The organism is Winogradskyella algicola, assembly GCF_005869935.1.
Taxonomy (GTDB): domain Bacteria; phylum Bacteroidota; class Bacteroidia; order Flavobacteriales; family Flavobacteriaceae; genus Winogradskyella; species Winogradskyella algicola.
Genome location: NZ_SZQF01000006.1, coordinates 115,343 through 230,685 on the forward strand (window position 1 = coordinate 115,343; position 115,343 = coordinate 230,685).

Consider the following 115,343-nt stretch of genomic DNA (forward strand, 5'->3'; position numbering starts at 1 on the left):
TAATTTTTAGAGGCAAACCCAAGTAATTTTAAATTTATGGTAACTTTATAGTGTTTGAGACGTCTTATGGTTTTAAACAACCCAACTAACTTTAAACACAACTATGTTTTCATTAGCTAGAGAGAATGTAAAAATTGCTTTTGGTTCTATTAAAAGCCAGCTACTACGTACCATTTTAACGGTTTTAATCATTGCTATCGGTATTATGGCACTAGTCGGTATTCTAAGCGGTGTATCGGCTTTAGAGAATACCATTTCTAGTAATTTTTCGTCAATGGGTGCCAATACCTTTAATTTTCAACGTTACGAGTTTAGAGCACAACGCCAAAGTAGTAGAGAGCGCCAAAAGGTTAATCCTGTAATAAGTTACAGAAACGTAAAAGATTTTATTGATAATTACGATTACCCATATACTAAAGTTGCAGTATCGTTTTATGGTTCTGCAACATCTGAAGTGAAATATGAGAATGAAAAAACAGATCCCGAAGTTGCAGTTATTGGTTCTAACGAACATTTTATTGAAAACTCTGGCTTAGAAATAGAAAATGGTCGCTCACTTAATTTTGCCGACGTAGAAAATAATAATGCCGTTTGCGTTATTGGTAGCGATTTACAGAAAGCGCTATTTCCTGATGAAAACCCAATTGATAAAACGATAAGTGTTAGAGGTTCTAAATTTAAAGTTATTGGTGTTTTAAAAGAAAAAGGCTCAACGTTTGGTAATAATCAGGATTTGAGAGTGATTATGCCTATTCAAAAAGCGCGATCTATCTTCACCAATCCAAACATTAATTTTACGCTTAGCGTTAAAGTGGATAAAACTGATATGCTAGAAGGTGCGCAAGATGATGCGATTATTACCTTTAGAAATGTGCGTGGACTCAACCCAGTAGAAGAAAATAATTTTGGTATTGAGCGAAGTGAAGATCTTATAAATCGTGTAGCAGACAATACAAACACCTTATATATTGCTGCTTGGGTAATTAGTATTATTACCATTTTTGGCTCTACAATAGCATTAATGAATATTATGCTGGTTTCTGTTAGTGAACGTACTAGAGAAATTGGTGTGCGTAAAGCCCTAGGCGCTAAACGAAGAACAATAGCGTTTCAGTTTTTTATGGAAACCATTATTATAGGTCAGCTTGGTGGAATTTTAGGAATTATTCTAGGCATCTTGATTGGTTGGGGAGTTGCCGCAGGTTTTGAACTCGAATTCTCCACACCTTGGGTAGCGATGATTTGGGCCACCAGTATAGCATTTATTGTGGCTATTATTTCAGGATTATATCCAGCCACAAAAGCTGCTAGTTTAGATCCTATTGAGTCACTTAGATATGAATAAAATTCCTGCGAAAGCAGGAATCTCATTGCTTAGATAAAAGCTCCTAGTGTCACGCTGAACTTGTTTCAGCGTCTCAATAAAACCTTTCTTTGATGAAAATCAAGATTCTGAAACTAGTTCAGAATGACAGTACTCTAGCTCTTTATCAACTTTTCAAAATACTGAAACAACTTACCTTTGGTAATATTAGCACCTTGTTGAATTAGCTTAAAAATATCCTGATGCTTATCATCAGAGTAATCTTTCTTTGCGTTGAAAAACTCAATATCATCAGATAATAAGTTATCTCTTAACCACTGAAATCCTTCTTTTGTTGTTAAATCAGTCTTATCCTCCTTTAATTTAAGTGCTATTAAGTGCATATCCTTTTCTCTACACTTAAAAAGGTGAATCTGATTTGGCGAAATATGCTCCAAGTATTCTACTTTACTCAACACACCATACCAAACTAGGTCGCTAAACACATCTAACTCCTGCTCTGCAGCTTCTGGCTTATTTTTCTTAATGTCTTCCCACTCATCAGCAGTTATAGATTGTGTTGCCAAGAAATTAATAAATTCCTGGTGTAATTCTTCAAACTGCTCTTTTGTTAATCGTGTATATTTCATCTTATTGTCATTCTGAACTTGTTTCAGAATCTAAAAATTAATTTATTGCTCTAAATGCTTCAAAAGGTCTATCCGTTGCTAAAATATCAACTCCTAGATTTTTCCATCGTAGATATAATTCATCGCCTCTTGCTTCTGCTTGTTTGTCCAAGTTGCCCAATGTTCCTAAAATACAAACAATGTCTTTATCATGTAAATGTTTGTATAAACTCTTATTTGATAATCTTGTTCCTGTAAAGGCTAGCATATTTTCTGTTGGTATTTCTGTTTTTAGTAATCTATCAAACTCTTTATGATTTCTTGCTGAAACCGAAAGCAAAACATCTGGTGCTAATGCATAAGCAGATTGAGCTTGCTCAACATCATAAGTTATAATGATGCTTATGTCTTTTGCATCTGCTGCGTCTATAGCATTTATAACATCTTTTTGGCTAACGCTTCTTTTAATATCAATTGTTAAAATAACATTGTTTGCCTTACTCCATTCTAAAACTTCAGAAAACAGTGGAATCTTAAAATCGGTTTGATTTCCAAAGTCATCTATTAAATTAAAATTCTTTATTTGGTTATAGGTTAGGTTTTTGACTAATCCTGTTCCGTTGGCGGTTCTGTCAATGGAATTATCGTGCATTAAAATTAACTTCTTATCCTTTGTTTGAGCCACATCTACTTCAAAGATGGCTTTTATGCTATCATTGACAAATTTTAGGGTTTCAAGACAATTTTCAGGATAACCTTTTATGCCTTTTCCACCTCGATGCACACTTATGTTTGGATAATCGGACCGTGAAGGTTTAAATAGCTCAATAAGTTTCGATTTTTGTGCTTGCTCTAATTCCCCTTCTGGTTTAGAATTCTTACAAGCCACAAATCCTATGACAAGTATAGAAAGTAAAAATCTTTTCATGAATGTAATTGAATAAAAAAACCGCTTAGAATACTAAACGGTTTTTATTAATATTTAATTTGAAGCTTGTTATGCCTCAGCAACAACTTCGAAAGTAAAATCAACATTTACAGATCTATGTAAACGTATTACCGCTTCATACTGACCTAAACGTTTAATATTACCACCATTGATAGAAATATATTTTTTATCAACTTCGTGACCTTCGTTTCTTAATGCCTCAGCTAAATCCATATTAGTTATAGAACCAAATAGTTTATCGCCAGCTGTTGCACCTGTACCTGCTTTCGCAGTAATTTTAATATCTAATGCCTTTAAAGCTTCTGCTGTTTTTTCTGCTTCAGCTATAATAGATTTTTCTTTGTAAGCACGTTGCTTTAAAGTTTCAGCTAATACTTTTTTAGCTGATGGTGTAGCCATTACAGCATGTCCCTGAGGAATTAAAAAGTTTCTACCATAACCGTTCTTAACTGTTACAATATCGTCTTTAAATCCTAAATTCTCAACGTCTTGTTTTAATATAAGTTCCATTGTTATGATATTTTATTTTAATAAATCAGCAACATATGGCATTAAAGCTAAGTGTCTAGCTCTCTTTACTGCCACAGATACTTTTCTTTGGTATTTTAAAGAAGTTCCTGTTAAACGTCTTGGTAACAATTTACCTTGCTCGTTTACAAAGCTTAATAAGAAATCTGGATCTTTATAGTCGATGTACTTGATACCAGATTTTTTAAAACGACAATACTTCTTCGTTTTTTGTGTCTCTATATTTAATGGTGTAAGATATCTAATCTCACCATCTTTTTTTCCTTTTGCTTGTTGTTCTATTGATGACATAATTAAGCTTTTTGTTTGTTTCTTTGTCTTCTCTTCTCAGCCCAAGCAATAGCATGCTTGTCTAATTTTACAGTTAAATAACGCATAAAACGCTCATCACGTCTAAACTCTAACTCTAAAGTTTCAATAACTTCACCAGCTACTTGATACTCAAATAAGTGATAAAAACCACTTTTTTTGTTTTGGATTGGGTAAGCCAACTTTTTTAAGCCCCAATCTTCTTTGGCTATCATCTTTGCACCTTTAGAAACAAGAAAATCCTCATATTTCTTAACTGTCTCCTTTATCTGGTCTTCAGATAAAACGGGATTCAAGATGAAAACAGTTTCATAATGATTCATAATAATTATATTTGTTTATTGTTAAAACGGCTGCAAAAATACACATTATTTCTAATTCTGGCAACGTTTTTTAATGTAAGTTTTAAACATTTCCCACACTAAAGATTGTGTTAAATTTTACAGTTTGTCGGTAAAATTTGTTTTTTAACCGAAATTATTGTACTATTGTCGATATCTTAACCTAATAAATTATTAATGTTATGACTTTAAACTGTGTAGTTGTTGATGATTCTGCGATTCAGCGCCTCTCTATAGTAAAGTTAATCGAGAATCATTCCTCGCTTAACCTTATTGCAGAGTACAGCAGTGCGTTAGAAACAAAAAACGGTCTTAATACTCATAAAGTAGATCTTATCTTTTTAGATATAGAGATGCCTGTATTAAACGGTTTTGAACTCTTAGATGTACTCAACAACAAACCCCAAATTATTTTTGTTACAGGTAAAACCGAATATGCTTTTAAAGCATTTAATTACGACGCTACCGACTATCTTCAAAAACCAATCACAAAAGAACGTTTTAACACTGCCGTAGAAAAAGCTATTGAGCAGCATAAGTTAAAATTAGACTTTAACGAAACTGATGGCGAGCACATTTTTGTGAAGAGTAACCTTAAAAAACGTAAAGTTTATATTAAGGATATTAAATGGATTGAAGCTTTAGGCGATTATGTAAAAGTTGTAACAGAAGAAAACAGCCTTGTAGTACTATCTACAATGAAAGCTTTTGAAAAGGAGCTACCTGAAGGAAAATTTTTGAGAATCCACAAATCTTATATTGTGAATTTAGATAAAATTGATCGCTTTAACAGTAAGAATGTTGAAGTAGGTGCTTATGAGATTCCTTTGAGTCGAAATAAGAAAACACAATTAGTAGATGCTTTGAATAATATGTAGAATGACTACCATTTTCAGAATATCTCAATAATACACATTGAAATAAAAAATCCCAGCAGTAATGTTGGGATTTTTTTGTTTAAACGGTTGTATATTTTGACGTCAGTTCGAGTGATTTTGAGGAACAAAAAATTGTATCGAGAACTTTTTGATTGATAAAATTCTAATTCTCGATACAAATTTTTCTCATTTCAATCGAAAAATCCACTCGAACTGACGAATTTCACCAAAATTTTCTATGGTTTGTTTTTAATAATTATCTACATTAATAACTACTCTCACAGACCTAAAATCCTTAACTGCATTAAAACTGTTATCTATTTTCATAATAGCTTCTTTGGTTTTAGAAAGTGATTGATTTTGCGGAATCTTAATTAAGATGTTTTTATTAAACAAATTCCGTATTCTGGAAATTGGCGGAAATTCTGGCCCTAAAACATTTGCTTTAAACACCTGCCTTAAAGACTTAGCATACCAATCTGCTGCTAGATTAACTCTGTTGTAATCCTTATGCCTTAACGTAATTTTAATTAAACGATAGATTGGTGGATATTTAAAATTGTACCGATCATTCATCTGCTCTGCAAACATATCTTTATAAGCGTTTGTAGACACTTGCTGTAAAATATTATGATGCGGATTATAAGTCTGAATTAGCACTTTTCCTCTTATATCTGTCCGGCCAGCTCTTCCTGCTACCTGTGTCATTAACTGATAGCTACGTTCGTGTGCTCTAAAATCTGGGAAGTTTAGCAAATTATCAGCATTCATGATGCCAACCAATTTTACATGTCTAAAATCTAAACCCTTAGTAAGCATTTGTGTACCAACTAAAATATCAATTACACGCTGTTCAAACTTAGAAATGATTTTTTCAAAACCATGCTTTCCTCGTGTAGTATCTAAGTCCATACGCGCAACTTTCTTATCTGGGAAAAGCACTTTTACTTCTTCTTCGATCTGCTCAGTACCAAAACCTTTAGTATCTAAAGTAGCATTACCACAAGCTTGACAGGTTTTTGGCATAACCGTATGGTAACCGCAATAATGGCAACGCAACTGATCTCTGTATTGATGGTATGTCAAACTTACATCACAATTTGGGCATTGTGGTGAGTTACCACAAGTTGCACACTCTACTATTGGCGAAAACCCTCTTCTATTTTGAAATAATATTATTTGAAAACCTTCATCTAATGTCTCGGCCATTTCTTCAATTAAACGATCTGAAAAATGACCTTTCATACGTTTCCGTTTGTACTTATCTGCTAAATCTACCAGCTCTATATCTGGCATTAGTACATTATTGAAACGTGTTTTTAATTCTATAAATCCGTATTTACCTTGATTGGCATTAAAATAACTTTCTAAACTTGGTGTTGCTGAGCCTAAAAGTGTTTGGGCCTTATGTAAGTTAGCCAAGACTATAGCAGCATCTCTGGCATGATATCGTGGTGCAGGGTCAAATTGTTTGTACGATTGTTCGTGCTCTTCATCTACAATTATTAGTCCTAAGTTAGAAAACGGTAATAACAAAGCAGAACGTGCACCTATGACCAATTGTGCTTTTTCTAAATTGTTTTTAAGATTCTGCCACACTTCAACACGTTCATTACCTGAATATCTACTATGAAAAACCGCAACTTTTTCACCAAAATAATCCTGAAGACGTTGCACCAATTGCGTTGTTAAAGCTATTTCAGGCAATAAGTATAATACTTGCTTACCCAAATTTAGCTGTTCTTCTATGAGCTTTACATAAATTTCCGTTTTACCAGATGATGTTACACCATGTAAAAGTGTTACTGGTTTGGTCTCAAAAGCAACTTTAATGCTCTCAAGTGCTTCGGTTTGAGCGTCACTCAATTGCTTGGTTTGCTCATCACCTTCACCCTGAAACTGCACTCTATCGGTTTGAATGTAGTATTCTTCTAAAATAGACTTATCAATCAGTGCTTTAATAATAGCTAATGATGCTCCACTTCGCTCGCTTAATTCTGAAACTTTTATTGGTTTTTGTTCTGAAGCCTCGATTGTAAACAAGGTTAAAATAACCTCGCGTTGTTTTGGTGCTCGACTCAAAATTTCTAAAAGCTCTTGAAGTTTTTCTTCAGATTTATGCGATTCATGAAGCTTTACATATCGTACTAATTTTGGTTTGTACTTTTCATAAAGTTCTTCTTGCAACTGCAATACGCCTTTTTCTACCAAACTATTCACAACCGGAAGAATTCGTTTTTTATCTAAAATAGAAACCACATCTTCAATCTTTAAGGACGATTGATACTGCAAGGCTTCGTAGATTAAAAACTCATCATCTTTTAGAGTCGCTTCAGAGATGTCTGCATTTTCATTTTTAACAAGAATCGTTTCGCTTTCTATGATAAACGCATTGGGCATTGCTGCTCGCATTACCTCACCAAGACTGCACATATAATATTTAGCAATCCACTCCCAATGTTTTAATTGTAATTCAGTCACAACAGGCGCTTCATCTAAAATTTGATGAATGGTTTTTGCCTCATATGCTGTAGGTGCATTATTATGAACTTTATAAGCTAAAGCTGTGTATATTTTACTTTTACCAAAGGGTACAGCGACTCGCATACCTTGCTTTATAAATTGAGCTTCTGCTTCTGTAATGTGATAGGTAAACGCTTTTTGAAGCGGAATTGGCAATATGACGTCGAGGAAGTAAATAGTGGCTAGTAATTAGTCATTTAGTGTTGTACAAAAATACAATTGATTATTGAATCTTATTGATTACCTTTTGCGGAATACTACTTAATCTACAACTCGTTTCCAATACTGCGTTTTATAAAGAAATGCAATGTAGCCTCTTACTTGTAAAGTATCCGTGTCTTCTTCTAACTTTAATCTACATTTGTACACTTTTCCGTTTTCAGGATTTAGAATTGTACCACCTTCATAAATATCGTCATCTTTTTCAAGACCGTTTATAATTTCTAATCCCAAAATCGGTTGATTTTTGTTTTCACCATCGCATTTTTTACAAATCGCATCTCTATTTTTAGTAAGAATGTCTACTATTTTCCCATAAATCTTACCTTCTTTCTCATAAATCTCTACAATGGATTTAGGCTCACCAGTTTCATCATCAATTGTTTTCCACTTTCCCAAAATGTCTTGCGCATTTAATTGCAGATTAGCCAGAATTAATATTAAAAGTAATAAGTTATTTCTCATACGTGTTTATTTTTCTTAAACGTCTTAAAGATGCATTTAACTCATAACCTAAAAGCAAAATATTAGCATTTAGCCATAAGTATAACAACAAGATTAAAAGCGCGCCAATGGATCCATACAATTTATTGTATTGTGAAAAATTATCAATATAAATACCAAAGAGATACGAGGTGAGAATAATAAGTAACGTAGTTAGTAATGCACCTATAGAAAAAAATCTAGTATGTCTTCCTTCCTTAGTACCAAAGTAATACAAGGTCGCTGTGGCTAGATAGACCATGAGTATAAAAAAAAGGTACTTCACAACAGCAATCCACTGCTCTGCTGTTGCTTTTTCGGTTTCTAAAGCATCATTTAATGGTGTTATAATATAGATTTCTGTATACCCAAAGAAAGCTACAGTTAAAAGCACTAAAACTGCCAAAATAAGTGCTACACCAAGCGCGTACATGTATTGTTGAAATACATTACGTGTTAACTGCTCATGGTATGAGTTTTCAAAACCAGAAAACACAGCATTTACACCATTTGCCATTAATAACATCGATAACAAAAAAACCGAAGACAACAATCCTGCTCCTGAGCCGCCACTTATATTTTCAAAAATATTTGCAAAGAAAAACTCTGAGGTTTGTGGTGGTAAAAAATCGTTTAGAAAACGCTCAAATTCTACCTGAAAACCGTCTATAGGTATATAAGGCATCAAAATAATTACAAACAGTAAAAACGGAAATATTGCAGTAAAAAAGCTAAAAGCAATGGCACTAGCTCTTGTCGTAAGCGCACCTTTTACAATACCCATTACATAGAGTTCTAACAAGTCGTAGATAGATAAACCTTCAAAACCTGGTAATCGAATTTGCTTAAAAAAGCGAACCACTATATTAATTACAGGTATTTTATCAAGTTTATCTTCTATGTGTTTTGTCATTCAACTTTAGATGTTTAGACTACTTAGACGGTTAGATTGTTAGGCTTTTCGTTTTTCTAGATAGCTTTTAAACTTAAATCCATATTATATACGGAATGTGTTAGTGCACCAGAGGAAATAAAATCTACACCACATTCAGCATACTGCCTTACCGTTTTTTCGTTAATACCTCCTGAGGATTCTGTAAGACATTGGTCACCTATAAGTTTTACTGCTTTTCTAGTGTCTTCATAATTAAAATTATCGATAAGAATACGATACACACCACCACATTCTAATATTTCTTTAATTTCTTCAAGATTACGTGCTTCAACAATAATTTTTAAATCTCTATTGGTATCTTTTAAGTATTGCTTGGTTAAGTTAATAGCTTTTGTTACTCCACCTGCAAAATCTATATGATTGTCTTTTAACATAATCATATCATATAACGCAAATCTGTGATTTTCTCCACCTCCAATTTTTACAGCCCATTTTTCAAGTGCTCTAATACCTGGAGTTGTTTTTCGGGTATCTAAAATTTTGGTTCCTGTACCTTCTAACAAATCCACAAACTTTCTGGTTTTAGTTGCTATAGCGCTCATACGCTGCATAGCATTTAGCACCAGACGCTCAGCCTTAAGAATAGACTGCGAAGATCCTTCTACATAAAACGCAATATCTCCATACTTCACTTTACTCCCATCTTCAATAATTGTCTCAATTTTCATGTCTTTATCCACGTAAGCAAAGACTTGTTTAGCAAATTCAATACCAGCAATAATACCGTTATCTTTTACTAAAAGTTTAGCCTTTCCAGTAGCTGAAGCTGGTATGCAAGCCAAAGAACTATGATCGCCATCTCCTACATCTTCTCTAATGGCATTGGCTATAATTAAATCTATTTCAGTTTGGAATTGTTCTTTTGAAATCATGAGATGTTTTATTTAGTGTAAAAATAGGAATTGAAATTTGAAAAGTTTAATAAATCTTACGTCAGTTCGAATGAATTTATGAGCAAAACGAATAAATTTGTACTTCGGCAAGCTCAGTAGAACTATCGAGAACCAGCTCACAAGACTTGTCGATACAATTCCAATTTCGACAGCAATCCAAATGAAATCACTCGAAGTGACAAAAGCATATGAATATTAAACTCTTCGCCATAGGCAAAACGGATAATAAAAATCTTCAGACATTAATTGAAGATTACAAAAAACGACTGAGCCATTACATTAAATTTGAATTTGAGATTATACCAGATCTTAAAAAAGTGAAGCATCTTTCTGAAGAAATGCAAAAAGAAAAGGAAGGGGAATTAATTTTAGCTAAAACTCAAAACTCAGATGTGCTAATTTTATTGGATGAAAATGGAAAACAAATGGATTCTGTAGCGTTTTCTAACTACTTGCAAAAACACATGAATTCAGGAATAAAAACTTTAATTTTTGTTATTGGAGGCCCTTATGGATTTTCTGAAGCGGTTTATAAAAGAGCTAATGGAAAAATAGGATTGTCTAAAATGACATTTTCGCATCAAATGGTTCGCTTATTTTTTATAGAACAATTATACAGAGGGTTTACAATTTTAAAGAACGAACCATATCATCATAGATAACCAACCGAGTAAACCCTCTGTTATAATTAAACGTCGAAACGTTTTATTTCAAATTTAGTGTGTTTTAAATACTTCTTTTCTCTTTTTTAACTGTCGCGTTAAATCGTTTATAGTTTCATTTACAGCCAACTCATAAGAAGCCTCATTTGAGGTTGCAAAAATACGTGGACCAGGAAGACTCAATTCTATATTACAAATTTTACCTGCTTCGTGGTCTTTGTCATCATGTTTAATGTAAACCTGAGCTGAAATTAAGAACTCAAATTTATCTGCTAATTTTTCTAACTTTTCTGTTGTAAACGCTGATAATGTATCACTTACGTCTGTGTTTACATATTGAAAATTTACCGTCATAATATTACTTGTTTTAATTAATAATTCCTTTATCTAATATACGACAATTTACAGGAGGTATAACTGATAATTGTCATAAATAATCTTTAATGTAAACACAAATTGAACATTAAATTTAAAGCTAAATAGTACTGCCTACATCAAAGAATATTACTCAAATACAACATCGTCTATATAAATTTTATGTGGCAGTCCTACTCCACCTGAAAAAACTACAAGACCAGATCGAATACAAGACAAGTCCAATCTTTTAGTCTTAATGGTATACTTTTTCCATTGATTGGTTAATCTAATTTCAACAGACTTTTTAGCGGTATCGTAATATGGTTTATCATCATCAATAAGTCCAAAACCGATAGTAGCCATAACATTGGTACTTGTTGCCTTAGCCCAAAAACTAAAAGTTTTGGCACCAGAAATATCATAACCGCCTAGAATTTCTCCCCAATCATTAGCAGGATCTACCATAGCAACACCATACCAATCGTATCCAACATTGTAACTTATTTCTATAGCTGTTTTACCTGAGTGCACATTTTCTGTATGATTAAGATCTACCGCTATAGCTCTGTAATTTCCCATGTAACCAGACGGAAAATAAGGCACATCCGAATTATCTTTATAAACATAAAATGGCAGCTCTACTTTTGGCACCTTAAATTTTCGTTCAGCAGCTATTTTGTCCTTAACTTTTATTGATGTAGAAGCGATACCTATATTACCAAAAGCATCTTTAGCATAGACATAGACTTTGATAGCTCCATCTTCATTAGGTAATTGAATTTCAAAACCTTGTTCTAAATTCCCTCTGAATTTTAGTGGAAGAATTTGGTTTCTTCGCCTTCTACTACCTTCACGTTGATTATAATGAAAACTAATATCTAAAACTTCATTTTCAATATCTTCAATTTGTAGGTCTACTGGTATCCAAGTTTCGCTGTTATACTCAGCATCTGGTAATTTAAATTCAGCTATTCTAGGTACATAGTTATTAGGTTTGTTTCCTGTAAAAGCTTCTCTAATTGCCCAATATTGTGGTCTTAGTGAATTATTAAAATGTGTCATTAACCAAACTCCACCAAAATCTTTCCCATTGCTGTAATGAAACACATACACGCCCAAACAGGATGGCTTATTTACAATCCAATTTTTATAACCTTCAGTAATGGCATTATACTTTTCCGTATCTGATGGTTCTATTTTTACACCATTCTTATCGGTTTGAGCATCCCATTCTCCCGTTACACCAAACTCTGTTACTATATAAGGTTTGTCAATATTTCGTTTATTTAATTCTTGTTGAAGTAAACCTGCTCCAGGACCATAACTATTAAGTCCGTAAATATCTATTGATGGTACGTAGTTTTCCCACCAATCTAATCCAAACGTCCAAGCCTCAACAGAAGTTATTGGATGGTTGGTATCTATTTTTTTTATGCTACTACAAACGCGCTCCAAAAACTTTGAATACTCTAGCTTTTCCTCATCAGTGGCCATGTTTAAATAGACTTCATTAGCAACTCCCCAAGTTAAAACAGCAGGATGATTCTTGTAGGTTTCAACCGTTTTAATAGCATTTTTATACATCGCTTCCATGCCTTCTGTATCGCTGAGATAATCAAAGCGATCATCGTCTTCCATGCCTGGCCTTCCATGGCGCATCCATATACCAACCATAACTTTAATATCATACTTTTCGGCAGCATCTAAGAGTTGTGGAGTGTTTTTACCTGTAGCCCAAGTTCTTATGGTATTAACACCCAAAAACTTTAAATCCTTAAAATAGGTGTCGTAGTTTTCCACATCGTTATCATAGCCAAACGTAGCGCCTTTGATTTCAAAAGGTTTGCCATCAACTTCTAATGTCCAAACGGAATCTACTTTCTTTACAACCGTTTGACCGTGAACGCATAACGAAAAAATATAAACCAAAAAAAGTAATCTCATAATTTCAATAATATAATTATAAAGTTAGGTTTTTTTAAAAGCAATAGAGATATTCCTATTTTTGAAACTTAAATTCACAATTATGCAAATTGTATTCGCCACCAACAATAAAAACAAAATTAAAGAAGTACAATCGCTAGTACCGCAACATATTCAACTACTGAGTTTAAAAGACATTGGTTGCCTTGAAGAAATTCCAGAAACTACTGGCACTATTGAAGGTAATGCACAACAAAAAGCCAGTTATGTAAAAGACAACTATGGTTACGATTGTTTCGCAGATGATACAGGTTTGGAGGTAGATGCATTACATGGTGAGCCTGGCGTAGACACAGCATATTACGCAGGTCCGCAACGCAGTGCAGAAGATAATATGAACAAACTGCTTACCAATCTTAAAAATGCGACCTCTCGTAAAGCGCAGTTTAAAACCGTAATTGCATTGCATCTCAACGGTAAAATAGAAACTTTTACTGGCATCTGCAGAGGTGAAATTACAAGAGAAAAACAAGGTGATAAAGGCTTTGGTTACGACCCAGTTTTTAAAGCTGAAGGCTACACCCAAACTTTTGCTGAGATTTCTTTAGAAGAAAAAAACAAGATTGGACATCGTGGTAAGGCAGTCACACAATTAATTGCGTTTTTGAATCAGTTTTAACAAAAAATATATGGATTAATAGCCATAACTATTATCTTTAAATAAACTTAGATTATTACTGTTTTTAATAAAAAACGCTATAGCATACTTATAAAACTTATGAAAATTCATCATATACTTTTTCTTGCACTTATTGTTTTTAGCTGCGAAACAAAAAAGGAAAACACCTCGTTGAATCCAGAAAACTGGTCTAAAAGAGCTATTGAACTAAAAACATCAGACTCTTTAGAGTATGGCAAATCTTATCTTTCTGTCTACTCTCAAATCTATAGCTTAACCGAACACACAAAACATAATCTCACCTCTATGGTTAGTATGCGAAACACAAGCGATAAGGATACCATTTACCTGTTAAGAGCTGAGTATTACGACACACATGGTAAATCTGTAAGAACCTATTTTGATTTTCCTATTTATCTTGCGCCAATGGAAACCACAGAAATAGTTATAGACGAAGTTGATGTTTCTGGTGGTACAGGCTCTAATTTTATTTTTGAATGGAAAATCCCAACCAACTGCCCTGCACCACTTTTTGAAGGAGTGATGACCTCAACTATGGGACAACAAGGCCTATCCTTTACAACAACAGCCAAAAGGATTAAATAATATTACTAACCATTGAAAAATACGTAATGTTACGTATTGACTTGTTTATTTAAAAACCCGAACTTCGCTTATCGGTGGATATAAATCCTTCAAACAGATTCATATCCAAATCGTTGTGCATAATATAGTCCTATAGCTATGAAGAAAAAATTGATTTTTATTTTAATCCTTTTCACGGTAATATTTACGAGCTGTGAAAAAGAACCTCTGCCGGCTGATATAGAAACTATAATTTTTGGTGAAATTTATGATTCAACGAATGATTTACCAATAATCAATAAGAAATTAAAGATAGCTGAGTTCAGAGAAATAAGTACGTTATCCGGAGTTAGTTCAATTTTCAATGGATATATAGACTCAACATATACAAACATTAATGGGGCATACAATCTACCCTTCAAAACATCAGGAAATGGAAGTAGATACGTAATCCAAATTGAGTATAATAAAGAAGTTCATATTTTTGATTCCGACGAAACTATTCAAGATGAAATTATTGGACAACAGTTAGAATTAAATTTTGAGGCATTACAACTTTATCCAGTCGACTTAAGGGTAATTACTACAGATATAATAAATCAAGAAATTACAGTTTATCAACAATTCCCAGGTGGAATAACTGACAGAATACCACCTGCAACACAAAATTCTGTTAGAAGAATTTGGATTGATAAAAATATCGTAAATAATATTAACTTTAGTATTCGAGAACCAAACCCTAACCTAAACTATGACATTGAAATTCCAATTAATGATACTACAGAATTATATGAATATGAAGTTGAAATAAATTCATCTGATTTTGAATAAATACTATGTACAACACGGTATAAAGCTCATAGCTAATTAGTTGTTCAAACGAAGTTAAGTGGTATTTGGAAATCGTCAAATTTAAAAATCTGGCTTGTGATTAATCCGAAAAATAATTGCTAATTTTCACGCAACAAGCCATACACAAAACCGATAAGCGTAACAAAACCTCACCAATCCAAATAAAAGACTATCTTTGCGCAAAAATTCGCGTATATTAAAGAAAACGCGAGAACCTCAGAGTGAGGTGTGTTACGAGAAGTTTTGGTTTAAGTATGTCGATACGCTTCTAATGTAACACTACATTAATTTATCGCATACATTAAATACAAGAATGAGTACATTCCAAAACCTTGGTCTTAATGAAGACCTTCTTAATGGTATTTCAGATTTAGGATTTGAAACACCAAGTGAAATCCAACAAAAAGCAATTCCAGTATTATTAGAAGAAGAACGCGACCTAGTAGCATTGGCGCAAACTGGTACAGGAAAAACCGCAGCATTTGGTTTTCCGATGCTTCAAAAAATTGATATCAATAGCAGAACCACGCAAGGGCTTATCCTCTCACCTACCAGAGAATTATGTTTACAAATCACCAACGAGTTAAAATTGTATGGTAAATACTGTAAAGGCCTAAACGTTGTTGCCATTTATGGTGGTGCAAGCGTAACAGACCAAGCCAAGCAGATTAAAAAGGGTGCACAAATTGTTGTTGCTACTCCTGGTCGTATGAAAGATATGATTAGCCGTAATCTGGTAGATATTTCTAAAATACAATACAGTGTTTTAGACGAAGCCGACGAAATGCTAAACATGGGCTTTTATGACGATATTACGGATATTTTATCACATACACCAATGGATAAAAGTACTTGGTTATTTTCTGCAACCATGCCAAAAGAGGTGGCTACCATTGCAAAAGAGTTTATGTACGACCCAATTGAAATTACAGTGGGTAACAAAAACGAAAGTACAAGCAATGTTTCGCATGAGTATTATTTGGTTAATGGTCGTGATCGTTATTTGGCATTAAAACGTTTGGCAGATGCTAATCCTGATATTTTCTCGGTAATTTTCTGTAGAACAAAACGCGATACACAAAAGATTGCCGAAAAGCTTATTGAGGATGGTTACAGTGCTGGAGCATTACATGGTGATTTAAGCCAAAATCAACGTGATTTAGTTATGAAATCGTTTAGAAACAAGCAAATACAAATGCTTGTGGCTACAGATGTTGCTGCACGTGGTATTGATGTTGATGATATTACACACGTTATCAATTACCAATTACCAGACGAAATAGAAACTTACACACACCGTTCTGGTCGTACCGGTAGAGCAGGTAAAACTGGTGTTTCTATGGTCATTGTTGCTAAGAGCGAAGTACGAAAAATAAAAAGTATTGAGCGCATCATTAAGAGACAGTTTGAAAAAAAAGATATTCCTTCTGGTATGGAAATCTGCGAGGTGCAATTAATGAACTTGGCCAATAAAATTCATAATACAGAAGTTAATCACGAGATTGATAAGTACTTAGACAGCATTAACGAACTGTTTGAAGACACTGAAAAGGATGAATTGATTAAAAAATTCTTTTCGGTTGAGTTTACACGTTTCTTTAACTACTATAAAAACTCTAAAGACCTTTCAGTTTCAGACTCTGGCCGTAGTAGTGATGATGGGGGAAGAGCCTCTGGCACAGACACACGCTACTTTATTAATGTTGGTCGTAAGGATGGTTATGACTGGATGTCTTTAAAGGATTTCTTAAAAGAAGTTTTAGAGCTTGGTAGAGATGATGTCTTTAAAGTTGATGTAAAGGATAGTTTTTCATTTTTCAACACCGAAAAAGAAAACGAAGAGAAAGTCTTAGCATTTTTTACGGACTTTAAGTATAATGGTCGCTTTGTTAATGTAGAGGTTAGCGAAAATAAAGGACGTAGTGGTGGCGGAAGACGCGACAGAAATCGTGGCGGAAAACGCAAAGGTAATGACAAATCTCGTGGTGATAGACGTTCTAGACGCAGTAATGATTCTGGAAGACAAGATGGAAGACGTCCTGATAAATCCCCTAAAAAAGGGAGACGTTCTGCATCAGACAGACCACGCAGATCTAGAAGAAAATAAATGTTTTAGCGTCTCAGACTAAAATGACCTGTAAAAACTTTGTTGATATTAGGCCGTATAACTTTAAACCAATAATCATTTGCTGGTAAACTTTTTCCTTCAAAAGTTCCATCCCAGCCTTGACTATTGCCTTTAAACTTTGCAATACGCTTTCCGTAACGGTCAAAAATTTCAATTAACAGATCTGGCTCGGAAAAATAGGGTTTAACGTTCCAGTAATCGTTCATACCATCGTTATTTGGAGTAAAGAATTTTGGATAAGATAGCAGATAGACGTCTTCGGAGACTTTTCCACATCCATTTTTATCTTTTACAAAAACTGTGTGGTCGCCAGCTGGTACATTTGTAAAAACGTTAGCATCCTGATAATTTACATTATCAAGAGAATACTGGTAGTCACCAATACCATTTACTGTAATAGTTATTGTGTTTATTTCGTTTGGCAGATCATTAACTTCTATTGAAAGTACTGTAGCTTTATCAGACTCTGTAACAATAAATTCTTTTGTGTTTGAACAAAGTATTTGTTCTTGACTAGCTGTATTAAACAAATTATTGATTTCAACGCTGTATATACCACTTTGATTAATTGTTATAGATTGTGTTGTCTCTCCTGTAGACCAATTAAAAAGATCATAGCCATCACCTCCATCTAACTCAATTGTCTCACCACGACACAGATAAACAATTTCTGAAGTGCTTCTAGGTGACGGCAAAACAAACAGATTAAAAGACGTCAAATTAAAACAATCCGGACTATTTCTATAATAAACTCTCGCATAAAGTGTTTGCGGGTTAGACACATTAGTATAGTTATAACTTAAAGGGCTTATACTATTTATTGCATTAATTTCTGAAGTATAGAATTCTACAATAAGCTCAGCCTCTGTTTGGCCTGCCCTAATTTCAGCAGCTTTTTGCCTCAGGTTAAAATTCATGAAATCCGTATTATTATTACTACATAAATAATAATTATCTGGCTCATTGACAATTGGTTGATTTAAGATATTTACTTCCTCAGTCAAAAAAATGGTTTCAGTTGCGCTAGTTATCGTAGCAGTAACTGTATAACTACCTTGATTTTGATAGGTATGTGTAGGATTAAAAACATTGGAAAATGACCCGTCACCAAAATCCCACGTAACAGCTAAGGCATCTAGATTTTGAGGGATCTCAAAATTAGTACTTTCACCAAAACAGTTGCTAGTTATTGAAATTTTGGGATTAAAAAATGATTGTACAAAAGAAGGTAAACCTAATGTTGCAACTTTATCATTAAGACTAATATATTCATTAATATAATCTACATTTAAACCTAAGGAATTAGGGTTTGCAATGACATCTAAACTTGTTTTCCCAAAGTTACTTACGTAAATTTTTCCATCTACTGCCAATTGTAAGGCACCAAGTATTGTTTGACTACTGTAAATAACGGTATCTGAATTGATAACATCATTTGGATCTGATAGCGAAAGATCAAATTGATGCACTTCTGATGCATATTCCTGAGAAAAAAGATGAGTTGAAACATAGAGACGATTACTATTTCTGGAAAACTCAACTCCATATGCACCTTCTATCGATGATATATTTTGATCAAAAAGCTCAAATATAAAAATAGGGTCAGATACTTCGCCCGTACTTGTGTTGAAATTAAACACTTCTACTCCTGCATTAACACCTCCTGCTTTTGCAATTGCTATTCTACTTCCATTTGGTGAAAATTTTAAATGACCTATGGCTTCAGTAAAATTATAGACGACTCCAAAGTTCTCATCTACTACTGGCACACCATGAACGGTGCCTACTGAAGATATTACAGGATCTACGTTAATGCCTGCTTCATTAATTTTATATGCTAAAAAATTATTATTACCCCATTGGTGAGCCAACAACCAGTAACTAAAATTATCCGCATGAAGAACCGCGGAAATTTTTTCGGTAACATTAGCTATTAAATCCTCATTTTTAATTGAAGTTACATCACCTAATCCAGAATTAAGACTCATATCCACTAAAGAATATTTTAAACCGTTAGAACCAGCTTCGCTGTCTGTAGTAAAAATATAGTATAAATTTGAGGAACCTGGCTTTGGTATTATTAATGCAGATTGGGTACTCGAGTGGTTTCCAGTTAGACCTTCACCATTTGGCATAACTTGATTTGTACTATCCCAAACCCTAAGACCATCGGTATAAAACAAAATATTGCCATCATCATCAGAAATGGTTGAACATCCTTCTATTGTAGACATCTGTCCATCATTTAAGGCTATTGGCTGATCACCAGTAAACTCTAAACCAGCGTTATTACCAAAATACCAAGTAGATGTTTCTTGTTGACCAAAAACCCTAAGAATTGCAAAAGAGAACAAGAAAAATAATAGTATTGTTTTCTTCAAAGCTCTAGCTTACATATTATTAAAATAAAAACTCAAGTCACTAAACCGTAAGATATAAGTTTTTAACAGTTCATCATTAACTCAAATATACAAACAGATCACCTAAAAAATATTGTATATGTTGTTAATATTTAGTCAAATCTTTTTGGTAAAAGTGCAAAATCAGTTTTGTTTATTACCTTTACATTGTATTTAACACTATGCGATACCTACTCATTATATTTTTATGCTTTGCTACAGTTTATAGCTATAGTCAAGATAGTACTGCCACAAAGACACCTGAAACGGTGAAAGGAACTATTAAAAGTTCTACAAATCAAGAGGCTTTAAGCGAAGTTAATATTGTAAATATTAATCAAGTTGTTGGTACAGCTACAGATGATGAGGGTAAGTTTGAAATTAAAGCTAAAGTTAACGACACATTACATCTTTCTTACATAGGTTACAAGTCTATTAAAGTAAGAGTTACAAATGACTGGCTAAAGTTTGGTAACACGGAAATCGTAATGACCGAATTAGCTCTGGCGCTAGAGGAAGTTACCGTAAAATCGCTTGAGCTTACTGGTTACTTAGAGGTAGATATAAAGCAGGTACCTGTTAGAAACAACAACCAATATCGTATTTCTGGCTTGTATGGTAAGGCTTATGAAGGCGGAAAACCTAATATAGCAACTAAAGTTTTAGGTGCTATTTTTAATCCTGCTGATTTTCTTTACAATATGTTTGGTAAGAAGCCAAACGAGATGCATAAGCTTAAAAAGATTAAGGAAGACGACGAAATTAGAAATCAGCTAGCCAAGCGTTTTGATAGAGAAATGCTAATGGTATTACTTCAAGTTACCAAGTACGATTTAGATGAGATTGTTAATCAGTGTAATTACTCTAAAGACTTTATCAATACTGCTAACGATCTTCAAATTCTTGATGCTATAAGTGAGTGCTATGAGGAATACAAAGTGATTCAGCGTAGTAAGGATCGTAAAAATAAGAAGAAAAAAGATAAAGCTTAATTGTTATTGGTGTAATATCGCTCTACTATAGCATCGTAATCCTTAAGTGTTTTTTTAATCCAATCGAAACGTTTTTCTATATATTCTTCTTCAGTTAATCTCCAATTAATATCTGATTTACGCAACCATGATGTAACATGCTGAAGAATTATTGCTGCTGATACCGAAATATTTAAACTCTCGGTAAAACCTACCATTGGTATCTTTAAAAAACAATCGGCTTGGTCTAAAACTTGTTGAGAAAGGCCTTCAGTTTCTCTTCCGAAGAAGAAACAAGACCGTTTAGTAATATCAAAATCAATAAGATCACAATCTTCTGCATGCGGACTTGTTGCTACAATTTGATAACCTTTAGACTTTAAATCTTCAATGCAAGATTTTGTGGTATGATAACGATTTAAGTCTACCCATTTTTGAGCTCCCATGGCAATTTCCCTATCAATCCGCTTAGAGTTTACCTCTTCTACAATATTTACTTCTTGTATTCCAAACACATCACAAGAACGAATAACTGCACTTGTATTATGCAACTGATACACATCTTCTGTGGCTACAGTAAAATATTTAGTCCGCTGAGCTAGGACTTTTTCAAAACGCGCTCTTCGGTTTTCTGTAAGATAGGATTCTAGATGTTCTAATAGTTTTAAATCTGACATGACTCAAAATTAAAAAAATTACTGTCATTGCAAGGAATGTAGAACGAATGACTTGGCAATTTTAAAATAATTGAATTTCAATGTAAAAGATTATCGCGCTACGCTCGTAATGATAGTATATTTTATATTTTTAATCCATGGAAAAACACATTGTTGTATTAACAGGTGCTGGTATGAGTGCCGAAAGTGGTGTAAAAACCTTTAGAGACCATGATGGTCTTTGGGAAGGACACGATGTAATGAAAGTGGCTTCACCAGAAGGTTTTAGACAAAATCCTGAGCTTGTTTTGGATTTTTATAACCAAAGACGAAGACAGCTTAAAACCGTTGAACCCAACCAGGCACATCTAGACTTAGCTGCACTTGAAAAAAATCACAAGGTCACCATCATCACCCAAAACGTTGATGATTTGCACGAACGTGCTGGCAGTACAGACGTAATACATTTACATGGAGAACTCAAGAAAATACGAAGTACTGGCAATCCAAAGGATATCAGAGTTTGGACAGGGGATATTAACATAGGAGATACCTGCGAGAAAGGTTATCAGCTGCGGCCTCATGTTGTTTGGTTTGGTGAAGACGTGCCTATGATGGATACTGCCATTAAAATTTGTTACGCAGCAGATATACTTGTTATTATTGGAACGAGCATGCAAGTATATCCTGCAGCAAGTTTAATGCATTATGTACAACCAGATACTGAAATATATTATATAGACCCTAAACCAGCGGTAACCAGAAATACTGACATTAAGGTCATTGCAAAACCAGCAACAGAAGGCATGAAGGTTCTCATAGAAATGCTGTGATAAAAAATTGAATTAATCTTACAATTAAGCTAATCACCTTCACTCAACTTAAAAAAGTCATTAACCGGTTTACCGAACACCTTAGATAATTTCAGCGCTAAAACCGTAGATGGTACATAACGATTGGCCTCTATAGAATTTATTGTTTGTCGAGAGACACCTATTTTTTCAGCTAAATCACCTTGAGTTAGATTGAGAATAGCACGTTCTACCTTTATTGTATTTTCCATCATCGATTACGTTTTAAAACTTCAAAAAACATAATCTGAATAATAAGCATAAATGATAAAACCTGAAAATAACTAAAAGAACTTGACGATATTGGTTTGCCAAGTAAGTTAAAAACCAAAACATCAACAATAGGTTGAATTAAAGCGTACAAAACAGCTAAAATAAAAGCTAATCTAAATGACTTTGCTCTTAAAGAAACTATCATTTCATCTTCGGTTTTTTCTTTACTCAAAGCTATTACTAATAGACCTACTAATAAGGCCTTGCGAAAACCAAACCTAACCCACTCAGTATTTACTTCGTTAAATTTTAAGACAATTGTTGCAACGAATATTATAAAACAAAATATGATTCCTTTGATTTTCCAATGATTATTCAATTGAAACTGTGACCATTTTTCAATTTTAGAACGTTCGCATTTTATAATTTTTTTAGCATTCATTATTGACAAATATATTTTATAATTAGTAAAATAATTTTTACTATATGACAAATATACTTTACATTTTAATTTTACACAAGTGATTTAACAAGAACTTGATATTTTTAATCATATAAGTGAACTTCGTTATTGGTGGATATAAATCATTGAAACGGATTCATATCCCAAGCGATAAGGAATTCTCAACGATTCTTTTCCTCAATCCATTTACTCAAATACTTGGTACTTTGTAAAGTTTGATGCTGTAGTATATTACCAATAAAGTTATTTTGACGATGGCTTTTTAAATCAGTTCTTAAATCTTCTATTTTTTGTGTAAACTCGTCTTTGAAATTAGATTTATCAAAACGATGCTTTAAAACCATAAAACCGATGTTTTGTTTGTCTTTCCAAACTTCTTCTTTGGTATAGAGTTCTAATGCTTTTTGGGTAAAAGATTTTGGATCATCTGTAATGAATCCATTTACAAAGACACTTCGACTACGCTCAGTGTGACACACATCTTTTGACCCATTATCAAACATACCTTCAGCAGCAATTCTGGACATAACACATGGTGTACCATTTTGCATGGCATCGACAAGCTTGCCTTTTAGTCCTGCACCAAAACGCAATGGAGCTAAACATACCTTTGCTTGTTGCATTACATCGTTTACATCTTCTGCAAAACCTTTAATTAAAAAACCGTCTTTTTTGTTATGTAGTTGCGTTACTTTTTGAGATTCGTAAGCACCATAAATATGTAACTCTGCTTTCGGCAATTGCTGTCTTATTAATGGCCAAATGGATTGTTTTAGAAATAACACTGCATCATAATTTGGTGGATGCAAAAAATTACCAATGGTTATAAAATGTTGTCGCTCTTCAAATTTCGGTAATTGTGTTATAGCTTCTACTGCAACAGGTTCTAATAGAAACGGTAAATAATGTAGTAAGCTTCTATCAATCTTAAACTGTTGGGTTAAAATGTCTATTTCAGCTTCAGAGATTATTAAGCTTAAATCGCAACGATAAATACTGGCGATTTCGCGTTTAGTGGTATCGTTTTGCAAATGCTCAACTGTAACATCTACACCTTCTTTTAAAGCCAGTTCCCTAGCCTTGCGTATACCGTGAAAATCTTCAGTATCCAAAACACATAAAGCATTTGGACATTGTTCAGCCACACGCCAGCCATATTGCTCTTCTACCATAAACCGATCAAAAAGCACAACATCTGGTTGCAATTGACTTATAAAGGCATCAAAAGACACATCATTCAATAGTATGCTTTGTGTCTTTACATCGAGTAGAGATAAATCGTAAGTATTATCAGAAGTTTTGGCAGCAGAGGCAAAAGTAATTTCAAAATCCTGATTAAGAAATTGCTCAATAAGTTGCAACATTCTACTACCAGCAGCAGAACTTTTGGGCTCTGGCCAAACAAAACCAATGATTAGTAATTTATTTTTCATTAAATATTCAAAGATAATGTGTCATTGCGAGCATAAGCATGGCAATCTGTTGAAGTAATAACTAAAAATAAAGAGATTGCCACGTCCTTCGTCTTCGCAATGACAGTCTAGCCTTTATTTGTTCTCTTCTATTGTGGATCTTTTAAGAAAGCATACTTAATTCTAGCCATTTTCACCCACTCTTCTATGGCTTCAATCTGTTCTTTGCTGAGTTTAGCATCGCTATGCGTCCAGGTATAGCTAGGTAATGGCATATGGCCTTCTCCAACTTCTTCAGCTAGTTCTTCTAGTTTGTGATCTTTTTTCTTGTCTGAATAATCATTCCATTTAGATACATTAAAATCTCCTTTACCATGTCTTACATGATCTGCCATCCAATAATTTACTGGTGTAATATTACTGTACCAAGGATAACGGGTATGGTCGCTATGGCAATCAAAACACGCATTTTTTAAAATTAAATGCACATCTTCAGGTGGATTTGTATCTGCTATAAAAGCTTCAACCGTAGCAATGTCGCCATCATTCTTTTCTGGTCCAAAAAATTGAGCAATTATAAAAACAACAAGAAGTAATAAAGCGATTCTTTTTAAAATTTTCATTTTTGATTAATTTAGAAATCTAAATTTACGTCAGTTTGAGTGATTTTCGAAAGAAAATTATATCGAAAACAAGTAAATTTAGTACAAATTAATTTTCGATACTTTTTTACTTACTCAATGTGTTAAAAAACACTCGACATGAGACAAGGTCGAACTGAGCGAAGCTAATTGACAATTATTTTGACAAAAGCACAACTTTATAAGGAATTAAATTACGTTAACCACTCTCGTGAGAAGCGATTACATTATGCCAATTTGGTATTAAATCAGCCTGAATTAGTAAAACCACTTCTGAAAATATTATTTGATGTAGATGATAAAATTTCGTGCAGAGCAGCTTGGGTGTTTGAATTTATGTGTGGCGAAAATCTTGAGGTTATTATTCCGCATTTAGACACCTTTACACAAAACATTTCAAAAGTACACCTAGATCCTGCGGTACGACCAATGGCTAAAATCTGTGAATACTTAATAACAGCTTACTACGAAAAACATGAAACAAAGATAAAACTGCACCTTAGCGAATCTCACAAAGAAAAAATTATTGAAGCTTGTTTTGATTGGATGATTAATGACGAAAAAATTGCACCTAAAGCCTACTCTATGAATTCGCTTTATTTACTAGGCACAGAATATGATTGGATTCACCCAGAATTGGCAATAATTTTAGAACGCGATTTTCAAATGCAAAGCTCAGGTTTTAAAGCCAGAGCAAGGCATATTCTAAAAAAAATCAATAAATAGGATGTAAAAAGTGCAAAGTATTTCAGTTCTATTTCTTTCAAACTTTACACTACTTACTTTACACTTTTCAACTTACTTCACTATCTTTGATGCTTCTAAAAAACCAACTTAAATGGCACTTACAGCACTTAGCGCAATTTCACCGATAGATGGCAGATACAGATCTAAAGTAGAGGCTTTAGGTAATTATTTTTCTGAAGAAGCTTTAATAAAATATCGTGTTTTAGTAGAGATTGAATACTTTATTGCGCTATGCGAATTGCCTTTACCTCAACTAAAATCAGTTTCAACCAGTGTTTTTGAAGATTTAAGAGCCATCTACAAAAACTTTACACCAGTTGATGCTGCTGCAATAAAAGAGATAGAAAAAGTAACCAATCACGATGTAAAAGCGGTTGAATACTTCATTAAAGAAAAGTTTGATGCCCTAGGTTTATCTGACCATAAAGAATTTATTCATTTTGGGCTTACATCTCAAGACATTAACAACACTGCAATTCCGCTAAGTATAAAGGAAGCCATGAACGATGTTTATACTCCTGAATACTTAACCTTACTGAAAAAAATTGAAGACTTAGCAGAGGAATGGAAAGCTATACCAATGTTGGCCAGAACACATGGCCAACCTGCTTCACCTACACGTTTAGGTAAGGAGATTGACGTGTTTGCGGCAAGATTGAAGGAACAGTTTAACCTTTTAAACGATGTACCAAGTGCTGCTAAATTTGGTGGTGCGACAGGTAACTTTAATGCGCATAAAGTGGCTTATCCTAATGTAGACTGGAAAGCCTTTGGAACGTCTTTTGTACAAGAAAAGTTAGGTTTACAGCACTCGTTCCCAACAACACAGATAGAGCATTACGACCATATGGCTGCTTTATTTGATGCGTTAAAACGCATTAATACTATTATCATAGATCTAGACAGAGATATCTGGACATACGTATCTATGGATTATTTTAAGCAAAAGATTAAAAAAGGTGAAGTTGGTAGCTCTGCGATGCCACATAAAGTAAACCCAATAGATTTTGAAAACAGTGAAGGTAACTTAGGTATTGCCAACGCTATTTTTGAACATCTTTCTGCTAAATTACCAATATCTAGATTACAGCGCGATCTAACAGATAGTACAGTTTTAAGAAATGTTGGTGTACCGTTTGGGCACACAATTATTGGTTTTAAATCTACCTTGAAAGGATTAGGCAAATTACTTTTAAATGCTTCTAAATTTGAACAAGACTTAGAAAACAATTGGGCAGTTGTTGCTGAAGCAATACAAACGATACTGCGTCGTGAAGGGTATCCGAATCCTTATGAAGCATTAAAAGGCCTTACAAGAACTAATGAAGCAATTACTAAAAAATCAATTTCAGAATTTATTGATACTTTAGAGGTTTCAGATGCTATTAAATCTGAATTGAAAACAATATCACCTAGTAATTACACTGGTATATGAAACTCTTTCCGATAAGTAAAAATTCTTTAGCACTTCTTTTTGTTGCTGTTATTACTTTTGGTTTTTTTACAGCCGGAATGTTTGAGGTATTGGATTATTTTATCATTAAAGCTTTATTATTTACACTTTTTGCTGGCTTGCTAGTTCTTGCTTTTGTGCAAGCACTAAAAAATGACACCAAAAAAAATCGCCCTGAAGACGAGCTTCAAGACGATTCTAATTAACATTTTAAATAACTGTCAGTTTATTTAAAAAAGTCTGTTATACCATTAAGGTTTGTATTATCAAAATTCATATCCTTTAATACAGATTGTAAAGACATTAGTTTTCCAGCATTCATATTATCTCCCAATACTCTTGCAACTACAAAACCTTGATCACTAGCGTTGCCAAAAATAATGAGTTCGTCTACATTATCAACGTCACCTATAAACATTACTTTAAATCGTCCATCCGTACTATTCCCTCCGCGCATTAATTCTTCGTAATTAGGATTTTTAAGGATGGTATTTACTTTTGCAAGTTCTAATTCGTATTCCTGTGTATTATTCGCATCTAATCTAAAGGCTAAAATGTTTATCTTATCCATTGATTTGTACGCTTCTTCCTGTTCTTTTGTTAGCTCAACTTCTTCAATATTTAGTAAGTCAACAGGTGCATCTATAGATAAGAAGCCAGGTTTAGGCTCGTTCTCTACAAAGTAAGTTTGCAACGTTGGCCCTTGGTTGCAACTTGTGTAAGCCACAACCAAAAGCAACATTACTATTGATTTTTTGATTGATTGTATCATAACTATTAGTCGTTATTGTTTTTATCAGCCTTTTTTAACTGATCACCACCTGGAATATCCATTTGGTTTGTGATTTTAGAAACTTGTCTTAAATCGATGTCTCCAGTAAGGGTTAATAGAACTGTCTCTATTTCACGCTTTTTTCCGTTTATTTCAATGTCTTGACCTTCTGTAAGTTCTTTCAACCCAGTTACAAACATTAATAACTCTTTAACGTGATTTTCATCTTTTCCTTCCTTAACGTAAAATTTAACGGTTTGCTCACCATCTTTTATACGCATTAACTCTTCAAGGTCAGATGATTTTAAATACTTATCCACGGTAGCTTTCATGTCTGTAGATATTTTTTCGTCACCTGTAGTAAATACTTTAAGACCTGTAATCTTTTTTACCATTTCCATGAATTCCTTTGCTTCAGGATCATCTACATCTAGATCTATTGTAGCTAACATTCTGAAAGCTTTTTGAGTAACAACAATTGATGTTACATCTTTCATGTCTTCATACTTATCAAAGATGCTCTGCGCACCTGATAACATTGGTGCTAAAATAAGCGCGATTATTACAATTACTTTTTTCATAATTCTTTAATTTTTGTGTGTGTTTTACTTGTTTTTAAATATTCTGTTTGTTGCTTTTGAAAACTCAGTTAGCCTACTCGCTTCTTCTAAACCTTGATTAAGATTATCAGAAACTAAGGTTAATGAATTAAGTTGTTCTTTACCTTCGTTCATTCCTATTGAAACTAGACTTAAAGCTTCCATGGTCTTATTATAGGTTTCCATTGCTAATTCTTTTTGTCTTATCTCTTCTTTTGAAGGACCAAGAATTTGCGGAATAATAAGACCTAACATAAGAACCGTGACTGCTGCGACAGAAATCCATTGATACATTTTTGTTCTCTTAGGTTTTAATGGAACGTCTTTGGTGTACTGCTCTTGCTGTGCCTGAGAAAAGTATACAAACATAGGTTTGTAATGTTCTAAATGCGGTGCAACATCACTACCTGTAAAGTAATCTCTTAGCTGAGTTTCTTCTGCCAGTGTTGTCTCTGCATTGTTATACTTTTCTATTAACTTTTCTATATTATTTAATACCATGTCTATGTGTATTAGTTAATTTTTCTCTTATTGTTTTTCTTGCTCTAGATAGATTAACACGCACTGCGGTTTCATTCATATCTAGCATTTTAGCTATCTCAGCAAAATCGTACTGTTCTATATCTCTTAGCTGAACTATTATTTTTTGTTGTTCGGGTAAATCTTCCATGATTCGAGATACCCAATCTACACTATCTTTAGCTTCAACTTGCTTTTGTAATGACGCATTGTTATCAGTATAATTACTGTGAACAATTTTTAAATTTTGTGCTTGTTTAGATTTTAGTCTGTCCAAACAAAAATTCTTTGTCATTGTCATAGAGAAGGCTTCAACATTTTTATAATCTTCAATCTTCTCTTTATTCTTCCATAATTTCAACAGTATTTCTTGTGTAGCATCTTCAGCTTCTTCTCGCGAAACCAATAAACGCTTGGCTAAACGAAATACTTTATCCTTAAATGGCATTACCAAGCTTACAAAATCTGCCTGCTTCATTACTTTTTTGATTGGTGGTTAAAGGTGTTTTTTATAGACCTTCAACATTACGACGATACACTTTACAATTTGTTACAAAGTTTTTTTATTTGTAATAATGTAAGTAAATTTAGAGTTTTACAGACATAATGTAAAGTATTGCTATTATTAAGAAAAAAAGCTATGAAAACTTTAAAAAAAATTTTTACCAAAACATTTATTGTAACCACTTTAATATGCCTAGCTTTTACAAGCTGTTTTGAAGACCAAGACGATAATCTTATTTCTAGTACTGACATTAAAGATTTTGTATGGAAAGCTATGAATGCCTATTATCTTTACAATAGCAATATTCCTGATTTGTCTAATGATAGATTTGGCATTAATGGTATTAATGACCGTTATGATAAAACGGAAGAATACCAAGCCTATTTAGACGATTTTGAATCACCGGAAGAATTATTTGAAACTTTAAAGTTTGATACTTTAGACGATTTTAGTGTAATTGTCCCTAATTATTTTGATATTTTAAACGCTCAACAAGGCACAATATTAACCAATGGATTAGAGTTTAGACTTTATTTTATACCTGGCAGTGATGCGCAACTATTTGGTGCTATAACCTTAGTACTTAACAACAGCGTAGCCGATAATCTAGGATTAGTGAGAGGGCAAATTTTTAGAGCTGTAGATGGTGTCAATTTAACAGTGGAAAACAGAATAGAATTGTTAAGCCAAGATACCTATACCTTAAACTTTGCTAATTATTTAACAAATGGCACTTCTGAAGTAGAAGACGACACCATTGAATTAAATGGAGAGAGCATCTCTCTTTCTAAAGAAGCTTATACAGAAAATCCTATCCATATTGCAGAAGTTCTTGATTTTTCTGGTACCAATGTTGCCTATCTTATGTATAATGGATTTACCAGCACTTTTGATGGTCAGTTGAATTCTGCATTTGCTCAGTTTCAAGCTGAAGGTGCTGAAGAACTGATCTTAGATTTAAGATATAATGGTGGTGGTAGCATACAAACTGCTGTGCATTTAGCTAGCATGATTACAGGACAATTTAATGGACAAGTATTTTCCAAACTATTCTATAATGATAATCAACAAGTACAGAACAGAGATTACGAATTTACAAATACGTTATCCAATAGTGCCGCTATTAATAGCCTTAATTTAAGTAAGGTTTATGTATTAACTTCTGCAAGTTCAGCCTCAGCAAGTGAACTAATTATTAATAGCCTCAGACCTTATATTGAAGTTGTACATATTGGTGACACTACAGCAGGTAAAACCCAATCTAATAGATTAGTTTTTGACTCTCAAGATTTTGACACACAAAATATAAATGTTGGTCATAACTATGCATTAATTCCCCTAACAGCTAATTCAACAAACGTAAACGAAATTTTAGTACCAGCATCTGGTCTCATACCTGATATTCCGTATATTGAAACACCGGGAAATTTAGGTAGCTTAGGAACCTCATCAGATCCACTTTTAGCAACTGCAATTGTAGAAATAACAACAGATGACAGACCTGCCAGTAGAACATTTGAAACGCAAATTAGAACTTTGGAAAGTCAAATTAAATTTTCACCTATTGAAAATTTAATGTTTGAAGATCAATAAAAAAAGCCGCTCATAGAGCGGCTTTTTATCTTTTATAATTTTAAATTAAATCCAAAATTAAATCCTCTTCCTCTCGTTTCAAACCCAAAAAGCTCTTGGTATTCTTCATTAAAGATGTTGGTTACATTAGCAAATAATGTCATCTTATCCCTAAAAACTTTATGACTCACATAAAAATCTGTAATAATAAATGGCTCTAGATTTACTGTTACATTCTCAAAAGTAGTATTATCAAAGAAAATGTCATTCCTATCATCATTAAACTGATATGATAACCCTAAAGTTGTCTTATCACATAATTGATAATCAACTCTTGCATTAATCTTTAACTCTGGAATACGCAAACCTAAGTCTTCATTAACAACCGTATAAGTAACATTGGTATTGAGATTTAAATTCTTAATTGCAGATACGTTGGCTACAAACTCTAGACCATTTGCATTGAAGGATTCTTCAATATTTTGATACTGAAAAACAAAACCTCCTGTATCAACAAAATCAATAAAATTCTCTTCATTTCTATTAAAATAAACTAAACTTAATGTAGCTTTATTTTCTAAGTGCAGTTCAGCTCCTATTTCGAATGTATCATTTTCTTCTGGGTCTAGATTTGGATTTCCAAAATTTGGCTCAAATAATTGATATAAGGAAGGTGTTATAAATGCCGTACTATAGCTCACCATACCTTTTATATAACCAAAGTCTAGTTTTTCCTTAAAAGAAGGATTTATACTATACACCAAATGGCTACCGTATTCGCTATGGTTATTTAAACGCATTCCTGCATTTATATTTAGTCCAAAATCTGAGATATAAACTACATTAACATAAGGATCTGTAATAATAAATGTGGCGTTGTCTGGGTTAATAGACTGACTAAAATCAGTTTCACCAAAAGGAATAGAAAAGCTTTCCATCGTATTCTTTTGATAATTAACACCAACAACAGTATAAAACTTATCATTAAAATTATAACGGTTGAAGGCATCTACCACTATACTTTGTGCATTAAATGTAGAAGGAAAATCAGACTCTATTTCTCTTTCAACATTATTATAGGCAGCGTTTAATATTACTGTTCCGTTATTATAATTGTACTCTGGTGATAAGCCTATTCTATACTGGTTAGACGTACTCACATTATCAGCATCCATCATACCGAAGCTATCATCAAAATCAGCTTCATAATTATCAAAACTTGTATAGGCTTTAACTTTAAATTCATTATTAAACTTATAACTCAGTTTTAGGTTTCCATTATTACTTTTAAACTTATCAGACTCGGTTGTATTTTCGATTGCTGATAAGCCATCTGTAGATTGTAGACCAAAACTTGCCAAATAGCTCAGTTTATCAACAGTTCCATTAATGGAAATACTATTACTAAAATCCTCTAAAGCATAACTTTTATCTTCTGAAGATCTGTTAGTTCCTACCGTGCTTCTTAGATTGATATTGACTTTCTTTTTTGAAGCTTCCCTTAATTTAATATTAATAACAGCGGACGCTGCACCTGTACCATACAATGTACTTGAGGCACCTTTTAAAATCTCTATAGACTCTACCTGATCTGCATTTAATAAGCGTAAATCATAATCATTTGCAATTTGTGAAGGGTCAGTTACCTGCACTCCATCAATCATAATTAAGACCTGACGATTTCTACCTCCACGCACAAAATAACTTAGATTTTGACCAGCATTACTTCTAACTCCGTTAATTTCTACACCAACAGTTCTACCAATAATTTCTGCGATACTTTGACCTTGTAATTTTTCTAATTCTTGGGAAGTGATTTTTGTAATGACTTTACCAGAATTTTCGCGTTTTAGCGCAAAGCGAGAATCTGATAATACAACTTCATCTAGTTTTTCTACTTTAACTGAATCCTGTTTAATTTGTGCAGATCCAATTGTGAGCATACCTAAACCTAGTATGCTACAAAACAATTTTGTTTTGTTCATTTAATACATTAATTGCTCGAGAGAACATACAGCGATACTGAGTAAGGCTACTATAAAGACCTAAACTCAATTACCGAGTAAACTTTTATCCCGAAAGTTTGACTTCATTGTTGAAATTGGCAGGTCTCCTGACTTGCGTCTTGCTGCTGGTCTTCCCAGAAAAAATTCCAGTGACATTGAAGGTAACAACAAGCTTTATAGCTTACAGTTGCGGGAACAGTTTTGGATTTTCACCAAATTCCCTTTTAATTCATTCAATAAAAATTGAATAAAACCAGATTTCGGCGTAAAAGTAATGTAATCTTAAAAAATGAAAGGTTTATTTGTCGTTTTTCTTATTCATTTTGTAAATGAGATAGATAAAACCAACTAAAAAATGTGCAATTATAATTCCTGCAATAATATATATGGTTAAATTTGAATCGTCTCTCATTATTGAAGTTTTAACAAAACTACAATTAACAAACATATTAATGAGTTACAATAGTTACATATGAAAGCCCATAATGGGCATTTGGAAAACTAGGTTCATTGCCCCTTAAAAAAAACTAAATCATAAACTATTGACTAATTTTAAATAGATGAGAAAGTCACTTGTTTTTATTCTATTATTCACATTCCTATTTAATTGCAAGGAAGAAAAGGAATCGTTAAGAACGTTTCCTGATTTGCCAAGCAAAGATCAAAGCAGTTTAATATTAAAATATGCTAAAGGGTTTGCTGTTGAAAATTATTCTACCCATAAAATCTTAACGATTAATAGTCCTTGGCCAGAAGCAAAAAAAACATATAAATATCTCATTGTTTCTAAAGAGCAGTTGGCTGTAATGACGTTTCCAAGCGGTGCTTACGATGGTATAATTACGAATAACATTACAAAACTTGTTGTAACTTCAACAACACATATTCCTGCATTAGAATTACTTGGTGTAGAACAAACATTGGTAGGGTTTCCAGGAACAGATTACATATCGTCAGAAAAAACCAGAAAACGTATTGACGATGGACTGGTTAGAGAACTTGGCAAAAACGAAGGTATTAATACAGAAGTATTGTTAGAACTAAACCCAGACGTTGTTATCGGATTTGGTGTAGATGGTGTCAACAAAACTTTTGAAACGATTAGAAAATCTGGTATTCCGGTAATTTATAATGGTGATTGGGTAGAGTCTTCAGCTCTAGCGAAGGCTGAATGGATAAAGTTTTTTGGAGTGTTGTTCAATAAAGAGAAAGAAGCAGATTCTATTTTTAATAATATTGAAAGCGACTATTTAGAAGCTAAAAAAATAGCTGCTAATGCAAAAAAACAACCAACCGTTTTGAGTGGTGCAATGCATAAAGACGTGTGGTATTTACCAAATGGTTCTAGTCCAGAAGCACAATTTTTAAAAGATGCTAATGTTAATTATTTATGGAGTGACACCTCTGGAAACGGAAGTTTAGCACTTAGCTTTGAAGTGGTTTTAGAAAAAGCCCAACATGCTGATATTTGGTTAAGTCCATCCTACTATTCCAGCTACAAACAACTTGAAGAAGCTAGTGAACTCTATACCAACTTTGATGCCTTTAATAATAAATCAATTTATTCGTTTGTTAACACTACGGGTGCAACAGGTGGCGTTTTATATTATGAATTAGGAACAGCAAGACCAGATTTGGTTTTAAAAGATCTTATAAAAATATGCCATCCAGATCTATTACAGAATTACACTCCACATTTCTTTAAACCTCTTAACTAATTGCATAAATCCCAAACATATCAATTTCAGTATGCATTACTTGTAGTAATACTTATTGCTTTCTTTTTTATTAATATTAGTTTAGGCTCTGTAAATATCCCTTTAAGGAGTATAATTGGTAGCCTATTTGGTAATATTGATAACACAACATGGGACGTTATAATTACTAATTACAGGCTACCTAAAGCTATAACATCAATTTTAGTTGGCTCTGGACTTGGAGTTTCAGGATTGTTAATGCAAACCTTATTTAGAAATCCATTAGCAGGTCCTTTTGTTTTAGGTATTACGTCTGGTGCCAGTTTAGGTGTCGCTTTAATAATTTTAGGGTCTGGTTTATTTGGTGGATTTTTCGCTACAGCCTTAATCTCAAAATGGAGTATTGTCATTGCAGCCAGTCTTGGTAGTTTCCTAGTATTATTAGCGGTTTTAGCTGTATCGCATAAAGTTAGAGACACCATGGCCATACTTATTATAGGCTTAATGTTTGGAAGCATTACTGCTGCAGTGGTAAGTGTGTTATCGTATTTTAGTTCTGCAGAGCAATTGCAACAATACGTTTTTTGGGGTTTTGGCAGCTTAAGCAATTTATCTTGGAAAGAACTCGGTATTTTCTTCTTAATATATCTTGTCGGTATGATTTTGAGTATCATGTCAATAAAGTCATTGAATAGCTTATTACTAGGTGAAAATTATGCCAAAAGTTTAGGTATTAACCTAAAACAAAGTCGGTTTATCATCATACTAGCAACAAGTTTAATTGCAGGAACCATTACAGCATTCGCAGGTCCAATTGCGTTTATTGGCTTGGCCATTCCGCATTTAACGCGTCAAATTTTTAAAACCTCTAATCACAAAATACTATTACCTGCAGTATTTTTGTTTGGTGCTATTACAATGCTTATTTGCGACAGCATAGCACAGGTTCCTGGTAGCGATTACACTTTACCTATTAATGCTATAACCGCTTTGATTGGTGCACCTGTTGTGATTTGGCTGTTGGTTAGACAACGAAAAATTATGTTTTAAATGAAAATGAAAAATCTAACTTGTCATTCCGCACTTAATGCGGAATCTAATGAGATCCTGAATCAAGTTCAGGATGACAGAATTGCTTTTATATCTTGAATTTTAAAAAACCAAATACCATCCTAAAAGCCAAAAACCTATCCATTGGTTACAAGACCAAAAAGGGAGAAGCAGTCATTTCTCAAAACATTAATTTTGAACTGGAAAAAGGACAACTTATCGGTTTGGTTGGTGCTAATGGTATTGGTAAATCTACGCTTTTAAGAACACTAATTAAGGTGCAACCTGCACTATCTGGAACTGTACTTTTAAATGATACAGATTTAAAAACGATATCGTCTTTAGACCTAGCTAAACAACTAAGTATTGTTTTAACCGAAGCATTAACTTCAAAAAACCTCTCTGTATACGAACTCATCGCATTGGGAAGACATCCTTACACCAATTGGGTAGGCAGTTTAACCTCAAAAGATATTGAGATCGTTGAAAACGCCTTTAAGCTGGTTAACATTTCAGAACTTAGAAACAAAAAATGCTACGAACTAAGTGACGGTCAACTGCAAAAAGTAATGATAGCACGTGCCTTAGCACAAGACACAGATATCATTATTTTGGATGAACCCACTACGCATTTAGACATGTATCATAAAGCGTATATTTTAAAATTGCTTCAAAAGCTAACTAAAGAAACAGGTAAAACCATTTTATTTTCATCTCACGAAATTGACTTAGCCATTCAACTTTGTGACACCATGATCGTAATGCAAAAAGAAAATGTTGTTTATGATCAACCTTGCAATCTTATTTCTCAAGGTGTTTTTGAATCCCTTTTTCCTGATGATTTAATTTCTTTTGATAATACTTCTGGAATTTTTAGAGTGAAGAAATAGTCTTTTCATCTTTGAGCTTCATACTACTTACTTCATACTAAAAATGTATCTTTGATAAATTCTCTTTTACAAATATGAACGACACACTTATTCTCTTAATTGCCATTATTATTTCTGCCATAGTTGGTGCTTACCTTGGCATGCTTTTTACAAAACTGAAAAACAAAAGCGAGCAAAGTACTTTAGAAGAACGTCAAAATCAATTGAGTATAACTATTAACGACCTTAAACAAAATATTTCTAAAATTGAATCTGAACGTGAAGACATCAGAAGAGAAAAAGAGTTGTTAAATTCTGAATTATCTCGAAAAAATACAGAGTACGAGAATCTTCAAGAACAGAACTTAAAACGAGACGAAGAACTTGCCAAACAACAGGAACAACTTAGAAAAGATTTTGAATTGATGGCCTCTAAAATTCTAGATGAAAAGTCTGAAAAGTTCACCATTCAGAATAAAGAGAACATTAAAAACATTCTCAATCCACTTGAAGAAAAGATAAAAACCTTTGAAAAGAAAGTTGAAGATTCTCAAAAGGAAAGCATAAGCATGCATTCGGCTTTAAAAGAGCAATTATTGGGTCTAAAAGATCTCAACCAACAAATGGCAAAAGAGGCAACCAACTTAACAAAAGCCTTAAAAGGAGATAGTAAAACTCAGGGGAATTGGGGCGAATTAGTTCTTGAACGAGTTCTAGAAAAGTCGGGTTTAGAAAAAGATCGCGAATATTTTGTGCAACAAAACTTTCAGCGCGAAGATGGCACTCGTGTTATGCCAGATGTCGTGCTTCATTTACCAGATAATAAAAAAATGATTATAGATTCTAAAGTATCGCTAACCGATTATGAGCGTTTAGTGAATGCAGAGGATGAGGAACGAGCGCTCTATTTAAAAGCACATGTTAATTCTATTAAAAAACACGTAGATCAGTTATCGGCTAAAAACTATCAGGATTTATATGATATTGAGTCTCCTGATTTTGTATTAATGTTTATCCCAATAGAACCTGCTTTCGCTGTTGCTATTAATGAAGACAACACACTCTACAACAAAGCATTTGAGCAGAATATCGTTATTGTTACACCTTCTACCCTTTTGGCCACATTACGCACCATTGATACCATGTGGAACAACGAAAAACAACAACAAAATGCTATAGAAATTGCCAAACAAGCTGGCGCGCTTTATGATAAGTTTGAAGGTTTAGTTTCTGACTTAACTGGTGTTGGCAAAAAGATTGATGCTGCTAAAAGCGACTACTCTGCTGCGATGAATAAATTAGTTGAAGGTAAAGGCAACCTTATTTCGAGAGTAGAAAAAATTAAGAAAATGGGTGCTAAAGCTAAAAAAGCATTACCAGAGAGCATTATAAAGCGAGCTTCAGAGGATTTATAAAACTAATTTTATGTATAAAACAGTAGACGCTTCAAGAATACAGATTTCTCAATTAATGCTACCGTCACATTCTAATTTTAGCGGAAAAATTCATGGTGGTTATATTTTGAATCTCATGGATCAAATTGCATTTGCATGTGCCTCAAAACATTCTGGAGCGTATTGTGTTACAGCTTCGGTAGATACTGTAGATTTTATTAACCCTATAGAGGTTGGTGAACTTGTTACTATGAAGGCTTCCGTTAATTATGTAGGCAGAACATCAATGGTTATTGGTATAAGAGTAGAATCTGAAAACATTCAAACAGGTAAAATTAAACACTGTAACTCATCTTATTTTACCTTGGTTGCTAAAGATGATAATGAACAACCAAAAGAAGTTCCGGGAATCATCATAAATGATGAAACCGAAATAAAGCGCTTTTTAAAAGCAATTAAACGTATTGAAACAAAAAAACAAAGGCAAGAAGAATTTGATCACAGTAACTTTTCAATTGAAAATTACTTAGACATTCTAAAGGATTACCGTGTTAAATTTGAAGGCATTTGACATCTAATTTTAGGTTAATATTCCTTGATTATCCAATTTATATTAATAACTTTGAGATAAGTATATTAAATACCCAAATGTTTATGAAACAAAAATTACATTCTAATTTTATATTATCTGGTTTATTTTTAATGTTCGTAGCTATTACAAATGGCCAAACTACAACAGATTTTAATCCTGATAAATATAATACCATATATGAAACTGAATCTGATAATCTGAGTAATGGTGCAGGAAGCTATTTATTTACTGGTAACACACTCCAAGCAGAAAGTGATAATGGTAGACGTGGCTTAATTAGTTTTGATTTATCATCAATACCAACTAATGCCACTATTACAAATGCTAGTCTTACGCTTTTTATGTCTAGATCTATATCTGGAGCTTCTGATGTTAGCCTACACAAAGCAACAAGCGATTGGGGGCAAGGAAGTTCTGACGCACCAGGACAAGAAGGTGCAGGCACAACCTCTACTGAAGGTGATGCAAGTTGGTTTTGTAGTTTTAGTAGTGGAGCCACTGGATGCAACACTTCATGGTCTACAATCGGAGGTGATTTTGACAGTACTGCCAGTGCAACCGTCTCTGTTGCAGGTATTGGAAACTACACGTGGAGTTCCGCTACATTACTATCTGATGTCCAAGGATGGATTAGCTCACCAAGTACTAATTTAGGGTGGTTTCTAATAGGTGACGAAACAGCTACATCTGCTAAAAGATTTGATGTATCAACTGGAACTATACCAGTTTTACAGGTAACTTACACGACACTTAGTAGCCAAGAATTTACGTTAAGTAATGATTTTTATATCAGCCCAAATCCAAGTAGTTCTAATATTCGTCTTGTTTTACCAAACTCTATAAAAAATGACGTTAAGGTACAAGTATATGACGTATTAGGAAAAAAGATATACACATCACCCTATCAAGTAAACTCAAAAATAAATGTCTCTAATTGGGCTTCTGGAGTATATTTATTTAAAGTATCATTTAGCGATAGAGTTGTTACTAAACGATTTGTAAAAAGCTAAATCATATTGAAATAAAAAATAAAAAGCCGCAATATTTAATTGCGGCTTTTTATTTTTTTGTTCTATCTACTTAGATACATTTTACGTCTTGAATATAGATCGTAGAATTCATCTTCTTTAAGACTTTCAATAAACAAAATACTCTCACCTGTACTCTTCATTTCTGGCCCTAACTTTTTATTAACGTTAGGGAATTTGTTAAAAGAGAATACTGGTTGTTTTATAGCATAGCCTTCTAACTGTGGGTTAAAATCAAAATCAGTAACCTTCTTCTTACCTAACATTACTTTAGTTGCATAATTTACATAAGGCTCTTTATAAGCTTTTGCAATGAATGGTACTGTACGTGATGCTCTAGGGTTTGCCTCTATGATATAAACTGTATCATCTTTAATTGCAAACTGAATATTGATTAAACCAACGGTGTTAAGCGCTAATGCAATTTTCTTAGTGTGGTCTTTTATTTGCTGCATTACAAATTCACCTAGATTAAATGGTGGTAATGTTGCATTACTATCTCCAGAGTGAATACCACAAGGCTCAATATGCTCCATTATACCAATGATGTAAACATTTTCACCATCACAAATCGCATCAGCTTCCGCTTCAATCGCACCATCCAAATAGTGATCTAAAAGCAACTTGTTTCCTGGTATAGACTTTAAAAGATCTATAACGTGCTCTTCAAGTTCTTGCTTATTAATTACAATTTTCATGCCTTGTCCACCAAGAACGTAAGAAGGTCTTACAAGAATTGGAAAATTCAATTCTTCAGCTACTTTAAGTGCTTCTTCTGCGTTTGTAGCTACATCAAATTTTGGATAAGGAATATTATTTTCTTTTAATAAGGTTGAAAAACTTCCTCTATCTTCTGCTAAATCTAAAGACTGGAAACTTGTTCCCATAATCTTTACACCATATCGCTCTAACTTTTCAGCAAGCTTTAAAGCGGTTTGTCCACCAAGTTGCACTATTACACCTTCAGGTTTTTCATGTTGAATGATATCGTAAATATGCTCCCAGAATACAGGTTCAAAATATAATTTGTCTGCAATATCAAAATCTGTAGAAACCGTTTCTGGGTTACAGTTAATCATAATGGTTTCGTAACCACATTCTGATGCTGCTAAAACACCATGCACACAACAATAATCAAACTCAATACCTTGACCAATACGGTTTGGACCTGAGCCTAATACTATGATTTTCTTTTTATCTGTAACAATACTTTCGTTAGCTACAAAAACCTGTCCGTCTACAGTCTCTACTTCACTCTCAAATGTAGAATAGTAATATGGTGTTTGTGCCTTAAACTCAGCTGCACACGTATCAACAAGTTTGTAAACACGGTTTATTTTAAGTTCTCTACGTTTATTATAAACTTCACTTTCTAGACACCTAAGCATATGTGCAATCTGACGATCTCCATACCCTTTTTGCTTCGCTTCAAGTAGTAATTCTCTATCTATAGTATCTATCGTGTACGTAGAAATTTCCTTTTCTAGCTGGAATAACTCTTCGTATTGCTTTAAAAACCACATGTCTATTTTAGTGATTTCGTGAATACGACTTAATGGAATTCCCATTTGTATAGCATCATATAATACAAACACACGATCCCAACTTGCATTGGTAAGCTTGTCTATAATTTGATCGTAGTTCTTGTAACCTTTACCATCAGCGCCTAAACCGTTACGTTTTATTTCTAATGATTGTGTAGCTTTATGCAATGCTTCTTGGAACGAACGTCCAATGCCCATTACCTCACCTACCGCCTTCATTTGAAGACCTAAAGTTCTGTCTGATCCTTCAAACTTATCAAAGTTCCAACGTGGTATTTTTACAATAACGTAATCTAAAGTTGGTTCAAATAAAGCTGAAGTCGATTTTGTAATCTGATTACTTAACTCATCTAATGTATAACCTAAAGCTAACTTCGCTGCAATCTTTGCTATTGGGTAACCTGTTGCTTTACTTGCTAATGCTGAAGAGCGCGATACACGTGGATTAATTTCAATTGCAATAATTTCTTCTTCTTCATCTGGACTAACTGCGAACTGAACATTACAACCACCTGCAAAATCTCCAATACTACGCATCATATGAATCGCCATATCACGCATTTTCTGGAAGGTTTTATCTGACAATGTCATTGCTGGTGCTACAGTTATAGAGTCACCAGTATGGATTCCCATTGGATCCATATTTTCAATAGTACAGATTATAACAACGTTATCATTTTTGTCTCTAAGTAGCTCTAACTCGTACTCTTTCCATCCCATCATAGCTTTATCAATCATGACCTCATGAATTGGCGAAATTTCTAAACCTCTAGTAAGGGATTCATCAAATTCTTTTTCGTCATATACGATTGATGCGCCTGCACCACCTAACGTAAAAGAAGCTCGAATACATAAAGGAAAACCAAATTCTTGAGCTATTTCTTTTCCTTTTAGAAACGATGTTGCTGTGGCTTGTGGTGCCATACCAACACCAATTTTTAGCATTAATTCTCTAAATTTCTCTCTATCTTCAGTAATATTGATAGCGTCGATGTTTACACCAATAATTTCTACATCAAAATCTTCCCAAATTCCTTTTTCATCGGCTTCTATACAAAGATTCAATGCTGTTTGTCCTCCCATGGTTGGTAGAACTGCATCAATTTGAGGGTGCTCTTTTAAAATCTTAATTATAGATTTCGTTGTTAATGGCAACAAGTAAACATGATCTGCCATGGTAGGATCTGTCATAATTGTCGCTGGATTAGAATTGATGAGAATCGTTTCTATTCCATCTTCTCTTAAGGAACGTAGTGCTTGAGATCCAGAGTAATCAAACTCACAAGCTTGACCGATAATTATTGGACCAGAACCAATTAATAATATAGATTTAATGTTTTTGTTTTTAGGCATGAGATTGTCTTTTGGTTTGCAAAAATAAATATCAATAGGGTACAAAAAAAGGCGTTACACCTAAGTAACACCTTTAAAATATTAACAATTGTTAATCATTATTTTTTATGTCTTAATTCTGAAGATACAGACAATTTCTTTCTTCCTTTAGCTCTTCTGCGTGCTAAAACTTTTCTTCCGTTAACAGAAGCCATTCTTTCTCTGAAACCGTGCTTGTTTCTTCTCTTTCTTTTTGACGGTTGAAACGTTCTTTTTGGCATTGTCTTATATTTTTAAAATCCTGAATTCTTAATTTAATCGTATATAGAGGTTCTTTCAAAAACCGGGTGCAAATATACAACAAGTTTTTGCTTTAGCAAGTACTATTTTCAAAAAAAAATTATTTGTTTTTATTACCTTTGCACACTTCAATATTTAAACCAAAAAAATGTTCAATAAAAATATAAAATTAGTAATAGCCGCATTAATTATTGGGTATGCCATATATCAATTCACAGAAGGTTATATAGGCAATGGCATAATGTATTTATTACTATCTACCATATTTATTTTTCTTTACTTTAAAAATGAAATGATTCTTTTAGCCTTTTTTAAACTGCGTAAGCAAGACTTTGCTGGTGCTAAAAATTGGTTAGATAAGATTAAGAATCCTGAAGCAGCATTGGTAAAAAAGCAACAAGGTTATTTAAATTATCTCAATGGTATTATGGTCTCTCAGACCAACATGAATGAAGCTGAAAAGTACTTTAAAAAAGCAATTAGTTTAGGCTTGTCTATGGATCATGATTTGGCAATGGCTAAATTAAATTTGGCTGGTATTGCTTTTTCTAAACGTAGAAAACAAGAAGCTCAAAAATTATTATCGGAGGCTGAAAAGCTCGACAAGCGCGATATGCTTGCTGATCAGATAAAAATGATGAAGCAACAAATGAAGAAAGCGTCTATACCGAGACAACATTACGGACAGCCAACTTCTGCTAGACAAAACAGAAGAAGTAGAAGGTAATTTTATAATAATGGTGCTGCTAAGCGCGCTAAAGCTTCAATGAGCTTGGTACGCTTGGATCTTTTTTTCCAAGTACTAAGTTCTAACTGAGTTGTATGCTCTAAATCTGAATTAAATATCTGATTTAGTTGATTTGCAAAAGGTTTGTTGTAGACCAACGCATTGACCTCAAAATTTATATTAAAACTTCTGTAGTCCATATTTGCTGTACCAACAGTACTAAAAACATCGTCTACAACAATGGTTTTGGCATGTACAAATCCTTTGGTATACTGGTACACTTCTACACCAGCTTCGAGTAATTTTTCTAGATACGAATTGGTAGCATATTCTGCTATCCACGAATCTGATTTTTTTGGTACAATAAGTTTTACTTCAATATTACTCCTTGCAGCGACTTGCAGAGCAGTTACAATTTCATCGTTAGGAATAAAATAAGGTGTTGTTATGTGAATATACTCTTCTGCATTGGTTATGGCTACAAAAATGGACTCCATAATATTAGACCAATCTGTATCTGGTCCGCTTGCCGCTATTTGTAAAGCAACATCGTCTTTACAATTGTTCTCTGGAAAGTATTCTTTAGAAATATTTAAATCCCCATCGTTTACAAAGTCCCATGTGGTAAAAAATAAAATCTGAAGCTGCCTTACAGCTTCACCGACTATTCTAACATGTGTATCTCGCCAATATCTGGTATTGTTAGAATTAACATAGTTATCAGAAATATTAATACCACCAACATAGCCTATTTTACCATCAATAATAGCAATTTTTCTATGATCGCGATAGTTCATCTTTCCTGTAAATCTAGAGAATAATACTGGCATAAATTTGTGAAGCACTACTCCACTTTTTTTAAGACTACGCTTCATTTTAGATGAAATTGCACTACCAACATCATCTATAACCATCCTTACCTTTACACCTTCTTCAGCTTTTTTACATAAAATATCTAAGAAGCGTGAACCTATAGTGTCGTCCTTAATTATAAAATATTCTATATGAATATGGTGCTTTGCATTATTCAAATCTTTAAACAACAACTCCATTTTATCATCACCATCTTTAATGAGTTCAATTTCATTTTTTACAGTGAGTTTAGACTTCTCGCTGTTGTATAAAAGTCTAATAAGCTTTGATTTCTCTTCTAATAATTCATCAACACTTTCAATAGTTTTGGTATCTAATTCTAATTCATCTTGAATTTGTTTTACAACCGATTGATTTAAAACATGTTTACGATTAAAAATTTTTGATTTACGGTATTCTTGCCCAAACAAATAATAAACAATAAGGCCTACAAAAGGAAAAACCAACAAAACTATAATGTAACTTAAAGTCTTGGTTGGATTTATTTTTTTAAACAGAATTGTAATTACAGCAGATAAAGCTAAGACATAATTGAGTCCTATGAGAATTTGCCATATATGTTCTTTAAAATATTCCAAAAATTAAGGTTGTACACTGTAGTAACCTTCTTTAGGGATTTCTATGGTATATAATTTGCGAGTTTTATTGTTAAGATGTGCCTCTCTCAACCATGGATTATGAATCTTTAATATTTTATAATTAATCCCAAAACGTTTAGCAAACTGTGAAAAATCAGTAACTGCTGTATCTACTTCTACCTTATATGTTGGTATGTATTTGTATAAATCACTCTTGTTGAAATTAAATCCATACTTAGATGGGTTATTTAAAATTTCTTTTAATGCAACAATTCTAAACATATAACGACCGGTTTCTTCACCAAGAAGCAAATCGTAGTAATTGCCAACGCCTTGTTCTTTTAAGCGTCTTGAAATTCCTGCATTACCTGCATTATAAGCTGCTGCAGCTAATGTCCAAGATCCTAATTGTTCTTTAGCTTTCTTTAAATATTTACAAGCTACTTCAGTAGCCATTTCTAAATTATAGCGCTCATCAACATTAGAGTTTACTTCTAATCCATTTTCTCTGCCAGTAGCTTTCATAATCTGCCAAAAACCTCTTGCACCAGCTGGAGAAACTGCATTTGTTAAACCGCTTTCTATAACTGCTAAATACTTAAAATCATCTGGCACACCATTCTTTTTGAGTATTGGCTCTATAACGGGAAAATATTTTTGTGCACGTTTAAACATTAGTAATCCATTAGATTGCCAATAGGTATTTACCAAAAGTTCTCTATCCATTCGTTCATAAATGTCTGGATTTTCTACCGGAACTTTTTCACCAGCAAAGTTTAAGCCTTCTGGCATTTCTAAGGCATAGACGTTATAATCGTTAACTAAAGGGTCTTCTTTACCAATAGTTTCATCTGAAGGTGCTTTCTGCATAGAAAAAATAAATAATCCCGATACGCACACAAGCCCTACAGCCGCTAATATATTTTTTAAAGTCTTCATATAATTATTTTTTATAAATGTAAGTAATCTGACGAACTCTTTCAAGTACCAGACTCAATAAGTTTTGGTAAATTTTCGTTAAACCATTTGTACTTATTTAGTATCATAATATGTGTTCCTCCCTTGATAATGATACAGTTACCAGTGCAAGAATGCGGAAATACCATATCCTTATCTCCGTGAATATAAATAGCATTAGGATTTGGTTCTTCTTGTTCCCAACACACTACTTGTTTTATGGCCCAATCTAAGTAAACAGTATCATTTACTGAGAGGTATTTTTTATATAAATCCACACGCTTTTTAATAGTTTCACCTAAGGCGTATTTTGTTAAAAGGTCAATATTACCTACTAATCGCGTTGGTAAAATCTTATAGGCTTTGGTATATTTTAGCAATTTCAAACGTTTTGGTAGCTCGTGATGAGATTTTACGCTAGACACAACAAAAAGACGTTTAAGATTTAAAAACTTACTCATTTCTTGCACCAGCATTCCACCAAATGAAACACCTAATAAAACTGAGTTATCATATTCGATAAGTTTACACATACGCTTAGCATAGTCCTCTAAAGTTTCATCTTTATTAGGTATTTGCCATTCTAACCAGTGAATTTTATAACGGTCTTTTGGCAATTCTATATATTCGAAAATTGATGGATTAGCCGCCATACCTGGCATTAAATAAACATGTGTAATATCTGAGGTCATAACTAAAGTTTACTATACAAATTTAAGTTGATACTTATTCCCAAAGTTTTAAAGACTTATAATTTAACGTTTTAACAACCTTAGCTTAAAACTTACGTCAATTTTTTGTACCTTTGCACTGCAAAACTATATTAAATATAGTATCTACTTGCCAACCGCTAACTTAAAACAAAGAAAATTATGACTGAAACTGCTGAATTGATCGATAATGACTTTCTGCGTCAATACGAATTAAAGGTTGATGATGATATGGCTGTTATAGAGTATTCTTTGCAAGAGCGCAAAATATTCTTGACCAAAATGGTGATTCCCTCATCCATTAAATCTAGTGAATTTGAAAAAGAGTTTTTGGCAATGGTATTTGCAGATATAAAAGAAAGAAACATCAGTGTAGTACCAACAAGTCCTGAAATTGCTAAATTTGTAAGAAGTAATAGAAAATATAAACGTATGCTACCTGTTGGTATTCGTATATAAATTGAAAAGACATATAATTAAAAAAACCGAAACAGATGTGTTTCGGTTTTTTATTTTTATAAATTTCTTTATTATAAATCTACAGATATAGAACCATTTGTAAGTGATAAAGACACTTCTTGTTGGTTGGCATTATCCCACGCACATAAAGTACCAGAGAAGTTCGCCTCAAATCTTGAACCATTGTTTACGGTAACAACAGATGCAAAATCATAATTGTTACAATTATATGGATAATATCCGGCGCCATCTAACGTATAATAAAAATCATAAATTGAATCAGCACCTAAATCACCTTCAAAGAAATAAAATGTTATAATTCTACCTGTTGCATTATCTACAGTAGCAGTGATATCGTATTCTGTATATTCATAATCATCTTCAGTATATGTATACTCATTAACAATCACAGAATTAAAAGTAACGACTTCGCCATCGATTGTAACAACCATTTGTCCTTCACTACCTCCATCATTATCATTATCGTCATCACTAGAACATGATGTTGCAAATACTACAGCAGCTAAAACAAATAAGTTTAGAAAGATTTTTTTCATAATAAGTTTAATTAATTGATTAAGACACAAATATATATTAAGAAAAATACTACGCAAATTTTTAAAAAAAAACGCGTATAATCATCAGAATCTTTCTTTAACTGTAATGTGTTTTTTGTTAAAAAAAGTTGATCTCTATTAATTATAATATAAGTATAAATATGTACTTCATTATCATCATATAGATTTACTTCGTTATTATTTAATTCACAAGTAAAAGATATAGGACTAGAAATTATTTCTCAAGAAGCAAACTGAGTACTTTCGGTATTAATCCCAGTATTATTAGAACCTAAAATCAGTGTAAAAGTAGTTGTAGACTCAATACCTACTTCAGTTTTTCCCAAACACATAAAATATTAACTTCTTTATCTAAACGCTCCCCTTCGGAACAAGACATTAGTACTAAAGAAAAGAAGATTATTAAAAATGAAGTAATTTTATAACATATAATTACGAAATTTATTTTTGATAAATGTATTTGTAGCTATACAGTAATTAAAATTAAATCGTTTTGGCGCAGATTTATTAGACTAATAAAATGCTTTAACTGAGCTATTAGTATTTACAAAATCAAACCTCACCAATCCATCCTCGTCTATTTTGGTTAACTCTACTTCGTGCAGAGTGTTTACCAGCTCTGGATTCCAAGGAGCTTTAACTTTTACATAGTTTTCTGTAAAGCCGTGAATATAGCCTTCTTTATTCTCTCCTTCAAACAAAACAGTTCTTGTAGTTCCTATTTGTTTTTCATAAAAAGCTCTTCGTTTTTTGGCAGAAAGACCTCGAAGCATTTTACTACGCTTAGATCTTATATTTTTTGGCACTACTCCATCCATTGCTGCAGCTTCAGTATTATCGCGCTCAGAATAAGTAAATACATGTAGATACGAAATATCTAACTCATTTAAAAAGTTGTAAGTTTCTAGAAAATGATCATCCGTCTCTCCAGGAAAACCAACAATAACATCTACACCAATACAAGCGTGTGGCATCACTTCCTTTATCTTTGAAACTCGATCTACATACAACTCACGCATATAACGACGTTTCATTTTTTTAAGAATATCATTGCTTCCACTTTGTAATGGCACATGAAAATGCGGAACAAATGCTCTGGATTGAGACACCAACTCTATGGTTTCATTCTTCAGCAAATTAGGCTCTATCGAGGAAATTCTTAAACGCTCAATATCTTCTACCTTATCTAACTCAGTAACTAAATCTAAAAAAGTGTGTTCGTGCTTTTTGTTTCCAAATTCACCCTTACCATAATCACCAATATTAACACCAGTTAAGACGATTTCTTTTATGTTTTGTTCAGAAATTTCACGAGCGTTCTTAAGAACATTGTCCATTGTATCGCTTCGTGAAATGCCTCTTGCTAGAGGAATGGTACAGTAAGTGCATTTGTAATCACAACCGTCTTGCACCTTAAGAAATGCTCTGGTTCTGTCGCCAATTGAATAACTACCAACATAAAAATCGGCTTCTTCTATCTCACAACTATGCACTTCACCAACCCTTCGACTACGCTCAGGATTATTCAAAAGCTCATTAATGTAATAGGTAACATTGAATTTTTCTGTAGCACCCAGCACCAAATCCACTCCGTTTACGTCCGCAAGCTCCTCGGGTTTTAACTGTGCATAACAACCTATTGCAGCTACAAAAGCATCTGGGTTTACCTTTTGTGCTTGCTTTACAATAGTTTTAAAACGTTTGTCTGCATTCTCTGTTACTGAGCACGTGTTAATCACATAAATATCAGCTTCTTCACTAAAGTCTACACGTGCAAAACCTTCATCCTTAAAACTCCTAGCTATAGTAGAAGTTTCTGAGAAATTAAGCTTACAACCTAAAGTATAAAATGCGACTTTTTTTGTTGGGTTCATTCTTGTATTTTTACCAAGTTGGCAAATTTACAACATATTAATTAGATGCAAAAACCCACTAAAATCCTATTATTGAGCCTCTTAGTTTTAAGTATTACTTTGTTTTCTTGCTCATCTAAAAACAATACAAACAAAAACCTGCAAGTTTTTAGGTACAACGAACACAAAAATATAGGCTCTTTAGACCCTGCTTTCTCAAAAGATTTGGCAGATATTTGGGCTACGCATCAGCTTTTTAATGGCCTAGTGCAAATGGACGACCAGCTTAATGTAAAGCCTTGTATTGCTAAAAACTGGGTCGTTACTGACAGTGCAAAAACTTACAACTTTACCCTTAGAAAAGATGTTTATTTTCACAAGCATCATTTATTTGGTACTTCGACTTCGCTCGGTAATCAAGATTCTACAAGAACAGTAAATGCATCAGATTTTGAATACAGTTTCAACAGACTAAAAGACGAAAAACTAGCGTCACCAGGAAGTTGGGTACTTAAAAAAGTAGAAAGTTATTCTGCAGTAAATGATTCTACATTTCAGATTAAGTTAAAACAGCCATTTCCTGCCTTTTTAGGTTTACTTACCATGAAATATTGCTCAGTAGTACCAAAGGAAATTGTGGAACATTATGGTAGTGATTTTAGATCAAATCCTATTGGTACTGGTCCTTTTAAATTTAAACGATGGGAAGAAAACATCAAACTCGTTTTTAGGCGTAACAACAATTATTTTGAAACTGATGAAAAAGGAAAACAACTACCATATCTTGAAGCTGTAGCCATAACGTTTTTACCAGATAAGCAAAGTGAGTTTTTAGAGTTTGCGCAAGGTAATATTGATTTTGTTTCTGGTTTGGATGCTTCTTATAAAGATGAAATTTTAACGGCTGAAGGTAAACTAAGAGAACTTTATGCTGATGACGTTAATATGATTAGAGGCCCTTACCTCAACACTGAGTATCTCGCCTTTTTTATGCAATCTGAAGTTGAAGAAATTCAGGCTTTAAAACTAAGACAAGCCATTAATCTTGGTTTTGACAGGACTAAGATGATTACTTACCTTAGAAACGGCATTGGCATACCTGCTACAGGAGGCTTTATTCCAAAAGGATTACCTGGTTTTGATGATACAATCGGTTTTTCTTATCAACCAGAAAAAGCGAAACAATTGCTTTTAGAATTTAAGTCTGAAACTGGAATCCAAAATCCAGAAGTGACCTTAACAACTACGAGTAATTATTTAAGTTTTTGTGAATTTATTCAACGTGAAATACAAAAAATTGGTGTTAATATAAATGTGGATGTGATTCCTGCTTCAAGTTTAAAAGATGCTAAAGCTAATGGTCAACTCAACTTTTTTAGAGCGAGTTGGATTGCTGATTATCCTGATGCTGAAAATTATTTATCCTTGTACTACAGTAAGAATTTTGCACCTAACGGTCCAAATTATACACATTACTCAGACCCCAACTTTGATACCATGTACGAAGCCTCTTATCTAGAAACCGATCCAAAAATTAGAGCCAACCTTTACACTAAAATGGATTCTTTGGTAATGCGTACTGCACCTATTGTCCCAATGTTTTATGACGAAGTGGTTCGTTTTACTAGAAAAGAAGTAAAAGGTTTGGGAATCAATGCAACAAATTTACTAGAGCTAAAACAGGTTGAAAAAATGAAGTAATTCATTTTACTTACCCTGCGATTTTTATTTATTCTCTTTCAGCAAACCTACTACAATAAAAAATTGCGACAAGTTAAATGCTAAGGCTATTATACTACTAGTGAGCACATTATACCGAAAACTAGATGAAAACATGTTTAGAGCTGTAAGGCCATCTACAACTAACATCAGTAAAAAACCTATTAAAACCAAGTTAAAACTAACCCTACTTACAACTTTATATCTCAGATAAGTAAATAAACCAAACATCAGCGTAAAAAATAAATACACTAATACTTGAACGAAATAAATATCCTTGATATTATTAAATATAGCTGTCAAAAGAAAAAGCATATATACGCTACAGAAAATTAAAAAGGGAATAATATGCTTAAATTTGAAATCTTCGTGGTTTAAAAAGCACATTATAAAACAAATTTTAGCACATATTAGTAGACCTATTGCCACATTAAAACTAATAATAGAATAACGGTTTAAAAAAAATAAATCACCAACAAAAAATAAGAGTATGCCAAAAACTACCAATAGTGGTTTTTGTTTCTTATAATTTTGAATATTCTTAAAAAAATAATGTAAAATAAGTAACGGTGTAATAGACTTTATAAAATAACGGTAAAATATAGAAACGCCATCATATTTCAAAGCAATATTAATAAGCACAAATACAGTTATTAAAGCTAAATATCCAATATAATTGTACGATGTTTTTCTACTCATAACCTAATGAAATTGCTGTTTAGCAAATAAAGACAATCTACTTTAAAACAAATTATTATATTGATTTACAGATGATTAAAGGATTTTTATTTGATATCCAAATTAAGATTTGACTCTATTATTTGTACCCTGAGAAATAATACAAATCGTCACCGCCTTCACCTTTGTAGCGTCTTGATGAAATATAGCCAGTAGTTAAATCATCGTTTAAGAAAAAAGAAAAATCGTCGCCTCTACTGTTTATAGGCTCTTCTAAGGATTGTGGTTCTTGTTCGGTATCATCAGAATCTAAGTCGTAAACATAAATATCTAAACCACCTTTTCCACCTTTTCTGTCAGAAGTGAAATACAGTTTATTATCTGCGCTTACAAATGGGAATATTTCTGTACGTGAAGAATTAATGTTTTCTCCCAAACTAGTGACTTCACCGTAAGTTTCATGATTAGAAACCGAAACCTTATATAAATCTGACTTTCCTTTGGTTCCCTTTACATCTGAAATAAAATAAAGTGTATTTCCATCTGGACTCAATGCAGGATGGGCATAGTTATGGTCTGGTTCACAGAATGGTAAGGTTTCAAAATTTGTCCAACCTTTACCCTCTTCATATTCAGCACGCTGAATTTGTAAGTTATAAGTCTCTACTCCTTTTAACTTATTAGTACCTTTATCAAGATGATTGGTTGTAAAGTACATGTACTTGCCATCTTTAGAAAAAGTAGCAGAAGACATATTAAAACGTCCTAGTTCAGTTTTTACGATTGGTTGCTCGTCTTTAATTTCTCCATCTTCACTTAAAGGTGCTTCATACATAATGTAAATAAAGCCATCGTACTTGTCCTTTATGGCTCTACCACGTTTTGTGGTAAGATTGTGACTAAAAAAAACTTTACCACCAACTACACGAGCGGCAAAATGGTCTAACTCTGTGTTAATCTTCAGTTTTTTTACTTCAATATCTTCACTCTGTGAAAATCCGAAAGTAAAAGTCAATAAAGCTATAAGTAAGGTAAATTTGGATGTCATACTTTAAGTATTGTAATGATTTATAGTTTTTAGTACAGATAAGTAATAGAACAAAACACTTATCTAGCAAATGTTTATTGTAGGTTATTCTCTTCTGTACTGTTTTGTTTCTTCAAAAACATGTTCTAAAATGGCTTTATCTTTATCTGTAAATTCCTCATTTCTCCTTGCCATAACCACTTCTGCCACTTCAAACGCTTTGTTGGTTTTATAAGTTACAAAACCTTTGCTGCCGCCCCAAGAAAAACTCGGTACGAAATTGCGTGGAAACCCACTTCCAAAGATATTAGAACTTACACCAACAACTGTACCAGTATTAAACATCGTATTTATACCACATTTACTATGGTCTCCCATCATTAAGCCACAAAACTGCAAACCTGTTTTGGCAAAACCACCTGTTTGATAGTTCCATAGTCTTATTTCTGCATAATTATTTTTAAGATTGCTATTGTTAGAGTCTGCGCCAATGTTACACCACTCACCTAATACCGAATTACCTAAGAAACCATCATGTCCTTTGTTAGAAAAACCAAAGATTACTGAATTGTTTACTTCTCCTCCTACTTTACTATGTGGTCCTACTGTAGTTGGTCCATATATTTTGGTTGCTAATTTTAGTGTTGCGTTATTACAAAGCGCTAAAGGTCCTCTCACGACAGTACCTTCCATAATTTCAGCATCTTTGCCAATATATATTGGACCTGAATTTGCGTTAAGCGTTACAAAATTGAGTTTTGCACCTTTTTCAATAAAGATATTTTCAGGATTAAGAGTCTTTACTGTAGCAGGAATAGGCTCAGACTTTCGTCCATTTGTAATAAGATTGAAATCCTCTTCTATAGCATCACCATTCTTAGAAAAAATATCCCAGGTGTTTTCAATTTTTAAAATATCACCTTCAAATTCAATAGCCTCAAAATTTGAAAAGTCATTAACCTCTTCTCCTTCTTTGGCAAAAAAAGCGATGACATCTTCACCTTTAAATAGTGCTTGGTTATCACTTAAGTTTTTAATCACCTCCACAACTTCTGTATTTGGTAAAAATGAAGCATTAATCATTATGTTCTCTTCCATTTCTACCATTGGAAACTTGTCGGATAGATAATCTTCTGTAACAGTGGTTGTAGTATACTCTAAGAAGGATTCCCATTTCTGACGAATCGTTAATATGCCTACTCTAATGTCTGCCACAGGTCTGGTATAAGTAAAAGGTAAGAGGTTGTCTCTGTACGGTCCGTCAAAAAGTATGTAGTTCATTTTAAATTGAATTTATGTAAAAATAAAAAAAGCCCTTCTACAAAAGAAAGGCTTTTTAATTTATCTAAACAACTAAGATTATTTCTTAAACTTAGCGTATTTGTTTTTAAATTTATCAATACGACCAGCTGTATCTACCAATTTAGATTTACCAGTGTAGTAAGGATGAGAAGTTCTAGAAATTTCCAATTTTACTAATGGATATTCAACACCATCAACCTCAATAGTTTCATTTGTCTCTGCTGTAGACTTAGTTAAAAACACCTCGTCGTTAGACATGTCTTTAAATGCTACTACTCTATAATTTTCTGGATGTATTCCTGCTTTCATCGCTATATACTTTAAATAATTTCGATTTTTTCGAGGTGCAAATTTAAGCAAATTTTGTAATTCTACAATCTTTTTCAAAATTTTTATTTCACCTATTAGTGTAACAATTTAGTATCTTTGAGTACTAACTAGGCAATTAACTAACAAAATCAACCTTATTATGGAAAAATCTTTTAAATCCTCTTCAACTCAATACGGCTTATATCTAGCATTAATTCTTTCTTCATTAACAATCATAGGATATGCAGCTTATTTAGATTTATTTACCAAATGGTGGTTTGGAATTAGCCAAATGATTTTGGTAATCATTTTTGGTATTATTTCAGCAGTTAAAGCTAGAAATATTATGGGAGGTTTTATTTCATTTAAAGATGCATTTACAGCTTTTTTCTTAACTATCGTAATTGGTATTGTAATACCTGCACTTGTCGGTTTAGTTATTTTCAATTTTGTAGACCCAGAAGCAGCTACAGTACTCCAAGAAAAAATTATAGAATCCCAACTAAGGATGATGGAAAATTGGGGTGCACCTCAAGAAACAATAGATGAAGCACTTAAACAGATTGAGGCTCAGGGAAGCTTTTTTACCATAACAAACACATTGAAATCTATCGCATACCAACTTATTGGATTTAGTGTTGTAGGTTTAATTGTAGCGTTAGTGGTTAAAAAATCTGACCCTAACGCTGCTTAAAAAAAATCAATTATTTTTGAAGTCTATAAATTAGACCATTCAAAATATGAATATATCAGTAGTTATACCACTACTCAACGAACGCGACTCTTTAAAAGAACTACACGATTGGATTGTATCTGTGATGCAATCCAATTCGTTTTCTTACGAAATTCTGTTTATTGACGATGGTAGTACTGATGATTCTTGGAGAGTGATTTCACAACTAGCCGAAGCCAATACCAATGTAAAAGGTATTCGTTTTTTAAAAAACTTTGGGAAATCTCAAGCCTTACATGCTGGTTTTGCTACTGCCAAAGGGGATGTTGTAATCACTATGGATGCAGATTTACAAGATAATCCTGATGAAATCCCTGAGTTATACGACATGATAACCCATAAAGGTTTTGACCTTGTTTCTGGTTGGAAAAAGAAACGTTTCGATTCCGTAATTACTAAAAACCTACCCTCTAAGCTTTTTAATTGGGCTGCAAGAAGAACATCTGGAGTAAAACTTCATGATTTTAACTGTGGACTTAAAGCTTACAGCAACACTGTTGTAAAACATATTGATGTTTATGGCGAGATGCATCGTTACATTCCTGTATTGGCTAAAAATGCTGGCTTTAACAACATTGGTGAAAAAGTTGTAAAACACCAAGCCAGAAAATATGGCCACACAAAATTTGGCATGAATCGCTTTATCAATGGATTTTTAGACCTTATTACTATATGGTTTGTTTCGCGCTTTGGTAAACGTCCTATGCATCTCTTTGGTGCGCTTGGAGTTATTATGTTTATCATTGGTTTTGGATTTGCATTTTATTTAGGCTTGGATAAATTGTTCTTTAATCCCACAGGAAGACTTATCACTGACCGACCACAATTCTACATCGCGCTTTCAACGATGATTATTGGATCTCAATTATTTATTGCAGGGTTTTTAGGCGAACTTATTTTACGATCTAAGCGTCAACAACAACGCTATTACATTAAGGAAGCATTAAATGTTTCTGAATAACAGCTTTTTGATTACCTTTTTAAATTAAGCTTACACAAGTTTTTTTACATTTGTATAACAATTATTTTTACCCATGATTTATATTAAACCAGAAATACTAGAACGCGTAAACACTTGGTTAACACCAACTTTTGACGAAGAAACTCAGAACCAAATTAAAAATATGATTGCTTCTGACCCTAAAGGATTGGAAGAAAGTTTTTATAAAAATTTAGAGTTTGGTACAGGCGGAATGCGTGGTATAATGGGTCTTGGCACTAACCGTATTAATAAATATACATTAGGAAAAAACACCCAAGGGTTAAGTAATTATTTAAAGAAAGTTTTTTCTGGTGAACAAATAAAAGTTGCTATAGCTTACGATTGTAGACATAACAGTAAAGCGTTTGGTAAAGTGGTTGCTGATGTGTTTTCTGCTAATGGTATTCAAGTATATTTATTTGAAGACTTAAGACCTACTCCAGAGCTTTCTTTTGCACTTAAGCATTTAGGATGTCATTGTGGTATTGTATTAACAGCGTCTCATAATCCGCCAGAATACAATGGCTATAAGGTATATTGGCAAGATGGCGGACAATTAGTTCCTCCTCAAGATGGTGAAATCATTGCAGAAATAAACAAGTTAGATTATTCTGAGATTAAATTTGAAGCTAATTCAGATTTAATTGAATACATGGGCAAAGCTATTGACGATGTATTTATTGATGCTTCTATTAAAAATGGAAGTTTTAGTACCTCTTCAGAGGCTAAAGAAAATTTAAACATCGTTTTTACATCGCTTCATGGTACGTCTATCATGGCAATACCAGAAACTTTAAAACGTGCTGGTTATACCAACGTCAACATTGTTGAAGAACAAAAAGATCCTAACGGAGATTTCCCAACTGTAGTATCACCAAACCCAGAAGAGCCAGAAGCTCTAAAAATGGCAATGGAATTAGCTAAAAAAGTAGATGGTGATATTGTTATTGGTACAGATCCAGATTGCGACAGATTAGGTGTTGTTGTCAGGAATCTAGAAAACGAGTTGGTGATTCTTAATGGTAATCAAACTATGATCTTAATGACCGATTTCCTTTTAAAACAATGGCAAAAAGAAGGGAGAATTAATGGTAAACAATTTGTAGGTTCTACAATTGTGTCTACTCCAATGATGTCTGTTTTAGCCAATGCTTATGATGTGGAATGCAAAATTGGCTTAACTGGTTTTAAATGGATTGCCAAAATGATAAAAGACTTTCCTCAACTAGAATTTATTGGTGGTGGTGAAGAAAGTTTTGGTTTTATGGTTGGTGATTTTGTGAGAGATAAAGACGCTGTAACCTCTACCCTTTTGGCATGCGAAATAGCTGCACAGGCTAAAGCTGAAGGCAAAACTTTATATGAAAAACTGATAGATTTATATGTAGAACATGGTTTCTTTAAGGAACGTTTAGTATCGCTTACCAAAAAAGGTATAGAGGGTGCTGCTGAAATTAAACAAATGATGATTGATGCTAGAAATAATCCTTTAAAAGAAATTAATGGAGAAAAAGTTGTGCTTATTGAAGATTATCAAACTTCAATTTCTAAAAATCTTCAAACTTTAGAGGAAAAAGTCATAGATGTGCCAAAATCCAATGTTTTGATTTATTACACGGAGGAAGGTAGTAAGATTGCGCTTAGGCCTAGTGGTACAGAACCAAAAATTAAATTCTATATCAGTGTTAATACAGATCTTGACAATGTGTCTGCTTTTGCGGCAACGGAGCAGTTATTGGAAAGCAAGATTGATGCTATCCTTAAGGATATGAATTTATAGTACATGGATTACATAAAAAAACTATCTCGATTTATTATTCCGTACAAACGTTACGGCATTTTAAATATAATCTCTAATATCTTTTACGCACTTTTTAGCACCTTGGCAATGATATCTTTGATGCCTATGATTAACGTGTTATTTGGTGAAGGTAAAAAGGTAACAGAAAAACCAATATACCAAGGCATAAAAAATATTAAGTCTTATGCTGAAAACTCAATTAACTATTTAATTACAACAACATCAGAGCAATATGGAGCGCAACGTTCATTGTTATATATGATTATTCTAATAATAAGTCTTTTTTTATTAAAGAACCTTTTTAATTATTTGGGATTATACTTTATCACGTTTTTACGCAACGGAGTACTAAAAGATCTTAGAAATGAAATCTATAATAAAGTTACCCATTTACCAATATCGTATTATTCTGAAAAAAAGAAAGGTGATATTATAGCCCGAATTTCAGGTGATGTAAATGAAGTAAAAAACTCATTATTAGCTATTTTAGAACTTATTGTAAAGGAGCCTTTAACCATCTTATTTGCAATTATTGCGATGTTTATGATATCTGTTAAGCTCACAATTTTTGTCTTTCTTTTTATTCCTATATCAGGTTTTATAATCTCAAGAATAGGTAAAAGTTTAAAGAAAAAATCAAACAGAGTTCAGACAGAGCAAGGTGTTTTTCTTTCCACTTTAGAAGAAACCTTGAGTGGCCTAAAGGTTATAAAAGGATTTAATGCAGAAAAAAGATTTAATGACGAGTTTCAAAAATCCACCAACCGTTTTTATAATTTTTCTAATACTTTGATGAATCGTCAAAATCTAGCATCTCCAACAAGTGAAGTTTTGGGTATTATAACCATAGCTGTTTTACTGTGGTATGGAGGTAGCATGGTACTAGTAGATAAAACTTTATCAGGTGGCGCCTTTATTGGCTATATAGGTTTAGCTTGGCAAATTCTTACACCAGCAAAAGCTATTAGTAAAGCTAGCTATAAAGTTAAAGCAGGTAATGCAGCAGCAGATCGTGTATTAGAAATTCTTAATACAGAATCACCTCTTAAAGATAAGCCAGACGCAAAAGTGAAATTAGATTTCACATCTCAACTTAGTATAGAAAATATTTCATTTAAGTACGAAGAAGATTATGTGCTCAAAAACTTCAATCTTAATGTACCAAAAGGAAAAAGTGTTGCTTTAGTTGGCCAGTCTGGTAGTGGAAAAAGTACCATTGCTAATCTTGTAACACGATTTTACGATGTTAACGAAGGAAGTATCTCTATTGATGGAGAAAACATAAAAGACCTCACAAAACATTCCTTACGCAACTTAATGGGACTTGTAACACAAGATTCCATTTTATTCAATGACACTATTAAAAACAATGTGTTATTAGGTAAAGAAGATGCTACAGATGATGAGATTATCGACGCCTTAAAGATTGCCAATGCATGGGAGTTTGTAAAAGAATTGCCTATGGGTATTAACACTAATATTGGAGATTCTGGTAATAAACTCTCTGGTGGCCAAAAACAGCGCTTGAGTATTGCTAGAGCTGTGCTGAAAAATCCGCCTATCATGATTTTAGATGAAGCAACTTCAGCCTTAGATACAGAAAGTGAGCGCTTAGTTCAAGATGCACTAGAGAACATGATGAAAAACAGAACTTCTATTGTTATAGCACATAGACTTTCAACAATACAAAATGCAGACTTAATTGTGGTTATGCAAAAAGGTGAAATTGCTGAACAAGGCTCACACTCAGAACTAATTGCAAAAAATGGGGTTTACAAAAAACTTGTGGAAATGCAGAGTTTTGACTAGCTTCAAAATAAAACTAAAGCAAACCAAAAAAATAGGTCCAATTAGCACCATCACTAATTACAATAACACTTTTACGTAAATCACTACCGCTTTCATAAAGATATATCTCATTTGAACCACTTGTAGTACTACCTGAAGAAAATAACTGACCTGTCTCAGTAACTATTTTGGCTGTTACTGTGTTTGTTGAATTTACATTTCTAATAAAGTACACTCGTCCTGGAACCTCCGAAGGATCAGGTAATTCAAAAGTATCATCTTGAACCTGAGGATTAATTGAAATATAAACACCATCATCTATTTCTACAGTTGTACCTGCATTTGTCTGATTACCTGTGCTATTTCCAGTTAAGCTAACAACTTTTACAGATAAGTTACCATTAATATCCAAAGTACTTTGTGGATTATCTGTATTAATACCTACTTGTGCAAAAATACATGTGGTAAAAACCAGTGAAAAGAGTAGGGAATAAATTTTCATTGCTTATTAATCTTATAGATACAATAAACCAATGTACGATTTTTCATTAAAAATCTAAAAATATAATCGAGGTAACTACAAAAACATCAGCTAAATAGAAAAGTTAATACCATTAAAAAAGGATGCATGTAAGACACACATCCTTCATTTTTGTTACCAGATTTGGGGAAACTGATAACAGTTAATAGGTTAAGCTGTGTCAAACATATAACAAATAAATCTACAAAACAAGAAAAAAATGCTTTTTATCGTATTTATTTGCTTTTTATCGATATTTTATATTCTTAATTATTGTTTATCAGGCAGTTACAAATTACACATCGATAATAATTTTTTCAATATTAAACTTTTGCTAATTTAAGTGGTCTAAATACCAAAGTATTTTACTTGATAAACGAAACGGATTTCATATTACGTCTCAAAGATCCTAAATCTAAAGAAGCCGCTTTTAGAGAACTTCTAAGTCTCTATAAAGAACGTCTGTATTGGCATATCCGAAAGATTGTAATTTCTCATGATGATGCAGATGATGTGTTACAAAATACATTCATTAAAGTATATCGTAGTATAGATAAATTTAAAGGAGACAGTAAGCTATACTCTTGGTTATATCGCATTGCTACAAACGAATCCATCACTCATATCAATAGAAATGCCAAACGTATGCAAATTACTAATGAGGAACACCAAAATTTAGCTATCAATAACCTTACTGCAGATATTTACTTTGAAGGTGATGAAATTCAGCTAAAATTACAAAAGGCTATAGCGTCACTTCCACAAAAACAGCAACTCGTTTTCAATATGAAATATTTTGACGATCTTAAATACAAAGAAATTGCAGAAATTTTAGAAACCAGTGAGGGAGCTTTAAAGGCCTCATACCATATAGCAGTAAAAAAAATAGAGAGCTTTTTAAGTTCAGATTAAACCATTTTGTTATTTTAAAGTCATAGAAATAGATACTGAAACAAGTTCAGCATAAAGTGAAAAAAGAAAAATTACATAATATTAAATCTAGTGGTTTTAAAACACCAGAGAATTACTTTAATACTTTTGACGACAAACTCTTTGAACGTCTTAACATTAAAGAGAATATTGAAGGTGTCACTGATTCTGGTTTTACAACACCAAAGGATTATTTTGAAACGTTAGATGACAAAATTTTAAGTAAGTTAGAGGACAAGCCTGTTGTTAGACTTAATACCAGCAAAACCTTATACTATATAGCTGGTATTGCAGCTTCTCTTCTATTATTATTTGCGATTTTCATAAACAATGGTGGCGAAACCCAAGTGTTATCTGCAGAAATGGTTGAAACGTACTTTGAAAACAGTGATTTAGACAGCTATGAGTTGGCTGAATTATTAGTTGAAGCAGATTTTCTTGAAGAAGATTTTACTATAGTAGAAACCGAATACAAAGAAGAAAACTTAGAGTCATACCTTTTAGAAAACACAGATATTGAAACAATTTTACAACAGTAAAAACATTATATTGAAATCGAAGATTCACGAATGCTTCGTAAAATTTAAAAGACATGAGTAAACAATTAATCCCAATACTAATTTTACTTGTAAGCTTCACAGGCTTTGCCCAACGAGGTGGTGAAATTCAAGAAAAAATTAAAGCCCAAAAAATAGCATTTATAACAGACAAACTTGAACTTACAAGTGAAGAAGCTCAACTATTTTGGCCAATTTACAATGCCTTTGAGGCCAAGGTAGAAAAGATTAAATCTGAAGACTTAAGACCTTTAAAAAAGGAAATGAGACAAGGTAATGTTAGTGATAAACGTGCTGGTGAAATTTTAGATAAACTTCTTGAAGCAGAAACAGAAATGCATAACGCCAAGTTAGAACTTGTGGAAGACTTAAAAACAGTTATATCTGCTAAAAAAATAATTATGCTTAAAGTGGCAGAAGACCAATTCAATCAGAAACTTTTAGATCGGTTAAAAGAGTTTAGAGAACGTAGACAAAACAGACGAAACTGAAATTAATCTGTCATTCTGAACTGTTTCACTGAGCGCAGTCGAAGTGTACATCAGAATCTTATTTCATAAATTTCTTACGAGTTTTTAGAATCTGAAATACTGAAACGAGTTCAGCACAGGCAAGTTCAGATTGACAAAAAAACTTTTTTTATTCCCTAAAAGTCAGTTTACTTATACGTCCTTTTCCAGCTGCATAAGCTATAGAATCGTTTAAAAATCTAATGGTATAAAAACCTTCGTCGCTGAGATGCTTCCATGTGTCACCAGAGTCATTGCTGTAATCAATACCCTTAAAACCTATAGCCACTAATTCCTTAGCATTAGAATTTGGGATGTACTGCACACAGCTTCTATAACCTGGTCCTTTGCCATTAGCTACCTCTTTCCAAGTTTTGCCACCATCTTTGGTTCTTATTTTATTGTTTAAAGTGTCATTAGGCTTTGTATAATCTCCTCCAATTGCAAAACCATTATTCTCATCATAAAAGTCTATAGAATACATACCTGTAGTTGCTGTACCTTGAATAATTGGTGTCTCAAAAACTTCCCATGTTTTGCCTTTATCAGGTGAATATAAAATTCTACTAGCCTTGCCTCCTGTGGCTACCCAAGTATGGTCTCCAACTATTGAAATATTGGTGTCACTAGCTGCAAAAGCGGCTTCACCTTCTTTGGCTTTAGGTAAATCATCACAAGAGAGTTTATTCCATGTCTCACCTCCATCTCTGGTAATGATGATACTCATACAATCATCCGTTGGGTCACCAATGGCAATACCTTCTTGGTCATTCCAAAAGTCCATAGAGTCGTAGAATGCTTTTGAGTGGGTTTCTTGGTAAACGATTTTGTTTTTTTCAAAATCAATATCTAGGCTATACACTAAAGCAGGTGAGCCAATAGATACTCCGTAACCGTTATTTGAAGTAATTGCCAAAGATCTAAAGTTAGGTGTAATAGAATCAGTCTTTAAAGAAACTTCAAAGAACTTAGGCAATTCAGCCTGGTTATCATATCCTATCTCTTCATTAACAATGGCTCCTAAATCACCTTTTGATGTAAGATAAACCAACCCTAAAGTATCAACGACTTCAATAGCCCTAACATTCAATAACGAATCTTTCAATAAAGTTTCAATCTCAACTTTTGAAAAATTTCTTTGTCCTACATCTTTTTTAGATTTTCCAAAACATAAACTCAATACTATCAAGCAAACTATTACCAAAAATCTCATACTTTCAATTTTCCTTAAAAATAGAAAAGCTTTACGATATTACTGCAAAGCTTTTCATATTAACAATAATCAATCAAATAAAAGTTTACATAATTTATCAATGTATAAATTCAAAGACAAATTATAAAACTAACTCAATCTCTTTTTTTAGATTTCCCTCTTTTTCCACGACGCTCTATAGCATCATTTATAATTTTAGAAAGTTGTTCTTTCTGCTTATCGTTACATATTTCCCTAACATCTCTAAAATGCTTATACATTTCTAAGTCTTTGTTTTTCTCTTCTAGTGCAATTAAATCTACTACAGAATCTAATAAAGCCTCTGATATGTCCTGTTCGCCTACATTAGAATATATTTCCTTTTTAAGCTCACTTATTCTTTTAGAATAGGATTTCATCTTATCAAAATGCTTACTTCTTAGTGCCTTGTAAGTCTCTTGCTGCTCTTGGTTAAAGTTTAATTCTTCAATCATAGAAAAACGAGACTTATGGTCTTTATGCCCAAATCTTCCTACATGATGAAAAATAAAAAACACATTAGACAGAAAAAGTACAATGAGTAGTATGTATAAAACAGTTTGCTTTTTCATGTTTAATTAATTAAAAATAGAAGTATACGCCTCATCACCAAAATCATAAGTGTCAACAAATTCTTCAACTGTTGAGTTGTACTCTTCAGAAATCAATACTTTGTATGCATATATGTTGAGTAAAACAACAACCACCAATGTTGCGATCTGAAACTTAGGAGTAAACCAAGCCCAAACCCTTTCAGTTTCTTCGTTCTCAACGTTTAAATTGTTCAGTATTCTATCCTTAAGAAAAGGAGACACCTTTACCTCTTGGATAGTATCTACAGCATTTAGCGTAGTGTTTACTTTTTTCTTAATCTCAGAATCTTTCATCATAAATCATTTGATATTTAGATGCATAAGTTTTAAAAAACTTGTGCTACATTTCGTTTTTGTAATAGTCATACAATAACTGTTGAAGGTTTTTCTTTGCCCTAAACATAAGAGACTCAACAGAAGACACACTTTTATCTGTTATAGCTGCAATTTCCTGATAACTTTTACCATCAATCTTATGCAATGTAAAAACCGAAGCCTGACTTTCTGGCAAACTGTTAATAGCCTTAAACAGTGTTTCGTTTAGTTCTTTGTTTTCTAATAAAAATCCAGGATGGTTAAACTCAGTAAAATAATTAGTCTTGTCTATTGAAAAATCTTCACTAAACAATGGTTTTAAAAAACCCGTGCGCTTTTTAGTATTCCTTTTTCTTATGAACTCCAAGCACTTATTTGTGGTAATTTTATAAATCCATGTTGAGAGTTTAGAGTTTCCCTTAAATTTAGAGATGGAATTATAGACTTCTAAAAATACTTCTTGTACTAAATCCTCCGCATCTTCCTTGTTTGGCACAAAAGAAATACAAGTACCAAAAACCTTTTGCTGATAATCATCTATAAGTTGAGAAAATACAGCTGTATTTCTTCTTTTTAGTTCTTTTATGGTTTCTTTTTCCTCCAAATTATTTTTAAGTAATTACCGCAATTTAATTGAGATGCAAAAACAAGCAAAAACTTGTTCTCTATTTTTCTATTTAAAAAAGACTTTACATTCATAACTGTAGCACATCTCAACTTTTATACTACCTTTGCATGCTAATTTTTTGCAATGCGATTACACAGAAATTTATGTTTTGCGGTTATTGATGGTTTACACAAAATCTTCAATGAAAATGAATATGCAGACAAAGTGGTACAACAATTACTAAAGCGCGACAAACGTTGGGGAAGTCGAGATAGAGGTTTTGTTGCAGAAACTGTGTACGAAATTGTAAGGTATAAACGCTTATACTCTGAAATTGCTGATGTAAAAGCGCCTTATGACAGAGACAATCTTTGGAGAGTTTTTGCTGTTTGGGCAACACTTAAGGGTATTAGACTTCCTGATTGGAAATATTTTACAGATACTCCTACACGAAAAATTAAAGGGCGTTTTGATGAACTTTCTAAAATTAGAAAGTATCGCGAATCTATACCAGATTGGATGGATGACTTAGGAGTGAAAGAATTAGGTGAACAAATCTGGACTGAGGAAATTGCCATGCAAAATGAGCAGGCAGATGTTATCTTGAGAGTAAATACTTTAAAGACCAACAAAAAAGATTTGCAGCTTAAACTACAGTCTGAAGATATCGAAACCGAAGTTTTACCAGATCATCCTTGGGCTTTAAAACTTACTAAGCGTGCTAATGTTTTTAAAACTGAAGCCTTTAAAAATGGCTGGTTTGAAGTGCAAGATGCTTCATCACAGTTAGTTGCTGACTTTTTAGATGTAAAATCAGGCATGAAAGTTGTAGATGTATGTGCAGGTGCTGGCGGAAAAACATTGCACCTAGCATCGCTAATGGAAAATAAAGGCCAAGTCATTGCTATGGATATTTACGAGAGTAAGTTAAAAAAACTGAAAGTTAGAGCGCGACGCAATGGTGTTCACAATATAGAGATGAAGGTTATTGACTCTACAAAACCAATAAAAAAACTTCATGGTAAAGCAGACCGCTTATTGATTGACGCACCATGTTCTGGTTTAGGAGTGTTAAGACGAAATCCTGATGCAAAATGGAAATTGAAGCCTGAGTTTATCGATAATATTAAAAAGACACAAGCAGAGGTCTTAGAGCAATACTCAAAAATGGTAAAGCCTGGTGGCAAAATGGTGTACGCAACATGCTCCATTTTACCTTCTGAAAATGAAGAACAAATTGATAATTTCTTAACTTCAATACACGGAAAAGCGTTTAAACTTGTAAAAGATAAAAAAATATTAGCCCACAAATCTGGTTATGATGGATTTTATATGGCTTTATTAGAAAAAAATAACCCAATTCGATAAGATTAATTGAATATGAAACATATATACTTTTTAACAATTTTATTTATTTGTGCATTTAGTTTTGCGCAACAACCATATTATACCAATGGTCAAAACAATGTGGATTTTTCGTTAACAGGACAAAGTTTGTACGATGCGCTACAGCTTAAAATAAGTAACAATACTAATGATTCTTTTTATACTTATGGAGATGCTAGAGATGACATTGAGATTATGGACTTAGACCCAAATGATAATACAGACTCTAATATATTACTAGTATATGGCTATGTTAATAATCTTTCATGTTCTAGTGGAATCACTGACAGAAGAATAAGAAACAAAAACGATTTTGGCGGTGCTGTTTGTGAGTATAATAGAGAACATGTTTTTGCGAGATCTAACGCAGATCCAGGTATGGGAAATACAAGTAATAATACTTTAGGTATTGGTGCCGATCCTCATAACTTAAGAGCAAGTGACGTACAGAGAAATGGAGCTCGTGGCAGTAAATTATTTGCTAATGGCTCTGGTAATTCTGGAGATGTTGGTAGCGGAAACTGGTATCCAGGTGACGAATGGATTGGTGATGTAGCTCGTATTATGATGTATATGTACGTTAGATATGGTGACCGTTGTTTGCCAGAATATAATGCTGCAGGCGCAAAGGAAGGTTCTACAGACATGTTGCAAATACTGTTACAATGGAATGCTGCCGATCCCGTTTCTGATATAGAAACTAATCGTAATAATTTGTTAGAATCCACTTATGGTAACCGAAATCCATTTATAGACAACCCTTATTTAGCTAAAATTATTTGGGGCGGAAATGATGATCCTGAAGATCCTTGGGGAACGCTCTCTATTGATGAAATAGAAAAAGACCCAGAGTTTAATTTATCTCCTAATCCTGCTGCTAATGTGGTTCATATTAAACTATCTAATAACGCTGAAACAAGAATTGAAATCTACGATGTTCTTGGGAAACGTGTATTTGTAAGAATGATTAATGAATCAATGGATTTAAATATAAGTAGCCTCAAAAGTGGATTATATATTGTTAAATTCACCCAACAAAATAAAACTGTCAGTAAAAAACTGATTAAGTCCTAACTCAAAAGAGCAGCTTTTTAGCTGCTTTTTTTTGTTTAAAACTTGTTGAATAAGTCTTCCCTTTAGCACTAAATAAATAACACGATATTGTCAAAATAAACTAAATTTGTGTTTTATTTTTAAACAAAACACATCATATAAATGATTCATTTCTTTGGAAACCAAAACAGCAAAGTTTTCGCTGTTCAAGCCACAAAAGAATTATCAACAGAAACCATCTCAAAACTGGTATGGTTATTTGGCGACCAGCCAAAAATAGAACAAGCATCGGTAGATGCTTTTTTTGTTGGACCAAGAGCTGCAATGATAACGCCTTGGAGTACAAATGCCGTAGAGATTACCCAAAATATGGGAATTTCTGGCATTGTTAGAATTGAAGAATTCATTTCTACATCTGAAGATTTTAAAGGGTACGACCCAATGATTTCTGAAAAATTTTCAAGCTTAAATCAAGACATCTTTACCATAAATATTCAACCTGAAGCGATTCAGAATATTGAAGATATTTCAGCCTATAATACAAAGGAAGGTTTAGCACTAAGTGACGAAGAAGTTGAATATCTTGAAGGTGTTTCAAAAAAGATTGGTCGTCCATTAACAGACTCTGAAGTATTTGGATTCTCACAAGTCAACTCAGAGCACTGTCGTCATAAAATTTTCAACGGAACTTTTGTTATCGATGGTGAAGAAAAACCAACATCGTTATTCAAAATGATTAAGGAAACATCAAAACAAAATCCAAACGATATTGTTTCTGCATACAAGGATAACGTAGCGTTTATAAAAGGACCTGTTGTAGAACAGTTTGCGCCAAAACGTGCAGATATTCCTGAATATTACCAAACCAAAGATTTTGAATCTGTAATTTCTCTAAAAGCAGAAACACATAATTTCCCAACAACTGTAGAGCCATTTAATGGTGCTGCCACAGGATCTGGCGGTGAGATTAGAGATAGACTTGCTGGTGGTAAAGGATCTATTCCTTTGGCTGGAACCGCTGTTTACATGGCATCATACTCACGTTTAGAAGAAGAGCGTCCTTGGGAAAAGGCCTTTCCTGAACGCAAATGGTTGTACCAAACTCCAATGGACATTCTAATTAAAGCGTCTAACGGAGCTTCAGATTTTGGAAATAAATTTGGGCAACCTCTTATTTGTGGTTCTGTTTTAACCTTCGAACACCAAGAAGGAAATAACAAAATCGGTTACGATAAGGTTATTATGCAAGCTGGTGGAATTGGCTACGGAAAAGCAGACCAAGCTATAAAAGACACTCCAAAAGCAGGTGACAAAATCGTAATTCTTGGTGGTGATAATTACAGAATTGGTATGGGAGGTGCAGCAGTTTCCTCTGCAGATACAGGTGAATTCGACAGTGGTATTGAGCTAAATGCCGTTCAGCGTTCAAACCCAGAAATGCAAAAACGTGCTGCCAATGCGGTTCGTGGCATGGTTGAAAGTGATGAAAATTCAATCGTTTCTATTCACGATCATGGTGCTGGTGGACACCTCAACTGTTTATCTGAGTTGGTTGAAGATACTGGTGGACACATTGATTTAGATAAGTTACCAGTGGGTGATCCTACCCTTTCTGCTAAAGAAATTATTGGTAACGAGTCTCAAGAACGTATGGGATTAGTTATCTCAGAAAAACACTTAGACACACTTCATAAAATTGCAGATAGAGAACGTTCACCAATCTATGATGTTGGTGAGGTTACTGGCAAGCATCGTTTTACTTTTGAATCTAAAACTAATGGTGACAAACCAATGGATTTGGCTTTAGAAGACATGTTTGGTAGTTCTCCAAAAACAATAATGACAGATCGTACTGTTAACAAAAACTACAGTGATCTATCCTATAATTCAGATAAGTTTTACGATTACTTAGATCAAGTTATGCAGCTTGAAGCTGTGGCTTGCAAAGATTGGCTTACAAATAAAGTAGACCGTTGTGTAGGTGGAAAAGTTGCCAAACAACAGTGTGCTGGTCCGTTACAACTGCCATTAAACAATGTTGGTGTAATGGCTTTAGATTATAAAGGAAAAGAAGGCATTGCCACGAGTATTGGCCACTCACCTATCTCAGGATTAATAGATCCTATAGCTGGTAGTCGTAATTCGATTACGGAAGCCTTAACAAATATTATTTGGGCACCGTTAAAAGATGGATTACAAAGTGTTTCGCTTTCAGCCAACTGGATGTGGCCTTGTAAAAACGAAGGTGAAGATGCACGCTTGTATGAAGCAGTAAAAGCTGTTTCAGAATTTGCAATAGATTTAGGTATTAACGTACCAACAGGAAAGGATTCATTATCTATGAAACAAAAATATCCTGATGGTGATGTTATTTCTCCTGGTACAGTTATCATTTCTGCTGCTGCAAATTGTAACGATATTTCTAAGGTTGTAGAACCTGTTTTCAAAAAGGATAAAGGAGATATTTATTATATCAATATATCTCAAGACGACTTTAAACTTGGTGGTAGCTCGTTTGCACAAATCAATAATAAAGTAGGAAACAGCACACCAAATGTAAAAAGTGCAGCTTATACTAAAACTGTGTTTAACACGATTCAGCAATTAATAAAAGATAATAAAATTGTTGCTGGTCATGATGTGGCTTCTGGTGGATTGATTACAACTTTACTTGAATTGTGTTTTGCAGATAACAATCTTGGTGCAGAATTAGATATTACTGAATTGGCTGAAAAAGATTCATTCAAAGTTTTATTTGCTGAAAACGCTGGTATTGTTATTCAATCTACAGATAATAGTATAGAAAATACATTGTCAGAAGCTGGAATTACCTTCCATAACATTGGAAAAGTAACTAATGCTGATGTACTAAGCATCATCAACGGAAGTGAAGTATTTACCATGACGGCTTCAAGATTACGAGATATGTGGTACAAAACCTCTTTCCTACTCGACCAGAAACAAACCGCTAATAGTTTAGCTGAAGCACGTTACAACAATTACAAACAACAACCACTTCAATATACATTCCCAAGTCATTTTACAGGTAAACTGCCTAGTATTGACGGTAGCAAACCAAGACCAAAAGCAGCAATTCTGCGTGAAAAAGGAAGTAACTCTGAACGTGAAATGGCAAATGCTATGTACTTAGCAGGTTTTGATGTTAAAGATGTACACATGACCGATTTAATTTCTGGTCGTGAGACTTTAGAAGACATTCAGTTCCTTGGTGCTGTTGGTGGTTTCTCAAACTCTGATGTTTTAGGCTCTGCAAAAGGTTGGGCTGGTGCTATTAAATACAATGACAAAGCAAACGAAGTTATTAAAAATTTCTTTGAAAGAGAAGACACACTTTCGGTTGGTATTTGTAACGGTTGCCAGTTAATGATGGAACTAGATCTTATTAATCCAGAGCATGAGCAGCATGGTAAAATGGTGCATAATGATTCTCATAAACACGAGAGCTCATTTATATCTGTAAAAATTCAAAAGAATAACTCTATTATGCTTTCAACGCTAGCAGGTAGCACACTAGGAGTTTGGGTTTCTCATGGTGAAGGAAAATTCAACCTTCCTTATGCTGAAGATCAGTACAATATTGTTGCAAAGTATGGTTATGAAGAATATCCTCATAATCCAAATGGTTCAGATTTTAACACAGCTATGATGACTGATAAAACAGGAAGGCATTTGGTGACTATGCCACATATTGAAAGATCCACGTTCCAATGGAATTGGGCACACTATCCAGAAGGTCGCAAAGACGAAGTCTCACCTTGGCTAGAAGCGTTTGTTAACGCAAGAAAATGGATTGAAAAGCAATAGTGCCATTTCATAAGGCTTTTTAAGTCCTGAGCTCGTAAAAATCTTTAGTTTTAGTGCTAAAACTTGTGGTTTATGATAAAAGTCATTGTAACTTTATAGGGTCAGTGACTATGTTTGTCATTGAATAATGAAAACCAAAAGCTCCTTTAGTAAAAAAGAATGCACTTAAATTCAAAAGTTCCCGAAGGCTCATTAGAAAAAAAATGGCAAAATTACCAGTTGAAATCCCAACTGATAAATCCTGCCAATAAAAAGAAACTCAGTGTTATTGTAGTTGGTTCTGGCTTGAGTGGTGCAGGTGCAGCTGCAACATTAGCAGAACTTGGTTACGACATAAAATGCTTCTGTTATCAGGATTCGGCCCGACGTGCGCATTCTGTAGCAGCACAAGGTGGTATAAATGCTGCTAAAAACTATCAACATGATGGAGATAGCGTTTATCGTATGTTTTATGACACATTAAAAGGTGGTGACTTTAGATCAAGAGAAGCCAATACTTACCGACTAGCAGAATTGTCTGCGCCATTAATAGATCATTTTGTACAACAAGGTGTACCGTTTGCCAGAGAGTATGGTGGTACCTTAGTAAATCGCAGTTTTGGTGGTGTACAGGTACAACGTACATTTTATGCAAGAGGCCAAACTGGGCAACAACTTTTACTGGCATCTTATTCGCAATTGTATAAAATGATACATGCCAAAAAGGTTCAAATGTTTCCACGTAGTGAAATGGTTGACCTCGTGGTAATTAATGGAAAAGCAAAAGGTATTATAGTTCGTAATTTGGTTTCAGGCAAATTGGAGCGTTATGCTGCTGATGCCGTTGTTTTGGCAACTGGTGGTTATTCGAGGGTTTTCCGTCTTTCAACCTTAGCCATTGGTTGTAATGGAAGTGCCCTATGGAAAGCACACAAAAAAGGAGCTTATTTCGCGGCACCGAGTTTTACACAAATCCATCCTACGGCATTACCACAGTCAAGTGAAGCGCAATCAAAACTGACCTTAATGTCAGAATCGTTACGAAACGATGGTCGTATTTGGGTACCAAAACAAAAAGAAGACAGCCGTAAACCAAAAGATATTTCTGAAGAAGAACGTGATTATTATCTAGAACGTCGCTATCCAAGTTTTGGAAATTTGGCACCAAGAGATATCGCCTCTAGAGCTGCAAAAGAACGCATTGATGCAGGCTTTGGTGTAGGACGACTTAAAAATGCGGTCTATTTAGACTTTAAGCATGCTATTGAGAAGTTTGGTTTAGAAACCATAAAGGATCGTTACGGTAATCTTTTTAATATGTATAAAAAAATAACTGGTATTGATGCTTATACTACGCCTATGCTAATATCACCTGCGGCACACTTTTCAATGGGTGGCCTATGGGTAGACTATGAATTAATGACTACAATACCAGGATTATACGCAGTTGGTGAATGTAATTTCTCAGACCATGGTGCAAATAGATTAGGCGCTAACTCACTTTTACAGGCAAGTGTTGACGGTTATTTCATCTTACCAAACACGATTAATAATTATTTGGCAGATGAGATTAAAGCTGATCACCCAACCACTGACCACCCAGAATTTGATAAAGCAGAAAAAGAAGCACAAGCACATATAGATAAAATTCTTTCCATTAATGGAACTAAAACCGTAGATCATTTCCATAGGGAACTCGGTAAAATTATGTGGCAAGATTGTGCCATGAGTCGCACCAAAAAAGGCTTGGAAAAAGCGATCAAACAAATTGAAGCACTTAAGGATGATTTTTGGAAGGATGTAAAAGTTACAGGCAACCAAAACGAAATGAATACCGAACTTGAAAAAGCCTATCGCTTAGCTGACTTTATAGAATTGGGTATTTTAATGTGTACGGATGCTCTGCAACGCGATGAATCTTGTGGTGCACATTTTAGAGAAGAGTTTCAAACCAGCGAAGGTGAAGCCCTTCGGGTTGACGAAACATATTCATATGTATCAGCTTGGGAATATAATGAAGGTGATTTCACATTGCATAAAGAACATTTAGAGTTTGAATTTGTAAAACCTACTGTTCGTAGTTATAAGTAGTGGGATATTACAAATAGATTGAAAATGAAGATAAAATCGAATTTGAGTTTAATGTGTAGAACTGTCCCCTTGAGGGGACTTTAGGGGTGTTTAAAAAAGGCATTCTTTATATTATAATTTGAAAAAATGAAAGTAACCTTTAAAATATGGCGACAAGAAAACCCGAATGCAAAGGGTGATTTTAAATCTTACGAGGTAGATGGACTTACCGAAGACATGTCATTTCTTGAAGCTCTAGACCAATTAAACGAAGAACTTGTTCTAAAAGATGAAAAGGTTATTGCTTACGAATATGATTGTCGCGAGGGCATTTGCGGTCAATGCGGTGTTTTTATAAATGGACGTGCACATGGACCTCATGACAATATAACAACGTGCCAATTGCATATGCGAAGTTTTGAGGATGGTCAAACCATAACCGTTGAACCCTGGCGTGCAAAAGCTTTTCCGATAATTAAAGACTTGGTTGTAGACCGTTCTGCTTTTGATAGAATTATTGAGTCAGGTGCTTATATCAGTTCAAAAACCGGTACAGCACCAGAGGCAAACGCCATACCTATACCAAAAGAAATTGCCGACAAGGCGATGGATGCAGCAGCGTGTATTGGCTGTGGTGCCTGTGTGGCATCATGTAAGAACTCTTCTGCAATGCTATTCACATCTGCTAAAATCAATCATCTCAATAGTTTACCACAAGGTAAAGCTGAATCTTCTAGCCGTCTAAAAAAAATGACCTATCAAATGGATTTAGAAGGTTTTGGAAACTGCACTAATACAGGTGCTTGTGAAATAGAATGTCCTGAAGGCATCTCGATTAAAAATATTGCCGAGATGAATGCGGCTTGGATGAAGCAAAAGCTTTTTGGATAGTAACACTTTCCAGCTTTTGCTTCAATAATTTGCTAAATATCTATCCTGGCAACCCTGTCATTGTAAAAATCATAACAAAAAGCGCTACAGTTTCAACAACACCAATTATCATTATATATTTTACAATATCACTAGCGCCAGAGCCAATGGCATCACAAGCTCTTGCACCTACTTTTCCTTGAAAAATAGCAGAACCTGCCATTGCTGCACCTGCAAATAATCCCAGTATAATCTGCCAAACATATGAATCGGGACTGAGGTTGGCATCTGCGATGGTATTTTTTAAAATCATTCCATAAAATACCTGTGACAAAGGTGCACCAACAAATATCAACATGGCTGTCGAAGCCTTTTGACCGTTGGTTATCATTTTCTTCCATGCACCAATAGCTGCCATACCTGCTACTCCCGTACCGATAGCAGAACCGATTGCCGCAATACTTAAAGACATACCCATGTCGCCAAGGCCTTCGACTGATGTTTGTATAAGTGTGTAAATTCCCATAATTATCTATATTAAATGTTTTTAGTTATTCTTTTTTGTTCAACGTTAACTTAAACGGATTGTATGCTTCTCCTGAAAACTGTATGCCTAAATGCCCTGCAAACTCCAAAGTATTTAAACGAATCCCATGCACCAGTACTGCCATTAGGGCTAGGGCAATGTTTAAAGTATGGCCTAATAGTAAAGCAATAGCTGCCATAATAAAATCCAAAACTCCCATTCCCACAACACCGTCTGGTAAAATCATATTATTGAAACTTGCTGCAACGGCTGCGGTAGCCATACCAACAGCAAACAATCGGACATAAGACACGATGTCTGAAAAGCCATTGATTAGACTCAATGGTAAGTTAGCAATTGATGCACCCATACTTTTTAGAAAATTATTGCTCTCTTTTGAAAATAAAATCACCAATGAAACACCAACGATAAACAACCATTTATACCAAACTGGTGGTGTATCACCCAATACCAACTGACCGGTAACAAAGAAGAGTCCCCAAATTAATAATATCCATCCTATTTCACTTATAGCCTTAATGGAATTAATAAACTGAAAGAACCGAATAACATGAGCCACAGTCAAATGTATAGCACCAATCAAAAAGGACAAAAACATCATAAAATTGACGTTATCTACACCAAAACTTGAAATATTCGGAATGACAGCGTCTTTTAAAAATGGTAATTGTGCAATTTGTTCAGCGCCAAAATAGGTACCACTTAAAACACCCCAAACAATTGTAGAACTGCTTAATACATAAATCAAGGTACGGAGTTGTGGCGCCATTTTCTTTCTAAAAATGAATGTCAAAACCAAGAATATAATACCATAACCAGCATCACCTACGAGCATGGCAAAAAATAGTGCAAAGGCTATAAGAAAATAAATGGATACGTCAATTTCTTTATAGCCAGGTACAATATCTATAAATTTCATCATTGGGTTGATGATACTTATCCATTTCGGGTTTTTAATATATACTGGCACTTCTTCAATATTAGTCGGTTCTTTAATGGCATAGCCCCAAACTTCTTGGTCTGCTACTTTTTTAAACTCAGATACCAAATCTTTAGGGATAAATCCTCTTAAATACTTGACCTTAGATTGTATATCTCCCATACCTTCTATGGCAGTTTCGGAAGCTAACCTATTTTGTAAGAATTGTTCGTAAGATTCTAATAAGGGTTTATAGTTCTTATATTCATCTAAGAATGCTGCTACCTTTGTCAATTGACGTTCTTTGCGATACTTAATGTTTTTCAGAGCTGAATATGATAAATTTGGAATTTCCTCTTCTTTATAAATCAATCTTTCAGTTTTCGTTTGTGTAAATAGTACTATAGGAACTTTATTATCACGCTCCTTAAAAGATATAATTATTTTATCATCAGGTAAGGTTTTAAGAAGTGATTTATCTATTAGATAAAGTCGGACGTAAATTCCTTTTCGCTCTAAAAACTCATAATTCTTTTTACTGAAATTCTCGCCCCAGACTTTATAAAACCCTAGTTGATCATCAATCTCGTCAATGGATTTTAAAATATTTTTCTTAACAATTTTTGATTTTAAGAGTCGTTGAATTAATCTTTTAGGATCTTTACCATTAGTATCAAAACTTTTAGATCCTTGGTTATCCGACAGCTCGTGCTCGTCGAGTATTTTTATAGCTTCATTGGTATCTTCAATTTCAATTTTACAGCGGTCTATAGCATCACTATTTGTAGGATTAACTTCTTTAATGTCTACTACACCCAATTCTCCTAATCTTTGGATCGTGTCATCGACATCGTAAACACTCGTAAACAGCAATATTTCCTTCATACGTACAATCATACCGCGTCGCTTTTTACTTGTTTCTTCTTTTTTACCAATTTGGCGCAACCTATGGCCAAACGCTCTACATCACCCAAATAAATTTCAATCTTTCGAATATTGTGTTGGGTTTCGGGAATGAAGACTTCCTTTAACGCATTTTTCATACGTCGTGCTTCAGCCAATTCCTCGCGGACACTTTCCAAATTCTTTAGTTCCAATTTTAACATTTCTTGATTGGTGGTCTGGTCTTTTATCGCTTCCACAGCCGCATCTACCCAAAGTGGTGTTTCAAAATAATCTATTGCACTTTCATTAAAATCGATGGATACAAATTGTTCTATGACCACACCTGCGATTTCACGTGTATTGGTTTTGAGTTCTCTCACAAACACCAAATCACTTAAATCTATGGTCGGCTCCGCCATAACGGCTGCCCATTGCTTTACATCTACATTTGTTGCCGCAATAGCGTCTTGCAAACGCTCCACAGCGGTCTCAATGCTGGTAATCACTTCTTTAAGCTGTTGTTCCTTCATTTCAAAAACAGGTAAAGCGGTTTTGTAGCCTTTCAGTTCATTCTTCAAGGTTGCCAATGTGTTTTTATTCATTAAAATCTTGTCTGCCATATCATGCTACTTTTAATGAATTTTGAAATACTGTAAAGCCAAGCTTGGCATCAAATTGCCACAACCGCTGTAACACTTGTAATTTCAATTTATAAAGAATTAAAGCCGAAAGGTCAGCATAATGACTAATGGACAAGGCGTCTAATTTCTGCCATTGCAAATTGAGCAGATATTCTTCCGCTTGTAAAGGATTATTAGGCAAATCGTCGATAAATTCATAATTGATTTTTCCTAAAGGTTCTTCGGATTTTCGGTTTTCGCGAAACATTTTTAATTCGCTTTTTAACCCATACATGAATTTTGAAAACTGTGCAACCACTTCTATTGAACTATCCTGAAATTGTTTTTGATAAATAGATTTTAAGTTGATACTCTGAAACCTTTTTAATTCTGAAACAGACAAGTATTTTGAAGCGTCATCTTGTAAAATGGCCACCAAATCTTGGTCTGCCGCCTCATTGGAAGCATACTTTTGAAATAGCCCCTTTACCTCATGCTGAGTCGCTTCCGAATTGCTAAAAGTTAAATTCGGTAGGCTACTGATGAGATATTCTAGGTTTCCTGTGAGCATTTATTTGGTATTCAATAATTCGGCCCACTTAGGACTTAAATGTTGACTTAACAAATCGGCAATTTCCTCTGCCGTGATATCATAACTCCAGCCTTCATGGGTATTAGAAACTGATAGACCAGATAGTAAATCATTTTTTGTTATGATGCTAACTGTAGTTTTGGATTCCGCAACACGCTTTTGTATGGATGTTACCATTTGGTCTTCTAAATCAGACGGCAGCACAATAGCTGTATTCCCGCCCAAACTGTCCATCACCTTCGAAATCACCTGAGTGTATAAATCGGCTGTAAATGCTTCCTTAACCTCAACTTCTAAAACAGATTTGAGTAATTTTTCAATATCGTTCCTTACCGAAATCTGTACATCTCTTGCAGCCTGATTTAAGGCAATCTTTCCTTTCTCAACTAATCCTTCGGCTTTTTTTTCGGCATCGCTAATGAGCGCTTTTTTATCTGCTTCTGCTTTGGCCACGATTTGTTGCGCCCTCTGCTTGGCTTCATTTATGATTTTTTGCGCCTCTTTTTCCGAAGCCTCAATGGCCTCAGTTTTTACTTTGGCAATCAATCCGTCTAATGTCTGTTCGCTCATGCGTACTCTACTTTTAAAATCTTAAACTTTCCTTTTTCTGGCCAATATTTTTCAACCAACTCTGATGCTAGTCCGGCTTCCTCTTTTTTAAAGTGGTTGGATAGTATATCCCAACATAAATCCAAGGCATCTTCAAGTTCCAAATAGCGGAATGGGTCCATTAACTCGCGTTGAAATGTTTTTCTATAATCCAATAAACGCAAGGAATAATCATCCTTTACCGAACCAAATTTTTGCGCCTTCACCCGTTCTTCAGCTTCAGAAAGTAAACGCGCCATGGCATTCATAATGCCGCGATGATCGTCGCGGGTTTTATCGTTCACCTGTTGTTTTAGTCGACTCAGCGACCCAAACAATTCTAAATAGCCATCTTTCATAAAAAATTGGCCTTCAGTAATATAACCTGTATTATCAGGAACTGGGTGCGTTACATCATCCATGGTGGTTACACCGAGAATGGTTAAACTACCAGAACCTTCTATGTCTGCCGCCTTTTCATAACGGCTCGCCAATTGCGAATACAAATCCCCTGGATAACCTTGGTTCGCTGGAATCTGGTCTTGGGCATTGGCCACCTGACGCAGATAATCCGACCATTGCGTCATGTCCGACAATAATACAAACACATTTTTACCTTGAAGTGCGAAACGTTCACCTACAGCTAAAGCCAAATCCGGCACCATTAAACCTTCTACGATAGAATCGCGATGTGTGTGGATAAACATGATCGTTTTGCTCTTGCTGCCAGCTTCTTCAATACGTTCTTTAAAGTAGTGGTACTCGTCGTATTTCAGACCTACACCACCAATAATAATCACATCGGCATCGGTTTGTGTGGCCACGTTGGCCAGAAGACGATTATAAGGTTCACCAGCCCTCGCAAAAATGGGTATTTTTTGAGAGCGTACCAATGTATTGAACACATCAATCATGGGTACACCAGTACGAATCATGTTCTTTGGAATAAGGCGTTTTACAGGATTAATGGATGGTCCTGCCACACGCGTCATGTCCGATGTTAATTGTGGACCGCCATCAATGGGTTGCCCATTTCCCGAATATACACGACCAAGCATTTCGTCAGAAAAACCCACTTGTACAGGATGACCTAAAAAGCGCACCTTACAATTTGTAGATACCCCAAAACCACCTCCAAAGAGCTGCAAAGTGACCTTGTTGCCGTTTAGCGCTATCACTTGGGCAAAAGCCTTTTTTCCATCTGGATAAATCACCTCAGCCAGTTCCTTGTTGTGAACATCCTTGGCCTCAATGGTAATAATTGCTCGTCCTATACTATCTATATTCTCATACGTTTTCCTTAGCATGTGCTTTTTGTTTAACCAGATTTATAATTTTTGCTTTTTGGTCTTCAAATTTTGAGTCATCTAATTTCAGGTAATTCCAATCTAGGAAAGCCTGACGTAAGAAGTTGAAGTGTGAACGAATATCATCCTTGGTGTCTATATGGACCGGTGTGTCTATAATATGCTTTATCATATCGAACATCATGCGCAATCGGTCTGGATTGGTTACACCATCGATGGGATGGAAACTGTTTTGCTGTAAAAATACCGCATCCAACAATTCCGATTTTTGGTAATTGATATAAGCCTCATTAGTAATACCGCGCTCACCCATTAATAATAAATTGGATGCTGTGGTTTTTCCTTCGCGCAAGATTTCCTTTAAGAATTGAACTTCTTCCGTCGTAATAAGGGATGGATATTTTGAACTACTATCAATACGGTCGATAGCAGGATACTTCCTTGCGTCTGACAATTCACGAGATAGCCCTAAAAACGCACCAGTACTTAATAAGGTTGCTTGCGTTACTGGCTCATCAAAATTACCACCAGCTGGCGAAACGGTTCCTATTATACTCAATGAACTTTTGGTGCCATCTGGCAGCAGCTCTACACCTGCCCTATCGTAAAATGCTGAAATTAATGTTGAAATATACATAGGAAAGGCTTCCGGACCAGGAATCTCTTCCTTTCTACCCGAAGTTTCCCTTAGCGCTTGCGCCCAACGCGATGTTGAGTCCGCTAAAATCAACACATCCAAACCTTGCTTGCGATAGTACTCGCCTACTGCTGTTGCCATATACACTGATGCTTCACGAGCTGCAACAGGCATCGATGACGTATTACCTACAATGTAGGTTCTGTCCATAAGTGACTTACCTGTTCTTGGGTCAATCAATTCTGGAAAATCCTTGAAGACCTCAACCGCTTCACCAGCACGTTCGCCACAAGCTGCAATAATTACCACGTCCGCTCTAGAATGTTTGGCAATACTATGCTGCAATACCGTTTTCCCTGCACCAAAAGGTCCTGGACTACAGGCTGTACCGCCATAAGCGATTGGAAATAGAGCATCGAGAATTCGCATTCCTGTTGGTAAGGTTTCGGTTGGTACTGAACGCTGATGGAATGGCATGGGCTGCTTTACTGGCCAATTGAAAGCCATGGAAAGTTCCATGCTTTTACCAGCTTCATCCTTAACCGTAGCAATAGTATCGGTAATAGTGTACTCGCCTTCATCAGCAATGGTTTCAACGGTATATTCGCCTTGCAACGAAAAGGGTACAAAAATTTTATGTGTGAATAGTTTTTCAGGCACCGTACCTAAAATTGAATTGCCGCTGACTTTATCGCCTTTTTTTACTTTTGGGGTAAACTGCCACTTGGTTTGAGTATCTAGGGAATCCACCACCATACCACGTTCAAGGAACCATTCCTCCTTCGCGAGTTCATACAATGGATTTTGAAGGCCATCGGTAACAGTACCTAATATACCTGGACCGAGTTTTACAGATAATGGTAAACCTGTAAATTCAACCTCATCGCCAACGCGCATCCAAGAGGTATCTTCAAACACTTGAAGATAGACCAATTTGCCGGGTTTAATATCAATAACTTCTGATTTTAGACGTTTTCCACCCTCGATGATAATGTATGCCACTTCGCCATTCATAACTGAACCTTCGGTATTTTCTACACCTACCAAGGATTCATTTACACTGACGACTTTTCCTTTTGCGTTTTCCAAGTGTTAAAATTTTTCTTTCGTTAACAATTTTTAGTTCTCGATATATCTCGACTTTTAATTCGAACTGACAAAATTCATGTTATAAAGCTTTCACTATGTTGTTCAATTTAATCTATATCCTCAACATCTCCTTCATCAACTTCCTCTTAGTTTGCGTGCTTCCTCCTCTACTTTACTATACCAGATTCTTTCCTTTATTTCGTTTGCGCTCTTACGGTAAAGTGCAGCTTTTTCTGGTTTTTCGAGTTTATCAAAAAGATTTGCTATTGCAGAGTAGGCTGGTACGTGCATGGTATTAATGCCCAGACTTGCTTTGTATTGTTCAATGGCTTCTTCATAAAAACCATCTTTTTCTAATTGTTCAGCCGAAGCAAAAACGGTTTCAAAATCTCTAATTTCTGTTTCTAAATGAACTCTAATAACGTCTTGAGACTTTAAAGTGAGAAATGAACACGGTACTTCACGTATTACTTTTTCGGTAACACTGCCTATAACAAGCCTATTTAAGCCTGACCTACCAGCCGTTCCCATAATAAGTAAATCTACATTGTTTGCCACTATTGTATTAAGAATTTCCTGTGATGGATTACCCATTCTTTCTAGCTTCACCCATTCTAAATCCATAAACTTGAATTCTTTTAAAAACTGTGCAAATGACTCTTTGTTATTTTCAAAACGCTCTGCGTTTTCTTTGTCTAATTCTTCTTTTGAACTAAACCAAGTAGAAGTTTCCTCTTCTGAAACACTTAACACCAAAAGCTTTGCTTCTAGGCGACGTGCTATAATAATTGCATTGTTTAGAGCTCTTTTAGATGGATTTGAAAAATCGACGGGACATAGAATTGTTTTTACATTAAAAGTGTCGTCTTCCTTAATAACTAGGACAGGTTTCTCACTATTTTGAATAATGCGTTCTGTCGTTGTTCCTAATTTAAAATTTTCGGTTTCCTTGTCTTCACCAGAACCCACTAAAATCATATTGGCATTTACTGATGTTGCTGCCATTACGATTTGGTCATGCGCCACGCCATACTTTATCAGTGGTGCTTCAACACTAACACCATTTGCCTTCATAGTCTCAGAGGTTTTACCCAATCTGCTCAATGCTGTTTCATCTAAAAGTTTTTTAACTTTTGGGTTAACGATATCGTTTGGCAATACGTGCAAGGGAACAATCGTTGATTTAAAAGTTTTTGCTAATGAAATAGCTATTTTTTCTAGGTTTTGAGCAGAAGACACTAAGTCCTCTGCAAGTAAAATTTTATTGAGTATTTTCATGTGATAATATTTGTGTTAAGATAATATTTGATTCACTTTAATTTTGCCTGAAATGTCTTAAACTAGACTATTGCAGGATATAATCATTTTTAAATTCTTTAATTAATCAAAGAACAGCTTGTATTGTTTCAGCCATCTAACTACTTACTAAAAAGCAACATGTTCAAGAAGCACAGTACATATTTAGAGCTTATCAAAATTAATGAAATCCTAAAGTTATTAGATGACATATCTCATGTTTATTTTAATAAATTCACTTAATATTTGTAATTTAATTATTAAGATAGTTATTAATTCATAACTTTGATTATACTAATTTTTCAATCTTAAGTTTAATTTTTAATTCATTTCAAAAAATGCATAAAATACTTGTTCCAGTAGATTTTTCGAGCACTTCAAAAAATGCCCTACGTTATGGTATAAACTTGTTTAAAGATCAGCCTTTAGAAGTCACCATTTTACATATCTACGGTACGCAATCTAGAGCGTTGATGATGAAATCGATAGATAGTGTTCTCATCAGAAATGCAAAAGAAGAAATGGACAATTTGATAAAAGAAATAGAATCAGAAACATCAGGTGTAACATTCAAAACAAAATTGCATAAAAATTATGCTATCTCTACAATAGCAGAATTGGGTAATTCTGGTGATTACGATTTTATTGTTATGGGAACGAAAGGAGCGACTGGTTTAAAAGAGGTTTTTATGGGAAGTGTTGCTGGTGGCGTAATATCTAAGACCTCCGCACCTGTAATTGTGGTTCCGTTAGATTATAATTTTACGGGATTAAATCATATTGTATTTGCTGCGGGCAACCAAGAATTTTCAGAGTCTTCTAGTCAACCGCTGAGAAAAGTTGTGAAATTGCATAATAGTACGTTAGAAGTGCTCCATATATCAGATAACGATACTTCTAATGTTGAATATTCTTTGAGTGCCATAAAAGATTTAAATCCAACATACACATGCAAAGACAGTGACGGCGACTTAAACCAGCAACTGAATGTGCATATTCAAAATAACGACACAGACCTATTATGCTTAGTACGTACCAAAAAAGATTTTTTTGGCAGACTGTTTGGTGGAAGTGTTACTCTTAAACAAACTTTTAATAGTTCAGTACCTATTCTTATAATTCAAGCATAGTACTTAAATAATGATTTTTTCAATCATAATGAGTATCCAAATGTAAAAAACGCTTTTTGAGTATGATACCTTGAAAAGGGTATTCCAATAAAAAATAAATTTCAGAAAGTTCTAATAGATCTATTTTTAGACTCTTTGTATATCTTACAAGTGGAATATGATTATCTAGAGTAGTTTTTTTGCAAACACTATTATTAAATTACTCTGCGTTATTTTTTTAGATTGATTTTTATTATAAAGCCAGAAGTGGCTTAATATAAGGGCTACCACTATGTGGAGCCCTATTATTCAGTCTCTAGAAAATACACTTATTTGAACAATGAAAAAAATTTAATTATTTACTTCAAAAATAATTAACCCTATATTTGTTATTTTCGCAAAAACCCCTAATACTTTTTGCTAATTTCAAACTATGACAGAAGTTACACGCCTTTTTGATTTTCCTTACTATCAATTAAAGCATAAACCAAACCCTAAAGCTTTGGTAACAAAATATAATGGTGAATGGACACCTATGTCTACCCAAGAATATATTGATAAAGCCAATGCAATGAGTCGTGCACTACTCAAATTAGGTGTGCAACGAGATGAAAAAATTGCCATTATATCATCAACTAACCGAACTGAGTGGAATATAGTAGATATTGGTGTTTTACAACTTGGAGCACAAAATATTCCTATTTATCCAACAATTTCGGCAGAAGACTATGAGTACGTTTTAAATCATAGCGAGTCCATTTATTGCTTTGTTAGTGACGAAGAGGTTCTTGCTAAAGTTAAAAAAGTACAGTCTAAAACCAAGTTGAAAGAAGTGTACTCTTTTAATCACATTGAAGGCTGCAAGCACTACTCTGAGTTATTTGAACTTGGTAAAGATGATAGTAACCAATCAGAGGTCGAAGCAAGAAAAAATGCCGTCAAGCCCGAAGACCTAGCAACAATAATATATACATCTGGAACAACAGGAAAGCCAAAAGGTGTTATGCTATCTCATTGGAATATCACTAGCAACGCATTGGATTCCTCGAAACGACTTCCTATAATTGATGGTGAAACTAGAGTGCTCAGTTTTCTTCCAATCTGTCACATATTTGAACGTGTTTTGATATACATATATCAATATGCAGGAACTAGTATTTATTTCGCGGAAGCATTGGACAAAATTGGAGATAACGCAAAAGAGATAAAACCTCACTTAATGAGTGTTGTTCCTAGGCTTCTAGAAAAGGTATTTGATAAAATAATGCTCAAGGCAGATGAACTCTCAGGTATTAAACAAAAATTATTTTATTGGGCCGTTGAACTAGGTGAAAAATGGGAACCCTATAAAGCAAATGGCTCATGGTATGAGTTTAAACTAAGCATTGCAAACAAACTTATTTTTAGCAAATGGAGAGAGGCATTAGGAGGTGAGTTAACAACAATGGTTTCTGGTAGCGCAGCACTTCAACCACGATTATCTCGAATTTTTTCAGCCGGACAAATGCAAGTTATGGAAGGTTATGGTCTTACTGAAACCTCACCAGTAGTCTCGGTAGGTATGTATAGAGATGAACATTACAAAGTTGGCACTGTAGGTAAGCCAATTGAAAATGTTGAAGTAAAAATAGCTGAAGACGGAGAAATCTTAATTAAAGGACCAAATGTTATGATGGGTTATTATAAAGACCCAGAAAAAACAGATTCTGTAATGACCGATGATTATTTTCATACAGGTGATAAAGGCATCATTGATGAAGATGGCTTCTTAAAAATTACAGGACGTAAGAAAGAAATGTTTAAGACCTCTGGCGGAAAATACATTATCCCAACACTTTTAGAAAATGATTTAAAGCAGTCCTTATTTATAGAGCAAGTTATGGTTATTGGTGAAGGCGAAAAAATGCCAGGCGCTATCATTCAACCAAATTTTGAATTTATCAGAGATTGGATAGATCATAAAAACCATACAATAGGTAAATCTGAAAAGGAAATTGCAACTTCTGAAATAGTTATAAATCGTATTCAAAAAGAAGTTGATAAATACAATAAAAACTTTGGAAAGTGGGAACAAATAAAGCGTTTTGAACTTACTTCTGAAGCTTGGACTATTGATGACGGTCACCTAACACCTACTATGAAAATGAAGCGTAGCGTTATTAGAGAAAAATATGACGCTTTATACGAAAAAATTTACCGCCCTTAATACCTACACTTTCTCAGGTTAGATTTCAAAATACTATGCGCGCATAATTTTTTTACATTTATTATGCGTGCATAGTATTTTTTATTATATTTGAATCTAACTAAAAAATAATGAAGGACAAAACAATAGATTATGTACTGAGAACCACTTGGTTGGCAGTAAATAAAATGTATAACGAAGAGGCCTCAAAATTTGATACAACTATGGCAACTGGTTTCGCTTTGCTAAGTATCGATCCAGAAAAAGGTACACCTTCTACCTCTCTTGGTCCTAAAATGGGTATGGAAGCTACTAGTCTTTCTCGCACATTAAAAACTATGGAAGAAAAAGGACTAATTGAACGCAAGCCCAATCCAGAAGATGGTAGAGGAGTTCTTATTCACTTAACCGAATTTGGTAGAGAAAAACGAGCCTATTCAAGAGAACGCGTATTAACTTTTAACGACGCTATTAAATCAAATATAAGTTCTGACAAAATTGCCCATTTTTATGAAGTAGCTGAGCTTATCAATAACATGATTTCTAATAAAAAAATATACAATCAAAAAGAACACATATTAAAACAATGAGCAAACGTAGAATAAAGAAAATTGCCATCATTGGTTCTGGTATTATGGGAAGCGGTATTGCTTGTCACTTTGCCAATATTGGTGTAGATGTCTTATTATTAGACATTGTTCCTAGGGAACTGAATGATAAAGAAAAAGCACAAGGACTTACTCTAGAAGATAAAGTTGTGCGCAATCGCCTTGTTAATGACGCACTTACTGCATCAATTAAATCTAAGCCTGCGCCACTATACCACCCATCTTTTAAAGACCGCATTACAACAGGTAACTTAGAAGATGATATTGCGAAAGTGGCAAATGTAGATTGGATAATGGAAGTAGTTGTGGAGCGCTTAGATATTAAACAACAAGTTTTTGAAAAGCTTGAAAAACACCGAACACCTGGTACTTTGATAACCTCAAACACCTCTGGTATTCCTATTAAATTTATGAGCGAAGGCCGAAGTGAAGATTTTCAAAAACACTTCTGTGGCACACACTTTTTTAATCCAGCGAGATATTTAAAGCTATTCGAAATTATTCCAGGACCAAAAACTGATGATTCGGTATTAGAGTTTTTAAATGGTTACGGAGAACAGTTCTTAGGAAAAACTTCGGTTGTTGCTAAAGACACTCCTGCTTTTATAGGTAACAGAATCGGTATATTCAGTATAATGAGTCTGTTTCACACAGTAAAAGATTTAGATCTAACTATTGAAGAAGTAGACAAATTATCTGGTCCTGTAATTGGTCGTCCAAAATCTGCAACGTTTAGAACTGTAGACGTTGTTGGTTTAGACACTCTAGTACACGTGGCAAACGGTATTAGAGAAAACTGTCCAAATGACGAAAGACATGAGTTATTTCAACTACCAGATTTCATCAATACCATGATGGAAAACAAATGGTTAGGAAGCAAAACAGGTCAAGGATTCTATAAAAAAGTTGTCTCTAATGATGGTAAAAAAGAAATTTTATCGCTAGATCTTAATACCCTTGATTATAGAGAAAAACAACGTGCAAAATTTGCAACATTAGAACTAACGAAAACGATTGATAAAGTTGTAGATCGTTTTAAAGTATTAGTAAAAGGAAAAGATAAAGCAGGTGAATTCTACAGAAAAAGTTTTGCTGCTCTATTCGCATATGTCTCTAATCGTATTCCAGAGATTACAGACGATTTATATAAAATTGATGACGCTATGAAAGCCGGTTTTGGTTGGGAACATGGTCCTTTCCAAATTTGGGATGCTATTGGTTTAGAAGCTGGTATTGAAATGATGAAAGCAGAAGGTCTAGAGCCAAATGCTTGGATTAACGAAATGTTGGCATCTGGTAGCACGTCATTCTACAGTGTAAAAGACGGAGCTTCATACGCTTATGATATTCCATCAAAAACACAGCAAAAAATTCCTGGTCAGGATAGTTTTATCATCTTAGACAACATCAGAAAATCTAATGAAGTATTTAAAAACTCTGGTGTCGTTATAGAAGACCTTGGTGATGGTATCCTTAATTGCGAATTCCAATCTAAAATGAATACCATTGGTGGAGACGTTTTAGCTGGACTAAACAAAGCTGTCGATTTAGCTGAAAAAGATTTCGAAGGTTTAGTTATTGGTAATCAAGGAGCTAATTTCTCTGTTGGTGCTAACATTGGAATGATTTTTATGATGGCTGTTGAGCAAGAGTATGACGAGCTTAATATGGCTATCAAGTATTTCCAAGACACAATGATGCGTATGCGTTATTCTTCAATACCAACAATTGCAGCACCTCATGGTATGACTCTTGGTGGTGGTTGTGAGTTATCAATGCATGCAGACAAAGTTGTTGCTGCTGCAGAAACATATATCGGCTTAGTAGAGTTTGGTGTTGGTGTTATTCCTGGCGGTGGAGGCTCTAAGGAGATGGCATTAAGAGCACAAGATGAATTCCATAAAGGTGATGTAGAGCTTAACGTATTACAAGAGTATTTCTTAACTATAGGTATGGCTAAAGTTGCAACGTCAGCTTACGAAGCTTTTGATTTAGGCGTACTTCAAAAAGGAAAAGATGTCGTGGTGGTTAACAAAGATCGTCAGATTGCAACCGCTAAAGCACATGCGAGACTATTAGCAGATGCTGGTTATACGCAACCTGTAAAACGTAAAGATGTTAAGGTACTTGGTAAACAAGCTTTAGGTATGTTCTTAGTTGGAACAGATTCTATGGAAGCTAGTCACTACATCAGTGAGCACGACCAAAAGATTGCTAATAAACTGGCTTACGTTATGGCTGGTGGAGATTTATCAGAGCCGACTCTAGTTACAGAACAATATTTACTTGACTTAGAGCGTGAGGCATTCCTTTCGCTTTGTACAGAGCGTAAAACGCTAGAGCGTATTCAGCACATGCTAAAAACAGGTAAACCTTTAAGAAATTAAAAAAATGAAACAAGTATATATAGTAAAAGGATATAGAACTGCTGTTGGTAAGTCAAAAAAAGGCGGTTTTAGGTTTAAAAGAGCCGATGAGCTCGCAGCTGAAACCATTCAGTACATGATGGGTAAATTACCCGATTTCGATGTTACTCGTATCGATGATGTTATTGTTGGTAATGCCATGCCAGAAGGATCTCAAGGTCTTAACATGGCACGCATAATTTCGTTGATAGGATTAAACACTGTAGACGTACCTGGTGTAACGGTTAATAGATTCTGTTCTTCAGGATTGGAAACCATTGCTATGGCAGTTGCCAAAATTCAAGCTGGTATGGCAGAGTGTATTATTGCTGGTGGTGCTGAGAGTATGAGTTCTGTTCCTATGACAGGCTTTAAACCAGAATTAAACTACGATATCGTAAACGCTGGACATGAAGACTATTATTGGGGAATGGGTAATACTGCTGAAGCCGTAGCAAATAAATACAACGTGTCTCGAGAAGACCAAGATGAGTTTGCTTACCACTCACATATGAAAGCTTTAAAAGCTCTTGAAGAAAACAGATTTCAAGATCAAATAGTGCCTATTGAAGTAGAAGAAACTTACGTTGATGCTAATGGTAAAAAAGCAACACGTAAATATACCGTTTCAAAAGATGAAGGCCCAAGAAAAGGAACTAATAAAGAAGCATTAGCAAAATTAAGACCTGTATTTGCTCAAGGTGGTTCTGTAACTGCCGGAAACTCTTCTCAAACCAGTGATGGCGCTGCATTTGTATTAGTGATGAGTGAAGACATGGTTAAAGAATTAAACTTAGAGCCAGTTGCACGTTTAGTTAGTTATGCTGCTGCAGGAGTACCACCAAGAATTATGGGTATTGGTCCTGTAGCGGCTATTCCAAAAGCGTTGAAGCAGGCAGGCTTATCTCTGAAAGATATTGAGCTAATTGAACTTAATGAGGCTTTTGCATCACAATCTTTAGCAGTTATGCGAGAGCTAGACCTTAACCAAGATATTGTTAATGTTAATGGAGGTGCAATTGCACTAGGACACCCACTTGGTTGTACAGGAGCAAAACTTTCAGTTCAACTGTTTGATGAAATGCGTAAGCGTGACATGAAAAACAAATATGGTATGGTTACAATGTGTGTTGGAACTGGTCAAGGTGCAGCTGGAATATTTGAATTTTTAAATTAAGAAGAAACTTATAACGTATAAAAAAATGGAGACTGTAGAAAAAGACATTTTAAGAGGAGGACAATTCCTTGTTAAAGAAACAAATTGTGAAGATGTTTTCACACCTGAAGATTTTTCAGAAGAACAACAAATGATGAAAGAAGCGGTTATGGAGTTTAATGACCGTGAAATTATTGCTCACAAAGCAAGATTTGAAGCTAAAGACTATGCACTAACAGAAGAAGTAATGCGCAAAGCTGGTGAACTTGGTTTCTTAGGTGTTGCTGTACCTGAAGCTTATGGTGGATTAGGAATGGGATTTGTTTCTACATGTCTTACTTGTGATTACATTTCATCAGGAACAGGATCTTTCAGTACTGCTTTTGGTGCTCATACCGGTATTGGCACCATGCCAATTACGCTTTATGGAACTGAAGAACAAAAACAAAAATATGTTCCTAAACTAGCCACAGGGGAATGGTTTGGGGCTTACTGTTTAACAGAGCCAGGTGCAGGATCTGATGCTAACTCTGGTAAAACTACTGCAGAGCTATCTGCCGATGGTAAGTCTTACAAAATTAATGGCCAAAAAATGTGGATCTCTAACGCTGGCTTTTGTAGCTTAATGATTGTTTTTGCTCGTATTGAAGACGATAAAAATATTACTGGATTTATTGTAGAATACGACCCAGAAAACCCTAACGGAGTTACTCTAGGTGAAGAAGAGCACAAACTTGGTATTAGAGCGAGTTCTACACGTCAGGTTTTCTTTAACGATACTGTTGTTCCTGTTGAAAATATGCTTGCTGGTCGTGGTGAAGGTTTTAAAATCGCCATGAATGCACTAAATGTTGGACGTATTAAATTAGCTGCTGCTTGCTTAGATTCTCAAAGAAGAATTTTAACCACAGCTGTTAACTATGCTAACGAGCGCAAACAGTTTAAAACTCCTATAGCAGATTTTGGTGCTATAAAAATGAAATTAGCAAAAATGGCTACAGATGCCTATGCTGGTGAATCCGCTACCTATAGAGCTGCGAAAAATATTGAAGATCGCATAGCTATTAGAGAAGCTGCTGGAAACTCTCACCAAGAAGCTGAGCTAAAAGGTGTAGAAGAATACGCTATTGAGTGCTCTATTCTTAAAGTAGCTGTATCAGAAGATGTACAAAACTGTGCAGACGAAGGCATACAGATTTTTGGTGGTATGGGATTCTCTGAAGAAACGCCAATGGAAGCTGCTTGGAGAGATGCTCGTATTGCTCGTATCTACGAAGGAACTAACGAAATCAACAGAATGCTTTCTGTTGGCATGTTAGTTAAAAAAGCTATGAAAGGTCATGTAGATTTATTAGGTCCTGCAATGAAAGTGCAAGAAGAGCTAATGGGTATTCCTTCTTTTGACACACCAGACTACTCAGAGCTTTTCTCAGAAGAAAAAGAAATGATTGCAAAGCTTAAAAAGGTATTCTTAATGGTATCTGGTGCAGCTGTTCAAAAGTTTGGTCCAGATATGGAAAAACATCAACAACTACTGATTGCTGCTGCAGATATATTAATAGAAATATATATGGCAGAATCTACAATTTTAAGAACTGAAAAAAATGCAAAACGTTTTGGCAAAGAGGCTCAATCTGTACAAATTGCTATGTCTAAATTATATTTATTTAATGCGGTAAATATTATAGAAGATAAAGGTAAAGAAAGTATAATTTCCTTTGCTGAAGGAGATGAGCAACGTATGATGCTTATGGGCTTAAAACGTTTTACAAAATATCAAAATTATCCGGATATCGTTGATTTAAGAAACGAAATTGCCGAAAAAGTAAAAGCAGAAAATAAATACTGCTTTTAGGTTTAAGTTTAAGTTAGAAATGGAAAAAGCCAATTCTATTGAATTGGCTTTTTTATTTCATCGTATTAGTTTGACTAGTTAACAATAATCTTCTTTGTAATGACTTTATAATCATTTGTATTAATCCTAACTATATAAGTACCAGAAGTTAAATTATCTATCCTATACTCCGAATGAGTATTATCTATTACATCTTTAATATTATAAACTAATTGACCTGAAATATTATAAACTTCAATATTTGTTAAAATTGAGTTTGTAGGGTTAAGAACTACTAACTTATCACTATTCGTTTCATAATAAAACTCTAATTGATTTTCTTCATTATCATCAATACTCAAACCACTAGGATTTTGAAAACCAATTACAAAACGGTCTTCATAAATACCAGCCGATAATGTAGCTTCATAGTTAGCATTTTTTAAATCATAATAAGTGTCTAATTCAGTATCATGAAGGATAATATCTATATCGTTAGGAAAGTTTTCTAAAGCTTGGATTGCGATAACTACATCGCCAACATCACTTTTTTGAATGCTAAGTGGTAAAGATGTTTCTTCTGTATCTATATCACCTATTCCTTGTATTACAAACAACTCGTCATCAATTAACCAAGACATATCATCTACTTGTACATCGTTTAAATGACCGTCGAATCCCCAATCATAACCATCTGTACATCTATCATCAATGGTTAGGAGAATTTCTCTATTAATTATTCCTACAGATGTAAATCTTAATCGTATTTTCGGCCTAGGATCAGTAGAATTCTCAGTGGATATATTTAATTCACCAGTTGATGATGTAGTGTTTTCTTCGTCTATACTAGAAGTATTTTGTGCTAAAATAGCCTGAAAGAAAAATAGACAAGTTAAAAAGCCTATGGTTTTGATGGATGGTATTGTGGAATTCATAACTTTAGAGGGATTAAGTTACTCAAGGGACTAATGTTTTTTGGTTTGGTATATCTAATATTTAAAAAATATCATGTATTGTTGGTGTATTGCATTTTAACAGCCCATTAATTCGCTAAAATGAACTCAAATGCAAATTTCATCGACGAATTGTAATCTCTACAAGAAATAAGAAACTAGATAATCCTTATATTTAAAGAATCAATCTTGCTATCTTATGAAATATTATTTTTTAATCCTATTTCCCTTTTTTTCAATCCTCTCATTTTCACAAACTAACACAGAAATATTTTTATTTGATTTAGTACAAAGCAATTCTAAAATCGACATCTCTAATGGGATCAATATATCTAACAACCAAGGCTATGATAATCAGCCTTCATTTTTTGGCGATGACAACGTACTATATGCTTCAACACGAAGTGGACAAACCGATATTGCTCAATATCACATCGATTATAAATCAAAAACATTTATAAATTATACCAAAGGTGGTGAGTATACTCCATTAAAAATTCCAAGTAAAAATGCTGTTTCTGCTGTTAGATTAGATATTGATGGTAAACAACGTTTATATAGTTATAACCTCAGCAATGGTGAATCTACAGAACTTATTAAGGACCTGGTCGTTGCTTACTACACATGGTACAATGAGCACTCAATAGTTTCTGCTGTAATTGAAAACGAGCAACTAAATTTATATTTCACAAATATTACAGATGGTATTAGTAGAAAATACGCTACAAATGTTGGGCGTTCGTTTCATAAAATCCCAAATTCTAATCTGGTAAGTTTTATTTACAAAGAAGCTAACAAACCTTGGCAAATAAGATCTTTAAATCCTAAAAACGGTGTTACAAGACTAATCGCAAATACTATGGAAGGTGTTGAAGATATTTGCTGGTTAGATGGTAAAACACTTTTATCGGGTAAAAATGGTGTCTTATATAAACTAACCTTAAAACAAGATAATAACTGGAAAAAAGTAGCCGATCTTTCCTCTTACGGCGTTGCTGATATTACGCGATTAGCCATAAACGACAACGGTACAAAATTATTGATTGCTGCAGATTTACAATCAAATGAGCAAGATATAGATGCTAAAAATAACCCAACAAAACTTACTGTTACTGACCCAATTCTATCAGAAACTGAAGCTGCTGCAGTTGTTCAAAAACATATAGATCCTTTTAACAATAGGCAACTCAATGACTTTGCAAATGCTTTTGATGCTAATGTGGTAGTTAATAAATTTCCAAAAGATTATATGTACTCTGGTAGAAATGCTCTTAAAGAAAATTACAGGCAATTCTTTAAAAATAACAAAAAGTCTAACGTAAAAGTATTAAACCGCATGGTGCATAATAATTATGTTATTGATGAAGAACTGGTTACACTAAATAACCTAACAATCAGACAAGCTACAATCTACAACGTAGATAAAGATGGCATAAAATCTATGACGTTTATTAGAAATAGAAACACAACCTCCAATCCTGAGACCATTGTTAATGATCAGCTTGAAGCTTATAACAAACGTGATATTGATGAATTCAGTGAAACTTACGCTAAAGACGTTAAACTTTATGAGTTTCCAGATAACATAACTTCAAATGGAATTGAAGAATTAGAAAAAAGATATCAAGTTATCTTTCAAAAAGTCCCAGATCTAAATGCAGAAATTATAAACCGAATTGTTCTGGGTAACAAGGTTATTGATAAAGAAAAAGCAACTATAAATGGAAAAACCTATTATGCCATAGCTATTTATGAAGTAGATGACGGCTTAATTTCAAAAGTTACATTTATCCAATAAACCAACTTAATGATATCTTAAAAACTATAAATCTGTAATTTATTAACATGAAATCTCTACTTATACCTTTATTTATAATTTTCACCCTAGTACAAACAGTACAAAGCCAAACAGACCCTAAAATTTATGACATCATCGATGCTGTTTCGGAGGAAAGACTAAAACAAGATGTAAAAATCTTAGCCGATTTTGGCACACGTCACACACTCAGCGACACCATTTCCAATACTCGTGGTATAGGCGCAGCAAGACGATGGATAAAATCGCAATTCGATAAAATCTCAAAAGATTGTAATGATTGTTTAGAGGTTTTTTATCAGAGTAATTTGGTAAAAGAAGGAACCAACCAACGTATTGTAAAGGATGTTAACGTGGTAAACGTGGTTGCAATTCAACGTGGTACTAAATATCCAAACCGATATATCATTATGAGTGGTGATATAGACTCTAGAGTTTCAGACCCTAATGATTTCACCTCTGATGCACCAGGCGCAAACGATAATGCAACAGGTATGGCTGGTGCTATGGAAGCAGCCAGAGTATTGTCTAAATATAAATTTGAAAGTAGTATTGTCTATTTAGGACTTTCTGGTGAAGAACAGGGGCTTTTTGGCGGACAAGGTTTTGCCAAGTACGCAAAGGACAATAATTGGCAGATTATTGGTGTGCTAAATAACGACATGATCGGAAACATTAAAGGTGTTGATGGAGTTATAGACAATCGCACTTTCCGAATCTTTTCTGAACCGATTACTACAGACGAAACCGATGCTGAAAAATTAGCTAGACAAGCTAGAGCAAGACGTTTTTATGGTGGTGAAATTGATGGAATTTCCCGTCAGTTGGCAAGATACGTGTACAAAACAACTAAAACCTACATGCCAGAAATGAACCCGATGATGGTCTATCGTCTCGATCGTTTTGGTCGTGGTGGTCATCACAGACCTTTTAATGATTTAGGTTTTGCAGGTATCCGCATCATGGAGGCGCATGAAAATTACACACAGCAACATCAAGATATTAGAACAGAAAATGGTATCAATTATGGAGATACCTTTGAGCATGTTAACTTTCCGTATTGTAAAAAACTAACCGCTGTAAACGCCATAACTATGGCGAGCCTTGCTTCTGCTCCACCTTCACCAGAAGAAGTTAGTATTGGTGGTATTGTTGAGCCTTCAGCAAAATTGCAATGGTCTAAGGTTGATGGAGCTAGAGGCTATAAAATCTATTGGAGAGATACGACTTCACCGACATGGGACAATAGTAGATATGTCGGCGACGTTAATGAGTTTACATTGACAGGAATCGTTTTAGATAATTCACTATTTGGAGTGGCTTCTGTTAATGAAGATGGTCACGAAAGTGTGGTGGTCTTTCCAAATAAAATAATGAGATAGTGTTTACAATTTCTACAGAAATAAAATCTAAATAAAATTTAGAATATATGCTTAAAAAAATAAAACCTCATATTTCAGAATTATTTTTAATTGCTTCTGTCATTTATTATTGGGTTTTAACCGCAAATCTTCTCAATCCATTTGCTATTGGCTTATTAGCTGTTCTTGCCTATCAAATAGTGAATAAAAAAGCAACTTTAGGTTTAATCATTTCTATTACTGTTATAGCGCTCACTTTATTTTTAGTTTTGGCACTGTTTTCTGAATTATCAGAATTCGAAGTTGCTAACCAAAACTACACGAACCTTTTAATTTTTGGAATCTTATACTTAGGAACAAATTTGGTTTTAGGTGGAACAATGCTTGTTAAATATTTAAAACAAAAAATGATTTAATAGTGAAATATAGATTACTTATACTTGGTATACTCATAACAACTTCAGTTAATGCACAGTTACTTAAAGACAAAGCTCAATTTACCAAACAAGATACCTTAAGAGGCAGTATCACACCAGAGCGTGCCTGGTGGGATTTAAATTATTATGACCTTAACATAAAGGTTCAGCCCGACAAAAAATATATCTCTGGTTATAACATCATCCGTTATAAAGTCTTAAAATCGCACGATGTTATTCAGATTGATTTACAAGACCCTCTAGAAGTTGTGGCTTTTACTCAAGATAAGGTACAATTAGATTATAATAAGATTGGACCTGCTTATTTTGTGTATTTAAAAAAGGAACAAGTACCTGGTGACTACAATGAATTGTATGTACAATATTCAGGACAACCAAAAGAGGCGGTTCGTGCACCTTGGGATGGTGGCTTTTCTTGGAAAAAAGACGACAACGGTAAACATTTTGTAGCAACATCTTGTCAAGGCTTAGGTGCCAGCGTTTGGTGGCCAAACAAAGACCATATGTACGACGAAGTGGATAGTATGCGAATTGCTATAGACGTGCCAAAGGACCTTATTGCAGTAGCCAATGGCAGACTAAGAGACACCTACGAATATGAATATGGTGGCTTTAAAATGTATGAATGGTTTGTATCCAATCCTATTAATAATTATGGTGTTAACGTCAACATTGGTGATTATGTCAATTTCTCAGAAGTCTATGAAGGCGAAAAAGGACAATTAGACATGGACTATTGGGTATTGAAAGATAATCTTGAAAAAGCAAAAGAACATTTTAAAGATGCACCAAAAATGATGAAGGCCTTTGAGCATTGGTTTGGCCCTTATCCTTTTTATGAAGATAGTTTTAAATTGGTTGAAGTCCCATATTTAGGCATGGAGCACCAAAGTTCAGTCACCTACGGAAACCAGTATAAAAACGGATATTTAGGAAGAGATTTATCAAGAACAGGTTGGGGTTTAAAGTTCGATTTTATTATTATTCACGAAGCTGGTCACGAATGGTTTGCAAATAATATTACCAATAAAGACATAGCAGATATGTGGATTCATGAAGGTTTTACAGCCTATTCAGAAAATCTGTTTCTAGATTATTACTATGGTAAAGAAGCCTCAGCAGATTATGTGATTGGCACAAGGGCAAATATACAGAACGATAAACCACTCATTGGACCTTATAATGTAAACAAAGAAGGCTCAAGTGACATGTATTATAAAGGTGCAAACATGTTGCACACTTTACGTCAGTTGGTTGAAGATGATGATTTATGGAGAGATATTCTTAGAGGATTAAATTCTGAATTCTACCATCAAACGGTAACGACTAAGCAAATTGAAGATTACATAAGCGAAAAAACGAATAAAGATTTATCAGCTTTCTTCAATCAATATTTAAGAGATACCAGAATACCAACACTAGAATATAAAATTGAAGATGGCAAACTTAAATTTCGCTATGTTAATATTGTAGATGGTTTTGACATGCCAATAGAAGTCATGATTGGCGATAAAACAGAATGGATTTTTCCAAACTCTGAATGGAAATATAAACCTTTTACTGGCACAGAATTTAAGGTAGATAGAGATTATTTTATTTATTCAAAACAATTATAACATTTTCAAAAAACACCCCTAAAGTCCCCTCAAGGGGACAATTATGGGAATGGTTATACATAGTATTGTCCCCTTGAGGGGACTTTAGGGGTGTAAAAAATCATAAAATGGAATTTCCAGAACTCTATTTTGAACGTGATACGGATTGGTACAATTGGTTATTGCAAAACCACAATAACCATAAAGCCGTATATCTCATCTTTTATAAGTTGGAAGTTGGTATGCCAACTATGCGATGGGAGGAAGCTGTTAAAGTTGCGATTTGTTTCGGCTGGATAGATTCTACAGTAAAGAGTTTAGGTAACGGCAAACGCAGACAATATTTTTCACCTAGAAACCCAAAAAGCACTTGGAGTGCACTTAACAAAAAGTATGTCGCTGATTTAGAAGAAGCAGGATTGATTCAAGAACCGGGTTATAAGATGATTAACCTTGCAAAAGAAACTGGAACATGGACAGCCATGGATGATGTTGAAAATGGAGTTATTCCACCAATACTGCAAAAAGCATTTGATACCAATCCAAGAGCGTTTGAAAACTATCAGAATTTTTCAAAAGGCTATAGAAAAAGTTATCTCTCGTGGTTAAATAGTGCTAAGCGCGAAGCCACTAAAGAAAAGCGCATTGCTGAAATTATAAGATTGTGTGAAGCGAATATTAAAAGTCGTGATTCCTGGTAGTATAACGTTTATTTTGTCATTGCGAAGACGAAGGACGTGGCAATCTTTCAATCAAAAGATTACTTCGCTATGCTCGTAATGACAGTTAACTTTATAGCCAATTAATACACCAACTTTTTAATATTATCCATATAACCACGACTTACCCTTACCACATCACCATTGTTCATAGTAATATCATAACTTTTAGAATATTTATGTAGCTCTTTAACAGCGTTTAAGTTTATTATCGAAGAGCGATGCACTCTAATAAACGCTGACGAATTCAACTTTTCTTCTAGTGTAGAAATACCATAATTACTGACATAGGTCTTATCTTCAGTCACCAATTTAGAATAATCTCCGTAAGCTTCAATACGTATTACATTTTCTAAAGCAATTGTAACGAGCTTATTTTGACTTTGCACCAAAATACGCTCAGGTGATTTTGGTTGATCCATTAGTAAACTCTCTGCTAATGGACGTGCTTTATTTTCTTGTGTATTTTCAGCTAAACGTTCTACGGCAACCTTAAATCGCTCTTTTGTATAGGGTTTTAGAAGATAATCTACAGCATGAACTTCAAAGGCTTTTAAAGCATACTGATCATAGGCTGTGGAAAAGATAATTTGAGGTAATTCTTCAAGATGTGTCAATACATCAAAACCTGTCATTCCTGGCATTTGAATATCTAAAAACACCAAATCTGGTTTAAACTCATTAATCATTTTTACAGCATCTACGCCATTATTTGCTTCACCAAGTAAAATCAATTCAGGATAATCCTCTAGATACTCTTTAATTAATTGGCGTCCTGCCGCTTCATCATCTATAATTATTATTTTTCTCATATGGCGAATGAGATTTTTAATCCTTGAGGCGTATTATCAGTTAGATTCAAGGTGCTATGGTACATTTTCTCCAATCTAAGTTTAGTATTTGTCAATCCAATACCCTTATCAAATACATTATCCTTATTCTCTACTCCAACACCAGTATCGGCAATTTCAAAATGCAACTTATCATTCTTTTTAAATATACTAATACTAATCTTTCCACCTTCAATTAAAGACGCTAGTCCGTGTTTTATAGAATTTTCTACTAAGGGTTGTAACAGCATTGGTGGTACCATTTCGCTATATAATTCTTGTGGTACATTAATATCTACTTGGAGACGTTCTTGAAAACGTTCCTTTTCTAACGTCAAATATTTATTTACAAAATCTAATTCTTCTTTCAGCGGAACTTTCTCTACCTGTGACGCCTTAAGCTGGTATCTAAATAAATCTGAAAGCTCGGCAATCATACCTCTAGTTCTCTCATTTTCTGGTGGCACAGAAGCACTAATGGTATTAAAAATATTATATAAAAAATGAGGATTTAATTGTGCCTTTAACGCAGACAATTCGCTTTTTAAAGCTGCTGCTTTTAATTCTCCCTCAATCTTTAGTTTTCTTTGATTTTCCTTAAAATAACGGTATGCAAAAAAACAACCAAATTGAATGGCCATAAAAAGAGAGGGAATGTACCAATCCCAAACTGAACCTGTACCCGATAAATGGCCTTCTCCTATAGCGTCTAATAGTAAATAACGCCATTCTCTAACAAAATAGACTGTTATTGGTATAAGTAGAACAACAACAAAAATTTGAACACGTGTCTTTTTATTTTTTAACAGCCTTACTCCTAAAAACCAAATAACAATGGATGCTAAAAAATAAAAAAAGTATTGCATACCCGACATGTACCAATAGCCTTTTGGATCTGCCCAACCCCAAATGCCTTCGCTTTTAAATTTCATCATGTTATACCATAAGACAATACGGTATAGAACTGAAAAAAATAGATAAAAACCAAAGATGATTCCTAATTCCCTTATTTTGATATTCTTAAGTGTTGGTTTCATAATACTCAAATATAGTATAAGTTATGTCAACAGTTAAGCAAATAAAGACGAGTTGTCCTATATACCGACGAGTTGCCCTTCCAGTTTAACGGTCTATTTTCCGACTGAACGGATTAGACGTGTGTAACAAACTTAATAGTTTCAAATTTGTATCAGAATTAAAATCACAACATCATGAAACGTTACTTTATTATTATAAGTCTTTTATATTTCAGCATAACATTTTCTCAAAATACCATTGCTGGTAAAGTAGTTGATCAAAATCAACAACCTGTAGCTTCTGCAATTATTTCATTATTAAAATCTGATAGTAAGGAATTTATTAAAGGTGAACTGTCTAATGATTCTGGTGACTTTAGATTTACTGAAATCGGCAATGGCACTTATGTTATTCTAATTACGAGTCTAGGATTAAAAGATTATACTACAAACGCGTTTGCTTTAAACAGCACTAATAAATCCTTAGGCACCATGGTGATGGTTGATGAATCGGCGGAACTCGATGAAGTCACCGTAGTTGCGGAAAAACCTATGATTGAGGTCAGAGCAGACAAAACGGTTTTTAACGTAGCCAATACAGTCAATGCCATTGGAGATTCTGGTTTTGAATTACTACGTAAAGCACCAGGCATTATCATAGATAATTCTGACAGTATTATTGTTGAAGGTAAAGCTGGTGTTCTATTCTATATTGATGATAGACCCTCTGTTCTTAGAGGTGCTGACTTAGTTAACTTTCTTAAAACGCTACAAGCGGCAGATATTGAAGCCATAGAAATCATTACCCAACCATCATCTCGTTTTGATGCAGAAGGCAATGCAGGAATCATAAATATTAAATTAAAACGAGATAAATCATTAGGAACTAATGGTACCGTTGCTTCGTCACTTACCATTGGTGATTTTGCCAGAACCAGTAATTCCATCTCATTTAACAACAGAAATAAAAAGACCAGTCTTTATGGTACTTACAGCAACAACTTTGGAAAAAGTACAAGTTTTATAAACTTAAATAGAATGCAAAACGGCACCAACTTTAATGCCAGAACTGAGAGTGTTTTTGATAATAATAGCAACAACGTAAGACTTGGTTTCGATTATTACGCCAATAAGAAATCTACCTTTGGTGTTATCGTTACAGGGAATTTCAATAATTCTAGCTCAGAAAGTGACTCTCGCACACCAATTACACCAAGTGGTGCAAATAGTCCATCAGAAGTTTTGGTGGCTGGTAGTGATTCTAAAAATCAAACTTACAATCTGTTTTCTAATGTCAATTACAGATTTAAGGATACATTAGGTCATGTTCTTAATATCAACTTAGATTATGGCAAGTATGGCAGTGACCGAACAAATTTACAGCCCAACCGCTACCTTAATGGCAACGAAACTCAAGTATTAAGTGAAAATATTGTCTTTTTTGATACACCCATAGATATTTCAATTCTCTCTGGTCAGATTGACTACGAACAGAATTTCCTAAAAGGTGTTTTGAGTTTGGGTACAAAATACTCTAAAGTGAATACCGAAAATAGTTTTGATGCTTTTGATAGAACTAATGGAAACAATGATTTAGACGAAACGCAATCTAATGATTTTAATTACGATGAACAGATCATTGCCGCCTATTTTAATTTTAATAGAAAGATAGATAAGTTCAATCTGCAACTAGGTCTTAGAATGGAACATACCATTTCAGATGGTCAATTAACAAGTTTATTAGGAGACCAAGATAATCGTGTAGAGCGCAACTATACCAATTGGTTTCCGAGTGGAGGAATTACCTATCAAGTCAATCAAAAGAACAGTTTAGCTTTAATCTATAGCAAACGTATACAGCGACCAAATTACCAAAGTTTAAATCCGTTTCAGTATAGAATTGATGAGCTATCCTTTAGACAAGGAAACCCATTTTTACAACCGCAATACACAGATAATGTAAAGCTATCTCATACTTATAATTACAGGCTGACAACGTCATTGAGTTATAGTTTTATATCAGACTTTTTTGCACAAGTAACTGAAGCTGTTGGCGACGATCAAAACTTCATCATTCAAAGAAATGTAGCTAATCAAAAAATTATCAATTTGGGCATTTCATATCCTACAAAATTTAATGATTGGTGGCGTGTTTATTTTAGTCTAAATGCCTATCGAAGTATTTATGAAGCAACAAATCCAGACTTTGTTTCAACAAAGCAGAATACCCTGAGTTTGTATGCGCAAAACACCTTCAAATTACCAAAAGACATCACGTTCGAAGTTTCAGGTTGGTACAGCTCACCTTCAGTTTGGGGAGGCACCTACGAAACCCGAAGTTTGGGTTCCTTAAATCTAGCTTTTCAAAAACGATTTTTAGACGATAAACTTACGCTGCGTCTTGGGTTTAACGACATCTTATTTACATCACCATGGCAAGGTACTACACGTTTTGGTAATCTATTTATTGATGGTAATGGTGGTAATGATAGCCGACAAGTACGCTTTAATCTCACCTATAACTTCGGGCGCGATGAGATTAAAAAAGCAAGAAATCGTAAAACAGGAATTGAAGACGAAAAAAACAGAATAAATTAAAACATTTGGAAATTATGAAAACTAAAATCTTAACACTTTTTCTTGTATTAACATTGGCATGGATTGGCAATGCACAAAAAACCTATCTAAAAATAACCAATAGCGAAATTGGTGAAAATGTAATTATGTATCCACCAGGAACAGAATTTGAATTAAAAACCAAGGAAGGTTACATCATATTTAAAAATAGCGGAGATGAAGGAATTGTTGACATTACAGAAAAACACACCTTATATGTATATCCAAGTTGGAAAGATAGCGCTGATGTATTTGTGCTAATAGACGGTAAAGTAGAAAAAGTACTCACCTCAACCTATCAAGATTCTCATAAAAAATCAGAAACCAATAAATTAAAGAATAATGGCGTAACCGCATCATCCATTGTTACCGACTCTAAAACTTTAGAAGGAAAAAAGAACATTGAATTTACACTGAGTAATGGCATTACATTCAATTATACCGATGGACTTTACAGTGCAACATTAGGTGATAAAAATTTAACTATAAAAAACAAATATCTTATATATAGCAACTTAGGTATTTTGAAATTAAGTTTCAATCCAAGCAATGGTGAGGTTTGGTGGGTTTTTGAGGCTTCTAAAACTCAAAATAATTTGTTAGGTGAATGGAAGATTGATTTAAGGCCTACTCCAACGAGTCCAGAATATTTTCAAACTTTAAACATTACTAAGATTGAAGACAAAGTATTAGAAGGCAGCTTTTATGGAAGTCCTATCAAATCAGGATTTATAAATACCGAATGGGAGAAAACCTATTTTTCATTTACAACGTCAGATGCTTCCAATGACTATTATCACTCTGGCTATATCTTAGACGGAAAGCTGTATGGTATATCGTATTGTCCTAATAGAAAATTAACAGCACCTTGGACAGGAAAAATTAAAGCACTAATAAAAAAGGAAGCCAATGGCTTCCTTTTTTATTATAGTCCACTTATATAACTTCCATAAGGGTCTTGAAATTTTAATCCTTCCGTATAACGGTATTTACTCAGTTTTTTAAACTGTACTAAACCCCAAAGAATAAATTCTTTTTCAAAGTACACATCACGTTTATCGATGTCTGGTTGATAGTCTGCTAGTAAGGCATCTAAAGGTGTTACTTCATCTAATTTCGCTTTATAGGTTTCATCATTAAAATCGTCCAACAGCTCAAAACCGTCGCCATTAAAAAACCAAGAAATTAAATCATCATAAGGTGTTTCTTCTCCTTGCTTTTCTAACTTTTCAATCTTTGGAAAATACTTTGGAAACAGTGTCTTTATCGCTTCATCAATTAAGGTGTTAGCCACAAAATCGGCACCTTCTTGCTCACCTTCATAGACTAATTCTACTTTTCCTGTTATGGCAGGAATTACACCTATAAAGTCTGATAGTCTAACTGAGGTACTTTCATCTCCAGCAATTAATGCACGACGCTCTGCTGTGCTCAATAAATTCTCAAAAGCTGTAATACTCATTCTAGCACTTACTCCACTCTTTACATCAACATATTCGCTTTCGCGTGCTTCAAAACTAATTTGCTCAAGTAAGTCCTTGGCTAAATCTGGCACATAGACAGATTCGGCTTGTCTTTCGTCCAATTTAGCCTCCTGCGAAGTAATGGTTCTCGCAGTATCTATAGAGTCTGGATAATGCGTTAAAATCTGTGACCCTATTCTATCCTTTAATGGTGTTACTATGCTTCCTCTGTTGGTATAATCTTCAGGATTAGCGGTGAAAACAAATTGCATATCTAAAGGTAATCGTAATTTAAATCCTCTAATCTGAATATCGCCTTCTTGTAAAATATTAAATAAGGCTACTTGAATCCTAGCCTGTAAATCTGGTAATTCATTAATGACGAAAATGCAACGATTAGCTCTTGGAATCATCCCATAATGAATCACGCGATCATCAGCATAACTTAATTTTAAATTCGCAGCTTTAATGGGATCCACATCGCCTATAATATCGGCAACTGTTACATCTGGTGTTGCCAATTTTTCAGCAAAACGATCATCACGATGCAACCATGCAATTGGTGTGTTATCACCTTTTTCTTTTATCAGTTCAACAGCATAGCGCGAAATGGGTTTTAGTGGGTCATCGTTAATCTCCGAGCCTTCAACAATAGGAATATATTCATCCAATAAATTCACCATCATACGTGCCAAACGTGTCTTTGCCTGACCACGTAATCCTAAAAGGTTAATATTATGCCTTGATAAGATTGCACGTTCTAACTCTGGAATTACAGTGTTTTCATAACCGTGAATACCTTCAAACGTTGTGACTTTGTTCTTTATGTTTTCAATAAGGTTATCTCTTAGTTCGTCTTTAATCGATTTAGATTGAAATCCTGATGTTTTTAATTCACCTAAAGTTTTTATGTTCATAAGCCTTTCCCTAACCCTTTCCAGAGGAAAGGGAACTATTACGGGTTTTTTTATTGTTCATCTTATGCTCCAAAATTTCTTCCCCTCTGGGGAAGCTAGATGGGGCTTTTTTTATTTTATTCTCTTTTTTCTATTGTTTTCGTAATCTTCAAAAATCATTTCACCAAGGCCTTTTAATCCTGTGTAGAAAGCCTTACCTCTGTTGGCTTGCGTAAACTCTCTTACAAAACGCATAAGGTATGGATCTTCAGCAATCATAAAGGTTGTAATTGGTATATGCAATCTTCTTGCTTGTTGCGCCATGGCGTAGCATTTATTGGTAATGTATGGATCTAACCCATTACTATTTTTATAATATTGTCCATCTGGTAATCGCAAGCAACTTGGTTTACCATCCGTAATCATGAAAATCTGCTTATTGGTATTTCGTTTCCGACGCAGCATATCCATAGCCAACTGCAAACCAGCCACAGTATTGGTATGATATGGACCAACTTTAAGATATGGCAAATCTTTAATCTTTATTGGCCATGCATCATTACCGAAGACCAAAATTTCAATACTATCTTTTGGATAGCGTGTAGTGATCAATTCAGAAAGTGCCATGGCCACTTTTTTAGCTGGAGTAATACGATCTTCGCCATACAATATCATGCTGTGGCTAATATCAATCATAAGTACTGTACTCATCTGGCTTTTGTGCAAGGTTTCTTCAACAACCAAATCATCTTCAGTTAAATTAAAATTACCGATACCATGATTAATTTGTGCATTTCTCAAACTCTCTGTCATTGATACCTTTTCTAAAGCGTCACCAAACTGGTACGATCGAAAATCGCCTGTGTGTTCGTCACCAATACCAACTCCTTTACTTTTGTGATTGCCTGCTCCACTTTTTTTAATCTTGCCAAAAATATGGTCTAAGGCTTGTTGCCTTATGGCTCGCTCGGTTTTAGCAGTAATTGATAATCTGCCTTTACCGTCACCAGTGCCATCACCATCAGTTGGATCTATTTCTTCCTTTATATAACCTTTATTTTTAAGGTCTTCAATAAAATCATCGATCGTATACTCAGATGTGGTTAAACTATATTCTTTATCAAGTTGTCGTAACCAATCTATGGCTTCATCAAAATCACCTGAAGTGTAAGTGATTAATTCCTTGAAAATCTCAAACAATTTGTCAAATGGAGACTGATATGGCGCTTCATATGTTCTAAATACGAATCCTGATCTGTTTTGTTTTTCATTCATAGCAGAATAAAAATACTACTTTTTTAAATTAAAAAACAGGTATTAATTCACCTTAACAACTCCTTAAGATTTCACAAATTAGTTTTCGTTAATTTTAGGCTGAATTTAACTAACCTAATAATAATGAAACGAATCTTTTCCTTGGTTTTGCTCTTATGTATAAGCCTTATTTCTGCACAAGAATTCTCAATGGATTTAGTAAAAAACATGACACCAAGAAATATTGGACCTGGTGGTATGTCTGGTCGTGTGACAGCCATTGATGTTGTAAATAACAATCCTGACGTTATGTATGTTGGCACTGCCTCTGGAGGACTTTGGAAATCAACATCTGGTGGTATAAAATGGGAACCCATTTTTGATAATGAAGTAACAGCTTCAATTGGTGCTGTTGAAATTCAGCAATCCAATCCAAGTGTTATTTGGGTTGGTACAGGTGAAGGTAATCCACGTAATTCTCTAAATGGTGGTTATGGAGTTTACAAATCTATTGATGGTGGAAAATCTTGGAAAGCCATGGGCTTAGAAAAAACCAGACACATCCACAGAATCATTGTAGACCCAACCAATCCAGACGTAGTTTATGTTGGTGCTATTGGATCGCCTTGGGGAGAACATCCTGAGCGTGGTGTTTTTAAAACTACTGATGGTGGCGAAACATGGACAAAAATTCTGTTTATCAATAACAAAACTGGTGTTGCCGATTTGGTGATGGATCCTTCTAACCCTAACAAATTATTTGCTGCCATGTGGGAACACAAACGCGATCCTTGGTTTTTTAATTCTGGAGGAAAAGGCTCTGCATTGCACATGACGCATGATGGTGGAAAAACATGGGTAAAAATTACTGAAGATGACGGTTTCCCAAAAGGTGATTTAGGTCGTATTGGTGTAGCGATTGCATCTGGAAAACCAAATATAGTTTATGCGCTTGTAGAAGCTGAAAAAAATGCACTTTACAAGAGTGAAGATGGTGGTTTTAAGTGGAAAAAAATAAATGATAAAAACGATATTGGTAATCGTCCGTTTTATTATTCTGAAATCTATGTAGACCCACAAAATGAAAACCGTGTATATTCTGTATTTACGTACGTAAACGTGTCTGAAGATGGTGGTAAAAATTTTGAACAACTGATGCCTGCTTATGGTGTAAGTAATGGTGTGCATCCAGATCATCATGCATGGTGGATTCATCCAGAAGATGGTAGTTTTATGATTGATGGTAATGATGGAGGAATGAATATTACCAAGGACGGCGGAAAAACATGGCGTTTTATTGGTAATCTTCCCGTCGCACAATTTTATCATATAAATGTAGATAATGAGTTTCCGTACAATGTGTATGGAGGTATGCAAGACAACGGTTCTTGGCGCGGACCTGCTTATGTTTGGCGTGCGCAAGGCATACGTAATAGTTACTGGCAAGAAATTAGTTTTGGTGATGGTTTTGATGTAGTTCCTGATAGAGATGATTCGCGCTATGGATGGTCCATGAGTCAACAAGGTTATGTAAGCCGTTACGATTGGCAAACCGGAAATAATTACGGAGTAAGACCAACGCATCCTGATGCAAACGTTGAGTTACGTTTCAACTGGAATTCTGCTATTAATATAGATCCTTTTGATAATAGTACAATCTATTTTGGAAGTCAGTTTGTACATAAATCTACTGATAAAGGTGAAACTTGGACAGTCATCTCTCCAGATTTATCAACCAATGATCCTGAAAAACTAAAACAATCTGAAAGTGGTGGTTTAACCATGGATGCTACAGGTGCAGAAAATCACTGTACTATTTTAGTTATTGAACCTTCTCCAGTAGAAAAAGATATGCTTTGGGCAGGCACTGATGATGGTCGTGTACATTACACCACAGATGGAGGAACCAATTGGATAGAAGTTACCAAAAATATAAAAGGTTTACCAGATGGTAGTTGGATTGCTCAAATAAAAGCTTCTAACAAAAATAAAGGAGAAGCGCTTCTTATCGCTAATGACTACAGACGTTTTAATTATACTCCTTACGCGTATCGAACGACAAACTATGGTAAGTCATGGGAACGTGTAGTTGATGAAAACGATGTACAAAGTTATACGCTGGCAATTGTTGAAGATACTGAAGAACCTAATCTTATGTTCTTAGGAACTGATGATGGTCTATATATATCCTTAAATGCAGGCGAAAAGTGGACAAAATGGACCGAAGGATTCCCAACTACATCAGTTAAAGATTTGGTAATTCATCCACGTGAACACGATTTGGTAATTGGTACATTTGGAAGAGCGGCTTGGGTTTTAGATGATATTAGGCCTTTGAGAGCTATGGCGAAAGATAAGTCGATTATCAATTCTAATATTGAATTGTTTAATCCTCCAACAGCATATCAAGCTGCCTATCAGCAACCAACCGGAAGTCGTTTTGGTGCAGATGCCATGTATCATGGCGAAAATCGTGGTTATGGTGCTCGCTTTTCGTATTTGTTTAATAAAAAAGAAGCTGTTAAATCTGATATTAAAGCAGATGCTAAAAAAGGCGATAAAAATATAAGTGACAAAAAAGTTAGTAATGCCATTAGTTGGGACTCTCTAACTTTAAAAATCTATGACGGAGATCGTTTAATTAGAACGCTTAAACAAAAAGCACCTAAAGACAATGGCCTATATAAATGGACGTGGTACATGGACGAAGCTGGTGTAAGCAGACCTTCTAGAAGAGTACGTAAGCAAAACAGAGAACCTAGTGGAGTTACTGTAAAACCAGGAAATTACAAAGCAGTATTGCACTATGGAGATATTACTTCTGAAACAACGATTTCTGTAAAGTCAGATCCTCGTTTAAATGTATCACAAAAGAATATTGATGAAGTTTATGCAGCTTCAAAAGAGTTAGAACAATTACAGCAAAAGGCTGCTGAAGCCGTTGAACAACTTGTAAAAAGTAAATCTATTGCTGAAGATTATAAGAAAGAACTATCAAAGCTTGATAAAGAATTGTATGAAGCGCAAATTGAAAGTTCTAAAGAAACCATCAAAGCTATTGATAGTTTAATTGACAGCTACTTAGGTAAAGTAGATAAACGACAAGGTATTACCAGAAATCCTGAAGTCACACCAATGCAACGTCTTGGCACTGCAAGAAGTTATGTTAGTAATAGCCAAACAGGTTTAACCACTACAGAAACGACATTAATACAACATGCTAAAGATGCTTTTGACATAGTTTTTGGAGAAACCAATAATTTCTTTAATACCACATGGAAAGATTATCAAAATACAATGAAAGATTTAAAAATCAATCCATTTAAAGCCACCAAAACCTTTAGTGTAGACTAAAAAAAAGCGCTCTAAAATTTATTTAGAGCGCTTTTTTTTATATTATTTTATTGATTTTCTATTCAATCCATTTAAGACTGTTATAGTCCTCAACTTTTATGCGTTTGCCTTGTGTAGAAATTAAGCCTTCTTTTTTAAACTGCGACAAAATCCTAATAGCAGACTCAGTAGCTGTTCCCACTATACTAGCGTAGTCCTCACGAGACAGTACAATGCTTAAATAATCTTCATTATCTGTACCAAAATTATCATGACTATACATGAGTATTTCAGCCATTCTTCGCTTAACCGACTTCTGTGCCATATTTACCAAAGATTCATCCGATTCTTTTAAATCACTGGCCATTTCTCTTAATACATCCATAGTAAACTTAGGATTTTTAGATAAATCACTCATAATTTCACTTTTAGGGATAAAACACATCTCCATGTCATTTAAGGCTACAGCACTCAAATTTGTTTTCTGATCTGATACCAAGGAACGTTTACCTAATAAATCTCCTTTAACTACAAGTTTTACAACTTGATCTTTTCCATTTTCACTTAGCTTAGTTAATTTACAAACACCTGACCTTACACAATAAACGCCATTAAGGGTTTCTCCTTCTTCAAAAATAACATGACCTTTTTTATAAACTTTTCCAGTTTTACAAGCAGAAACTCGCATTAATTCTTCGCGCGTCAGAGATTTTAAGGAATTAAACTCCTTAATAATACAAGACTCACATTTACTCATACCGATTGATTTTGTGATTACTCAAATATAATGATAACATGACAAATATCATATTTTTTTCTTTAAGATAATGTCACCTTTGTTACAGGTATAAATGAGCAAATTATAATATGGGAAACAACTCTTGTTTTCATTGTGGTGACGATTGTGGCAGTCACCCTATTTCGTTTCAGGATAAATCGTTTTGTTGTAATGGTTGCAAAACTGTTTTCGAAATTTTTAATGAAAATGATTTAACCTGTTACTACGATTTACAAAGTTCACCAGGTGCAATTCCAAAAGAAATTGAAGGGAAATATGACTTTCTGTCTCAAGAAAATATCATAGAAAAACTAACAGAATTTAGAAGTGACGAGATTGAAATAGCGACACTATACATTCCGCATATTCATTGTAGTTCTTGTATTTGGATTCTTGAAAACCTCAACAAACTCAACCCAAGCATATCAGATTCTCAAGTTAACTTTGGCAAAAAAACGGTTAGGGTTACTTATAATCCCAAAGCTACAGATTTAAAATCTGTGGTAACTTTACTTAGTAGTATTGGCTATGAGCCATACATTAGTTTAGATGATTTTAAAGCTGGTAAGAAGCAAGTTAACAGAACTCTTATTTATAAACTTGGTATTGCTGGTTTTGCCTTTGGTAATATCATGTTCTTGTCATTTCCTGAGTATTTTGAAATTAATGAATTCTGGTTAGAACAATACAAACATATGTTTCGTTGGCTTATGTTTGCATTGTCTATTCCTGTGGTTTTCTATGCTGCACAAGATTATTTTATTTCCGCATATAAGGGTCTAAAAGCAAAGTTATTAAACATCGATGTGCCTATTGCTTTAGGAGTTTCGGTATTATTTATAAGAAGTACAGTTGAAATAGCTTTTGATATTGGTTCTGGTTTTTTTGATAGTCTCGCCGGATTGGTTTTTTTCCTTCTGTTGGGTAAATTTTTTCAACAAAAAACTTATGATTTTCTATCATTCGAGCGCGACTATAAAAGCTACTTCCCTATTGCCATTACTAAAATTGAAAAGGATGGAAGTGAAAATTCAATTCAGGTTTATGATATTGAAAAAGGTGATCGACTATTAATAAGAAACGAAGAGTTAATTCCTGTTGATGGCATCCTTATTAATGGTAGAGGAAAAATAGACTACAGTTTTGTTACAGGTGAATCTCAACCCGTTACTAAACAATCTGGTGATAAACTTTTTGCAGGTGGTAAACAAACCTCTGGAGTTATAGAACTTGAAGCCTTAAAATCTGTAGAACAAAGTTACCTTACCCAATTGTGGAGTAACGATGTTTTTAATAAAAATAAGGAAGACGGATTTACCAATATCACCAACAATATAAGTAAGCATTTTACCATTGCTATTCTTACAATTGCAGTCATTTCCACAGCTTACTGGCTATTTGCTGATGCGAGTAAAGCCATGAATGTATTTACCGCAGTACTTATTATTGCTTGTCCTTGTGCTATTGCATTATCTGCACCTTTTACCTTTGGAAACTTGCTTCGCATTTTTGGTAAGTTAAAATTTTATGTAAAAAACGCTAGTGTTATTGAGCAATTGGCTCATATTAACACTGTTATATTCGACAAAACAGGAACTATTACATCTAACAAACAAAGTAATGCTGAGTATGAAGGTATATCGTTATCTGGTTCAGAAAACTTGGTTCTAAAAAATTCTCTAAGAGGATCTAATCATCCATTAAGTAGAACACTTTACAACATTTTAGATGAACATGACATCATTACACTAGATAGATTTGAAGAGCATATAGGTAAAGGTATTGAAGCTGAGCATGATAATATTAACCTAAAAGTTGGGTCTGCTAGCTTTGTTGGCAATGCTGAACAAACCTCAACGCTCAATACCACAGTATACATAAGTAGTAATAATAGCTATAAAGGAAAATTCACATTTTATAACAGTTACAGAAAAGGAGTTTCAAAGCTTTTTAATCAGCTTAAAAAACATTTTGATTTGGTAATCCTTTCTGGAGATAATGAGGGTGAACGCGAAAATCTCAAAAAATTACTACCAGTAAAAACCAAACTAATTTTCAACCAAAAGCCAGATGATAAGTTAGAGTTTATAAAATACCATCAGTCTGAAGGTGCAAAAGTCTTAATGATTGGAGATGGACTCAATGATGCTGGCGCTTTAGCACAAAGCGATGTAGGTGTTGCTATTTCTGAAGATGTTAATGTATTCTCGCCTGCTTGTGACGCCATTTTAGATGCATCAAAATTTAAGCGATTATATGATTACGTTATGGCTTCAAAATCAGCTATAAAGATTATAAAATGGAGTTTTGTACTTTCATTTATTTATAATGTTATCGGATTATATTTTGCTGTAACAGGACAGTTAGCACCAGTGGTTGCGGCAATATTAATGCCTTTAAGTTCTATAAGCATAGTGGTATTTACAACGGTATGCACCAATTTTATTGGTCGAAAACTAAAATAATTATTTGAAATAAATCTAAATAGAATGACATGATAAAAGTCATGTTTTAAAAAAAGGTTCAACAGTAAATTTGAACCATAACTTCAAAATAGGTATGAGTGTTATATATATAGTTTTAACAGTAAGCGTCATTGTTGGTGTGGCTTTCTTTATCGTTTTTTTAATGGCTGTAAAATCCGGTCAATACGATGATAGCTATACACCATCAGTACGTATGCTATTTGAGGATGAAATAGTAAACCAAAAAAAAGAAAATTCAATAAAAACTGACTAATTATATTAATATGGAAATGCAACAATTTTACTACGATAATAAAATCGTTAAAAAATTCCTCTACGCCACCATAGTTTTCGGTGTAGTTGGTATGCTCGTTGGGCTTATTCTTGCCTTTATGTTTTTATTCCCGAATATGACCGACGGTATATCGTGGCTAAGCTTTGGGCGATTAAGACCATTACACACCAACGCAGTAATTTTTGCCTTTGTAGGTAATGCCATTTTTGCTGGCGTGTACTATTCGCTTCAGCGTTTACTTAAAGCCAGAATGTTTAGTGATTTACTAAGCAACATTAACTTTTGGGGCTGGCAACTAATCATTGTTGGTGCGGCAATAACGTTGCCATTAGGAATTACAACATCTAAAGAGTATGCCGAATTAGAGTGGCCTTTTGATATCGCTATTGCTTTAGTATGGGTGGTTTTTGGTGTCAACATGATTGGTACAATCTTAAAACGTCGTCAACGTCACTTATATGTTGCAATCTGGTTTTACCTCGCTACATTTGTTACTGTTGCAGTACTACATATTTTTAATAGTTTAGAACTTCCTGTTAGCTTAACTGGCTGGAAAAGTTATTCTGTTTATGCTGGTGTACAAGATGCCTTAGTGCAGTGGTGGTATGGACACAATGCAGTTGCATTTTTCTTAACAACACCTTTCTTAGGTTTAATGTACTACTTTGTACCAAAAGCAGCTAACAGACCTGTTTACTCATATAGATTATCTATTGTTCACTTCTGGTCATTAATATTTATTTATATCTGGGCTGGTCCTCACCACTTATTATATACAGCTTTACCAGAATGGGCTCAACATTTAGGTGTTGCTTTTTCTGTTATGTTAATTGCACCTTCTTGGGGAGGTATGATTAATGGTTTATTAACCTTACGTGGTGCTTGGGATAAAGTACGTACAGATCCTGTACTTAAATTTATGGTAGTTGCGATTACTGGTTATGGTATGGCAACATTTGAAGGTCCTATGCTATCACTTAAAAACGTTAACGCGATTGCCCACTTTACAGATTGGATTATTGCTCACGTTCACGTAGGTGCATTAGCTTGGAACGGCTTCTTAGCATTCGGTATGATTTATTGGTTAATACCACGTCTATTTAAAACTAAATTACATTCTATCGGTTTAGCTAACCTACACTTCTGGGTAGGAACTCTAGGTATCATACTCTATGCATTACCTATGTATGTTGCTGGTTTCACTCAAGCGAGTATGTGGAAACAGTTTAACCCTGATGGAAGTATAGTTTATGGTAACTTCCTTGAAACAGTAACTGAGATTATGCCTATGTACTGGATGCGTGCTATTGGTGGTACCCTTTACATTACTGGTATGTTAATTCTTGTGTATAATGTTATTGTTACCATTGCTAAATCTGACAGCAAAGTAACAGACGAACTTGCAGAAGCGCCAGCATTAAAGCGTGTGTCAAAAAGAC

Annotated in this window: 103 protein-coding genes and 1 riboswitch (1 of these 104 cut by a window edge); of the genes, 51 read left to right on the forward strand and 52 right to left on the reverse strand. The window is 34.1% G+C overall.

What is annotated here, in order from left to right; translation table 11 throughout:
* Positions 1-103 precede the first annotated feature (103 nt).
* Positions 104-1,345, forward strand: coding sequence for an ABC transporter permease (locus FC091_RS10520; RefSeq protein ID WP_138434234.1), 1,242 nt, complete (start codon positions 104-106; stop codon positions 1,343-1,345).
* A gap of 134 nt (positions 1,346-1,479) precedes the next feature.
* Here FC091_RS10520 and FC091_RS10525 read toward each other — a convergent pair whose 3' ends face one another.
* From FC091_RS10525 to rpsF, 5 genes are all read right to left on the reverse strand, one after another.
* Positions 1,480-1,953, reverse strand: a complete 474-nt coding sequence (locus FC091_RS10525) for a DUF6495 family protein (RefSeq protein WP_138434235.1) — start codon at positions 1,951-1,953, stop codon at positions 1,480-1,482.
* A gap of 37 nt (positions 1,954-1,990) precedes the next feature.
* Complete coding sequence (locus FC091_RS10530) at positions 1,991-2,860, reverse strand: glycerophosphodiester phosphodiesterase family protein (RefSeq protein WP_138434236.1); 870 nt, start codon at positions 2,858-2,860, stop codon at positions 1,991-1,993.
* Positions 2,861-2,929: 69 nt separating this feature from the next.
* On the reverse strand, positions 2,930-3,391 hold the full coding sequence (gene rplI, locus FC091_RS10535) for a 50S ribosomal protein L9 (protein WP_138434237.1): 462 nt from the start codon (positions 3,389-3,391) through the stop codon (positions 2,930-2,932).
* Positions 3,392-3,403: 12 nt separating this feature from the next.
* Positions 3,404-3,703, reverse strand: a complete 300-nt coding sequence (rpsR, locus tag FC091_RS10540) for a 30S ribosomal protein S18 (protein WP_171032511.1) — start codon at positions 3,701-3,703, stop codon at positions 3,404-3,406.
* Positions 3,703-4,041, reverse strand: a complete 339-nt coding sequence (gene rpsF / locus FC091_RS10545) for a 30S ribosomal protein S6 (RefSeq protein WP_138434238.1) — start codon at positions 4,039-4,041, stop codon at positions 3,703-3,705. Before rpsF ends, rpsR begins: the two co-directional genes overlap by 1 nt.
* A gap of 200 nt (positions 4,042-4,241) precedes the next feature.
* On the opposite strand from rpsF, the gene FC091_RS10550 reads away from it, so the two are divergent.
* Positions 4,242-4,937, forward strand: a complete 696-nt coding sequence (locus FC091_RS10550) for a LytR/AlgR family response regulator transcription factor (RefSeq protein ID WP_076620930.1) — start codon at positions 4,242-4,244, stop codon at positions 4,935-4,937.
* Between the two features lie 249 nt (positions 4,938-5,186).
* Here FC091_RS10550 and priA read toward each other — a convergent pair whose 3' ends face one another.
* The 4 genes from priA to nadC form a co-directional block, all read right to left on the reverse strand.
* Entirely contained in the window at positions 5,187-7,616 is a 2,430-nt protein-coding gene (gene priA / locus FC091_RS10555) for a replication restart helicase PriA (RefSeq protein WP_246035878.1), read from the reverse strand.
* A gap of 105 nt (positions 7,617-7,721) precedes the next feature.
* Positions 7,722-8,144, reverse strand: coding sequence for a DUF2147 domain-containing protein (locus FC091_RS10560; protein WP_138434240.1), 423 nt, complete (start codon positions 8,142-8,144; stop codon positions 7,722-7,724).
* Positions 8,134-9,075: a YihY/virulence factor BrkB family protein gene (locus FC091_RS10565; protein ID WP_138434241.1), complete on the reverse strand. Its 942-nt coding sequence runs from the start codon at positions 9,073-9,075 to the stop codon at positions 8,134-8,136. The genes FC091_RS10560 and FC091_RS10565 overlap by 11 nt, the downstream gene beginning before the upstream one ends.
* A 56-nt stretch (positions 9,076-9,131) precedes the next feature.
* Positions 9,132-9,989, reverse strand: a complete 858-nt coding sequence (gene nadC, locus FC091_RS10570) for a carboxylating nicotinate-nucleotide diphosphorylase (protein ID WP_138434242.1) — start codon at positions 9,987-9,989, stop codon at positions 9,132-9,134.
* Positions 9,990-10,198: 209 nt separating this feature from the next.
* Here nadC and rlmH point away from each other — a divergent pair, with 209 nt between their 5' ends.
* A complete protein-coding gene (gene rlmH, locus FC091_RS10575; RefSeq protein WP_138434243.1) occupies positions 10,199-10,672 on the forward strand; it encodes a 23S rRNA (pseudouridine(1915)-N(3))-methyltransferase RlmH in 474 nt (157 codons plus the stop codon).
* Between the two features lie 54 nt (positions 10,673-10,726).
* On the opposite strand, the gene hpf is transcribed toward rlmH, so the two are convergent.
* Positions 10,727-11,026 (reverse strand): ribosome hibernation-promoting factor, HPF/YfiA family, encoded by a 300-nt coding sequence (hpf, locus tag FC091_RS10580; RefSeq protein ID WP_138434244.1) that lies wholly within the window; start codon positions 11,024-11,026, stop codon positions 10,727-10,729.
* Positions 11,027-11,176: 150 nt separating this feature from the next.
* Positions 11,177-12,973, reverse strand: a complete 1,797-nt coding sequence (locus FC091_RS10585) for a glycoside hydrolase family 2 TIM barrel-domain containing protein (protein ID WP_138434245.1) — start codon at positions 12,971-12,973, stop codon at positions 11,177-11,179.
* A gap of 82 nt (positions 12,974-13,055) precedes the next feature.
* On the opposite strand from FC091_RS10585, the gene FC091_RS10590 reads away from it, so the two are divergent.
* The 4 genes from FC091_RS10590 to FC091_RS10605 all read left to right on the forward strand — a co-directional run bounded on the left by FC091_RS10590 (position 13,056) and on the right by FC091_RS10605 (position 17,175).
* Positions 13,056-13,631, forward strand: coding sequence for a non-canonical purine NTP diphosphatase (locus FC091_RS10590; RefSeq protein ID WP_138434246.1), 576 nt, complete (start codon positions 13,056-13,058; stop codon positions 13,629-13,631).
* Between the two features lie 99 nt (positions 13,632-13,730).
* Positions 13,731-14,237 (forward strand): DUF3124 domain-containing protein, encoded by a 507-nt coding sequence (locus FC091_RS10595; protein WP_138434247.1) that lies wholly within the window; start codon positions 13,731-13,733, stop codon positions 14,235-14,237.
* Positions 14,238-14,375: 138 nt separating this feature from the next.
* Positions 14,376-15,047: a hypothetical protein gene (locus tag FC091_RS10600; RefSeq protein WP_138434248.1), complete on the forward strand. Its 672-nt coding sequence runs from the start codon at positions 14,376-14,378 to the stop codon at positions 15,045-15,047.
* 334 nt (positions 15,048-15,381) lie between these two features.
* On the forward strand, positions 15,382-17,175 hold the full coding sequence (locus FC091_RS10605; protein WP_138434249.1) for a DEAD/DEAH box helicase: 1,794 nt from the start codon (positions 15,382-15,384) through the stop codon (positions 17,173-17,175).
* Between the two features lie 5 nt (positions 17,176-17,180).
* Here the strand turns inward: FC091_RS10605 and FC091_RS10610 are convergent, their stop codons facing one another.
* On the reverse strand, positions 17,181-19,577 hold the full coding sequence (locus tag FC091_RS10610; protein ID WP_138434250.1) for a T9SS type B sorting domain-containing protein: 2,397 nt from the start codon (positions 19,575-19,577) through the stop codon (positions 17,181-17,183).
* Positions 19,578-19,777: 200 nt separating this feature from the next.
* Here FC091_RS10610 and FC091_RS10615 point away from each other — a divergent pair, with 200 nt between their 5' ends.
* Entirely contained in the window at positions 19,778-20,587 is an 810-nt protein-coding gene (locus FC091_RS10615; RefSeq protein WP_138434251.1) for a carboxypeptidase-like regulatory domain-containing protein, read from the forward strand.
* Here the strand turns inward: FC091_RS10615 and FC091_RS10620 are convergent.
* Positions 20,584-21,243 (reverse strand): TrmH family RNA methyltransferase, encoded by a 660-nt coding sequence (locus FC091_RS10620; RefSeq protein WP_138434252.1) that lies wholly within the window; start codon positions 21,241-21,243, stop codon positions 20,584-20,586. The two genes, FC091_RS10615 and FC091_RS10620, sit on opposite strands and share 4 nt — an antisense overlap.
* A 137-nt stretch (positions 21,244-21,380) precedes the next feature.
* Here FC091_RS10620 and FC091_RS10625 point away from each other — a divergent pair, with 137 nt between their 5' ends.
* The gene (locus tag FC091_RS10625) at positions 21,381-22,055 is read left to right on the forward strand and encodes an SIR2 family NAD-dependent protein deacylase (protein ID WP_138434253.1); all 675 of its coding nucleotides are present in this window, start codon (positions 21,381-21,383) and stop codon (positions 22,053-22,055) included.
* Between the two features lie 29 nt (positions 22,056-22,084).
* Here the strand turns inward: FC091_RS10625 and FC091_RS10630 are convergent, their stop codons facing one another.
* From FC091_RS10630 to FC091_RS10645, 4 genes are all read right to left on the reverse strand, one after another.
* Complete coding sequence (locus tag FC091_RS10630; RefSeq protein ID WP_138434254.1) at positions 22,085-22,285, reverse strand: helix-turn-helix transcriptional regulator; 201 nt, start codon at positions 22,283-22,285, stop codon at positions 22,085-22,087.
* A complete protein-coding gene (locus tag FC091_RS10635) occupies positions 22,285-22,728 on the reverse strand; it encodes a hypothetical protein (protein WP_138434255.1) in 444 nt (147 codons plus the stop codon). The genes FC091_RS10630 and FC091_RS10635 overlap by 1 nt, the downstream gene beginning before the upstream one ends.
* A gap of 182 nt (positions 22,729-22,910) precedes the next feature.
* Positions 22,911-24,182: a glycosyltransferase gene (locus FC091_RS10640; protein ID WP_138434256.1), complete on the reverse strand. Its 1,272-nt coding sequence runs from the start codon at positions 24,180-24,182 to the stop codon at positions 22,911-22,913.
* A 128-nt stretch (positions 24,183-24,310) separates the two neighbouring features.
* A complete protein-coding gene (locus FC091_RS10645) occupies positions 24,311-24,784 on the reverse strand; it encodes a heme-binding domain-containing protein (protein WP_138434257.1) in 474 nt (157 codons plus the stop codon).
* 180 nt (positions 24,785-24,964) lie between these two features.
* On the opposite strand from FC091_RS10645, the gene FC091_RS10650 reads away from it, so the two are divergent.
* From FC091_RS10650 to FC091_RS10660, 3 genes are all read left to right on the forward strand, one after another.
* Positions 24,965-25,528, forward strand: coding sequence for an adenylosuccinate lyase (locus FC091_RS10650; RefSeq protein ID WP_138434258.1), 564 nt, complete (start codon positions 24,965-24,967; stop codon positions 25,526-25,528).
* 112 nt (positions 25,529-25,640) lie between these two features.
* Entirely contained in the window at positions 25,641-26,984 is a 1,344-nt protein-coding gene (gene purB, locus FC091_RS10655; protein WP_138434259.1) for an adenylosuccinate lyase, read from the forward strand.
* Entirely contained in the window at positions 26,981-27,208 is a 228-nt protein-coding gene (locus tag FC091_RS10660) for a hypothetical protein (RefSeq protein ID WP_138434260.1), read from the forward strand. The genes purB and FC091_RS10660 overlap by 4 nt, the downstream gene beginning before the upstream one ends.
* A 20-nt stretch (positions 27,209-27,228) precedes the next feature.
* Here the strand turns inward: FC091_RS10660 and FC091_RS10665 are convergent, their stop codons facing one another.
* Genes FC091_RS10665 through FC091_RS10680 form a run of 4 tightly spaced genes read right to left on the reverse strand, consistent with a single transcriptional unit; the run spans position 27,229 to position 29,370 of the window.
* The gene (locus FC091_RS10665) at positions 27,229-27,774 is read right to left on the reverse strand and encodes a DUF4252 domain-containing protein (protein ID WP_138434261.1); all 546 of its coding nucleotides are present in this window, start codon (positions 27,772-27,774) and stop codon (positions 27,229-27,231) included.
* Positions 27,775-27,779: 5 nt separating this feature from the next.
* Complete coding sequence (locus FC091_RS10670; RefSeq protein WP_138434262.1) at positions 27,780-28,355, reverse strand: DUF4252 domain-containing protein; 576 nt, start codon at positions 28,353-28,355, stop codon at positions 27,780-27,782.
* Between the two features lie 24 nt (positions 28,356-28,379).
* On the reverse strand, positions 28,380-28,874 hold the full coding sequence (locus FC091_RS10675; RefSeq protein WP_138434263.1) for a hypothetical protein: 495 nt from the start codon (positions 28,872-28,874) through the stop codon (positions 28,380-28,382).
* A complete protein-coding gene (locus FC091_RS10680) occupies positions 28,861-29,370 on the reverse strand; it encodes an RNA polymerase sigma factor (protein WP_138434264.1) in 510 nt (169 codons plus the stop codon). The genes FC091_RS10675 and FC091_RS10680 overlap by 14 nt, the downstream gene beginning before the upstream one ends.
* 162 nt (positions 29,371-29,532) lie before the next feature.
* Here FC091_RS10680 and FC091_RS10685 point away from each other — a divergent pair, with 162 nt between their 5' ends.
* Positions 29,533-30,990, forward strand: a complete 1,458-nt coding sequence (locus FC091_RS10685) for a S41 family peptidase (RefSeq protein ID WP_138434265.1) — start codon at positions 29,533-29,535, stop codon at positions 30,988-30,990.
* 32 nt (positions 30,991-31,022) lie between these two features.
* On the opposite strand, the gene FC091_RS10690 is transcribed toward FC091_RS10685, so the two are convergent.
* Positions 31,023-32,954 carry a TonB-dependent receptor plug domain-containing protein gene (locus FC091_RS10690; RefSeq protein WP_138434266.1) on the reverse strand — a complete coding sequence of 644 codons (1,932 nt, stop codon included), beginning with the start codon at positions 32,952-32,954 and terminating at the stop codon, positions 31,023-31,025.
* 101 nt (positions 32,955-33,055) lie between these two features.
* A riboswitch (cobalamin riboswitch) is annotated at positions 33,056-33,249 on the reverse strand.
* A gap of 286 nt (positions 33,250-33,535) precedes the next feature.
* Between FC091_RS10690 and FC091_RS10695 the strand changes: the two genes are divergently transcribed.
* From FC091_RS10695 to FC091_RS10720, 6 genes are all read left to right on the forward strand, one after another.
* A complete protein-coding gene (locus tag FC091_RS10695) occupies positions 33,536-34,693 on the forward strand; it encodes an ABC transporter substrate-binding protein (protein WP_138434267.1) in 1,158 nt (385 codons plus the stop codon).
* Positions 34,694-35,722, forward strand: a complete 1,029-nt coding sequence (locus FC091_RS10700) for a FecCD family ABC transporter permease (RefSeq protein WP_138434268.1) — start codon at positions 34,694-34,696, stop codon at positions 35,720-35,722.
* Positions 35,723-35,817: 95 nt separating this feature from the next.
* Positions 35,818-36,612, forward strand: a complete 795-nt coding sequence (locus FC091_RS10705; protein WP_138434269.1) for an ABC transporter ATP-binding protein — start codon at positions 35,818-35,820, stop codon at positions 36,610-36,612.
* A gap of 74 nt (positions 36,613-36,686) precedes the next feature.
* The gene (gene rmuC / locus FC091_RS10710; protein WP_138434270.1) at positions 36,687-38,006 is read left to right on the forward strand and encodes a DNA recombination protein RmuC; all 1,320 of its coding nucleotides are present in this window, start codon (positions 36,687-36,689) and stop codon (positions 38,004-38,006) included.
* A gap of 10 nt (positions 38,007-38,016) precedes the next feature.
* A complete protein-coding gene (locus FC091_RS10715) occupies positions 38,017-38,556 on the forward strand; it encodes an acyl-CoA thioesterase (RefSeq protein ID WP_138434271.1) in 540 nt (179 codons plus the stop codon).
* 83 nt (positions 38,557-38,639) lie between these two features.
* The gene (locus FC091_RS10720; protein WP_171032508.1) at positions 38,640-39,587 is read left to right on the forward strand and encodes a T9SS type A sorting domain-containing protein; all 948 of its coding nucleotides are present in this window, start codon (positions 38,640-38,642) and stop codon (positions 39,585-39,587) included.
* A gap of 62 nt (positions 39,588-39,649) precedes the next feature.
* Here FC091_RS10720 and carB read toward each other — a convergent pair whose 3' ends face one another.
* On the reverse strand, positions 39,650-42,502 hold the full coding sequence (gene carB / locus FC091_RS10725; RefSeq protein WP_138434273.1) for a carbamoyl-phosphate synthase large subunit: 2,853 nt from the start codon (positions 42,500-42,502) through the stop codon (positions 39,650-39,652).
* Positions 42,503-42,600: 98 nt separating this feature from the next.
* Positions 42,601-42,762, reverse strand: a complete 162-nt coding sequence (rpmH, locus tag FC091_RS10730; RefSeq protein WP_138434274.1) for a 50S ribosomal protein L34 — start codon at positions 42,760-42,762, stop codon at positions 42,601-42,603.
* A gap of 167 nt (positions 42,763-42,929) precedes the next feature.
* Between rpmH and FC091_RS10735 the strand changes: the two genes are divergently transcribed.
* Entirely contained in the window at positions 42,930-43,508 is a 579-nt protein-coding gene (locus FC091_RS10735; protein ID WP_138434275.1) for a DUF2892 domain-containing protein, read from the forward strand.
* Between the two features lie 2 nt (positions 43,509-43,510).
* Here the strand turns inward: FC091_RS10735 and cls are convergent, their stop codons facing one another.
* Genes cls through FC091_RS10750 form a run of 3 tightly spaced genes read right to left on the reverse strand, consistent with a single transcriptional unit; the run spans position 43,511 to position 46,608 of the window.
* A complete protein-coding gene (cls, locus tag FC091_RS10740) occupies positions 43,511-44,959 on the reverse strand; it encodes a cardiolipin synthase (protein WP_138434276.1) in 1,449 nt (482 codons plus the stop codon).
* A 3-nt stretch (positions 44,960-44,962) separates the two neighbouring features.
* Positions 44,963-45,898: a lytic transglycosylase domain-containing protein gene (locus tag FC091_RS10745; protein ID WP_138434277.1), complete on the reverse strand. Its 936-nt coding sequence runs from the start codon at positions 45,896-45,898 to the stop codon at positions 44,963-44,965.
* Between the two features lie 41 nt (positions 45,899-45,939).
* Positions 45,940-46,608, reverse strand: a complete 669-nt coding sequence (locus tag FC091_RS10750; protein ID WP_138434278.1) for an alpha/beta hydrolase family protein — start codon at positions 46,606-46,608, stop codon at positions 45,940-45,942.
* Positions 46,609-46,788: 180 nt separating this feature from the next.
* Here FC091_RS10750 and FC091_RS10755 point away from each other — a divergent pair, with 180 nt between their 5' ends.
* Positions 46,789-47,085, forward strand: coding sequence for an N-acetyltransferase (locus FC091_RS10755; protein ID WP_138434279.1), 297 nt, complete (start codon positions 46,789-46,791; stop codon positions 47,083-47,085).
* A gap of 71 nt (positions 47,086-47,156) precedes the next feature.
* On the opposite strand, the gene FC091_RS10760 is transcribed toward FC091_RS10755, so the two are convergent.
* Both FC091_RS10760 and mtaB read right to left on the reverse strand, forming a co-directional pair.
* Positions 47,157-47,642, reverse strand: a complete 486-nt coding sequence (locus tag FC091_RS10760) for a hypothetical protein (RefSeq protein ID WP_138434280.1) — start codon at positions 47,640-47,642, stop codon at positions 47,157-47,159.
* Positions 47,643-48,175: 533 nt separating this feature from the next.
* Positions 48,176-49,537: a tRNA (N(6)-L-threonylcarbamoyladenosine(37)-C(2))-methylthiotransferase MtaB gene (mtaB, locus tag FC091_RS10765; protein ID WP_138434281.1), complete on the reverse strand. Its 1,362-nt coding sequence runs from the start codon at positions 49,535-49,537 to the stop codon at positions 48,176-48,178.
* Between the two features lie 45 nt (positions 49,538-49,582).
* On the opposite strand from mtaB, the gene FC091_RS10770 reads away from it, so the two are divergent.
* Entirely contained in the window at positions 49,583-51,217 is a 1,635-nt protein-coding gene (locus FC091_RS10770; RefSeq protein WP_138434282.1) for an ABC transporter substrate-binding protein, read from the forward strand.
* Between the two features lie 24 nt (positions 51,218-51,241).
* On the opposite strand, the gene FC091_RS10775 is transcribed toward FC091_RS10770, so the two are convergent.
* The 4 genes from FC091_RS10775 to FC091_RS10790 all read right to left on the reverse strand — a co-directional run bounded on the left by FC091_RS10775 (position 51,242) and on the right by FC091_RS10790 (position 54,551).
* Positions 51,242-51,934: a lysoplasmalogenase family protein gene (locus FC091_RS10775; RefSeq protein WP_138434283.1), complete on the reverse strand. Its 693-nt coding sequence runs from the start codon at positions 51,932-51,934 to the stop codon at positions 51,242-51,244.
* 118 nt (positions 51,935-52,052) lie between these two features.
* Positions 52,053-52,961, reverse strand: a complete 909-nt coding sequence (locus FC091_RS10780) for a TolB family protein (RefSeq protein WP_138434284.1) — start codon at positions 52,959-52,961, stop codon at positions 52,053-52,055.
* Positions 52,962-53,045: 84 nt separating this feature from the next.
* Complete coding sequence (locus FC091_RS10785; RefSeq protein WP_138434285.1) at positions 53,046-54,221, reverse strand: GlmU family protein; 1,176 nt, start codon at positions 54,219-54,221, stop codon at positions 53,046-53,048.
* 78 nt (positions 54,222-54,299) lie between these two features.
* Complete coding sequence (locus tag FC091_RS10790; RefSeq protein ID WP_138434286.1) at positions 54,300-54,551, reverse strand: type B 50S ribosomal protein L31; 252 nt, start codon at positions 54,549-54,551, stop codon at positions 54,300-54,302.
* A gap of 160 nt (positions 54,552-54,711) precedes the next feature.
* Here FC091_RS10790 and FC091_RS10795 point away from each other — a divergent pair, with 160 nt between their 5' ends.
* The 4 genes from FC091_RS10795 to FC091_RS10810 all read left to right on the forward strand — a co-directional run bounded on the left by FC091_RS10795 (position 54,712) and on the right by FC091_RS10810 (position 59,876).
* Positions 54,712-55,245 (forward strand): DUF4199 domain-containing protein, encoded by a 534-nt coding sequence (locus FC091_RS10795; protein ID WP_138434287.1) that lies wholly within the window; start codon positions 54,712-54,714, stop codon positions 55,243-55,245.
* A gap of 46 nt (positions 55,246-55,291) precedes the next feature.
* Positions 55,292-56,245 (forward strand): glycosyltransferase family 2 protein, encoded by a 954-nt coding sequence (locus tag FC091_RS10800; RefSeq protein WP_138434288.1) that lies wholly within the window; start codon positions 55,292-55,294, stop codon positions 56,243-56,245.
* A 73-nt stretch (positions 56,246-56,318) separates the two neighbouring features.
* Complete coding sequence (locus FC091_RS10805; protein ID WP_171032509.1) at positions 56,319-58,046, forward strand: phospho-sugar mutase; 1,728 nt, start codon at positions 56,319-56,321, stop codon at positions 58,044-58,046.
* A 3-nt stretch (positions 58,047-58,049) separates the two neighbouring features.
* Entirely contained in the window at positions 58,050-59,876 is a 1,827-nt protein-coding gene (locus FC091_RS10810) for an ABC transporter ATP-binding protein (protein ID WP_138434289.1), read from the forward strand.
* Positions 59,877-59,889: 13 nt separating this feature from the next.
* Here the strand turns inward: FC091_RS10810 and FC091_RS10815 are convergent, their stop codons facing one another.
* Complete coding sequence (locus tag FC091_RS10815) at positions 59,890-60,357, reverse strand: hypothetical protein (protein WP_138434290.1); 468 nt, start codon at positions 60,355-60,357, stop codon at positions 59,890-59,892.
* Positions 60,358-60,744: 387 nt separating this feature from the next.
* On the opposite strand from FC091_RS10815, the gene FC091_RS10820 reads away from it, so the two are divergent.
* Genes FC091_RS10820 through FC091_RS10830 form a run of 3 tightly spaced genes read left to right on the forward strand, consistent with a single transcriptional unit; the run spans position 60,745 to position 62,353 of the window.
* Entirely contained in the window at positions 60,745-61,287 is a 543-nt protein-coding gene (locus FC091_RS10820; protein WP_138434291.1) for an RNA polymerase sigma factor, read from the forward strand.
* Between the two features lie 56 nt (positions 61,288-61,343).
* The gene (locus FC091_RS10825) at positions 61,344-61,844 is read left to right on the forward strand and encodes a hypothetical protein (RefSeq protein ID WP_138434292.1); all 501 of its coding nucleotides are present in this window, start codon (positions 61,344-61,346) and stop codon (positions 61,842-61,844) included.
* Positions 61,845-61,897: 53 nt separating this feature from the next.
* Positions 61,898-62,353 carry a sensor of ECF-type sigma factor gene (locus FC091_RS10830; protein ID WP_138434293.1) on the forward strand — a complete coding sequence of 152 codons (456 nt, stop codon included), beginning with the start codon at positions 61,898-61,900 and terminating at the stop codon, positions 62,351-62,353.
* A gap of 148 nt (positions 62,354-62,501) precedes the next feature.
* Here the strand turns inward: FC091_RS10830 and FC091_RS10835 are convergent, their stop codons facing one another.
* The 4 genes from FC091_RS10835 to FC091_RS10850 all read right to left on the reverse strand — a co-directional run bounded on the left by FC091_RS10835 (position 62,502) and on the right by FC091_RS10850 (position 65,114).
* The gene (locus FC091_RS10835; protein ID WP_138434294.1) at positions 62,502-63,584 is read right to left on the reverse strand and encodes a WD40/YVTN/BNR-like repeat-containing protein; all 1,083 of its coding nucleotides are present in this window, start codon (positions 63,582-63,584) and stop codon (positions 62,502-62,504) included.
* Between the two features lie 134 nt (positions 63,585-63,718).
* On the reverse strand, positions 63,719-64,174 hold the full coding sequence (locus FC091_RS10840; RefSeq protein ID WP_138434295.1) for a Spy/CpxP family protein refolding chaperone: 456 nt from the start codon (positions 64,172-64,174) through the stop codon (positions 63,719-63,721).
* Positions 64,175-64,180: 6 nt separating this feature from the next.
* Positions 64,181-64,492, reverse strand: a complete 312-nt coding sequence (locus FC091_RS10845) for a hypothetical protein (protein WP_138434296.1) — start codon at positions 64,490-64,492, stop codon at positions 64,181-64,183.
* Between the two features lie 43 nt (positions 64,493-64,535).
* On the reverse strand, positions 64,536-65,114 hold the full coding sequence (locus tag FC091_RS10850) for an RNA polymerase sigma factor (protein ID WP_138434297.1): 579 nt from the start codon (positions 65,112-65,114) through the stop codon (positions 64,536-64,538).
* Positions 65,115-65,261: 147 nt separating this feature from the next.
* Between FC091_RS10850 and FC091_RS10855 the strand changes: the two genes are divergently transcribed.
* The 5 genes from FC091_RS10855 (at position 65,262) to FC091_RS10875 (ending at position 74,321) form a co-directional block, all read left to right on the forward strand.
* Positions 65,262-66,485: an RsmB/NOP family class I SAM-dependent RNA methyltransferase gene (locus tag FC091_RS10855; protein WP_138434298.1), complete on the forward strand. Its 1,224-nt coding sequence runs from the start codon at positions 65,262-65,264 to the stop codon at positions 66,483-66,485.
* Positions 66,486-66,497: 12 nt separating this feature from the next.
* Positions 66,498-67,577: an endonuclease gene (locus FC091_RS10860; protein ID WP_138434299.1), complete on the forward strand. Its 1,080-nt coding sequence runs from the start codon at positions 66,498-66,500 to the stop codon at positions 67,575-67,577.
* A 141-nt stretch (positions 67,578-67,718) separates the two neighbouring features.
* On the forward strand, positions 67,719-71,381 hold the full coding sequence (gene purL / locus FC091_RS10865; RefSeq protein ID WP_138434300.1) for a phosphoribosylformylglycinamidine synthase: 3,663 nt from the start codon (positions 67,719-67,721) through the stop codon (positions 71,379-71,381).
* A 159-nt stretch (positions 71,382-71,540) separates the two neighbouring features.
* Positions 71,541-73,451 carry a fumarate reductase/succinate dehydrogenase flavoprotein subunit gene (locus tag FC091_RS10870; RefSeq protein ID WP_138434301.1) on the forward strand — a complete coding sequence of 637 codons (1,911 nt, stop codon included), beginning with the start codon at positions 71,541-71,543 and terminating at the stop codon, positions 73,449-73,451.
* Positions 73,452-73,577: 126 nt separating this feature from the next.
* Positions 73,578-74,321, forward strand: a complete 744-nt coding sequence (locus tag FC091_RS10875; RefSeq protein WP_138434302.1) for a succinate dehydrogenase/fumarate reductase iron-sulfur subunit — start codon at positions 73,578-73,580, stop codon at positions 74,319-74,321.
* Between the two features lie 40 nt (positions 74,322-74,361).
* Here FC091_RS10875 and FC091_RS10880 read toward each other — a convergent pair whose 3' ends face one another.
* The 8 genes from FC091_RS10880 to FC091_RS10915 all read right to left on the reverse strand — a co-directional run bounded on the left by FC091_RS10880 (position 74,362) and on the right by FC091_RS10915 (position 82,762).
* Positions 74,362-74,826, reverse strand: a complete 465-nt coding sequence (locus tag FC091_RS10880) for a hypothetical protein (RefSeq protein WP_212745832.1) — start codon at positions 74,824-74,826, stop codon at positions 74,362-74,364.
* 25 nt (positions 74,827-74,851) lie between these two features.
* Positions 74,852-76,663: a V-type ATP synthase subunit I gene (locus FC091_RS10885; protein WP_138434303.1), complete on the reverse strand. Its 1,812-nt coding sequence runs from the start codon at positions 76,661-76,663 to the stop codon at positions 74,852-74,854.
* Positions 76,660-77,271, reverse strand: coding sequence for a V-type ATP synthase subunit D (locus FC091_RS10890; protein WP_138434304.1), 612 nt, complete (start codon positions 77,269-77,271; stop codon positions 76,660-76,662). The genes FC091_RS10885 and FC091_RS10890 overlap by 4 nt, the downstream gene beginning before the upstream one ends.
* 1 nt (position 77,272) lies before the next feature.
* On the reverse strand, positions 77,273-77,842 hold the full coding sequence (locus FC091_RS10895; protein ID WP_138434305.1) for a hypothetical protein: 570 nt from the start codon (positions 77,840-77,842) through the stop codon (positions 77,273-77,275).
* Positions 77,843-78,433 carry a hypothetical protein gene (locus FC091_RS10900; RefSeq protein WP_138434306.1) on the reverse strand — a complete coding sequence of 197 codons (591 nt, stop codon included), beginning with the start codon at positions 78,431-78,433 and terminating at the stop codon, positions 77,843-77,845. It lies immediately after the preceding gene.
* On the reverse strand, positions 78,430-79,758 hold the full coding sequence (locus tag FC091_RS10905) for a V-type ATP synthase subunit B (protein ID WP_138434307.1): 1,329 nt from the start codon (positions 79,756-79,758) through the stop codon (positions 78,430-78,432). Before FC091_RS10905 ends, FC091_RS10900 begins: the two co-directional genes overlap by 4 nt.
* A complete protein-coding gene (locus FC091_RS10910) occupies positions 79,739-81,484 on the reverse strand; it encodes a V-type ATP synthase subunit A (RefSeq protein ID WP_138434308.1) in 1,746 nt (581 codons plus the stop codon). The genes FC091_RS10905 and FC091_RS10910 overlap by 20 nt, the downstream gene beginning before the upstream one ends.
* Positions 81,485-81,619: 135 nt before the next feature.
* Positions 81,620-82,762 carry a universal stress protein gene (locus FC091_RS10915; protein ID WP_138434309.1) on the reverse strand — a complete coding sequence of 381 codons (1,143 nt, stop codon included), beginning with the start codon at positions 82,760-82,762 and terminating at the stop codon, positions 81,620-81,622.
* 356 nt (positions 82,763-83,118) lie between these two features.
* On the opposite strand from FC091_RS10915, the gene FC091_RS10920 reads away from it, so the two are divergent.
* From FC091_RS10920 to FC091_RS10945, 6 genes are all read left to right on the forward strand, one after another.
* Positions 83,119-83,910, forward strand: a complete 792-nt coding sequence (locus FC091_RS10920) for a universal stress protein (protein ID WP_138434310.1) — start codon at positions 83,119-83,121, stop codon at positions 83,908-83,910.
* A 412-nt stretch (positions 83,911-84,322) separates the two neighbouring features.
* On the forward strand, positions 84,323-86,095 hold the full coding sequence (locus tag FC091_RS10925) for an AMP-dependent synthetase/ligase (RefSeq protein ID WP_138434311.1): 1,773 nt from the start codon (positions 84,323-84,325) through the stop codon (positions 86,093-86,095).
* A 110-nt stretch (positions 86,096-86,205) separates the two neighbouring features.
* Positions 86,206-86,664: a MarR family winged helix-turn-helix transcriptional regulator gene (locus tag FC091_RS10930; protein ID WP_138434312.1), complete on the forward strand. Its 459-nt coding sequence runs from the start codon at positions 86,206-86,208 to the stop codon at positions 86,662-86,664.
* Entirely contained in the window at positions 86,661-89,069 is a 2,409-nt protein-coding gene (locus FC091_RS10935) for a 3-hydroxyacyl-CoA dehydrogenase/enoyl-CoA hydratase family protein (RefSeq protein ID WP_138434313.1), read from the forward strand. The genes FC091_RS10930 and FC091_RS10935 overlap by 4 nt, the downstream gene beginning before the upstream one ends.
* Before the next feature lie 4 nt (positions 89,070-89,073).
* On the forward strand, positions 89,074-90,264 hold the full coding sequence (locus tag FC091_RS10940; protein ID WP_138434314.1) for an acetyl-CoA C-acyltransferase: 1,191 nt from the start codon (positions 89,074-89,076) through the stop codon (positions 90,262-90,264).
* A gap of 25 nt (positions 90,265-90,289) precedes the next feature.
* Positions 90,290-92,098, forward strand: a complete 1,809-nt coding sequence (locus FC091_RS10945; protein WP_138434315.1) for an acyl-CoA dehydrogenase family protein — start codon at positions 90,290-90,292, stop codon at positions 92,096-92,098.
* A 74-nt stretch (positions 92,099-92,172) separates the two neighbouring features.
* Here the strand turns inward: FC091_RS10945 and FC091_RS10950 are convergent, their stop codons facing one another.
* Entirely contained in the window at positions 92,173-93,012 is an 840-nt protein-coding gene (locus FC091_RS10950; RefSeq protein WP_138434316.1) for a T9SS type A sorting domain-containing protein, read from the reverse strand.
* Positions 93,013-93,229: 217 nt separating this feature from the next.
* Here FC091_RS10950 and FC091_RS15295 point away from each other — a divergent pair, with 217 nt between their 5' ends.
* The 5 genes from FC091_RS15295 to FC091_RS10975 all read left to right on the forward strand — a co-directional run bounded on the left by FC091_RS15295 (position 93,230) and on the right by FC091_RS10975 (position 98,940).
* Positions 93,230-94,828 (forward strand): nuclear transport factor 2 family protein, encoded by a 1,599-nt coding sequence (locus FC091_RS15295; RefSeq protein ID WP_212745833.1) that lies wholly within the window; start codon positions 93,230-93,232, stop codon positions 94,826-94,828.
* Between the two features lie 47 nt (positions 94,829-94,875).
* The gene (locus tag FC091_RS10960; protein WP_138434317.1) at positions 94,876-96,228 is read left to right on the forward strand and encodes a M28 family peptidase; all 1,353 of its coding nucleotides are present in this window, start codon (positions 94,876-94,878) and stop codon (positions 96,226-96,228) included.
* Between the two features lie 47 nt (positions 96,229-96,275).
* On the forward strand, positions 96,276-96,623 hold the full coding sequence (locus FC091_RS10965) for a hypothetical protein (protein ID WP_138434318.1): 348 nt from the start codon (positions 96,276-96,278) through the stop codon (positions 96,621-96,623).
* Between the two features lie 2 nt (positions 96,624-96,625).
* On the forward strand, positions 96,626-98,260 hold the full coding sequence (locus FC091_RS10970) for a M1 family metallopeptidase (protein ID WP_138434319.1): 1,635 nt from the start codon (positions 96,626-96,628) through the stop codon (positions 98,258-98,260).
* A 107-nt stretch (positions 98,261-98,367) separates the two neighbouring features.
* The gene (locus tag FC091_RS10975; RefSeq protein ID WP_138434320.1) at positions 98,368-98,940 is read left to right on the forward strand and encodes a YdeI/OmpD-associated family protein; all 573 of its coding nucleotides are present in this window, start codon (positions 98,368-98,370) and stop codon (positions 98,938-98,940) included.
* Positions 98,941-99,041: 101 nt separating this feature from the next.
* Here the strand turns inward: FC091_RS10975 and FC091_RS10980 are convergent, their stop codons facing one another.
* Together FC091_RS10980 and FC091_RS10985 are read right to left on the reverse strand one after the other, a co-directional pair.
* Positions 99,042-99,770, reverse strand: a complete 729-nt coding sequence (locus tag FC091_RS10980; protein ID WP_138434321.1) for a LytR/AlgR family response regulator transcription factor — start codon at positions 99,768-99,770, stop codon at positions 99,042-99,044.
* The gene (locus tag FC091_RS10985) at positions 99,767-100,825 is read right to left on the reverse strand and encodes a sensor histidine kinase (RefSeq protein WP_138434322.1); all 1,059 of its coding nucleotides are present in this window, start codon (positions 100,823-100,825) and stop codon (positions 99,767-99,769) included. The genes FC091_RS10980 and FC091_RS10985 overlap by 4 nt, the downstream gene beginning before the upstream one ends.
* Before the next feature lie 174 nt (positions 100,826-100,999).
* Between FC091_RS10985 and FC091_RS10990 the strand changes: the two genes are divergently transcribed.
* Both FC091_RS10990 and FC091_RS10995 read left to right on the forward strand, forming a co-directional pair.
* Complete coding sequence (locus FC091_RS10990) at positions 101,000-103,402, forward strand: outer membrane beta-barrel family protein (protein ID WP_138434323.1); 2,403 nt, start codon at positions 101,000-101,002, stop codon at positions 103,400-103,402.
* Positions 103,403-103,416: 14 nt separating this feature from the next.
* Positions 103,417-104,364 (forward strand): hypothetical protein, encoded by a 948-nt coding sequence (locus FC091_RS10995; RefSeq protein ID WP_138434324.1) that lies wholly within the window; start codon positions 103,417-103,419, stop codon positions 104,362-104,364.
* Here the strand turns inward: FC091_RS10995 and FC091_RS11000 are convergent.
* Positions 104,346-105,800, reverse strand: coding sequence for a MoxR family ATPase (locus tag FC091_RS11000; protein ID WP_138434325.1), 1,455 nt, complete (start codon positions 105,798-105,800; stop codon positions 104,346-104,348). The two genes, FC091_RS10995 and FC091_RS11000, sit on opposite strands and share 19 nt — an antisense overlap.
* A 111-nt stretch (positions 105,801-105,911) precedes the next feature.
* Complete coding sequence (locus FC091_RS11005; protein ID WP_138434326.1) at positions 105,912-107,054, reverse strand: vWA domain-containing protein; 1,143 nt, start codon at positions 107,052-107,054, stop codon at positions 105,912-105,914.
* Positions 107,055-107,177: 123 nt separating this feature from the next.
* Here FC091_RS11005 and FC091_RS11010 point away from each other — a divergent pair, with 123 nt between their 5' ends.
* Positions 107,178-110,387: a VPS10 domain-containing protein gene (locus tag FC091_RS11010; RefSeq protein WP_138434327.1), complete on the forward strand. Its 3,210-nt coding sequence runs from the start codon at positions 107,178-107,180 to the stop codon at positions 110,385-110,387.
* Between the two features lie 58 nt (positions 110,388-110,445).
* On the opposite strand, the gene FC091_RS11015 is transcribed toward FC091_RS11010, so the two are convergent.
* Positions 110,446-111,123 (reverse strand): Crp/Fnr family transcriptional regulator, encoded by a 678-nt coding sequence (locus FC091_RS11015; protein ID WP_138434328.1) that lies wholly within the window; start codon positions 111,121-111,123, stop codon positions 110,446-110,448.
* Between the two features lie 110 nt (positions 111,124-111,233).
* On the opposite strand from FC091_RS11015, the gene FC091_RS11020 reads away from it, so the two are divergent.
* The 3 genes from FC091_RS11020 to ccoN form a co-directional block, all read left to right on the forward strand.
* The gene (locus FC091_RS11020; RefSeq protein WP_138434329.1) at positions 111,234-113,609 is read left to right on the forward strand and encodes a heavy metal translocating P-type ATPase; all 2,376 of its coding nucleotides are present in this window, start codon (positions 111,234-111,236) and stop codon (positions 113,607-113,609) included.
* 94 nt (positions 113,610-113,703) lie between these two features.
* Positions 113,704-113,883, forward strand: coding sequence for a cbb3-type cytochrome oxidase assembly protein CcoS (gene ccoS / locus FC091_RS11025; RefSeq protein ID WP_138434330.1), 180 nt, complete (start codon positions 113,704-113,706; stop codon positions 113,881-113,883).
* A 10-nt stretch (positions 113,884-113,893) separates the two neighbouring features.
* Positions 113,894-115,343 carry the 5' portion of a cytochrome-c oxidase, cbb3-type subunit I gene (gene ccoN / locus FC091_RS11030; protein WP_138434331.1) on the forward strand. 758 nt of this gene lie beyond the right edge of the window, so the window shows 1,450 of its 2,208 coding nt (coding positions 1-1,450); it begins with the start codon at positions 113,894-113,896; its stop codon lies beyond the right edge, outside the window.

What these genes read in the sequence shown, in the direction of transcription:
- FC091_RS10920 (WP_138434310.1), top strand. Translation starts at nt 83,119, where the DNA reads ATGCATAAAATACTTGTTCCAGTAGATTTTTCGAGCACTTCAAAAAAT.
- FC091_RS15295 (WP_212745833.1), top strand. Translation starts at nt 93,230, where the DNA reads ATGAAATATTATTTTTTAATCCTATTTCCCTTTTTTTCAATCCTCTCA.
- FC091_RS10800 (WP_138434288.1), top strand. Translation starts at nt 55,292, where the DNA reads ATGAATATATCAGTAGTTATACCACTACTCAACGAACGCGACTCTTTA.
- rmuC (WP_138434270.1), top strand. Translation starts at nt 36,687, where the DNA reads ATGAACGACACACTTATTCTCTTAATTGCCATTATTATTTCTGCCATA.
- FC091_RS10925 (WP_138434311.1), top strand. Translation starts at nt 84,323, where the DNA reads ATGACAGAAGTTACACGCCTTTTTGATTTTCCTTACTATCAATTAAAG.
- FC091_RS10680 (WP_138434264.1), bottom strand. Translation starts at nt 29,370, where the DNA reads ATGAAGCAGGCAGATTTTGTAAGCTTGGTAATGCCATTTAAGGATAAA.
- FC091_RS10775 (WP_138434283.1), bottom strand. Translation starts at nt 51,934, where the DNA reads ATGAGTAGAAAAACATCGTACAATTATATTGGATATTTAGCTTTAATA.
- FC091_RS10560 (WP_138434240.1), bottom strand. Translation starts at nt 8,144, where the DNA reads ATGAGAAATAACTTATTACTTTTAATATTAATTCTGGCTAATCTGCAA.
- FC091_RS11015 (WP_138434328.1), bottom strand. Translation starts at nt 111,123, where the DNA reads ATGAGTAAATGTGAGTCTTGTATTATTAAGGAGTTTAATTCCTTAAAA.
- FC091_RS10550 (WP_076620930.1), top strand. Translation starts at nt 4,242, where the DNA reads ATGACTTTAAACTGTGTAGTTGTTGATGATTCTGCGATTCAGCGCCTC.
- FC091_RS11005 (WP_138434326.1), bottom strand. Translation starts at nt 107,054, where the DNA reads ATGAATGAAAAACAAAACAGATCAGGATTCGTATTTAGAACATATGAA.
- FC091_RS10675 (WP_138434263.1), bottom strand. Translation starts at nt 28,874, where the DNA reads ATGGTATTAAATAATATAGAAAAGTTAATAGAAAAGTATAACAATGCA.
- rpmH (WP_138434274.1), bottom strand. Translation starts at nt 42,762, where the DNA reads ATGCCAAAAAGAACGTTTCAACCGTCAAAAAGAAAGAGAAGAAACAAG.
- FC091_RS10830 (WP_138434293.1), top strand. Translation starts at nt 61,898, where the DNA reads ATGAGTAAACAATTAATCCCAATACTAATTTTACTTGTAAGCTTCACA.
- FC091_RS10585 (WP_138434245.1), bottom strand. Translation starts at nt 12,973, where the DNA reads ATGAGATTACTTTTTTTGGTTTATATTTTTTCGTTATGCGTTCACGGT.
- mtaB (WP_138434281.1), bottom strand. Translation starts at nt 49,537, where the DNA reads ATGAACCCAACAAAAAAAGTCGCATTTTATACTTTAGGTTGTAAGCTT.
- FC091_RS11000 (WP_138434325.1), bottom strand. Translation starts at nt 105,800, where the DNA reads ATGAACATAAAAACTTTAGGTGAATTAAAAACATCAGGATTTCAATCT.
- nadC (WP_138434242.1), bottom strand. Translation starts at nt 9,989, where the DNA reads ATGATTTCAAAAGAACAATTCCAAACTGAAATAGATTTAATTATAGCC.
- FC091_RS10895 (WP_138434305.1), bottom strand. Translation starts at nt 77,842, where the DNA reads ATGCTCACAGGAAACCTAGAATATCTCATCAGTAGCCTACCGAATTTA.
- FC091_RS10975 (WP_138434320.1), top strand. Translation starts at nt 98,368, where the DNA reads ATGGAATTTCCAGAACTCTATTTTGAACGTGATACGGATTGGTACAAT.
- FC091_RS10520 (WP_138434234.1), top strand. Translation starts at nt 104, where the DNA reads ATGTTTTCATTAGCTAGAGAGAATGTAAAAATTGCTTTTGGTTCTATT.
- FC091_RS11020 (WP_138434329.1), top strand. Translation starts at nt 111,234, where the DNA reads ATGGGAAACAACTCTTGTTTTCATTGTGGTGACGATTGTGGCAGTCAC.
- FC091_RS10945 (WP_138434315.1), top strand. Translation starts at nt 90,290, where the DNA reads ATGGAGACTGTAGAAAAAGACATTTTAAGAGGAGGACAATTCCTTGTT.
- FC091_RS10780 (WP_138434284.1), bottom strand. Translation starts at nt 52,961, where the DNA reads ATGACATCCAAATTTACCTTACTTATAGCTTTATTGACTTTTACTTTC.
- purB (WP_138434259.1), top strand. Translation starts at nt 25,641, where the DNA reads ATGGCACTTACAGCACTTAGCGCAATTTCACCGATAGATGGCAGATAC.
- carB (WP_138434273.1), bottom strand. Translation starts at nt 42,502, where the DNA reads ATGCCTAAAAACAAAAACATTAAATCTATATTATTAATTGGTTCTGGT.
- ccoS (WP_138434330.1), top strand. Translation starts at nt 113,704, where the DNA reads ATGAGTGTTATATATATAGTTTTAACAGTAAGCGTCATTGTTGGTGTG.
- FC091_RS10615 (WP_138434251.1), top strand. Translation starts at nt 19,778, where the DNA reads ATGCGATACCTACTCATTATATTTTTATGCTTTGCTACAGTTTATAGC.
- FC091_RS10685 (WP_138434265.1), top strand. Translation starts at nt 29,533, where the DNA reads ATGAAAACTTTAAAAAAAATTTTTACCAAAACATTTATTGTAACCACT.
- FC091_RS10595 (WP_138434247.1), top strand. Translation starts at nt 13,731, where the DNA reads ATGAAAATTCATCATATACTTTTTCTTGCACTTATTGTTTTTAGCTGC.
- FC091_RS10630 (WP_138434254.1), bottom strand. Translation starts at nt 22,285, where the DNA reads ATGGAAAATACAATAAAGGTAGAACGTGCTATTCTCAATCTAACTCAA.
- FC091_RS11010 (WP_138434327.1), top strand. Translation starts at nt 107,178, where the DNA reads ATGAAACGAATCTTTTCCTTGGTTTTGCTCTTATGTATAAGCCTTATT.
- rplI (WP_138434237.1), bottom strand. Translation starts at nt 3,391, where the DNA reads ATGGAACTTATATTAAAACAAGACGTTGAGAATTTAGGATTTAAAGAC.
- FC091_RS10525 (WP_138434235.1), bottom strand. Translation starts at nt 1,953, where the DNA reads ATGAAATATACACGATTAACAAAAGAGCAGTTTGAAGAATTACACCAG.
- FC091_RS10905 (WP_138434307.1), bottom strand. Translation starts at nt 79,758, where the DNA reads ATGCTAAGGAAAACGTATGAGAATATAGATAGTATAGGACGAGCAATT.
- rlmH (WP_138434243.1), top strand. Translation starts at nt 10,199, where the DNA reads ATGAATATTAAACTCTTCGCCATAGGCAAAACGGATAATAAAAATCTT.
- FC091_RS10960 (WP_138434317.1), top strand. Translation starts at nt 94,876, where the DNA reads ATGAAATCTCTACTTATACCTTTATTTATAATTTTCACCCTAGTACAA.
- FC091_RS10565 (WP_138434241.1), bottom strand. Translation starts at nt 9,075, where the DNA reads ATGACAAAACACATAGAAGATAAACTTGATAAAATACCTGTAATTAAT.
- FC091_RS10810 (WP_138434289.1), top strand. Translation starts at nt 58,050, where the DNA reads ATGGATTACATAAAAAAACTATCTCGATTTATTATTCCGTACAAACGT.
- FC091_RS10530 (WP_138434236.1), bottom strand. Translation starts at nt 2,860, where the DNA reads ATGAAAAGATTTTTACTTTCTATACTTGTCATAGGATTTGTGGCTTGT.
- FC091_RS10990 (WP_138434323.1), top strand. Translation starts at nt 101,000, where the DNA reads ATGAAACGTTACTTTATTATTATAAGTCTTTTATATTTCAGCATAACA.
- FC091_RS10935 (WP_138434313.1), top strand. Translation starts at nt 86,661, where the DNA reads ATGAGCAAACGTAGAATAAAGAAAATTGCCATCATTGGTTCTGGTATT.
- FC091_RS10720 (WP_171032508.1), top strand. Translation starts at nt 38,640, where the DNA reads ATGAAACAAAAATTACATTCTAATTTTATATTATCTGGTTTATTTTTA.
- FC091_RS10995 (WP_138434324.1), top strand. Translation starts at nt 103,417, where the DNA reads ATGAAAACTAAAATCTTAACACTTTTTCTTGTATTAACATTGGCATGG.
- FC091_RS10625 (WP_138434253.1), top strand. Translation starts at nt 21,381, where the DNA reads ATGGAAAAACACATTGTTGTATTAACAGGTGCTGGTATGAGTGCCGAA.
- FC091_RS10640 (WP_138434256.1), bottom strand. Translation starts at nt 24,182, where the DNA reads ATGAAAAATAAATTACTAATCATTGGTTTTGTTTGGCCAGAGCCCAAA.
- FC091_RS10860 (WP_138434299.1), top strand. Translation starts at nt 66,498, where the DNA reads ATGAAACATATATACTTTTTAACAATTTTATTTATTTGTGCATTTAGT.
- FC091_RS10930 (WP_138434312.1), top strand. Translation starts at nt 86,206, where the DNA reads ATGAAGGACAAAACAATAGATTATGTACTGAGAACCACTTGGTTGGCA.
- FC091_RS10940 (WP_138434314.1), top strand. Translation starts at nt 89,074, where the DNA reads ATGAAACAAGTATATATAGTAAAAGGATATAGAACTGCTGTTGGTAAG.
- FC091_RS10670 (WP_138434262.1), bottom strand. Translation starts at nt 28,355, where the DNA reads ATGAAAAAAGTAATTGTAATAATCGCGCTTATTTTAGCACCAATGTTA.
- FC091_RS10965 (WP_138434318.1), top strand. Translation starts at nt 96,276, where the DNA reads ATGCTTAAAAAAATAAAACCTCATATTTCAGAATTATTTTTAATTGCT.
- FC091_RS10840 (WP_138434295.1), bottom strand. Translation starts at nt 64,174, where the DNA reads ATGAAAAAGCAAACTGTTTTATACATACTACTCATTGTACTTTTTCTG.
- FC091_RS10815 (WP_138434290.1), bottom strand. Translation starts at nt 60,357, where the DNA reads ATGAAAATTTATTCCCTACTCTTTTCACTGGTTTTTACCACATGTATT.
- FC091_RS10795 (WP_138434287.1), top strand. Translation starts at nt 54,712, where the DNA reads ATGGAAAAATCTTTTAAATCCTCTTCAACTCAATACGGCTTATATCTA.
- FC091_RS10645 (WP_138434257.1), bottom strand. Translation starts at nt 24,784, where the DNA reads ATGAAAATTTTAAAAAGAATCGCTTTATTACTTCTTGTTGTTTTTATA.
- FC091_RS10875 (WP_138434302.1), top strand. Translation starts at nt 73,578, where the DNA reads ATGAAAGTAACCTTTAAAATATGGCGACAAGAAAACCCGAATGCAAAG.
- FC091_RS10600 (WP_138434248.1), top strand. Translation starts at nt 14,376, where the DNA reads ATGAAGAAAAAATTGATTTTTATTTTAATCCTTTTCACGGTAATATTT.
- FC091_RS10620 (WP_138434252.1), bottom strand. Translation starts at nt 21,243, where the DNA reads ATGTCAGATTTAAAACTATTAGAACATCTAGAATCCTATCTTACAGAA.
- FC091_RS10605 (WP_138434249.1), top strand. Translation starts at nt 15,382, where the DNA reads ATGAGTACATTCCAAAACCTTGGTCTTAATGAAGACCTTCTTAATGGT.
- FC091_RS10980 (WP_138434321.1), bottom strand. Translation starts at nt 99,770, where the DNA reads ATGAGAAAAATAATAATTATAGATGATGAAGCGGCAGGACGCCAATTA.
- FC091_RS10590 (WP_138434246.1), top strand. Translation starts at nt 13,056, where the DNA reads ATGCAAATTGTATTCGCCACCAACAATAAAAACAAAATTAAAGAAGTA.
- FC091_RS10845 (WP_138434296.1), bottom strand. Translation starts at nt 64,492, where the DNA reads ATGATGAAAGATTCTGAGATTAAGAAAAAAGTAAACACTACGCTAAAT.
- FC091_RS10635 (WP_138434255.1), bottom strand. Translation starts at nt 22,728, where the DNA reads ATGAATGCTAAAAAAATTATAAAATGCGAACGTTCTAAAATTGAAAAA.
- rpsF (WP_138434238.1), bottom strand. Translation starts at nt 4,041, where the DNA reads ATGAATCATTATGAAACTGTTTTCATCTTGAATCCCGTTTTATCTGAA.
- FC091_RS10985 (WP_138434322.1), bottom strand. Translation starts at nt 100,825, where the DNA reads ATGAAACCAACACTTAAGAATATCAAAATAAGGGAATTAGGAATCATC.
- FC091_RS10690 (WP_138434266.1), bottom strand. Translation starts at nt 32,954, where the DNA reads ATGAACAAAACAAAATTGTTTTGTAGCATACTAGGTTTAGGTATGCTC.
- FC091_RS10835 (WP_138434294.1), bottom strand. Translation starts at nt 63,584, where the DNA reads ATGAGATTTTTGGTAATAGTTTGCTTGATAGTATTGAGTTTATGTTTT.
- FC091_RS10915 (WP_138434309.1), bottom strand. Translation starts at nt 82,762, where the DNA reads ATGAAAATACTCAATAAAATTTTACTTGCAGAGGACTTAGTGTCTTCT.
- FC091_RS10735 (WP_138434275.1), top strand. Translation starts at nt 42,930, where the DNA reads ATGTTCAATAAAAATATAAAATTAGTAATAGCCGCATTAATTATTGGG.
- FC091_RS10790 (WP_138434286.1), bottom strand. Translation starts at nt 54,551, where the DNA reads ATGAAAGCAGGAATACATCCAGAAAATTATAGAGTAGTAGCATTTAAA.
- FC091_RS10785 (WP_138434285.1), bottom strand. Translation starts at nt 54,221, where the DNA reads ATGAACTACATACTTTTTGACGGACCGTACAGAGACAACCTCTTACCT.
- purL (WP_138434300.1), top strand. Translation starts at nt 67,719, where the DNA reads ATGATTCATTTCTTTGGAAACCAAAACAGCAAAGTTTTCGCTGTTCAA.
- FC091_RS10660 (WP_138434260.1), top strand. Translation starts at nt 26,981, where the DNA reads ATGAAACTCTTTCCGATAAGTAAAAATTCTTTAGCACTTCTTTTTGTT.
- FC091_RS10760 (WP_138434280.1), bottom strand. Translation starts at nt 47,642, where the DNA reads ATGAAAAAAATCTTTCTAAACTTATTTGTTTTAGCTGCTGTAGTATTT.
- FC091_RS10715 (WP_138434271.1), top strand. Translation starts at nt 38,017, where the DNA reads ATGTATAAAACAGTAGACGCTTCAAGAATACAGATTTCTCAATTAATG.
- FC091_RS10665 (WP_138434261.1), bottom strand. Translation starts at nt 27,774, where the DNA reads ATGATACAATCAATCAAAAAATCAATAGTAATGTTGCTTTTGGTTGTG.
- FC091_RS10770 (WP_138434282.1), top strand. Translation starts at nt 49,583, where the DNA reads ATGCAAAAACCCACTAAAATCCTATTATTGAGCCTCTTAGTTTTAAGT.
- FC091_RS10890 (WP_138434304.1), bottom strand. Translation starts at nt 77,271, where the DNA reads ATGGCAGACAAGATTTTAATGAATAAAAACACATTGGCAACCTTGAAG.
- FC091_RS10805 (WP_171032509.1), top strand. Translation starts at nt 56,319, where the DNA reads ATGATTTATATTAAACCAGAAATACTAGAACGCGTAAACACTTGGTTA.
- FC091_RS10870 (WP_138434301.1), top strand. Translation starts at nt 71,541, where the DNA reads ATGCACTTAAATTCAAAAGTTCCCGAAGGCTCATTAGAAAAAAAATGG.
- FC091_RS10855 (WP_138434298.1), top strand. Translation starts at nt 65,262, where the DNA reads ATGCGATTACACAGAAATTTATGTTTTGCGGTTATTGATGGTTTACAC.
- FC091_RS10695 (WP_138434267.1), top strand. Translation starts at nt 33,536, where the DNA reads ATGAGAAAGTCACTTGTTTTTATTCTATTATTCACATTCCTATTTAAT.
- FC091_RS10750 (WP_138434278.1), bottom strand. Translation starts at nt 46,608, where the DNA reads ATGACCTCAGATATTACACATGTTTATTTAATGCCAGGTATGGCGGCT.
- FC091_RS10880 (WP_212745832.1), bottom strand. Translation starts at nt 74,826, where the DNA reads ATGGGAATTTACACACTTATACAAACATCAGTCGAAGGCCTTGGCGAC.
- FC091_RS10950 (WP_138434316.1), bottom strand. Translation starts at nt 93,012, where the DNA reads ATGAATTCCACAATACCATCCATCAAAACCATAGGCTTTTTAACTTGT.
- FC091_RS10745 (WP_138434277.1), bottom strand. Translation starts at nt 45,898, where the DNA reads ATGAAGACTTTAAAAAATATATTAGCGGCTGTAGGGCTTGTGTGCGTA.
- FC091_RS10885 (WP_138434303.1), bottom strand. Translation starts at nt 76,663, where the DNA reads ATGATTGTACGTATGAAGGAAATATTGCTGTTTACGAGTGTTTACGAT.
- hpf (WP_138434244.1), bottom strand. Translation starts at nt 11,026, where the DNA reads ATGACGGTAAATTTTCAATATGTAAACACAGACGTAAGTGATACATTA.
- FC091_RS10755 (WP_138434279.1), top strand. Translation starts at nt 46,789, where the DNA reads ATGACTGAAACTGCTGAATTGATCGATAATGACTTTCTGCGTCAATAC.
- FC091_RS10900 (WP_138434306.1), bottom strand. Translation starts at nt 78,433, where the DNA reads ATGAGCGAACAGACATTAGACGGATTGATTGCCAAAGTAAAAACTGAG.